The sequence below is a fragment of the Streptomyces sp. MBT53 genome (assembly GCF_016654115.1).
Lineage (GTDB): Bacteria > Actinomycetota > Actinomycetes > Streptomycetales > Streptomycetaceae > Streptomyces.
On sequence record NZ_JAEQAZ010000003.1, the window covers coordinates 55,519 to 137,722 of the forward strand.

The 82,204-nt window shown below is 70.8% G+C and carries 78 protein-coding genes and 1 pseudogene (1 of these 79 cut by a window edge); 39 read left to right on the plus strand and 40 right to left on the minus strand.

Annotation, left to right across the window (positions count from 1 at the left end):
* On the minus strand, positions 1-560 hold the 5' portion of the coding sequence (locus JHN45_RS02090) for an ABC transporter ATP-binding protein (protein ID WP_201047751.1). The gene continues 595 nt to the left of window position 1, outside the view; 560 of the gene's 1,155 nt are visible here — the first part of the coding sequence; it begins with the start codon at positions 558-560; its stop codon lies off the left edge, out of view.
* A gap of 201 nt (positions 561-761) precedes the next feature.
* Here JHN45_RS02090 and JHN45_RS02095 point away from each other — a divergent pair, with 201 nt between their 5' ends.
* Positions 762-3,800, plus strand: a complete 3,039-nt coding sequence (locus JHN45_RS02095) for an alpha-L-rhamnosidase (RefSeq protein ID WP_201047752.1) — start codon at positions 762-764, stop codon at positions 3,798-3,800.
* Here JHN45_RS02095 and JHN45_RS02100 read toward each other — a convergent pair.
* The 6 genes from JHN45_RS02100 to rhaI form a co-directional block, all read right to left on the minus strand.
* Complete coding sequence (locus tag JHN45_RS02100; RefSeq protein WP_201047753.1) at positions 3,773-4,441, minus strand: LUD domain-containing protein; 669 nt, start codon at positions 4,439-4,441, stop codon at positions 3,773-3,775. The two genes, JHN45_RS02095 and JHN45_RS02100, sit on opposite strands and share 28 nt — an antisense overlap.
* The gene (locus JHN45_RS02105; protein ID WP_200710111.1) at positions 4,438-5,925 is read right to left on the minus strand and encodes a LutB/LldF family L-lactate oxidation iron-sulfur protein; all 1,488 of its coding nucleotides are present in this window, start codon (positions 5,923-5,925) and stop codon (positions 4,438-4,440) included. The genes JHN45_RS02100 and JHN45_RS02105 overlap by 4 nt, the downstream gene beginning before the upstream one ends.
* On the minus strand, positions 5,922-6,689 hold the full coding sequence (locus tag JHN45_RS02110) for a (Fe-S)-binding protein (protein WP_200710112.1): 768 nt from the start codon (positions 6,687-6,689) through the stop codon (positions 5,922-5,924). The genes JHN45_RS02105 and JHN45_RS02110 overlap by 4 nt, the downstream gene beginning before the upstream one ends.
* 130 nt (positions 6,690-6,819) lie before the next feature.
* The gene (locus JHN45_RS02115) at positions 6,820-8,259 is read right to left on the minus strand and encodes a rhamnulokinase family protein (RefSeq protein WP_201047786.1); all 1,440 of its coding nucleotides are present in this window, start codon (positions 8,257-8,259) and stop codon (positions 6,820-6,822) included.
* 8 nt (positions 8,260-8,267) lie between these two features.
* Entirely contained in the window at positions 8,268-10,307 is a 2,040-nt protein-coding gene (locus JHN45_RS02120; protein ID WP_201047754.1) for a bifunctional aldolase/short-chain dehydrogenase, read from the minus strand.
* Between the two features lie 114 nt (positions 10,308-10,421).
* Positions 10,422-11,582 carry an L-rhamnose isomerase gene (gene rhaI / locus JHN45_RS02125; RefSeq protein WP_201047755.1) on the minus strand — a complete coding sequence of 387 codons (1,161 nt, stop codon included), beginning with the start codon at positions 11,580-11,582 and terminating at the stop codon, positions 10,422-10,424.
* Positions 11,583-11,843: 261 nt separating this feature from the next.
* Here rhaI and JHN45_RS02130 point away from each other — a divergent pair, with 261 nt between their 5' ends.
* The 9 genes from JHN45_RS02130 (at position 11,844) to JHN45_RS02170 (ending at position 21,556) form a co-directional block, all read left to right on the plus strand.
* Complete coding sequence (locus JHN45_RS02130; RefSeq protein WP_201047756.1) at positions 11,844-13,361, plus strand: sugar ABC transporter ATP-binding protein; 1,518 nt, start codon at positions 11,844-11,846, stop codon at positions 13,359-13,361.
* Positions 13,362-13,404: 43 nt separating this feature from the next.
* A complete protein-coding gene (locus tag JHN45_RS02135; protein WP_201047757.1) occupies positions 13,405-14,445 on the plus strand; it encodes an ABC transporter permease in 1,041 nt (346 codons plus the stop codon).
* Positions 14,438-15,427 (plus strand): ABC transporter permease, encoded by a 990-nt coding sequence (locus tag JHN45_RS02140; protein WP_201047758.1) that lies wholly within the window; start codon positions 14,438-14,440, stop codon positions 15,425-15,427. Before JHN45_RS02135 ends, JHN45_RS02140 begins: the two co-directional genes overlap by 8 nt.
* 27 nt (positions 15,428-15,454) lie before the next feature.
* On the plus strand, positions 15,455-16,537 hold the full coding sequence (rhaS, locus tag JHN45_RS02145; RefSeq protein WP_201047759.1) for a rhamnose ABC transporter substrate-binding protein: 1,083 nt from the start codon (positions 15,455-15,457) through the stop codon (positions 16,535-16,537).
* Positions 16,538-16,568: 31 nt separating this feature from the next.
* A complete protein-coding gene (locus tag JHN45_RS02150) occupies positions 16,569-16,889 on the plus strand; it encodes an L-rhamnose mutarotase (RefSeq protein WP_201047760.1) in 321 nt (106 codons plus the stop codon).
* Positions 16,890-16,920: 31 nt separating this feature from the next.
* Positions 16,921-18,345: a BNR repeat-containing protein gene (locus JHN45_RS02155; protein WP_201047761.1), complete on the plus strand. Its 1,425-nt coding sequence runs from the start codon at positions 16,921-16,923 to the stop codon at positions 18,343-18,345.
* An 82-nt stretch (positions 18,346-18,427) separates the two neighbouring features.
* Positions 18,428-19,459, plus strand: coding sequence for a LacI family DNA-binding transcriptional regulator (locus JHN45_RS02160; protein WP_201047762.1), 1,032 nt, complete (start codon positions 18,428-18,430; stop codon positions 19,457-19,459).
* A gap of 111 nt (positions 19,460-19,570) precedes the next feature.
* Complete coding sequence (locus JHN45_RS02165; RefSeq protein ID WP_201047763.1) at positions 19,571-20,875, plus strand: alpha/beta fold hydrolase; 1,305 nt, start codon at positions 19,571-19,573, stop codon at positions 20,873-20,875.
* A 69-nt stretch (positions 20,876-20,944) separates the two neighbouring features.
* Positions 20,945-21,556 carry an FxLYD domain-containing protein gene (locus JHN45_RS02170; RefSeq protein ID WP_200710122.1) on the plus strand — a complete coding sequence of 204 codons (612 nt, stop codon included), beginning with the start codon at positions 20,945-20,947 and terminating at the stop codon, positions 21,554-21,556.
* Between the two features lie 24 nt (positions 21,557-21,580).
* On the opposite strand, the gene JHN45_RS02175 is transcribed toward JHN45_RS02170, so the two are convergent.
* Positions 21,581-23,731, minus strand: coding sequence for a PI-PLC domain-containing protein (locus JHN45_RS02175; protein WP_201047764.1), 2,151 nt, complete (start codon positions 23,729-23,731; stop codon positions 21,581-21,583).
* 99 nt (positions 23,732-23,830) lie between these two features.
* On the opposite strand from JHN45_RS02175, the gene sigJ reads away from it, so the two are divergent.
* Both sigJ and JHN45_RS02185 read left to right on the plus strand, forming a co-directional pair.
* Positions 23,831-24,724, plus strand: a complete 894-nt coding sequence (gene sigJ, locus JHN45_RS02180; RefSeq protein ID WP_201047765.1) for an RNA polymerase sigma factor SigJ — start codon at positions 23,831-23,833, stop codon at positions 24,722-24,724.
* Between the two features lie 5 nt (positions 24,725-24,729).
* Positions 24,730-25,560, plus strand: coding sequence for a pentapeptide repeat-containing protein (locus JHN45_RS02185; protein WP_201047766.1), 831 nt, complete (start codon positions 24,730-24,732; stop codon positions 25,558-25,560).
* Here JHN45_RS02185 and JHN45_RS02190 read toward each other — a convergent pair.
* Positions 25,522-27,054 carry a cytochrome P450 gene (locus tag JHN45_RS02190; RefSeq protein WP_201047767.1) on the minus strand — a complete coding sequence of 511 codons (1,533 nt, stop codon included), beginning with the start codon at positions 27,052-27,054 and terminating at the stop codon, positions 25,522-25,524. The two genes, JHN45_RS02185 and JHN45_RS02190, sit on opposite strands and share 39 nt — an antisense overlap.
* A 108-nt stretch (positions 27,055-27,162) precedes the next feature.
* Between JHN45_RS02190 and JHN45_RS02195 the strand changes: the two genes are divergently transcribed.
* Both JHN45_RS02195 and JHN45_RS02200 read left to right on the plus strand, forming a co-directional pair.
* The gene (locus tag JHN45_RS02195) at positions 27,163-27,783 is read left to right on the plus strand and encodes a TetR/AcrR family transcriptional regulator (protein ID WP_201047768.1); all 621 of its coding nucleotides are present in this window, start codon (positions 27,163-27,165) and stop codon (positions 27,781-27,783) included.
* A gap of 87 nt (positions 27,784-27,870) precedes the next feature.
* Positions 27,871-28,596 carry a DUF2470 domain-containing protein gene (locus JHN45_RS02200; RefSeq protein ID WP_200710128.1) on the plus strand — a complete coding sequence of 242 codons (726 nt, stop codon included), beginning with the start codon at positions 27,871-27,873 and terminating at the stop codon, positions 28,594-28,596.
* Here JHN45_RS02200 and JHN45_RS02205 read toward each other — a convergent pair.
* The 3 genes from JHN45_RS02205 to JHN45_RS02215 all read right to left on the minus strand — a co-directional run bounded on the left by JHN45_RS02205 (position 28,564) and on the right by JHN45_RS02215 (position 32,279).
* A complete protein-coding gene (locus JHN45_RS02205; protein ID WP_201047769.1) occupies positions 28,564-29,784 on the minus strand; it encodes a lactonase family protein in 1,221 nt (406 codons plus the stop codon). The genes JHN45_RS02200 and JHN45_RS02205 overlap by 33 nt on opposite strands.
* A 118-nt stretch (positions 29,785-29,902) precedes the next feature.
* Positions 29,903-30,937: a hypothetical protein gene (locus JHN45_RS02210; RefSeq protein WP_200709960.1), complete on the minus strand. Its 1,035-nt coding sequence runs from the start codon at positions 30,935-30,937 to the stop codon at positions 29,903-29,905.
* Positions 30,938-31,025: 88 nt separating this feature from the next.
* Positions 31,026-32,279 carry an aromatic acid exporter family protein gene (locus tag JHN45_RS02215; protein WP_201047770.1) on the minus strand — a complete coding sequence of 418 codons (1,254 nt, stop codon included), beginning with the start codon at positions 32,277-32,279 and terminating at the stop codon, positions 31,026-31,028.
* 115 nt (positions 32,280-32,394) lie between these two features.
* On the opposite strand from JHN45_RS02215, the gene JHN45_RS02220 reads away from it, so the two are divergent.
* Complete coding sequence (locus tag JHN45_RS02220) at positions 32,395-32,988, plus strand: TIGR03086 family metal-binding protein (RefSeq protein ID WP_200709958.1); 594 nt, start codon at positions 32,395-32,397, stop codon at positions 32,986-32,988.
* 69 nt (positions 32,989-33,057) lie between these two features.
* A complete protein-coding gene (locus JHN45_RS02225; protein ID WP_200709957.1) occupies positions 33,058-34,401 on the plus strand; it encodes an erythromycin esterase family protein in 1,344 nt (447 codons plus the stop codon).
* Here JHN45_RS02225 and JHN45_RS02230 read toward each other — a convergent pair.
* A complete protein-coding gene (locus JHN45_RS02230) occupies positions 34,365-34,931 on the minus strand; it encodes an ABATE domain-containing protein (protein WP_200709956.1) in 567 nt (188 codons plus the stop codon). The two genes, JHN45_RS02225 and JHN45_RS02230, sit on opposite strands and share 37 nt — an antisense overlap.
* Before the next feature lie 152 nt (positions 34,932-35,083).
* On the opposite strand from JHN45_RS02230, the gene JHN45_RS02235 reads away from it, so the two are divergent.
* On the plus strand, positions 35,084-36,085 hold the full coding sequence (locus tag JHN45_RS02235) for a zinc-binding dehydrogenase (protein ID WP_201047771.1): 1,002 nt from the start codon (positions 35,084-35,086) through the stop codon (positions 36,083-36,085).
* Between the two features lie 45 nt (positions 36,086-36,130).
* Here JHN45_RS02235 and JHN45_RS02240 read toward each other — a convergent pair whose 3' ends face one another.
* Positions 36,131-36,625 (minus strand): FBP domain-containing protein, encoded by a 495-nt coding sequence (locus tag JHN45_RS02240; RefSeq protein WP_200709954.1) that lies wholly within the window; start codon positions 36,623-36,625, stop codon positions 36,131-36,133.
* A gap of 87 nt (positions 36,626-36,712) precedes the next feature.
* Here JHN45_RS02240 and JHN45_RS02245 point away from each other — a divergent pair, with 87 nt between their 5' ends.
* Positions 36,713-37,603 carry a DUF3626 domain-containing protein gene (locus JHN45_RS02245; protein ID WP_200709953.1) on the plus strand — a complete coding sequence of 297 codons (891 nt, stop codon included), beginning with the start codon at positions 36,713-36,715 and terminating at the stop codon, positions 37,601-37,603.
* A gap of 23 nt (positions 37,604-37,626) precedes the next feature.
* Here the strand turns inward: JHN45_RS02245 and JHN45_RS02250 are convergent, their stop codons facing one another.
* The 3 genes from JHN45_RS02250 to JHN45_RS02260 form a co-directional block, all read right to left on the minus strand.
* On the minus strand, positions 37,627-38,520 hold the full coding sequence (locus tag JHN45_RS02250) for an alpha/beta hydrolase (protein ID WP_200709952.1): 894 nt from the start codon (positions 38,518-38,520) through the stop codon (positions 37,627-37,629).
* Positions 38,517-38,786, minus strand: a complete 270-nt coding sequence (locus JHN45_RS02255; RefSeq protein WP_200709951.1) for a hypothetical protein — start codon at positions 38,784-38,786, stop codon at positions 38,517-38,519. Before JHN45_RS02255 ends, JHN45_RS02250 begins: the two co-directional genes overlap by 4 nt.
* Before the next feature lie 63 nt (positions 38,787-38,849).
* Complete coding sequence (locus JHN45_RS02260; RefSeq protein WP_307783020.1) at positions 38,850-41,522, minus strand: LuxR C-terminal-related transcriptional regulator; 2,673 nt, start codon at positions 41,520-41,522, stop codon at positions 38,850-38,852.
* Positions 41,523-41,641: 119 nt separating this feature from the next.
* Here JHN45_RS02260 and JHN45_RS02265 point away from each other — a divergent pair, with 119 nt between their 5' ends.
* Together JHN45_RS02265 and JHN45_RS02270 are read left to right on the plus strand one after the other, a co-directional pair.
* A complete protein-coding gene (locus JHN45_RS02265; RefSeq protein WP_307783021.1) occupies positions 41,642-42,529 on the plus strand; it encodes an aldo/keto reductase in 888 nt (295 codons plus the stop codon).
* Positions 42,526-42,963: a nuclear transport factor 2 family protein gene (locus JHN45_RS02270; RefSeq protein ID WP_200709950.1), complete on the plus strand. Its 438-nt coding sequence runs from the start codon at positions 42,526-42,528 to the stop codon at positions 42,961-42,963. Before JHN45_RS02265 ends, JHN45_RS02270 begins: the two co-directional genes overlap by 4 nt.
* 59 nt (positions 42,964-43,022) lie before the next feature.
* Here JHN45_RS02270 and JHN45_RS52720 read toward each other — a convergent pair whose 3' ends face one another.
* Positions 43,023-43,280: a hypothetical protein gene (locus JHN45_RS52720; protein WP_236583103.1), complete on the minus strand. Its 258-nt coding sequence runs from the start codon at positions 43,278-43,280 to the stop codon at positions 43,023-43,025.
* Positions 43,281-43,286: 6 nt separating this feature from the next.
* Positions 43,287-44,102: an MBL fold metallo-hydrolase gene (locus JHN45_RS02275; RefSeq protein WP_236583104.1), complete on the minus strand. Its 816-nt coding sequence runs from the start codon at positions 44,100-44,102 to the stop codon at positions 43,287-43,289.
* Positions 44,103-44,230: 128 nt separating this feature from the next.
* Here JHN45_RS02275 and JHN45_RS02280 point away from each other — a divergent pair, with 128 nt between their 5' ends.
* The 3 genes from JHN45_RS02280 (at position 44,231) to JHN45_RS02290 (ending at position 47,257) form a co-directional block, all read left to right on the plus strand.
* On the plus strand, positions 44,231-45,196 hold the full coding sequence (locus JHN45_RS02280) for a phosphotransferase family protein (protein ID WP_200709949.1): 966 nt from the start codon (positions 44,231-44,233) through the stop codon (positions 45,194-45,196).
* A 66-nt stretch (positions 45,197-45,262) separates the two neighbouring features.
* Positions 45,263-46,552, plus strand: a complete 1,290-nt coding sequence (locus JHN45_RS02285; protein WP_200709948.1) for an ROK family transcriptional regulator — start codon at positions 45,263-45,265, stop codon at positions 46,550-46,552.
* 30 nt (positions 46,553-46,582) lie between these two features.
* A complete protein-coding gene (locus JHN45_RS02290; protein WP_200709947.1) occupies positions 46,583-47,257 on the plus strand; it encodes a M15 family metallopeptidase in 675 nt (224 codons plus the stop codon).
* Here JHN45_RS02290 and JHN45_RS02295 read toward each other — a convergent pair.
* Both JHN45_RS02295 and JHN45_RS02300 read right to left on the minus strand, forming a co-directional pair.
* Complete coding sequence (locus JHN45_RS02295; RefSeq protein ID WP_200709946.1) at positions 47,254-48,216, minus strand: SDR family NAD(P)-dependent oxidoreductase; 963 nt, start codon at positions 48,214-48,216, stop codon at positions 47,254-47,256. The two genes, JHN45_RS02290 and JHN45_RS02295, sit on opposite strands and share 4 nt — an antisense overlap.
* Positions 48,217-48,509: 293 nt before the next feature.
* Positions 48,510-49,532 (minus strand): PHP domain-containing protein, encoded by a 1,023-nt coding sequence (locus JHN45_RS02300; protein ID WP_200709945.1) that lies wholly within the window; start codon positions 49,530-49,532, stop codon positions 48,510-48,512.
* Positions 49,533-49,612: 80 nt separating this feature from the next.
* Here JHN45_RS02300 and JHN45_RS02305 point away from each other — a divergent pair, with 80 nt between their 5' ends.
* Positions 49,613-49,849 (plus strand): hypothetical protein, encoded by a 237-nt coding sequence (locus JHN45_RS02305; protein WP_200709944.1) that lies wholly within the window; start codon positions 49,613-49,615, stop codon positions 49,847-49,849.
* Positions 49,850-49,860: 11 nt separating this feature from the next.
* On the opposite strand, the gene JHN45_RS02310 is transcribed toward JHN45_RS02305, so the two are convergent.
* The 4 genes from JHN45_RS02310 to otr(A) all read right to left on the minus strand — a co-directional run bounded on the left by JHN45_RS02310 (position 49,861) and on the right by otr(A) (position 54,791).
* Positions 49,861-51,102 (minus strand): glycoside hydrolase family 16 protein, encoded by a 1,242-nt coding sequence (locus JHN45_RS02310; RefSeq protein WP_200709943.1) that lies wholly within the window; start codon positions 51,100-51,102, stop codon positions 49,861-49,863.
* 153 nt (positions 51,103-51,255) lie between these two features.
* Positions 51,256-51,882 carry a VanZ family protein gene (locus JHN45_RS02315; protein WP_200709942.1) on the minus strand — a complete coding sequence of 209 codons (627 nt, stop codon included), beginning with the start codon at positions 51,880-51,882 and terminating at the stop codon, positions 51,256-51,258.
* A gap of 131 nt (positions 51,883-52,013) precedes the next feature.
* A complete protein-coding gene (locus tag JHN45_RS02320) occupies positions 52,014-52,676 on the minus strand; it encodes a DUF4230 domain-containing protein (RefSeq protein WP_200709941.1) in 663 nt (220 codons plus the stop codon).
* A gap of 255 nt (positions 52,677-52,931) precedes the next feature.
* Entirely contained in the window at positions 52,932-54,791 is a 1,860-nt protein-coding gene (gene otr(A), locus JHN45_RS02325; protein ID WP_200709940.1) for a tetracycline resistance ribosomal protection protein Otr(A), read from the minus strand.
* Positions 54,792-54,986: 195 nt separating this feature from the next.
* On the opposite strand from otr(A), the gene JHN45_RS02330 reads away from it, so the two are divergent.
* Positions 54,987-55,940, plus strand: a complete 954-nt coding sequence (locus tag JHN45_RS02330; protein WP_200709939.1) for a ribose-phosphate pyrophosphokinase — start codon at positions 54,987-54,989, stop codon at positions 55,938-55,940.
* 55 nt (positions 55,941-55,995) lie between these two features.
* Entirely contained in the window at positions 55,996-57,189 is a 1,194-nt protein-coding gene (gene tuf / locus JHN45_RS02335; RefSeq protein ID WP_200709938.1) for an elongation factor Tu, read from the plus strand.
* On the opposite strand, the gene JHN45_RS02340 is transcribed toward tuf, so the two are convergent.
* Positions 57,182-57,619, minus strand: a complete 438-nt coding sequence (locus tag JHN45_RS02340) for an anti-sigma factor antagonist (RefSeq protein ID WP_200709937.1) — start codon at positions 57,617-57,619, stop codon at positions 57,182-57,184. The two genes, tuf and JHN45_RS02340, sit on opposite strands and share 8 nt — an antisense overlap.
* Positions 57,620-57,678: 59 nt before the next feature.
* Positions 57,679-58,128, minus strand: coding sequence for a MarR family winged helix-turn-helix transcriptional regulator (locus tag JHN45_RS02345; protein WP_374192737.1), 450 nt, complete (start codon positions 58,126-58,128; stop codon positions 57,679-57,681).
* A gap of 115 nt (positions 58,129-58,243) precedes the next feature.
* On the opposite strand from JHN45_RS02345, the gene JHN45_RS02350 reads away from it, so the two are divergent.
* Together JHN45_RS02350 and JHN45_RS02355 are read left to right on the plus strand one after the other, a co-directional pair.
* Positions 58,244-59,698, plus strand: coding sequence for an aldehyde dehydrogenase (locus tag JHN45_RS02350; RefSeq protein WP_200709936.1), 1,455 nt, complete (start codon positions 58,244-58,246; stop codon positions 59,696-59,698).
* A 25-nt stretch (positions 59,699-59,723) separates the two neighbouring features.
* Positions 59,724-60,830: an NAD(P)-dependent alcohol dehydrogenase gene (locus JHN45_RS02355; RefSeq protein WP_200709935.1), complete on the plus strand. Its 1,107-nt coding sequence runs from the start codon at positions 59,724-59,726 to the stop codon at positions 60,828-60,830.
* Between the two features lie 10 nt (positions 60,831-60,840).
* Here the strand turns inward: JHN45_RS02355 and JHN45_RS02360 are convergent, their stop codons facing one another.
* Entirely contained in the window at positions 60,841-61,791 is a 951-nt protein-coding gene (locus tag JHN45_RS02360) for an NADP-dependent oxidoreductase (RefSeq protein ID WP_200709934.1), read from the minus strand.
* 71 nt (positions 61,792-61,862) lie between these two features.
* Here JHN45_RS02360 and JHN45_RS02365 point away from each other — a divergent pair, with 71 nt between their 5' ends.
* Complete coding sequence (locus JHN45_RS02365) at positions 61,863-62,810, plus strand: GlxA family transcriptional regulator (RefSeq protein WP_200709933.1); 948 nt, start codon at positions 61,863-61,865, stop codon at positions 62,808-62,810.
* Positions 62,811-62,866: 56 nt separating this feature from the next.
* Entirely contained in the window at positions 62,867-63,697 is an 831-nt protein-coding gene (locus JHN45_RS02370) for a hypothetical protein (RefSeq protein WP_200709932.1), read from the plus strand.
* A 7-nt stretch (positions 63,698-63,704) separates the two neighbouring features.
* Here JHN45_RS02370 and JHN45_RS02375 read toward each other — a convergent pair whose 3' ends face one another.
* The 4 genes from JHN45_RS02375 to JHN45_RS02390 form a co-directional block, all read right to left on the minus strand.
* Positions 63,705-64,268 (minus strand): TetR/AcrR family transcriptional regulator, encoded by a 564-nt coding sequence (locus tag JHN45_RS02375; RefSeq protein WP_200709931.1) that lies wholly within the window; start codon positions 64,266-64,268, stop codon positions 63,705-63,707.
* Positions 64,265-64,627 carry a DUF1304 domain-containing protein gene (locus tag JHN45_RS02380; RefSeq protein WP_200709930.1) on the minus strand — a complete coding sequence of 121 codons (363 nt, stop codon included), beginning with the start codon at positions 64,625-64,627 and terminating at the stop codon, positions 64,265-64,267. The genes JHN45_RS02375 and JHN45_RS02380 overlap by 4 nt, the downstream gene beginning before the upstream one ends.
* A 74-nt stretch (positions 64,628-64,701) precedes the next feature.
* Complete coding sequence (locus JHN45_RS02385; protein WP_200709929.1) at positions 64,702-66,333, minus strand: amidohydrolase; 1,632 nt, start codon at positions 66,331-66,333, stop codon at positions 64,702-64,704.
* Positions 66,334-66,353: 20 nt separating this feature from the next.
* Positions 66,354-67,844, minus strand: a complete 1,491-nt coding sequence (locus JHN45_RS02390) for an APC family permease (protein WP_200709928.1) — start codon at positions 67,842-67,844, stop codon at positions 66,354-66,356.
* Positions 67,845-67,978: 134 nt separating this feature from the next.
* Between JHN45_RS02390 and JHN45_RS02395 the strand changes: the two genes are divergently transcribed.
* Positions 67,979-68,734: a TetR/AcrR family transcriptional regulator gene (locus JHN45_RS02395; protein WP_201047772.1), complete on the plus strand. Its 756-nt coding sequence runs from the start codon at positions 67,979-67,981 to the stop codon at positions 68,732-68,734.
* Here the strand turns inward: JHN45_RS02395 and JHN45_RS02400 are convergent.
* Entirely contained in the window at positions 68,700-70,139 is a 1,440-nt protein-coding gene (locus JHN45_RS02400; protein WP_201047773.1) for a VCBS repeat-containing protein, read from the minus strand. The two genes, JHN45_RS02395 and JHN45_RS02400, sit on opposite strands and share 35 nt — an antisense overlap.
* A gap of 177 nt (positions 70,140-70,316) precedes the next feature.
* Here JHN45_RS02400 and JHN45_RS02405 point away from each other — a divergent pair, with 177 nt between their 5' ends.
* Positions 70,317-70,703 carry a VOC family protein gene (locus JHN45_RS02405; RefSeq protein WP_200709925.1) on the plus strand — a complete coding sequence of 129 codons (387 nt, stop codon included), beginning with the start codon at positions 70,317-70,319 and terminating at the stop codon, positions 70,701-70,703.
* 21 nt (positions 70,704-70,724) lie between these two features.
* On the opposite strand, the gene JHN45_RS02410 is transcribed toward JHN45_RS02405, so the two are convergent.
* Both JHN45_RS02410 and JHN45_RS02415 read right to left on the minus strand, forming a co-directional pair.
* Positions 70,725-71,027, minus strand: a complete 303-nt coding sequence (locus JHN45_RS02410) for a DUF4235 domain-containing protein (protein ID WP_307783022.1) — start codon at positions 71,025-71,027, stop codon at positions 70,725-70,727.
* A 204-nt stretch (positions 71,028-71,231) separates the two neighbouring features.
* Positions 71,232-71,681 carry a nitroreductase family deazaflavin-dependent oxidoreductase gene (locus tag JHN45_RS02415; RefSeq protein ID WP_200709923.1) on the minus strand — a complete coding sequence of 150 codons (450 nt, stop codon included), beginning with the start codon at positions 71,679-71,681 and terminating at the stop codon, positions 71,232-71,234.
* Between the two features lie 392 nt (positions 71,682-72,073).
* Here JHN45_RS02415 and JHN45_RS02420 point away from each other — a divergent pair, with 392 nt between their 5' ends.
* Both JHN45_RS02420 and JHN45_RS02425 read left to right on the plus strand, forming a co-directional pair.
* Complete coding sequence (locus JHN45_RS02420; RefSeq protein ID WP_201047774.1) at positions 72,074-73,297, plus strand: cytochrome P450; 1,224 nt, start codon at positions 72,074-72,076, stop codon at positions 73,295-73,297.
* Between the two features lie 13 nt (positions 73,298-73,310).
* On the plus strand, positions 73,311-73,508 hold the full coding sequence (locus JHN45_RS02425) for a ferredoxin (RefSeq protein WP_200709921.1): 198 nt from the start codon (positions 73,311-73,313) through the stop codon (positions 73,506-73,508).
* Positions 73,509-73,553: 45 nt separating this feature from the next.
* On the opposite strand, the gene JHN45_RS02430 is transcribed toward JHN45_RS02425, so the two are convergent.
* Positions 73,554-74,432 carry a sigma-70 family RNA polymerase sigma factor gene (locus JHN45_RS02430; protein ID WP_201047775.1) on the minus strand — a complete coding sequence of 293 codons (879 nt, stop codon included), beginning with the start codon at positions 74,430-74,432 and terminating at the stop codon, positions 73,554-73,556.
* A gap of 68 nt (positions 74,433-74,500) precedes the next feature.
* Here JHN45_RS02430 and JHN45_RS02435 point away from each other — a divergent pair, with 68 nt between their 5' ends.
* Entirely contained in the window at positions 74,501-75,163 is a 663-nt protein-coding gene (locus tag JHN45_RS02435) for an FMN-dependent NADH-azoreductase (RefSeq protein ID WP_201047776.1), read from the plus strand.
* A 2-nt stretch (positions 75,164-75,165) separates the two neighbouring features.
* Here JHN45_RS02435 and JHN45_RS02440 read toward each other — a convergent pair whose 3' ends face one another.
* Positions 75,166-75,717: a TetR/AcrR family transcriptional regulator gene (locus tag JHN45_RS02440; protein WP_201047777.1), complete on the minus strand. Its 552-nt coding sequence runs from the start codon at positions 75,715-75,717 to the stop codon at positions 75,166-75,168.
* 100 nt (positions 75,718-75,817) lie between these two features.
* On the opposite strand from JHN45_RS02440, the gene JHN45_RS02445 reads away from it, so the two are divergent.
* Both JHN45_RS02445 and JHN45_RS02450 read left to right on the plus strand, forming a co-directional pair.
* On the plus strand, positions 75,818-76,276 hold the full coding sequence (locus JHN45_RS02445) for a nuclear transport factor 2 family protein (RefSeq protein WP_201047778.1): 459 nt from the start codon (positions 75,818-75,820) through the stop codon (positions 76,274-76,276).
* A 9-nt stretch (positions 76,277-76,285) separates the two neighbouring features.
* Positions 76,286-76,810 (plus strand): flavoprotein, encoded by a 525-nt coding sequence (locus JHN45_RS02450; RefSeq protein WP_200709916.1) that lies wholly within the window; start codon positions 76,286-76,288, stop codon positions 76,808-76,810.
* Here the strand turns inward: JHN45_RS02450 and JHN45_RS02455 are convergent.
* Positions 76,807-77,661: a hypothetical protein gene (locus JHN45_RS02455; protein ID WP_307783023.1), complete on the minus strand. Its 855-nt coding sequence runs from the start codon at positions 77,659-77,661 to the stop codon at positions 76,807-76,809. The genes JHN45_RS02450 and JHN45_RS02455 overlap by 4 nt on opposite strands.
* 206 nt (positions 77,662-77,867) lie before the next feature.
* On the opposite strand from JHN45_RS02455, the gene JHN45_RS02460 reads away from it, so the two are divergent.
* Entirely contained in the window at positions 77,868-78,839 is a 972-nt protein-coding gene (locus JHN45_RS02460) for an aldo/keto reductase (protein ID WP_201047779.1), read from the plus strand.
* A 45-nt stretch (positions 78,840-78,884) separates the two neighbouring features.
* Here JHN45_RS02460 and JHN45_RS02465 read toward each other — a convergent pair whose 3' ends face one another.
* Entirely contained in the window at positions 78,885-79,664 is a 780-nt protein-coding gene (locus tag JHN45_RS02465) for a phytanoyl-CoA dioxygenase family protein (protein ID WP_201047780.1), read from the minus strand.
* A gap of 538 nt (positions 79,665-80,202) precedes the next feature.
* Here JHN45_RS02465 and JHN45_RS02470 point away from each other — a divergent pair.
* Positions 80,203-82,035 carry a ricin-type beta-trefoil lectin domain protein gene (locus tag JHN45_RS02470; protein WP_236583112.1) on the plus strand — a complete coding sequence of 611 codons (1,833 nt, stop codon included), beginning with the start codon at positions 80,203-80,205 and terminating at the stop codon, positions 82,033-82,035.
* 3 nt (positions 82,036-82,038) lie between these two features.
* Here the strand turns inward: JHN45_RS02470 and JHN45_RS52725 are convergent.
* Positions 82,039-82,137: pseudogene (locus JHN45_RS52725) on the minus strand (universal stress protein); the annotation flags it as partial.
* Positions 82,138-82,204: the final 67 nt, after the last annotated feature.

Sequence of the window (82,204 nt, forward strand, 5' to 3'; positions counted from 1 at the left end):
CGCACGGTGGCCTGCATCCGCAGGAACTCGTCCTGCAACTGCTCCCGCACCACGGGGTCGACAGCACCGAACGGCTCGTCCATCAGCAGCACCGGCGGATCGGCGGCCAGTGCCCGCGCCACCCCGACGCGTTGCCGCTGACCGCCCGACAACTGCTCCGGGTAGCGCGACCCGTAGGTCTTCGGGTCCAGGCCAACCAGGTCGAGCAGTTCGGCGGCCCGCTCCCGCGCCTTGGCCCGCTTCCAGCCGACCAGGGACGGCACGGTCGCCGTGTTGTCGAGCACGGTGCGATGCGGGAAGAGGCCCACCTGCTGGATGACGTATCCGATCCGGCGGCGCAGCTGCACCGGGTCGACGGAGGCGATGTCCTCGCCGTTCACGAGGATCCGGCCAGAGGTGGGCTCGATGAGCCGGTTGACCATCATCATGGTCGTCGTCTTGCCGCAGCCGGACGGGCCCACGAGCGTGACGAGTTCGCCCTCGTTCACCTCGAAGGACAGCCCGTCCACGGCCGTCGTACCGTCCGGATACCGCTTGCTGACCTGCTCGAACCGGATCATGACCTCACGCTAACGGCGCCGGTCCGACACCGCCCATCAACGAGGGCCTACTGGCTGGTGACGTGCTCGCTCCGGTTTTGAAATGTTTCAAATCCCGTGCTGTCGAGGAGGTGGACACACGCCTTTTACCGCACTATTTTCGACCATCGGACGGACTGAACCGATACAACTCCGTCTCTCGGCGGGCCGAAGGGACAGGGCATGAACGACGCAGTCGCCGTTTCCGGCACCACCGTGTCGGGCCTCACGGTGGAGCACCGCACCGACCCGCTCGGCGTGGACGCGGACCACCCGAGGTTCGGGTGGCGCATGGTGTCCGACGCGCGTGGCCGCCGCCAGACCGCGTACCGCATCCAGGTCGCCTCCTCACCCGCGCACCTGACCGACGACCGGGCCGACGTCTGGGACACCGGCCGCGTCGACTCGCCGGACTCGGTCGCGATCCAGTACACGGGCCCCGAACTCCACGCCGCGACCCGCTACCACTGGACGGTGACGGTGTGGGACGAGCACGGCGAAGCCGTCTCCGCCACCCCCGGCGCCGTCTCGGCCACCCGCACCGCCTTCTTCGAGACCGGTCTGCGCAGCACCGACGGAGTCACCGGCTGGGACGGCGCACGGTGGATCGGCATGGCCGGCAAGCGGCCGAACAGCGCGGGCGCACCCCTCCTGCGCCTCCAGAGCGCTTTGACCGGCGAGCGGGTGAGCGAGGCCCGGCTGTACGTGTCCGCACTCGGCGTGTACGAGGCCCACGTCAACGGCGAACGGGTCGCGGTGCCGCACGGCGACGGCACGACCCATGAACTCCTGACCCCCGGCTGGACCAACTACGAGACCACCGTCGAGTACTTCACCTACGACGTCACCGCCCTGCTGACGGACCCGTCACAGGACTCGTCCCAGGTCACCCTCGCCGCCGCGCTCGGCAACGGCTGGTACAACAGCCGCATCTCCGAGAACAGCCCCTACTACGCGGTCGACGGCAACTCCCTCGCCCTGAAGGCGAAACTGCTCATCCGCTACGCCGACGGCTGCACCCAGACGATCGTCACCGCACCCGACGAGGACTGGCGAGCCACCGACACCGGCCCCTACCGCGCCGACGACATCTACGACGGCCAGACCTACGACGCCCGCCGGGAACTCCCGGGCTGGACGGCGAACGGCTTCGACGCCACCGGCTGGTCAGCCGTCGAGGAGCACGACCACCCCTTCCCCGAAGCCCGGTTGGTCTCCCACTCCGGTGAGAGCGCCCGCCTGGTGCCGAGTTGGGACCGCGAGCCGCGCTCGGTCACCGTCTACACCGGTGTGACCGACCAGGAGGGCAGCGCGAACGGCAGGGGCCGGATCGTCGTCGACCCCGCCCGCACGGTCACCGACCCCGACCTGGCGGCCACCGCCTCCGTCACCCTGCACCCCGGCGACACCACCGTCATCGACCTCGGTCAGAACCTCGTCGGTGTGCCCCGCTACACAGTGCGCGGCCCGGCGGGCGCCCAAGTCGTCTGCAAGCCAGGGGAGTTCCTCAACGACGACAGCGCGGGCGCCGACGGCCCGGTCGGCTCCGTCTACCGGGCCAACCTGCGCACCGCGCAGACCACCAGCACCTACATCCTCAAGGGCGACCCGGCCGGCGAGACCCACCAGGACTCGCTGACCTTCTACGGCTTCCGCTATGTCTCGGTCACCACGACCGACACCGTCACCCTCGCCGGACTCACCGGCCGGGTCGCCACCTCCGCGCTCCGTGACATCGGCACCGTCACCACCGACGACACCGACGTCAACCGGCTGATCAGCAACGTCCGTTGGGGCCAGCGCGGCAACTACCTCTGGATCCCCACCGACTGCCCCCAGCGCGACGAACGCCTCGGCTGGACCGGCGACACCCAGCTCTTCGCCAACACCGGCCTCTACAACGCCGATTCGGTCACCTTCCTCAGCCACTTCCAGGACACCCTGATCGACTCACAGCGCCTCTTCGGCGCGGACGGCGCCCAGTTCCCCTGGGTCGCCCCCAGCCACCGATTCAGCCACCCGCTCCCGGCGAGCGGCTGGGCGGACTGCGGAGTGGTCGTGCCCTGGACGGTGTGGCAGATGACCGGCGACACCACGATCATCGACCGCAGTTGGGCGGCGATGACCAAGTACGTCGACTGGATCCGGCACGCGACCGGCGACACCTGGGCCGGCCGGGGCGCTATCTTCGGCGACTGGCTCGCCTTCCAGATCACCAGCACGCAACTCATCAGCGACGCCTACTACGGCTACAGCGCCCGACTGATGGCCGACATGGCCCACGCCACCGGCCGCACCGCCGAAGCCGCCGCCCACGAGGAACTCTTCACCCGCATCAAGCGGGCCTTCATCACCAAGTATCTTGCCACCGAGCCTGGTTCGGGCCGGATCACCGTCCGCTCCAGCCTCGGCGAACCACCGCCGTACACACCCGGCAACAGCGCGGGAAAGACCGAGGACGACACCCAGACCGCCCTGCTCTGGACCCTCAAACTCGGCTTCTACGACACGGAGGACCAGCGCCGCCAACTCGTCACCCTGCTCGCCGACAACATCGGCAACAGCGATGCCTACAAGGCGGCCCACCCCGACAGCACCCGCGTCCAGTACGCCGAGAACACCCTCTCCGTCGGCTTCCTCGGCGTGAACGTCATCGCGCCCGTCCTCACCGACGAGGGCCGTGTCGACCTGGCGTACCGCCTCCTCCACCAGAACGCGATGCCGTCCTGGCTCTACTCGGTGGCCAACGGCGCCACCACCGTCTGGGAGCGCTGGAACTCCTACTCCAAGGAGGACGGCTTCGGTCCGGTCGACATGAACTCCTTCAACCACTACTCCTACGGCGCGATCGTGGAGTGGATGTACGAGAGCATGGCCGGCATCGCCAAGGACCCGGCCCACCCGGGCTTCCGCCACTTCTTCCTCCGGCCGCACCTCGACCCCACGGGGAGGATCACCCGGGTGACCGGCTCGCACCTCTCTCCCTACGGCGAGATCGTGAGCGAATGGGCCGCGCGGGAGGGGGAGCTGACGTACCGGGCGGTCGTCCCCGCCAACAGCACGGCGACCCTGCGCATCCCCACCGTCGACCCGTCCACCGTCCGCGAGCACGGAACACCCCTCGCCAAGGCGGAGGGCGTTCAGTTCCTCGGTTTCGCGGACGGCACGGCTTCCTTCGAACTCCCCTCGGGGAGCTACGAGTTGACCTCCACGCTCGGCTGATCGCTCACCAGCACCACCTCCAGGGTGCGCGGACCGTGCACCCCCTCGACCCGGTCCAGCTCGATGTCACTGGTCGCCGACGGACCGGAGATCCAGGTCAACGGGCGGGTGGGGTCGAGGCGTTGGAGCGCCTGGGGCACCGAGGAGACGACCTGGTCCGGCACCCGTACGACACAGATGTGGTGGTCGGGGATGAGGGTGATCCGACGGCGGCCCTGGTCGGGGCTGCCGTCCAGGACGATGGTGCCGGTCTCGGCGGCGGCCACCGCGCACGCCGTGACCACACTGTCGACCCGGTCCAGCTCATGCGGGGTGTTCTCGGCCCGGTCCGCGATCCGCTCGACATCGGCCGCCGCGAGCCAGGAGGGATCCAGACCGCGCGGTACGACGACGGTCCCTGAACCCCGCTCGGCGAGCAACCCGGCGATCGTGGCGCCCAGTTCGGCCTCCGTGCACCGGTGCACGATCGCCCGGTAGTCCGCCAGGTTCTCGGCCAGCAGATCGACCGTCTGCTCGACGGTCCGGTCTCCGTGCTCCCGCAGATAGTCCCGCTGGACGGCCTGCTCGTACGCCGGGTCGTCCTCTCTCACATCCGCGAGCGCGCGCTGCACGCGGCCCAGGATCCGTTCCCTGCTGCTCACTTGGCACCGTCCTTTCCACCGTTCGTGCGCTGCCACCAGTCGCGGAACGGCTCCGCGGGCACGGCCGGCAGCTCCCGGGTACCGCTCCAGGCCTTACCGGGGCCGGGCAGTGACCGGGGATGGAAGCGGCGGGTGCGGGAGGCGAGCCGCTGGCCGGTGCGCAGGGCGCCCGGGTGGCTGAACGTCCAGCGCGCCGCCCGCATGGCGGCCCGCTCGGCGGCATGCCCCTTCGCCGGCCGCAGCACCACCTTGTTGCCCTCACGGGTCACCGGCCCGCCCTCCACGACCCGCTCCCGCAGATGCACCAGCACCTCCGGGATGTCGATGGCGACCGGGCACACCTCGTAGCAGGCACCGCACAGCGACGAGGCGTACGGCAGCGAGGCGTCGATCTCGCTTGCCGTGCCCCGGAGTTGGGGGCTGAGGATCGCGCCGATCGGGCCCGGGTAGACCGAGCCGTAGGCGTGGCCGCCGGCCCGTTCGTACACCGGGCAGACATTCAGGCAGGCCGAGCAGCGGATGCAGCGCAGGGCCTGGCGGCCGACCTCGTCGGCGAGGGTGTCGCTGCGGCCGTTGTCGAGCAGCACCAGGTGGAAGACGCGCGGGCCGTCGCCGTCGGTCGTACCCGTCCAGGTGCTGGTGTACGGGTTCATGCGCTCGGCGGTCGAGGAGCGGGGGAGGGTCTGCAGGAACACCTCCAGGTCCTGCCAGGTGGGCACGATCTTCTCGATGCCGACGACCGAGATCAGCGTCTCGGGGAGGGTGAGGCACATCCGGCCGTTGCCCTCGGACTCGACGACGACGAGCGTGCCGGTGTCGGCGACCATGAAGTTGGCGCCGGATACACCGACTTTGGCGCGCAGGAACTTCTCGCGGAGGTGGAGACGGGCGGCCTCGGCGAGTTCGGCGGGCGTGTCCGTCAGACCCTCCGGCGCAGGGCGCCCCCACTCACTCATCTCGCGGGCGAAGATCTCCCGGATCTCACCCCGGTTGCGGTGGATCGCGGGGACCAGGATGTGCGAGGGCCGGTCCTTGCCCAACTGCACGATCAGCTCGGCGAGATCGGTCTCGTAGGCGCGGATGCCCTCCGCCTCCAGGGCCTCGTTGAGCCCGATCTCCTGCGTGGCCATCGACTTGACCTTCACGACCTCCGACTCGCCCGTCTCCTGGACGAGTCGGACGACGATCCGGTTGGCCTCCTCCGCGTCGGCGGCCCAGTGGACGACACCCCCGGCCGCGGTCACCGACTCCTCCAACTGGACCAGATAGCGGTCGAGATGACGGAGCGTGTGGTCCTTGATCTGCTTGCCGGCCTCACGCAGCTCGGCCCAGTCCGAGACCTCGGCGACGGCCTTGGCGCGTTTGGCGCGGATCGTGTGGGTGGCGTGCCGCAGATTGCCTCGCAGGGTCTGGTTGTTGACGGCCTCGTGCGCGGCCACGGGGAAGGCCGGGAACGCGGGCATACCGACGAACGTGCCGCTCATGAGCGTGAGTCCTCTTCGCTGGAGGCTTCCGTGGCGGCCAGGATCTCGGCGATGTGCACGGGCCGCATGTCGGTGTGGAGCCGGGCCATCGTGCCGCCGATGTGCATCAGACAGGAGTTGTCCGCGGCGCACAGCACCTCAGCCCCCGTCGACTGGGCGTTGCGCACCTTGTCGGCGCCCATCGCGGCCGAGACGTCGGCGTTCTTCACCGCGAACGTCCCGCCGAAGCCGCAGCACTCGTCGGCACCCGGCAGCTCGACCAACTCCAGCCCCTTGACGGCCTGGAGGAGCCTGAGCGGCCGGTCGCCGAGTCCCAGGCTGCGCAGCCCGTGGCAGGTGGGGTGATAGGTCACCTTGTGCGGATAGCAGGCACCCACATCGGTCACCCCGAGCACGTCCACAAGGAACTCGGTCAGCTCGTACGTCTTCGGCACGACCGGCGCCAGCGTGGCCGCGAGGGTGTCCCCGCGCCCCTCCGCCCGTGCCCTTTCCCCCATCCGGGGATACAGTTCCCGCACCATCGCCCCGCACGACCCGGACGGCGTGACGATCGCCTCGTACTCCCCGAAGACATCGGAGAAATGCCGGGCGAGGGGTTCGGCCTCATGGCGGTAGCCGGTGTTGTAGTGCGCCTGTCCGCAGCAGGTCTGCGCCATCGGGAAGTCGACCTCGACGCCCAGTCTGGTCAGCAGTTTCACCACGGCGCGCCCGGTGTCCGGATACAGCGTGTCGTTGACGCAAGTCAGGAACAGGGCGACACGCATCGCGGCTCCTTAGTGGTCGATCATCGGATGGATGCAGCGTAGTCGGAGGTCACCGTCTGGGGGAGCCCCCGTCTCGGCGCACGGCGAGCGGAGCCGGCGAGCCGGAGACCATTGTGCTCGGGTCCTTGGTTCACCGGGCGGCGAGCCGGGCCTCCGCGGCGCGCCAGCGGGCGGTGCCGCCCTGCGGTTCGTACCGGGTCGACGGCTGGGTACGGGCGAGCAGCCCCCGCATCCCGGCCAGGTCACCGACGAGCCCGTGGGCCCGCGCCTGAACGAGCACATTGCCCAGCGCCGCCGCCTCCGTGGGCCCCGCCACCACCGGCAACCCGCAGGCGTCGGCGGTCAGTTGGCACAGCAGCGCGTTGCGCGTACCGCCCCCGACGATGTGCACGACATCGACCGGATGATCGGCGAGCACCTGCGCCTCATCGACCGCCCGCCGATGCGCGAGCGCCAACGAGTCGAGGATGCAGCGCGTGATCTCGGCCCGGGACTCCGGCACCGGCTGCCCCGAACCACGGCACGCGTCCGCGATCCGCTCCGGCATCCGCCCCGGCGCCAGAAACACCGCGTCACCCGCGTCCACCACCGACCGCAACGCCGGCACCCTGGCCGCCCCGCGCAGCAACTCGCCCAACTCCGGCTCGCCCCAGGCCCGTACACACTCCTGAAGCAGCCACAACCCCATGATGTTGCGCAGATAGCGGACCGTGCCGTCGAGCCCCAGCTCATTGGTGAAGTTGGCGGCCCGACTCGCCTCGGTCAGCACGGGCGCATCGAGTTCCAGCCCGGCCAGGGACCAGGTCCCGGTACAGATATAGGCGAACCGCTCCGCAACGGCCGGAACGGCGGCGACGGCGGAGGCCGTGTCGTGCGACCCGACCACCGTGACCGGCACGGGCCCGCTGAGCCCCGTCTCCTCCAACACCTCGGCCCGCAGCATCCCCGCCGAATCCCCCGGCTGCCGAAGGGGCGCGAACAGCCCGAGGTCGATACCGAGCCGCGAGGCGATGTCGTACGACCAGTCGCGCGTCCGGGGATCGATGAGCTGGGTGGTGGATGCGTTGGTCAGCTCGGTGCCCTGCTCCCCGGTGAGCCAGTAGGACAGCAGATCGGGGATGAGCAACAGGCGCTCGGCGTGCGCCAGTTGAGCCGAGTCGCGGGCCGCCGTCAGCTGGTACAGGGTGTTGAAGGGCGCGTACTGCAACCCGGTCGACGCGTACAGCTCGCCCGCCGGTACGGTCGCCCACACCTTCTCGGCGACCCCCTCCGTGCGGGCGTCCCGATAGTGCACGGGATTGCCCAGCAACGCCCCGTCCGCGTCCAACAGGCCGTAGTCCACGGCCCAGCTGTCGATGCCGACGGAATCGACAGCCGGACCCGCCGCCCGGAGTCCGTCGAGGACACCCGCGTACAGCGCGAGGATGTCCCAGCGCAGCCCCTCGGGAGTGCGGACGGGCCGGTTGGGAAAACGGTGGGCCTCCGCCAACTCCAGGGAGTCCGGCCCGACACGGCCGACCATGACCCGCCCACTGGACGCGCCGAGGTCGACCGCTGCGTACGCCTTCATGTCGGCGCTCACCGAAGGAAGGCTGCCGCAACGCCGGCGTCGACCGGGACATGCAGCCCGGTGGTGTGCGTCAAGTCCCCACCGGTGAGGGCGAAGACGGCGTTGGCGACATGCTCCGGCAGCACCTCCCGCTTGAGGATGGTGCGTTGGGCGTAGAACTCGCCGAGCTTCTCCTCCTCGATCCCGTAGGTGGCCGCCCGCTGCGCACCCCAACCGCCCGCGAAGATGCCCGAGCCGCGCACGACACCGTCCGGGTTGATGCCATTGACCCGGATCCCGTGCTCGCCCAACTCGGCTGCGAGCAGCCGCACTTGATGGGCCTGGTCGGCCTTGGTGGCGGAGTAGGCGATGTTGTTGGGCCCGGCGAACACGGCGTTCTTGGACGCGATGTAGAGGATGTCGCCCCCGAGCCCCTGCGCGATCATCGCCCGCGCCGCCTCACGCGAGACGAGGAACGACCCGCGGGCCATGATGTCGTGCTGCAGATCCCAGTCCCGCGCCGAAGTCTCCAGCAGGGGCTTGGAGATGGAGATCCCCGCGTTGTTGACGACGAGATCGACTCCACCGAAGGCGAGCAGCGCGGCCTTGAAGGCGTCGGCGATCTGCCCCTCGTCCGTCACATCAACCGTGACAGCAACGGCCTTGTCGGGCCCACCCAACTCCTCCGAAACGGCCTGGGCGTTCTCGGAGTTGAGATCGGCGATCACGACACACGCGCCCTCGTCGACCAGCCGCCGCGCGATAGCCTTGCCGATCCCACTACCCGCACCGGTCACGAGCGCGACCCGTGTGGCGAGCGGCTTGGGCTTCGGCATCCGCTGCAACTTGGCCTCTTCCAGGGCCCAGTACTCGATGCGGAACTTCTCCGACTCCTCGATCGGCGCGTACGACGACACGGCCTCGGCTCCGCGCATCACGTTGATGGCGTTGACGTAGAACTCGCCGGCCACGCGCGCCGTCTGCTTGTCCTTGCCGAAGGAGAACATGCCCACGCCCGGGATCAGCACGATCGCCGGGTCGGCGCCGCGCATGGCGGGGGAGTCGGGCACGGCGTGCCGCTCGTAGTACGCGGCGTACTCCTCGCGATAGACGGCGTGCAGCTCCTTCAGCCGCGCGATCGCCTCGTCCAGCGGAGCGTTGGGCGGCAGATCGAGAACGAGCGGCCTGACCTTGGTCCGCAAGAAGTGGTCGGGGCACGAGGTCCCGAGCGCCGCGAGCCGGGGATGCTCGGCCCGCGCCAGAAAATCAAGCACGACCTCGGAGTCGGTGAAGTGCCCTACCTGCGCCCGGTCTTGAGAGGCAACAGCACGAACATACGGCGCGAGGGCGGCGGCCCGCTCCCGTCGCTCACCGTCGCCGAGCGGACCGTACCCCTCGACGACGGGCCCGAAGGGCTCGGGCCTCCCGCGCTCGACGAGGAACGCCTCGGCGGTGCGGATGATGTGCAACGAGTTCCGCTCGCACTCCTCGGAACTCGCACCCCAAGCGGTGATCCCGTGCCCCCCGAGCACACACCCGATGGCCTGCGGGTTGGCCTCCTTGACGGCGGCGATGTCCAGCCCCAGCTGAAACCCGGGCCGCCGCCAGGGCACCCACACGACCGTGTCCCCGAAACACTCGGCGGTCAGCTTCTCCCCGTCGGCGGCACAGGCGAGCGCGATCCCGGAATCGGGATGCAGATGATCGACATGAGCCGCGTCGACGAGCCCGTGCATGGCGGTGTCGATGGAGGGCGCCGCGCCCCCCTTCCCGTGCAGGCAGTAGTCGAACGCGGCCACCATCTCGTCCTCACGGTCCACACCCGGGTAGACGTCGACGAGCGCGCGCATCCGGTCCAGACGCAACACGGCGAGCCCCGCCTCGGTGAGCGTCCCAAGGTCACCCCCGGACCCCTTCACCCACATCAACTCGACATCACCCCCGGTGACGGGGTCCGTGTCTACGCCCTTGGCTGATGCGTTCCCGCCGGCGTAGTTGGTGTTACGAGGATCAGCGCCAAGCCGATGAGAACGGCCAAGGAGAGAGGCGGCTTCGGGGTGCGGTGCCATGAACGTCCAGTCCTTCTATGAGAGAGGGTGACTGCATTCTTTTAGGGGCGCGGGGAACTGCGCGACCAGCCACAACGGACCCGCACCCCGCAAACAACCGATCCAGGCAGACGCTTACGCACCCCACCCCGCCTGCTGCCCCCCAACCCGCTCAGCAACAATCCGCTCCTGCCACCCACTCGCCCGATACGCCGCAATGGGGTCAGGGGCAAGCCCCTGCTCCTCCCGCAACTCCCGCAGCAACGGCCGTACATCCGTGTTGTACGCGTCCATGATCACGGCGTTCGCGCCCAGCACATCCCCGGCCCGCTGCGCGGCACCCAACGCGTCCCGGTCCACGAGCAACGCCTTCGCCGTCGCTTCCTGCACGTTCATCACCGACCGGATGATCGCCGGAATCTTCGCCTCGATGTTGTGGCACTGATCGAGCATGAACGCCACATCGGCCGTGAACCCCCCACCCCGAATCACCTCGTACATGATCCGGAACAGTTGGAAGGGATCCGCCGCCCCCACCATCAGATCGTCGTCGGCGTAGAACCGCGAGTTGAAGTCGAACGCCCCGAGCTTCCCCTCGCGCAGCAGCGTCGCCACGATGAACTCGATATTGGTGCCGGGCGCGTGATGCCCGGTGTCGACCACGACCTGCGCCTTCGGCCCGAGCTTCAGACAGTGCGCGTACGCCGTCCCCCAGTCGGGGACGTCCGTCGCATAGAACGCCGGCTCGAAGAACTTGTACTCCAGCAGCATCCGCTGCCCGTCCCCGAGCCGCGCGTACACCGCGGCAAGGGCCTCGGCCAGCCGATCCTGGCGTGCGCTCAGGTCGTCCTGCCCGGGATAGTTCGTCCCGTCCGCGAACCACAGCTTCAGGTCGGCGGACCCCGTCGCGTCCATGATGTCGACGCACTCCAGCAGATGGTCCAGCGCCTTGCGCCGCACCGCCGCGTCGGGATGGCAGACGCTGCCGAGCCGGTAGTCGTCGTCCTGGAAGGTGTTGGAGTTGATCGCGCCGAGCTTCAGCCCGTGGTCGTCCGCGAACTTGGCCAGCGCCCCGAAGTCGTCGACCCGGTCCCAGGGAATGTGCAGGGCCACCGTCGGCGCCACGCCGGTGAACTCGTGGACCTTGGCCGCGTCCTCCAGCTTCTCCTGCGGGGTCCGCGGCACACCCTCCTGGGCGAACACCTTGAACCGGGTCCCAGAGTTCCCGTACGCCCACGACGGCGTCTCGACTGCCTGGGTCCTGAGAGCGGCCTTCACCGCGGCGAGATCGGTCACTTGTGGGCTCCTGTGACATGCGACGAAACGATGTATGTATGAAACGATTCAGAGAGCGAAGTTATGAGCCTCCCGAAGGGGTGTCAAGCCCTACGGCGAAGCCTGTGCTCCGTGACTTCAATGTGACCTTTGGCTATCGAAAGTTTTTCGATGCGGACCCATTGACGTGACAAGGCTGGCGAGCCTAACGTCCCGGCAACCAAGTTGAAACCTTTCACGACGTTGTGACGGCTCCCCGCCGACGTCGTCGAGGAGCCCCTCATGACCCACCCGTCAGACGCGGGTCCGGCCCCGGTGCTCGCGCTCAAGGGCATCTCCAAGTCCTTCGGCGCGGTACGCGCCCTGCGGGACGTGTCCCTCGAACTGTTCCCCGGTGAGGTGCACGCACTCGCCGGTGAGAACGGCGCGGGCAAGTCCACCCTCATCAAGACCCTCGCCGGTGTGCACCGGCCCGATGCCGGCCAGGTGCTGCTCGACGGCGAACCCGTCCTCTTCCACGGCCCCGGTGACGCCCGCGACGCGGGAATCGCCGTGATCTACCAGGAACCGACCCTTTTCCCCGACCTGTCGATCGCCGAGAACATCTTCATGGGCCGCCAGCCGCGCCGCGCGCTGGGCCGTATCGACCACAAGGCCACGCACGCGGCGACCGCCGAGCTGATGAAGCGGCTGGGCGTGGAACTGGACCCCGAGCGTCCGGCGCGCGGCCTGTCGATCGCGGACCAGCAGATCGTGGAGATCGCCAAGGCGCTCTCCTTCGACGCCCGCGTCCTGATCATGGACGAGCCGACGGCCGCCCTCACCGGCAGCGAGGTGGCCCGCCTCTTCGGCGTCGTGCGCACCCTGCGCGAACAGGGCGCCGCCGTCCTGTTCATCTCGCACCGCCTGGAGGAGATCTTCCAGATCTGCCAACAGGTCACCACCCTCCGCGACGGCGCGCTGATCTCCAGCGAACCGCTCGACGGGATGACCGAGGACGATCTCGTCCGCCGCATGGTCGGCCGCGATCTCGACGAGCTGTATCCCAAGCAGGACGTCGAACCGGGTGAAGTCGCCCTGAGCGTCAAGCGGTTGACCCGCGAAGGCGTCTTCACCGACGTCTCTTTCGATGTGCGGCGCGGGGAGATCGTCGGTCTCGCCGGGCTCGTCGGCGCCGGCCGTACCGAGGTGGCGCGGGCCGTCTTCGGCATCGACCGGTGGGACGCCGGCGGGGTCGAGGTGGCCGGCAAGTCGCTGACGAACGGCGCCCCCTCCACCGCGATGGCCGCGGGCCTCGCCCTGGTCCCCGAGGACCGGCGGGCCCAGGGCCTGGTGATGGACATGTCGATCGAGCGCAACATCGGTCTCACCGGCCTGCGTACGACCGTCAAGGCCGGTCTCGTCGATCGTGGCGCCGAGCGCAGCCGTTCCCTCGACTGGGCGGTGAAGCTGCACGTCAAGTACGCGCGGATCGCCGACACCGTCAACACCCTCTCCGGCGGCAACCAGCAGAAGGTCGTCCTCGCCAAGTGGCTCGCCACCGGGCCCAAGGTGTTGATCGTCGACGAGCCGACCCGTGGCATCGATGTCGGCACCAAGGCCGAAGTGCACCGGCTGCTCAGCGAGTTGGCCGCCGACGGCGTCGCCGTCCTGATGATCTCCTCCGATCTGCCCGAGATCCTCGGCATGGCCGACCGCGTGCTGGTGATGCACGAGGGCCGGCTCACCGCAGAGATCCCCCGTTCCGAAGCCACCGAGGAATCCGTGATGGCCGCAGCCACCGGGAGGGCCGCCGCATGAGCCCGGCCTTCATGACGATCGAGTTCTTCGGGAGGGCCGCCGTATGACGGTCACCGCGCCCAATCCCGCGCCCGCCGCCGAGGCCCCCGAGTCGAGCGGCACCCGGCTGGTCGACCGGGTCTTCAAGATGCGTGAACTCGCCATCCTGGTCGTCTTCTTGGTGATGATCGGCATCACCCAGGCGGGCAACAGCGAGTTCCTGTCCGAGCAGGGCATCAAGGATCTGCTGCTCAACGCGACCATCCTGGTCCTGGTCGCCACCGGCCAGTCGCTGGTCGTCATCACCCGCAACGTGGACCTGTCGGTCGGTTCGACCCTCGGCATCACCGCCTTCGCCACCGGCGACTACCTCCACAGCGGCGGCAACGCTGTCGTCGCGATCCTGCTGGCAGTGCTCCTCGGTGTCGGACTGGGCCTGGTCAACGGGCTGTTGGTGAGTCTCGGGCAGGTACCCGCCCTCGTCGTCACCCTCGGCACGCTCTACATCATCCGAGGCGTCGACTCCATCTGGGTCGGATCCCGGCAGATCACGGCCGCCGATCTCCCGGGCGGATTCGTGGACTTCGGCTCCGGCGGCCTTTCGGCGGTGCCCTGGCTGGCGCTGATCGCGCTCGCCGTGCTCATCGCCACCGCCTACTACCTCAAACACTTCGGCAGCGGACGGGAGTTGTACGCCCTCGGCTCCAACCCCGAGGCCGCCCGGCTGGCCGGCATCCCCGTCCGCAGGCGGATCCTCGCCGCGTACACCTTCTGCGGCGGACTCGCCGGACTCGCCGGAGCGATGTACCTGGCCCGCTTCGGCAACGTCGACTCCGGCACCGGAACCGGCTACGAACTCACCGTCGTCAGCGCGGTGGTGGTCGGCGGAGTGGTCTTCACCGGCGGCTCCGGCAGCGTCTACGGCGCGGCCCTCGGCGCGCTCCTGCTGACGTCCATCAACAGCGTCCTGCCCGCCCTCGGCGTCAGCTCCGTCTGGGTGCTCGCCATCAACGGCGTCCTGCTCATCCTCGCCATCGCCGTCGACCGGATCGTCGCCCTGCGCGTGGCCACCGCACTGAAGAAGAGGAACGCCCGCCATGCCTGAGTCGTTGACGCGCGCGATCCGCTGGGACACGGTCGTCGGCGCCCTCCTCGTCGTCCTGCTGCTGTTCTCCTTCACCTCCGTGGACGGCTTCGGCAACGCGCTGAACCTGTCGTTCCTGATCGGCAACACCCTTCCCATCGCCCTGATCGCGCTCCCGATGACCCTGCTGGTCGTCGCCGGCGAGATCGATCTGTCGGTCGCCTCCACGGCCGGCCTGTCGGGCGCGGTGATGGGCAAGCTGTGGAACGACGGCATGGCGATCGAGACGATCATCCCGATCTGTCTGCTGCTGGGCCTGGTCTGCGGCCTGGTCAACGGGCTGCTCGTCACCCGGCTCGGACTGCCGTCCCTCGCCGTCACCATCGGCACGCTGGCCGCGTACCGGGGCATCGCGCAGATCGTGCTCGGCTCCAACGCGGTGACCGACTTCCCCACGCAGTACCTGGACTTCGCGGCCGGACGGTTCGGCGACACCTTCCTGCCACGGGCCTTCCTGCCCTTCCTGGTGCTGCTCGTCATCGCCGTCGTAGCCCTGCATGCCACGCCGTTCGGGCGGTCGCTGTTCGCGATCGGCGCGAACGAGGAGGCGGCGCGGTTCGCGGGCATCCGGGTCAAGCGGCAGAAGCTGATCCTGTTCACGGTGACGGGCCTGATGGCCTCCCTCACCGGCATCTTCTGGGCGCTGCACTACGCCAGCGCTCGCTATGACAACGCCACGGGGCTCGAACTTTCCGTCATCGCCGCGGTGTTGCTCGGCGGTATCGACTTCGACGGCGGCAAGGGAACGCTGGGAGGTGCGATCGCCGGGGTGTTCCTGCTCGGGGCGTTGCAGAACGTGATGAGCCTCCTCAACGTCTCCGCGCAGTCGCAGATCGTCGTCACCGGTGTGCTGCTCGTCGTCTCCGTACTCGGCCCGCGGGCCGCACGGCAGATCTCCATCGCAAGGGCGGGGCGTAGAGCCGCCGCGACTCCGACCTCATAACTCCGCTCACCCGTAAAGGACTTCACCATGCGCAAGTCATCCCTCCGTCGTGCCTGTGCGGCCCTCGCCGCCGTCACCTCTCTCACTCTCGCCGCCACCGCCTGCGGTGGTACCACCAAGAAGGACGTGAAGGACGAGAGCACCGGATCGGCCGTCACCGGGGGCAAGGCGGACCCGAACGCCGCCCTCAAGAAGGGACTCACCGTCGGGTTCCTGCCCAAGCAGGTCAACAACCCGTACTTCACCACGTCCGACAAGGGCGGCGAGAAGGCCCTCACCGAGCTGGGCTCCAAGTACAAGGAGGTCGGCCCCAGCAGCGCCACCGACACGGCGGGACAGGTGAGTTACGTCAACACGCTCACCCAGCAGCAGGTGAACGCGATCGCCGTCTCCGCACAGGACCCGGGCGCCCTGTGCACCGCGCTCAAGCAGGCCATGGCCAACAAGATCAAGGTCGTCACCTACGACTCCGACACCAACCCCGACTGCCGCAACGCCTTCGTGTCGCAGGCCAGCGCCGAGGACCTCGGCCGCACCGAGGTGCAGCTGCTCGCCCAGCAGATCGGCTACAAGGGCGACATCGCGATCCTGTCGGCCGCGCAGACCGCGACCAACCAGAACACCTGGATCGGCTTCATGAAGGAGGAGCTGAAGGACCCCAAGTACAAGAACGTCAAGCTGGTCAAGGTCGCCTACGGCAACGACGACGCCCAGCAGTCCTTCCAGCAGACCCAGGGCCTCCTGCAGCAGTACCCGAACCTGAAGGGGATCATCTCCCCGACCACCGTCGGCATCAAGGCGGCGGCCCAGTACCTGTCGGGCTCCAAGTACAAGGGCAAGGTCAAGCTGACCGGCCTCGGCACCCCCAACGACATGCGCAAGTACGTCAAGAACGGCACCGTCGACGGCTTCGAGCTGTGGGACCCGGCGAAGCTCGGCGCCCTCGCCGCGCAGACGGCGGTGGCGCTGGTGTCGGGGCAGATCACCGGCAAGGAGGGCGAGACCTTCACGGCCGGCGGAACGTCGTACACCATCGGCAAGGACGGCGTGATCAGCCTCGGCAAGCCGACCGTGTTCGACGCGAAGAACATCGACCAGTTCAACTTCTAGTCCCGAAGTCCCTTTCCTCTAAGGGGTGTTGATGCAACGCGTGTGTTTCCTGCTGAAGGTCCGGGCGGACCGCCTCGACGAGTACCGCGAGCGGCACGCCGCCGTGTGGCCCGAGATGCTCGACGCGCTCTCGGCCACCGGCTGGCACAACTACTCGCTCTTCCTGCGCGAAGACGGCCTACTGGTCGGCTACTTGGAGACCGAGGACTTCGCCGCCGCCCAGGCCGGCATGGAAGCCACCGAGGTCAACGCCCGCTGGCAGGCGGAGATGGCGCCGTTCTTCGAGTCGCTGGACGGCGCCCGGCCCGACGAGGCCATGAAACCGCTCACCGAAGTGTTCCACCTCGCCTGATATCCCCTGTATCCCCTCAGGAGCCGCACTGATGAAGAGACGCACCTTGCTCGCAGGCGCCATCGTGTCCGCCATGTCGACCTCCGCGCTCACCGGCGGTACCGCCCGCGCGGCCGACCCCGGCCCCTCCGTCACCCGCACCGGCACCACCACCCTCGACAGCGCGGCCGTCTTCTTCGTCTCCTACGACGGCCTCGTCAACAACAACTCCTTCCAGAAGAACGGCCTGTTCACGTACAAGGGCTACCAGTACGCGGCCTGGTACACCTCGACCAAGTACGCGGTGGTCGCCCGCCGGGTCCTCGGCGGCTCCACCTGGTCCACGGTCACGCTCTCCCACCAGCTCAAGAGCAGCGACTCCCACAACGTCATCTCCATGGGCGTCTCCAAGACCGACGGCCGTCTCCACCTCAACATGGACTCCCACAGCGACGGCTTCTTCTACGTGAAGTCGGTCGCCGGTCTCCTCGACAACCCCTCGACCACGGGCTGGAGTTCGGCCGTATTCGGCTCGGTCCAGACGACCCTGGACGGCCTGGCCCTGACGAGCCAGTTCACCTACCCCCAGTTCGTCTCCACCCCCGAGGGCAAGCTCCAGCTCAGCTACCGGGTCGCCATCTCCGGCAACGGCCGCAACGCCCTGGCGGAGTACGACGGTTCGGCGTGGACGGCGCTGGGGGAGTGGTCCAGCTCGACCGGCACCTACACCAGCTCGCACGGCTCCTCGACCGCCCGCAACATGTACCTGCACGGCATCGACTACGACAAGAACGGCCGTCTGCACTCCTTCTTCACCTGGCGCGAGCAGAGCAGCGCCGTGATGTGCTCCTCCGGCGGCATCACCAACCACGACACCGGCTACGTCTACTCCGACGACCGGGGCCGCACCTGGTGCAACGACGCGGGCACCGTCGTCGGCACCACCGGCAGCTCCGACACGGTCGCCGTCACCGACTCCGGCCTGGTGATCGACTCGCTGAACCCGGACCACTCCCTGATGAACCAGGAGAGCCAGTTCACCGACTCCTCCGGCCTGCCGCACGCGATCATCAGCTACGTCCCGGGCCGCTTCGGCCAGTGCACGACGAACTACGTCTCCGACCGCACCGCCAACGGCCGCGCCTTCCACGTCCGCAAGAACTCCTCCGGCACCTGGCAGAAGACCGAGATACCGGTCGTCCTGGGCTCCAGCCAGCGCACCAAGCTGATCCTGGACAAGTACGACAACGCCTACGCGATCTTCCCCTTCGGCCGGATCGCGGGCGCCTCCAAGTCCTCCGGCTACACCGACTGGGCCGTCCTGTTCGACGCCTCCGACCTCAATGCCTTCGGCGAGGTCGTCATCGACGAGATGCGGGTCGCCCAGGACAACGTCCTGTCGTTCATGTACCAGGAGACGTCCAGCGGTACGACGCCCTCGGCGCTCCATGTCGTGGACTTCGCGCTGCCCGCCTGACCGTGTCCCGGTGCGGGGGCGGCCTGACGGTAATGTGAAGACCTTCCCGCCGCCCCTCGTCTCCTCTGGAGGTCCCCGCCCCATGGCCCAGCCGGTGGGTATCAAGGACGTCGCCCGTGCCGCCGGAGTCTCCGTCGGCACGGTCTCGAACGTCATCAACCGCCCGGACACCGTCGCCACGGAGACCCGGGCCCGGGTGCTGTCCGCGATCGACCGCCTCGGCTATGTCCGTAGCGAGTCCGCACGCCAGCTGCGCGCGGGCCGCAGCCGGATCATGGGGCTGCTCGTCCTCGACATGGGCAACCCGTTCTTCGTGGACGTGGCCCGCGGCGCCGAGCGGGCGGCCCGCGAGTCCGGGCTCGGCGTGATGGTCTGCAACAGCGCGCAGAGCCCCGGCGAGGAGGCCGAGTATCTGTCGCTCTTCGCCGAACAGCGGGTGCGGGGTGTGCTGTTGACCCCGGCCGACGCCACCGGACGCAACATCGACTCGTTCCGCCGGCACGGCATCCCCTTCGTGCTCGTCGACCGCGTCGCCGAGGGCACCACCGAGTGCTCGGTCTCCGTCGACGACGTCGCCGGCGGCGCCCTCGCGGTACGGCACCTGGTCGACGCCGGGCACCGCTCGATCGCGTACGTCAGCGGCCCGCCCGGCTTCAACCAGGTGCGGGACCGCCGTACGGGCGCCAAGAACGCGCTCGCGGAGGCCGGTCTCGACCCCGACGCGCTGCGCGAGCTGCCCACCGACCGGCTCGACGTGGCCGCCGGGCGGGACGCGGGCGCCCGGCTGCTCGGCCTCGCCGACCGCCCCACCGCCGTGTTCTGCGCCAACGACCTGCTCGCCCTCGGCGTGCTCCAGGCCATGTTCGCGGCCGGGGTCGGCGTCCCCGACGACCTCGCGATCGTCGGCTACGACGACATCGAGTTCGCGGCAGCCGCCGCCGTACCGCTGACCTCGGTCCGGCAACCCGCCGTCACCATGGGCGCCTTGGCTGCCGAACTGCTGCTGGAGGAGACCGAGGCGGAGGCGGACCAGCCGGCCCGCCCGCACGAGCACCGGCGGGTCGTCCTCCAGCCCGAACTGGTGGTGCGCCGCTCCAGCCTCGCCGCCCGCTGACCCCCCGGTCAGTAGTGGTCGGTACGATTTCATGATCCAGGGGGTCGGATATCGGACGCACATGTGCTGGACTGTGACGCGGCCCGTCATTCGTCCGTACCAGGAGTCGCGTTGTCCGTCAGCTACCGCCAGCCCGGCGTCGTCCTCACCGACCGCCGCTTCACCGTGCCCCTCGCCCACGAGGACCCCACGGGCGAGACCATCGAGCTCTACGCCCGTGAGGTCGTCGCGAGCGACAAGGCGGACCGGGAGGACCTGCCGTGGTTGCTCTACCTGCAGGGCGGACCCGGATTCGGGGCGAATCGTTTCGTCGGTAGGCAGGCCTGGCTCGACCGCGCGCTCGACGAGTACCGCGTGCTTCTCCTCGACCAGCGCGGCACCGGCCACTCCACCCCGCTCAACCGCCAGACGCTCCCGTTGCGCGGCGGCCCCGCCGAACAGGCCGAGCACCTCACGCACTTCCGCGCCGACTCGATCGTCCGGGACTGCGAGACCATCCGCCCGGCCCTGACCGGCGGCGCCCCCTGGACCGTCCTCGGCCAGAGCTTCGGCGGCTTCTGCACGGTGAACTACCTGTCCACCGCCCCCGAAGGCCTGCGCACCGCCCTCCTCACCGGCGGCCTGCCCTCCCTCGACGCCCATGCCGACGACGTCTACCGCGCCGCCTACCCGCGCATCGAACGCAAGGTCGCCGCCCACTACGACCGCTACCCGCAGGACGTGGAGCGCGCCCGCCGCATCGCCGAGTACCTGCTGCGCCACGAGCCGGTCCTGCCGAACGGCTACCGGCTCACCGCCGAGGCCTTCCAGTCCCTCGGCATCATGCTCGGCGGCAGCGGGGGCAGCCACCGCCTGCACTTCCTCCTCGAGAACGCCTTCGTCCGCACCCCGCAGGGCCACGAGCTCTCCGACGCTTTCCAGGAAGAGGTCCAGAACTCCCTGTCGTACGCCGGGCACCCCCTCTACGCCCTCGTCCACGAGGCGTGCTACGCCCAGGACGCCCGCCCCACCGCCTGGTCGGCGGAGCGCGTGCGCGGCGAGTTCCCGCAGTTCGACGCCGCCAAGACCCTCGCGGGCGACGGCCCCCTCCTCTTCACCGGCGAGTCCATCCACCCCTGGATGTTCGACTCCGACCCCGCGCTGCGCCCGCTCCGCGAGACCGCCGAACTCCTCGCCGCCCGCACCGACTGGCAGCCGCTCTACGACCCGGCGCGCCTCGCCGCCAACGAGGTCCCGGTCGCCGCGGCCGTCTACCACGACGACATGTACGTCGACGCGACCCACTCGCTGCAGACGGCCCGCTCCGTCCGGGGCCTGCGCACCTGGGTGACCGACGAGTTCGAGCACGACGGCGTACGGGCCGGCGGCACACGGGTGCTGGACCGGCTGCTGGCCCTCACGCGCGACGAGGTCTGAGTCCGCCGACGGGAGGCGGGCCCGGCGACGAGATGTGACTCGGGAATTTCCGGCATAAGGTTCATTTCGATGAATACCAAGTCACTCCGCCGGGCCCGCCCGGCCGCCCTGGTCCTCGCCGTCGTCGCGGCGAGCACGGTCGCGCTGGTCTCCTGCGGCGACGACAACAACAGCTCCGGCAGCAGCTCGGGGACCCCGACACCGGACAAGGCCTCCTTCTCTGGCATGACACCGTCGGCCCTGAAGTCGGCCGCGGCCTCGGCCGTCGCGTCGGCCCAGGCCCGGGCCTCCGCCGCGGCGTCCTCCGCCTCGGCCGCCGCGTCCTCCTTCGAGGCCTCCGTGTCGGCCGAGGTCGCCCGCGCGGCCAAGGACGCCCAGAACGAACTCAAGAACGTCACGGGCCAGGGCAACGCGATGTCGGAGGTCGCCCTGACCGGCAAACCGCGCGCCCAGACCGGCGGGCTCCTCGCCGCCCTCGTCACCATCACCAACAAGACCGACAAGAAGGCGAACTACGCCGTCCAGGTCGACTTCCTCGACTCCTCGGGGAAGGTGGTGGAGACGCGCTACGTCGGCGCCGAGAACCTCGCACCCGGCGCGAAGGCCCAGCCGGTCGCCATCAGCACCAAGCCGCCGGAGCCGGTGCTGACCCCCAAGTTGGCCAAGGCGCAGCGCTATTGAGCACGTTCGTCGGCAACGGGCTCTTCAGCGCTCGGAGTTGAGCGCGTCCACCGCCCCGCCCGCGTCCCCGATCGTCGCGTAGTCCACGGCGACGAAGTTCACCGGCCGACCGCGTTCCCGCTCGCAGCGGTGGACGCGGTCGAGCACGAACCGGCGGGCGTTGACCTCACCCGCGTCCAGGCGGCTGCCGCCGTCGATGGTGATGAAGTGGTTGAGCAGGAACAGGCGTTTGTCGTTGCCGCCGCGATGCGGTACGCAACTCATCGCGTCCGGCGTGCGGAACGCGAACGGGGTCTCCATGCCGTAGTCGTAGAAGTTGCGGTACCAGGGCGCCGGACCGTCGGCCTGCTCGGCGAAGACGACGAGTCGGCGCCCGCTGTCGATCAGCTCGCCCAGGGTCGGCCACGGCTTCGCGGGATCGGGGTCGGGGGTGTGCACGAGGTCGCTCAACCCGGCCTGTGCGAAAGCCTTTTGGGTGTCCTCGCCGCTGATCGCGTCCTGCACGATCAGGGTGATCACCTCGGTCGGATGGGCGCGCATCCAGTCGCCGATCTCGCGCAGCGCGGGCACCAGGGCGATGGCACCGGCCCGGCACACCGAGTGGCACAGCCACAGCCCCTCGCGCGGCGGGTTGACCTTGTTGACGGCCGCGGCGACGAACTTCCGCTGTTCCGGGGTGAAGTCGGACTCGGCGAGTCGCGCGGTGATCTCGTCCGGGCGTTCCCATCGGTAGGTGTCGATCTGCAGGGCGCGCACCCCGTCGTCCAACTGGGCGGTGATTCCCGGGTCTTGGAGCGGTCCGATGAACCGGTCCACGGTCGTCGACATCGCGTTGTGCGAGGTGAGGTAGGCGACCTCGTCGTAGGACCGGTCGCACAGTTCCGCGCTGCCCTCGCAGGTGCGGGACGCGGTGGGTGTGACGGCGTACGGGATCAGCAGGATGCCGGCGACGGCGGCGCCGCCCGTGGCGAGGGCCAGCCAGCGGAGGCGGGGGAGGGCGGGCATGTGCGGCCGGACCTGGAGGGCCCAGCCCACGCCGGTCAGGAGAGCACCGGCCAGGACGGGGACCAGGGCGGTCGTCAGGGCGGTGGCCGTGAGCCGGTCGAGCGCGGTGCGTTGTACGTCGTCGACCAGCCGGGCCAGGCTCGGCGGCCAGGAACCCGGCGGATCGATCACCCGCCCGCTGTTGACCAGCCGGAAGAGGACGGCGACGAGTCCGGCCAGCAGTCCACCGCCCGCGAGCGACCAGCCCACGGGGAGGAGCCGGCGGCCCGGAGACGCCGAGCCGCCGCCGATCCACAGCACCGCGAGCGCGGCGACGAGGAGCGCCGAGGACAGGGCCTCCGTGAGGCCGAGGCCGACCGCCGTGTAGGTGCGGGCGCGGTGGAGCGGGGCCAGGTCGAGGGTGTCCGTGAAGTTCCAGGTGCCGCCTCCCACGCTCGCCCGCAGCCGGTCGGCGGCCGCACGGGTCTGGTCCGACACGGCGGCGGGGGCCACGGTGGCGAGCGCGGTCGCCACATCGCCGTCCCGCAGCGCGGCCTCGACCGCCGGACGCAGGGCGTCCCGGTCGGCGGCGGGCAGTCCGCTCACCAGCGTCCCGGCCGCCTGTTCCGCCTGTGCCTCGGTCAGCGGGAGGGCGGGCAGCCCCTTCGGGATGTGCCCCGCGGTCACGGTTCCCAGCGCGGTGGACAGGTCGGCCGAGAAACGCTCGAAGTCGGGCTCGGGCCGGTTCTGGACCGAGGCGACGAGATCGCCGAAGTAGATCTGCGCGAGGTCGTTCAGGTTGGCCAGCACCGGCCGCAGATCGACCTTGAGGACCAGCGAGTCGCGCTCGCCGCCCAGATAGCCCACCACGGCGTCGATCTGCTGCTGGGTGAGATCACGGACCGTCTCCGGCGGCAGCACCAGCTTGAGATTGGAGGTGACCTGGGCCTCCGGCACGGGCAGCCGGGCCAGCAGCCCCCGGGTGACCGCGGCCGTCCGCGGGTCCACCAGCACCTGGCTGTAGAGCCGGTCGTAGGCCCGCTGCTCGTCCAGCGCGGACCGGTAGAAACCCGGTGAGACCACGGTGGAGCGGGCCGTGGCCGCGAGCGTGAGGACCGCCGTCGCCAGGACGGCCAGGACCAGAGCCGCGACACGCGGCACTCTGCGGGACGCGACGCCGACCGGGTCCATGATTTCCCATCGTCGTCCTGCCCCACCCGCCCCGCAAACGGACACGGGACGCCGAAAATGGCATGCCCGTGGCGGGGGCGGACGTGTTGGGTGGGCGGTATGAATGACACGGAACTCCTGGCGGACCGCTTCGAGGAACACCGGGGCCGGCTGCGCGCCGTGGCCTACCGCATGCTCGGCTCGCTGCCCGAGGCGGAGGACGCCGTCCAGGAGACCTGGCTGAAGCTGAGCCGCACCGACGCGGACGACATCAGGAACCTCGGCGGCTGGCTCACCACGGTCGTGGGCCGGGTCTGCCTCGACCTGCTGCGCGCCCGCACCGCGCGCCGCGAGGACCCCATCGACGAGACCTTCGTCCCGGACCCGCTGCTCAGACCCCTGACGGACCTGGACCCCGAGGAGGAGGTGCTCCAGGCCGACTCGGTGGGCCTCGCCCTCCTCGTCGTCCTGGAGACCCTGGAGCCCGCCGAACGGCTCGCGTTCGTCCTGCACGACCTGTTCGCGGTGCCCTTCGACGACATCGCCCCGATCGTGGAACGCAGCTCCGCCGCGACCCGCCAGCTGGCCAGCAGGGCCCGCCGCCGGGTCCAGGGCGCGAGCCCGTCGACCGACCCGGACCTGGGGCGGCAGCGCGAGATCGTCGAGGCGTTCCTCGCCGCCGCACGCGAGGGCGACTTCGACGCCCTCGTCGCCCTCCTGCACCCCGACGTGGCGCTGCGTGCCGACTCCGGCGCCCTGGTGCGGGGCGCGGCGGTCTCCAAGGCGCTGCGCGGAGCGCGCGCGATCGCCGAACAGGCCCTGATGTTCGCCCCGTTCACCCGCCTCGCCCAACTCGCCCTCGTCAACGGCACGGTGGGCGTCGTCAACGCACCCGAAGGACAGCTCCTCTCCGTCATGGGCGTCACGATCGCCGACGGCCGGATCACCGAGATGTACATCCTGTCCGACCCCGACCGGCTGGCCCGCCTCGATGTGAATGGGTCAGTACGCTGAACGGCATGGAAGATCACATAGCGGACCTGACCGAGCTGCGCGGTGACTGCGGGCGGTGTTTCGGGCTGTGCTGTGTCGCGCTGCCCTTCACCGCCGCGACGGACTTCGCGATCGACAAGGCCGCGGGGACACCGTGCCCGAACCTCCGGGGTGATCACCGCTGCGGAATCCACGCGAAGCTCCGGCAGACCGGCTTCACCGGCTGCACGGTCTACGACTGCTTCGGCGCCGGGCAGAAGGTCTCGCAGGTCACCTTCGGCGGGCGGGACTGGCGCACGGTCCCGCAGGCGGAGTCCCGTCGGATGTTCGACGTCTTCCCCGTCGTACGGCAGCTGCACGAACTGCTCTGGTATCTCGCCGAGGCGCTCACCCTGCCGGCCGCGGCGCCCGTCCACCCCGCGTTGCGCGAGGCGCTCCGCGCGACCGACGCCCTCACGCGCGGCACGGCCGAAGAGCTCGGCGCGCTCGATGTGGGCGCCCACCGGCAGGAGGTCAACGTGCTGCTGCTGCGGACCAGTGAGCTGATGCGGGCCGGGGCGAAGGGCAGGAAGAAGGACCGGCGCGGTGCCGATCTCATGGGGGCCCGGCTCAAGGGCGCCGATCTGAGCCGCGCCAACCTGCGCGGCGCCTACCTCATCGCCGCCGATCTCACCGGGGCCGACCTGCGCGGCGCGGATCTGATCGGCGCCGACCTGCGGGACGCCGATCTCACGGACGCCGATCTGACCGGCGCGTTCTTCCTCACCCAGCCCCAGGTCAACGCGGCCCGGGGCGGCGCGGGCACCAGGCTGCCGGGGTCAGTCGTCCGCCCGGTGCACTGGGCAGCGGGCCTCTGAGGGCGCCTCGTCCGGGACCGCGACCGGCGCGTTCACCGGCCCGGACGGGCTGCGCCGGTCGAGGTGGAGCCGTAGACCCTCCGGCATGAGTGTCAGGCGTTCGGCCACGCGCAGTCGGTAGGCGGGGTCGGGGCGGAGTTCGTAGCGGCGCAGCAGGAGGCCCAGGACGAGCGTCGCCTCGTGCAGCGCGAACTGGCGGCCGATGCATGCCCGCGCGCCCGTCCCGAACGGCTTGAAGGTGTGCGGGGCGCGGGAGCGGACGGCCTTGGCGTCGAAGCGGTCCGGGTCGAACTCCTCGGCGTTCGCGCCCCACACCTCGGGGTCGCGGTGCAGCATCGGCGTGAGGATCAGCGCCCAGGCGCCCCGCCGCACGGGGTGGTCCCCGGCGAGTTCGGTGTCTCGGGTGGCCTCGCGGGCGTAGGCGGGCGCCGTCGGCCACAGCCGCAGCGACTCGTCGAGCACCCGGCGGACGTAGCGCAGCTTGGCGATCTGCTCGTAGCCCGGCACCTCGGCGTCGCCCCAGACCTGGTCGATCTCGGCGCGGGCGCGGGCCGCGACCTCGGGGTGGCGGGCGAGGTAGTGCAGGGCGAAGGACAGCGAACCCGAGGTCGTCTCGTGGCCGGCGACCAGGAAGGTGATGACCTGGCGGCGGACGTTCTCGGCGGAGAGCCGCTCACCGGTCTCCGGGTGGGTCGTCTCCAGCATCCGGTCGAGCAGGTCGCCGTCACCACCGCTCGTCGTACGGCGGGTGCGCACCATGTCGTCGACCGTGCGGTTCAGGTAGGCGATGTCGGCCTCGTTGCGCCGGGTCGCGGTGCGCAGGAGGAGCGGGGCCAGCGGTGCGGGCACGGAGTTGAGGCGCTGGGCGTAGCTGAGGGTGCCGACCATCGAGGTGACGAAGGGGTGCGGGCGGTCGCGCTCGAAGGAGCCGAAGTCATGGCCGAAGCCGGTGCGCGCGATCGTCTCCAGGGTCAGCTTGGTCATGTCGCCGGGCACGTCCACCGACCGTCCGGCGGCCAGTTCGCGGTCCCAGTGGTCCGTGAGGCGTTCGGCCACGGCGAGCATCATCGGGTGGTATCCGGCCATCGCCTCGCGGCTGAAGCCGGGGGCCAGGACGTCGTGCGCCAGTTGCCAGTTGGGCTCGTGGTTGTACGCCGTGAACAGCCCGTCACCGGCGACCGGCCGCAGATTGGCGATGCCGAGGCCGACGTGCTTGGCGAACCGCGTCTCGTCCGCCATGTCGGCGACCAGGTCGGCGCCCCACACGAACACGAACTCCTTGCCGAAGGCCTTCCGGCGGAAGATCGGGCCCAACTGGCGGGCGTAGCGCAGCGAGTCCTGGAGCGGGGTGCGCCGGTCGGCGCCGATGACGTCACCGAGGAACGGGAGCCGACGCGGGGGACGCGGGATGCGGTCGAGCCGGGGCCAGCCCTGCTCGGCGCCCCGGAAGCCCTTCGGCAGTGCGGTCGGCGTCGTCGTCGTCGTCTCCGCCATGACGCGATCTCCCTTGATCCACCCGCGGGTTCAGCCTGTTGTACGTGGGTTCAATAGCGTGTTCCAGTGTGATCCCGCTGTTGAACCGACGTCAAGTAAAGTGCGGGAATGGCCGCCAATCGGGGAGAGAGCAGGGGAGAGGGCACGCGCCGTCGGCTCAGCACCGGTGAGCGTCGGGAGCAACTCCTCACGGTGGGCGCGCGGTTGTTCTCCGAGAGCCCCTACGACGAGGTGTGGATCGAGCAGGTCGCCGAGATCGCCGGGGTCTCCCGGGGGCTGCTCTACCACTACTTCCCGACCAAGCGGGACTTCTTCGCGGCCGTCGTCGAGCGCGAGAGCGAGCGGATGCTGCAGATGACGGCGGCCGTACCGGGCGTACCGGCCCGCGAACAGCTCGCCGCCGCCCTCGACACGTACCTGGAGTACGTGCACACCCACGCGCACGGCTACCGCGCCTTCCACCGCGCCGACGCGGCCGGGGACCAGACCGTACGGCGCGTCTATCAGCGGGCGTTGGCGGCGCAGGAGCGGCAGATCCTGGCCGCGCTCGCCGCCGATCCGGAGTTCGGTCCCGCCGTGGAGGCGCGGCCCGACACGAAACTCGCGGTGCGCGGGTGGCTGGCGTTCACCACCGCCGTCTGTCTGGAGTGGCTGCGCGGACCGGAGTTGAGTCGCGAGCAGGTGCGCGATCTGTGTGCGCGGGCCCTGTTGGGCGTCATCGCGCCCTGAAGAGCTGTCCTGGAATTTACGTGGCGTGGTTGGCGCGCGCCCCGATCTTCGGTAGGTTAGGCAAGGCTTACCTAAGGAGGTTCAGGGATGGGTGACAGCCAGACGTGGACGGCCGTGCCTGCCGCGGCCGAGCGGGCCCGCTCGGTGCTCGCCGCCGCATGGTCCTGCGCGGTGACCGCGGAGGGCGGTCGCGAGGAGTTCGTCGGCGCGCACAGCGTCGACGACGACGGCCGGGTACTCCTTCAAGTGCCCGAGGACAGCGCCCTGTTGGCCGCCGCGATCTGCGCGCCGCGCGGCGAGCCGTCCGCGGTGCTGGAGTTCGCGGACGTCGCGCCCGTCCCCGTGCGCAACCGTATCCGGGCCCGGGTGTGGCTCGCCGGCTGGTTCGTCCCCGAGGACGACCGACTGGCGTTCAGCCCCACGCGCGTGGTGCTGCGTCCGGCGACCGGCGCGGTGGTCATCGACCTCGACGAGTTCGCCGCCGCCGAACCCGACCCGCTGGCCCTCGCCGAGGCCCAGCTGCTGACCCACCTAGCGGACTGCCACTCCGACGCGGTCGAACGGCTCACCCGCCTCGTCGAGCCCGACAGCCTGCACGGCGCGGTCCGCGTCCAGCCCCTCGCCGTCGACCGGCACGGACTGACCCTGCGCATCGAGCGCGCCCGCGCCCACGGCGACGTACGACTGCCGTTTCACGCGCCCGCCGACACGGTCGCCCACCTCACCGAACGCATGCATGTGCTGCTCACTCAGGCCAGCGCCGCGTCCTGCCCGCGTCCCCTACAGCGGCAGCGCACAGACGGCGACCGGTGACGCGAACGGCGCGCCCGCGAGCCGGAGTTGACCGGTCGCGCCGTCCACGAGGAACACACTCACCGTGCTCGACCTCTGGTTCGCCGTGAACAGCAGTGTCCCGTCCGGCGAGAAGGCGATCTGCCGGGGGAAGTCACCGCTCACCGACACGGTGTCGAGCAGCCGGAGCCGGGCGCCGTCCGCCTCGACGGCGTACCGGGCGAGGGTGTTGTCGCCCCGGTTGGCGAGATAGGCGTACGAGCCGTTCGCCGTCACCAGGATCTGCGCCGGGTAGTTGGTCGCGCTGCCCGTGCTCCCGCTGGACTGCGGGTCACCGATCGACAGCGCGCCCGTGGCCGGGTCGTAGGCGCAGACCGCGACGGTGTCGTCGACCTCGTTGGCCAGGTAGGCGTACCGGCCGCCGGGGTGGAACGTCAGGTGGCGCGGGCCCGCACCCGCGCGGGTGTGCGCCTGGGAGACCTCGGTGAGCGTGCCCTTCGTGGTGTCCAGGCGGTAGGTGTAGACCGTGTCGGTGCCCAGGTCGACGGCGAGGACATGGCCGCCGTCGGGACTCGTGACGAACTGGTGCGCGTGCGGGCCGTCCTGGCCCGGGCCCGGCTGCGGACTGGAGTGCTTGACCAGCGCGGTGCGCTCGCCGAGCGCGCCCGACGTCCCGATCGGGTGCACGGCCACGCTGCCGGACGTGTAGTTGGCGCTGAGCAGCCAGCGCCCGCTCGGATGCACCGACAGATGGCAGGGGCCCGCGCCGCCGGTGCTCCGCGAGCCGAGCACCTTGCGGTCCGCCAGGCGTACGGCGGTCACCGCGCCGGACGTCTGCTCGTCGACCGCGTACAGCGTGCGGCCGTCGGGGTGCACGGCGAGGTACGACGGGTCGGCGACTCCGGTGAGTGTTCCGGCGCCGGTGATCTGCCCGGTCGCCGGGTCGTAGGTGGCCAGGCCGATGCCCGTGCCGCCGCCGTCGACCGAGGTGTACGTGCCCACGTAGAGCGGGCGGGGGCCGGCGGCCTTGCCGGTGCGGTGGGCGCCGGGGGTGGTTGCCGGTGCCGGGGTCGCCACGGGAGTGGATACGGGGTCGGCCGGGGCCGGGGCCGGTGCGGGGACCGCGACCACGGCCGCGGTTCCGCCCAGGGCGCCGAGGAAACGGCGCCGACTCCAGCCGCCCTGTGACGCGTCCGCACCACTGCTCATGCCCACACCCTCAGGTCGTCGCTTTTCCCGGTCGTCACAGCAACCTTGGCGTGGACGGCCCGCCGAGCGCAAGACCGGCAACGCGCGTTGCGCAGAGTGCAATGGGTGAATGGATGGTCTACCAGTCGCCGTCCTCCACCGGCTTGCCCTGGGCGTCCTTGAGGGGCTGCACCTGGCCGGGCGTGGGCTGCTGCCACGGTTCGTGGTCGTCGCCGAGCCAGTCGCCCACCGGCTTCACCGCCTCCAGGGTGTCGGTGGGAGCGAGATCCTCCGCGTCCTGGTCGTAGTAGTCGAACCAGGGCAGCCCTGCCCGGGTGTACGCGGCCCGGTCCACCGGCGACGGCGGCGGCTCCTCGCCGGTGATGCGGCGCCACTCCGGAGGTGTCACGAGGTGCACGAACACCCGACCGGCGGGCTCCCCGGCCCAGGCCTTCAGCGGGCGGTCGTCCTCGTAGACCTCCTGGCGCATCGAACCGCCGACACCGAGACCCATCCGGGGCGAGGCCCCCGGTGCGCTGCGCATGGGGGCGGCCGGTGCGGCCATCGGCATGGGCGGCGCTCCGTAGCCCCCGACCGGCATGGTGATCGCGCGCGCCCGCTCGGACCGGCGCCGCTCGTCCTCGCGCCACTTCGTCAACTCCCGCTCGGTGAGCGGGAAGGACTGCAGCTGGACGCCGCCCCACACCTCCTCGCCCGTGACCTGGCCCTCGACGGTCGCGCCCAGGCCGAGCGGGACCGCCACGAACTGGCGGACCGTGCCCTTGCCGGAGTTGATGCCGTCGAGCCAGGGCTGACGCGGAAGCACGACGTAGTTCTGCGGGTCGCGGGACAGCCGGTCGGTCCACGGCTTCCCGGAGACCGCGCACACCTTGCCCACACCGACCTGGAGGGCGGCGGGCTCGGCCGTGCCCGCGAAGCTCAGCCACATCGCCTCACGCAGATACACCGGCAGCATCACCCCGCCCCGCGCCCGCCACTCCGCGGGCGCCGTGTCCGGGAAGTCCGCGACCCGCCGGACCGGGAACTCGCCGAGCCCCGGCGGCAGCGGATGGGTGCCCGTCTCCGGCAGACGCAGGGTGCGGATGAACCGCACCGCCACCCCGCCGGGCAGCCGCAAGGTGTTCCCGTCGATCCGTACCGTGCTGTCGGTCATACGTCCGCCCCCATCGCCGCGCTGCCGGAGGCGACCCGCCCCCATGGCTGTGCTGTGTCCGGGGACGGCTCGCCCCCGGGTGACTCCGTCACCTAGAACGATCGGCGCCCGTGCCCCGGTTCCTGCGCAGCCGCTCCGGCACACCCACCCGCTCCCGGAGCCAGATCAGCCAGGGCAGGCGTTCGCGCTGCTCACTGGTGCACCGGTCGAGTTCCTCCAGCAGCCGGCGCGAGCGGTGCTCGGTGTCCAGCTCGTCCAGCATGCGGTTGACCTCGGTCAGCATGGCACCCAGCAACTGCCACTGGGCCGCGTCGCGCTGGACCTCCTCCAGGAGCAGCTGCGCCAGCTTGTCGCGGGTCGCGGCGGCCGTGTGCAGCTCGGCGCTGAGCCGCGACTCCGCCGACTCGGCGCTCACGCTGACATCGGTGGTCACCAGCACCGCGAAACTCACCACGGCGTCCCCGATCTCGGACAGCAGCTGTTCTACGGCCGCGCCCGTCGGCGGTGCGAACAGCGCCTCGGGGTCGCGCTGTTTCGCCAGGTCGGTGAAGGTGCGCGCGAGGACCCGCAGCACGACCGTGCAGATCTCCAGGGTGTCCAGACCGGTCCGCAGCACGACCCGGTGCAGCAGCCCCTCCCGGACGCGCGGATTGAGCCGCAGGCTGTCCTCGGCCTGCCGCAGGGCCGCGTCCACCTCGACGATGTCGTGGTCGAGGCGGCGCGCCTCGTGCAGCCGCGCGGTGGCGTGGTCGACGGGGGTACGGCCCGCCGCCTCCTCGCCCATGCGCCGCATCAGCCGCCGCAGCCGACGGGCCAGGCCCTCGATGGACTCGCCTGCCTCGTCGACCCATACCGGGGGAGCCAGCAGCAGATTGCAGCCGAAGCCGACGACCGCGCCGATCAGTGTCTCCACCACCCGTGCCCAGGCGGTGTTCCCGACCGTGGTGACGCCGAGGACCAGCATCGCGCTGATCGCCACCTCGGGCACGTACTCGTCGACCTTCACCAGCCGCCCGACGACCAGCGAGGCCACGATCAGCAGGGCCAGGCTCCACCAGGTCAGCCCGACCAGCAGACTGAACGCGATGGCGACGAGCACGCCCGCGACCACGGCGTTCACCCGGCGGATGCCGTTGGTGAGGGTGGCGTAGAGCGTGACCTGGACGACGAGGAGCGCGGTCAGGGGAGCGGTCAGCGGCGCGGGCTCCGGGCTCAGCCGCAGCGCGACGACATACGCGATCGTCGCCGCGGTCGCCGACCGCAGCGTCTGGACGAGCACCGGGTCCCGGTGCCGCCCCACGAACCGCACCAGTGGCGCGGTCCACTCCCGGACATCTCGCATCCTTGGCCTATTCCCTCCTCGCGGATGCGCTGAACGTACCCATTGCGGACCGTAACTGTCCGCATGGCCTCCTAGATTGTCCTCACCGGACGGGACGAAGAGGAGGGGAACGTTCATGACGAACATCCAGGGCATCGAGGTACTGAACCGCTCGCACGACTACCTGCGCGAGGTGATCGCCGCCGTGCCGGAGGGCGCCTGGTCGGCACCCACGCCCTGCACCGAGTGGACGGTACGCCAGGTCCTCAACCACGCCCGCATCGACCAGCAGGCCTACGGTCTCGTCCTCACCGGCGACCGGCCCGACTCCGACCCCTTCCACCCCGCGGACGCGCTGGACGGTGACCCGGTCGCCGAACTCGACAAGGTGCTCCGCGCGGTGGCCGAGGGCTATGCCCGACTGCCCGCCGACGCGGATGAGGTGCCGACCCCGCTGGGCCCGATGCCCCTCCCGTTCGCCGCGGCGACGGCCGCCATGGACGCGGCCGTGCACGCCTGGGACATCGCGGTCGCCACCGGCCAGAACCGGCCACTGACGCCGGACCTGGCAGAAGGAATCTGGCCGGCCGCGGACCGACTCGTCGACCAACTCCGCGACGCCTACCGGGTGTTCGCACCCGCCCGAGAGGTGACGGCCGAGTACGACCGGGCCGAGGCGTTGCTCGCCTTCCTCGGCCGTGACCCGCACTGGACGCCCGCCGCGTCCTGAGGAAAACCCCACCCCGGCACGGAGGATCACCGCATGGCCTCCGTTCCCGGAGCGCGCGACCCTCGGACGATGACACGGCATCGGACCGGACTGATCCTGACCCTGCTCATCGGCCTCGGTGCCGTGGCGGCCGGCACCCCGGACGCCACGGCAGCGCCTCCGACCCCATCGGCCTCGCCCGTGGTCACCGCCCTGGACCGCTCCGCCCACCCCCTGCGGACCGTCGAACCGGGCGGCGACACCGACGACCTGCGCCCGCTCGACCGCATGATCGGCGGCGCCACGGTCGTCGGCCTCGGCGAGGCCACCCACAGCTCGCACGACTTCTTCGCCCTCAAGGACCGCGTCTTCCGCCACCTCGTCGAGAAGAAGGGCTTCCGCACCTTCGCCCTGGAGGGCGCCTGGAGCACCGGCCTGCGGCTCGACGACTATGTCCTGTACGGCAAAGGGGATCCGCAGCGCATCATGCGCGAGGAGTTCCAGCGCGACTACCTGTGGTGGAACAACACCGACTATCTGCGGCTCGTCGAGTGGATGCGCGCGTACAACGTCCGGCACCCCGGCGACCCCGTCCGCTTCATGGGCGACGACATCGGCTGGGCCGGACCCGAGCTCTACGACTCGATCACCGCCCAAGTGGCCCGTATCCACCCGGAGTTGAGCACCCGCCTCGCCGAGCTGTACCGAGGGCTGCGGCCCACGGTCCCGGCCGGGACGTACATCCAGCAGTACCTGGACAAGCCGTACGCCGAACGGCAGGAGATGGCCGAACGCACGGGACGGGCACTGGAGTTGCTGAAGCGGCAGGCTCCGGGCAAGGACCGCGCGGCGTACGACTGGGCCGTTCAGAACGCGGCCGTCGTCGACCAGGTGGCCCGGCAGTACGACTTCGACTTCGACCGACCCGCGCAGATCGCCGCCGCCATGCGCTACCGCGACGAGACGATGGCGGCCAACGTCGTCTGGTGGCAACGGCACACCGGTACCAAGGTGCTGCTGTCCGCGCACGACGCCCACATCGGGTACGTGCCGTCCGATCCGGTCAACTACCCCAAGATGCAAGGGGCGTTCCTCCGCGACACCCTCGGCAACGGGTATCTCAACGTGGGTCTGACCTTCGACCGGGGCTCGTTCAACGCCACCGGCCCGGACGACGCGATCCACCGCTGGACACTGGGACCGGCCGGCCCCGGCAGCAATGAACGGACCCTGGACCAGGTGCGGTTCACCGACTACCTGATCGATCTGCGCACGGTCGGATCACCGGCCCGCGCATGGCTCGACACGGCGCGGCCGACCCGCAGCATCGGTACCGCCTACCCGGAGGACCCCGGGAGCATCGCGCTGGCCCGCAGCTACGACGTCCTGGTCCACCTTCACCGCGTCACGGCCGCCCGGCTGCGCGACCGATAGCCCGCGATCTTCGCGAGGTTGCCGCAGCGGTCCATCGAGCACCAACGGCGGCGGCGGGCCTGGGAGTCGTCCAGGAACAGCAGTGAACACTCCGGGTTCTCGCACTCCTTGACCCGCTCCAGCAGCGGACCGCCCACCAGCAGGACGCCGTCCCGGGCCACCGTGGCCAGTGCCGCGCGCGCCGGATGCGCCGACTTCCAGCGCGGCTCGCCCAGTTGGGGCGCGAGATCCGGGCGCGCGGCGGCCTCGTTGACCCGCTCGACATCGGCCGCCGCCGGTTCCCGCCCGGCCATCGCGTCCCGTACGACCCGGTACAGCGCCTCGCGCAGGGTGCGCGCGTCGGTCAGCTCGCGGGCGGTTACCCGCACCGGTTCGGCGTCCGTCGACAGCTCCGCCTCCGCGATCCAGGTGGCCAGGGCGGCAGGGTCGGGGAGCCGCTCGACGGGGGTGGCGTGGCGTTTGCCGAGCGTCGCCACGAAGTTCAGGCACGGGCGTCCGCCGATGAACGGGAAGACGGGCGGAGTGGTCATGGCAGCGAGCCTACCTCGCGCACACCGGTTCATGCGGTGTGCGCGAGGAATGCGGGCATGCCTTGACACCGCTTCGTACGGTGTCGCATGGTGACACCAGTTCAAATGGTGTCGGCCGGGTTCGGGGGCCGCGACAGGGAGTGGGTGGCGGTATGCGTGCGGTACGGATCGACGAGTTCGGCGGGCCCGAGGTGCTGGTGCCGGTCGAGATGCCCGACCCGGTCGCGGGTCCGGGGCAGGTGCTGGTGCGGGTCGCCGCGGCGGGCGTGAACCGCGCGGACGCCCTGATCAGGTCCGGGAACTACCACCGGGCCGGACGCCCGCCGCTGATCCCGGGAGTGGAAGGCGCGGGTACCGTCGCCGCGTTGGGCGAGGGCGTCACCGGATTCTCCGTCGGCCAGCGGGTCGTGGCCCTCGACGGCGTCAACTCACCAGGTTTCTACGCCGAGTTGGCGGCCGTGCCCGCGACGCAGGTGACCGCCCTGCCCGACGGCATCGACCTCACGCATGCCGCCGCGCTGCCCGTCGCCTGGCTGTCGGCCTGGTACTGCCTGCGGCACCTAGCCCGCGTCACCAAGGAGGACACGGTGGTCGTGAAGGCCGCCGCGAGCGGGGTCGGCAGCGCGGCCGTGCAGATCGCGGCCGAGACCGGCGCCCGCGTCGTCGCACTCGCCGGATCGCCCGAAAAGGCCGCCTGGGCAGGGGAGTTCGGCGCCCATGCGACCGTCGACACCTCGGCGCACCCGGACGACGCCGAGGTCGACGAGGTGCTGCGGCTCACCGACGGGCGCGGCGCGGATGTCGTCCTCGACACCGTCGGCGGACGGGCCTTCGGGCGCAGCCTGCGCGAGATCGGACACGGCGGCCGGGTCGTCGCCCTCGCCAATGTCGCCCTGGAGACAAGCACCGTCGACACCCGCGACTTCTACCCGAAGAACGCCTCGATCCTCGGCTTCCAGCTCACCAACCTCCAGGTCCACGGCGGCTACGACCCCCGCCCGGACCTGCGTGAACTGGCCGAACGGGTCGCCGCCGGCACCTACCGCGTGCCGATCGAGACGGTCGTACCCCTCGCCGAGGCACGTGCCGCCCACGAGCGGCTCGAGCGACGCGACAACCGGGGCAAGATCGTCATCGCGGTGCCGGGAGAGTGACGTCGGACGTACGGCTTGTGCGGCTCGTGCGGCTCGGGGGTGAGGTCAGACGTACAGCTTGTCGAGGAAGGCGGTCAGATTGCCCACCGTCCGCTCGATCTGCTGCTCCACGGTGAGGCTCTCCTCGATGCGGATGCCCGACTCGGGGATCCTCCTGCCGCGCACATAGAGGGAACAGGCGAGGTCGGTGCACATGTACAGGCCGACCGAGTTGCCCTCGCGGCCCGCCGGGCCCGCCTTGCGCGCGGTCATCAGGGAGACCCCGCCGCCCGGATGGGTCGTCACGCACAGCGAACACATGCTCCGGTGCAGAAAGCCGCGCTGCGCGGACGGAAACCGCAGGGTGACCCCGACCGGCCCGTCCGCCCGCTCGGCGACGAGATAACTGCGGTCCGGCGCCCCCGGATCCCGCCAGCCCAGGAAGTCCAGGTCGCCCCACGGACGGCTGTCGAGATCACGGGGGACCGCCAGGCGCTTCGCCTCGCCCTTCGAGCAGTTGACGAAGGAGTCGCGGATGTCCTGCTCGGTGAGTGATCTCATGGGGGAGTCTCCTGGGGTGGTGTCCGTCCGAAACCTAGGGGGTCTAGGTTTCGGCCCAGGGTAGTGAGGCGAGCGGTGGGGGAGCCAATGGATTTCGAGGACGCCGGGGCCCGCCAGGCGCGGGCCCTGCGCCATGTCGCGGCCAGGTCGTCGGGCCCGGCCGTCGACCCGCGACTGCGCATCACCCTCAACTTCCACCCCGACCGCACGGCGGCCGGACGCCCGATCCTCGACGCGCTGGCCCAGGACGGCACGTACCACTCGCAGTTCGTGACCGGCACCAGCAACGGCGGCCTCACCGCGCACCCCGGCGGCGACCGCTGGCGCTGGGAGGCCCGGATCTTCGCCGGGGCCTACGACGGGGCGCCCGCCGTCGAGCGACCGGTGTACGGCGCGCTGAACTTCCGGCACCAACTGGTCGGCGCCGCCCCGCGGTTCGGCTCCTCGCACCTCCGGCTGACCGGCGCGGCTCTCGCCCGTGCGACCTTCTGCTACCCCGACAGCGCGGCCGAACCGACCGAGTTCGGCGTCGCCGCGGGCATGTCCCTGATCGCGCTCGCCGAGGCCGACGAGCAGGACGCCCTCAACGACTACATCGAGACCCAGGTGCACGGCGGAGTCGACCTCGCCCGGGACGCCGAGGCCCTCGTCCTGGACGTGAGTTATCGCGGCACCCAGGTCGAGACCTCCGCCCGCCGCCTGCCCTGCCCGGTCGAATGGCACCCCGGATACCGGCTCACCGTGGGCGAGTTGAGGCGGTACGCGGACTACCGAGGGCAGGAGTACGCCGATCTCGGCGCCCGTATCGCGGAGAGGGGCGTGCTCGACCCCCGGATCATCGGGGACGCGGCCCGCACCGGCCGCCACGAACTCCAGGACCTGAAGATGGTCTGGCACACGCTGGCCCGCTTCGGGGCTCCGGCGGGAGCGGGTACCGCGGTGGACGGCCGTGGTCGGCCGGTGGCGTGGACGGGCTGAACTGGTCGCGGGAGACGAGGACTTCAGGCTTCGAGCCGTGCGGTCAGGAACCGTCCGGCCCGGTCCAGGGCGGCGCCGGCCTCGTCGAGGATCGGGCCGTAGGCCTGGAAGACGTGCGGCACTCCGGGGGTGACGTCGAGGGTGACCTCCACATCCGCGACGGCGGCGCGCCCGGCCAGGCGTACGGCGTCGTCGAGGAGGATCTCGTGGCTGCCGACCTGGATGAGCAGGGGCGGCAGACCGGACAGGTCGGCGAAGACGGGGCTGATCAGGCCGAGGGCGGGGTCCTGTCCCGCCGTGTAGCCGGCGACGAGGGGTTCGAGGAGTTCCCGGGAGAACAGCGGATCGGCCGCTCGCCTGGTCTCCATGGACGCCCCGGCGAGGGTGAGGTCGACGTACGGCGACATGACGAAGGCCGCGGCCGGCAGGGGCAGCCCGTGGTCGCGGGCGTTGACCAGGGTGGCGACGACGAGTCCGCCGCCCGCTGACTCGCCCGAGAAGACGATGTCCGAGGGCCTGACGCCGTCGGCCAGCAGGGCTTCGTAGACCGCCAACGCGTCGTCCACCGCCGCCGGATACGGATGTTCGGGGGCGAGCCGGTACTCGACGGAGTAGGCCTTGGCGGCGGTCCGTCCGCCGACCTGCGCGGCCAGGCCCGCGGAGCTGAGGGCGTCCCCCAGGAGGTAGACGCCGCCGTGGAAGTACAGGACGACGTGCTCGGGTTCGACTCCGTCGACCGTGACCTCGACGGTGGGGACACCGCCCAGCGTGACCGGCACCGTCTTCACCTCGGGAGGCAGCGGCTGCGCCGACGACGCCGCGTGCAGCCGCCGCCGTAGCTCCTCGACGTCACCGTCGAGAGGGAAGGGGGACTGCCGCAGGAACGCGTCGACGGTCTGTTGCTGCTCGGCGCTCACGGAACATCTCCGTTCGACGGGGGCGGTTCGATCGGCACGCTTCGCTCGGCCGGCGCGGGCCGTACCTTGCGGACTTCGAGGAGATCGAGTCCCAGCGCCTCGATGCCGGCGAGGACACCGAAGAGCGCGGCGGTGTCCGGCAGCAGCCCGGTGAGCAGCGTCTCGGTGCCCTGCTGCTCCGGCTCGAACGCGGGGAACGCCGTGAGCAGGGTGGGGCCGAGGTGGCCGTCGACCCGGATCTGGTACAGGACGGGTTCATCACCCATGACGTCATGGTCGCCGGTGGCCGGGTGAACCCGCGTCACCGGAATCCGGTGACCGTACGGTGCTCACCCGCGGCCGTTGGACAGCAGCCGCAGTTCGCGGCCGCGGTGCACCGCCGAGGACCGGTCCCCGGCGCCGAGCTTGGCGTAGATCCGCCGTATGTGGGTGTTGACGGTGTTGAGCGAGACCGACAGTTCGGCGGCGATCTCGGGGCGGGTGAGGTTCGTCGGCAGATAGCGCAGGACGCGCAGTTCGCTGGGGCTGAGTTCCTCGGCCGGGCCCGGGGCCGACCGGCCCGGGGTGTCGCCGCGGACGGTGTCGAGGATGTCGGAGACCAGTGCGGCGTGCGAGGTGGTGCGCGGCAGGGCGTCGAGAAGTTCCCAGGCGCCGGTCATCACGAACGGCAGGATCATCCGGTCCGGTTCGGCGAGGTGCAGGGCCTCCTCCACGGCCGCTCCCGCCGCGTGTTCGTCTCCGAGGTCGCGGCAGGCGAGCGCGTCCAGGAGGCGGGCCTCGATCGGGGTGAGGAAGGAGGTGACGGGGGCGGTGCCGTCCAGGACCGGCCGGAGGGCGCGGCGGGCACCGGCGGGGTCCCGCTCGGCGAGGTGGAGCACCGCCGCCGCGTTGCGGATCTCGGCCACGGCGGACTGCCGGTCGTCGAGGGCGGCGAGGTCGGCCCGTGCGCGGTCGACCGTTCCGAGGCGGGCCCGGGTGGCGATCGTCCAGGCGGTCACCCGGGACGACAGCCCGTGCCGGCTCACCATGTGGGCCTGGACCTGCTCGGCGGCGGTCAACTCGGCCAGCGTCTCGGCGTGTTGGCCGCGTGCGGCGGCCAGCATCGCGGAGGTCAGATGCACCAGTAGACGCACGCCGGGCTCGCCCTCGGACCGGGTGACGCGCCGGGCGCGGTCGAGCCACCGCTCGCCCCGGTCGAACTCGCCCGCGCAGATCAGCGTCCCGGCCAGGGAGACCTGGGCGGGCGCGATCACCGCCGCCGCGTCCCACCCGTAGCGGGCGGCCAGCGCGACGGCCTCCTCGCAGCGTTGCCGGACCAGCGCGAAGGAACGGTCGCCGGAGGCGAAGCCCAGATGGGCGCGGCAGGCCACCTCCAGATAGGGGCGGCCGATGTCGTGGGCGAGCGCGGCGCCCTCCAGGAGGTGCCGTTCGCTGTCGTCGAGCCGCAGCGACCAGGCCTCGGCGACCCCCAGGTTCAGCAGCGCGAGGGCCCGGAGGTCGCTGGCGAGCGCGATCTCGGTGTTGGAGCGGCCTTCGGCGGGCGAGGGCAGCGCGTCGGCCTGCTCGAACACGGCGTCGAAGTGCCCGCGCAACCGGGCCAGCAGCAGGTTCAGGGACGCGATCGCCGTCCGCAGCCGGGGCTGTCGGTCGGGCGGTGTCGTGGCGGCGTACGCCCCGGCGATCTCGAGATGCGCCCGGGCCTCCGCCAGCCGGTGCCGGTGCAGATCGGCGTTGGCGTACACCAGGGCCAGTTCCGGGGAGTCCTCGCCGACGCACGCCGGGAACGCGCGCAGCAGCGCCACCGCGCTCCCGGCCTGCCCGTCGAGCGTGAGGCTGACCGTGTGGTCGGTGAGCAGCCGGGCCGCCTCGGACCAGTCGCCGGCGGCCTGCAGATGTCGTACGGCATCCACGGCCTGGGCGTGTTCGGCGAACCAGCGCGCGGCCAGCCGGTGCAGTTCCGGGATGGCCTCCGGGATGGTGCGGCGCAGTTCCAGCCGGAGCAGGTCGGCGAACATGTGGTGGTAGCGGAACCAGGTGCGCTCGGGGTCGAGCGACACGACGAACGCGTTGGCGTCCTCCAGCTCCAGCAGGATGCGCTCCGAACCGGTCGCCCCGGTGAGCAGATCGGCCAGCTCGCCGTTGATCCGGTCGGGCAGGGAGGTGCGCAGCAACAACCGCTGTACATGGGGTGGTTGGCGCTCCAGCATCTCGGCCATCAGGTATTCGGCGACCGTACGGTGACTGCCGGAGAACTCGGCGACGAACCGCTCGGGATCCGGGTGCCCGGTCAGGGAGAGCACGGCGAGCCGCAGTCCGGCGGCCCAGCCCTCGGCCCGCCGGTGGAGCAGCCTGGCGACGTCGTCGGGCAGCGCGACTCCGGAAGCGGCGAGGAGATCACGGGTCTCGGCCTCGCTGAACCGCAGCTGCGCGGCGCGGATCTCGGCCAACTCCCCGGTCAGGCGCAGCCGGTGGAGATGCAGCGGCGGGTCGTGTCGGGTCGCGACGATCGCGTGGACGTCCCGGGGGAGTGCCGTGAGCAGGGCTGTCAGCTGCTCGGCGGCCTCCGCTGAGCCGAGTTCGTGCAGGTCGTCGATGACGAGGTAGAAGGTGCCGCCGGACGCGGTGATCTCGGACAGTACCTTGTCCGCCATCGCGCCGCCGTCGAAACCGGGCGCTGTGGGAAGCGGCTCGGTGGCGTCCGTCGCGGCGCGGACCGCCTCCAGCAGGGCGAGCCAGAACAGCTGCGCGTCCTGCTGACCGGGCCGTACCGACATGAACGCGATACGGCGGTCCCGTCCCGGCCGGTCGGCCCACGCGTGCAGCAGGGAGGTCTTTCCGCTGCCGGCGGGCGCGGAGATCATCGTCACCCGCTGCTCGGACGCGCGGTCCAGGGCGGCGATCAGGTCGCGGCGGTCGATGAGACCCGGGCGGCTCCGGCCCGGTACGCGGACAGGGCCCGCGGTGGCCGGCAGGTCGGGCATGACGCCATGTCCTCTGGTCACGCGGTCAGCGTAGTCGATGCGAATCACCGCATCCCGGCGATGACCGGTCACCTCCACGGCCGTGATTCTGGCCAGGCGCTCGAAGGGCGAGTCACGTGTGTGAGCCGACAGGAGACGGTGTGAGAAAGCAGCTGGGCGGGATCTTCCCCCTGGGACCGAGACGGGTGCACCGGGTCGGCTACGGCGCGATGCAGCTGTCCGGCGACGGGTTCTTCGGGCCGGCGCGCGACCGTGCCGAGGCGCTGCGGGTGCTGCGCGCGGTGGTCGACGCCGGAGTGGATCACATCGACACCGCGCAGTTCTACGGAGCGGGCACGGTGAACGAACTGATCCGGGAGGCGCTGCATCCCTGTCCGGACGGGCTGGCGATCGTGAGCAAGGTCGGCGCCCGCAGCAGCGACCGGCCGTCCCTGCTCCGGCAGGGCATCGAGGAGAACCTGACCGCGCTCGGCGTGAGCCGCCTGGCGGCGGTCAACCTGCGGGTGGTGGACCCGACGGAGGCGCCGGACGGCCGGTTCGACGCCCAGCTGGCGACGCTGGTCCAGGCCCGCGAGGAAGGGCTCGTCGAGGGCGTCGGCCTCAGCAACGTCTCCCTGGGACAGCTGCTGAGAGCCGTCGCGCAGACGGACATCGTCTGTGTGCAGAACCTCTTCAACCTGGTGGACCAGCGCTCCATGGACGTCCTGCGGGAGTGCGCGCGGCGGGGCATCGCCTTCGTTCCGTACTGTCCGCTGGGCCTGCCCGGGGAGGCACGGCACCGGATCCTCACGCACCCCGCCGTCGTCGCACAGGCCGCCAGGCTCGGCGTCACCCCGGCCCGGATCGCCCTCGGCCGGCTCCTCGACCTCGGGCCGAACGTCCTGCTGATCCCCGGCACCCGCACCCGCGCGCATCTGGCCGAGAACCTCGCAGCCGCCGACGTCGGTCTCGACGAGACGGCCCGCGCGGAACTGGCACGGCATTTCCCCGACACCGAACAGCACAAGCCCGAGGAGGAACCGGCATGAACAACGAAGAGATCGTCCGGAAGGCCTATCAGACGGCCGAGGTCAAGGACATCGAGGGCTGGCTCGACGCCTTCACCGAGGACGGGACGTTCACCGACCAGTCGGTCGGCGTCACCTATCGCGGCCGGGACCGTGCCTTCCCCGTGGAGAACTACGGGCGCGCCTTCCCCGACATGCACCGCGAGCTGTACCAGGTCTACGTCAGCGGTGACGTCGTGGTCGTACAGCTGGCGCTCCAGGGCACCCACGACGGCCCGCTGAGCCTGGGCGACGGAACGCTCCAGCCGACCGGGAACCGGATGGACGCCCCCTGCTGCGATGTGTTCGAGCTGGTGGACGGGAAGATCAAACGCTTCGACTGCTATCCGTCGGGCACCGTGATCCTGGCCCAACTCGGCGTCCTCGGCGCCCTGGACGCGGCGCTTCACGCCTGACCCCGGGCTCGGCCCGCACGGCCCGCCACGGTTTCCGGGGCGGGCCGCTGCGGGGTCACTCACGCATGGACCTCCGAGCCCACGCCGAGGTCGAGGCGCAGGGATTCGAGGATGATGAACGTCGTGCTGGCCGTGTAGACGTCGGCGGCGGCGAGGACGCCGGTGTACTTCTTGACGACCGGCGCGGAGGCGTAGGCGACCTGCGCCGCCTGGTACTCCTTGACCGCCGCCCACGAGTTGTTCCCGTACTTCACGAAGAACGGCGTGGGGTCGACCGCCGTGAGCGCCTTCTTGACGTTGGTGATGATGTCGTCCACGTACTGCTAGTAGACGACCATGTCCTGCCGTGTGCCGAGCCTGCCGATGTGGCCGCCGACGAAGTGCTTCCACGGGTAGCTCATGGCCTTGGCGGGGGCGGCGATGGAGCCGGGGACGTCCTCGTTGAGGTTGAAGCTGTCGAAGGGGACCCAGCCGGGCAGCAGGACGTCGACGAGCATCAGGGTCCTGTGGTCGGGCAGGTGGATGTAGACGTTGTCGGGGGTGTGGTTCGTGCCGTGCCAGGCCAGCTCGACGCGCTCGCCGCCGACCCGCAGCGTGTGGCTCTTCTCGAAGGTGATGTCCGGCACCGGCCGGGTCGGGTCGTTGTCCCGGGCCAGCAGCTTCCTGGTCTCGGCGTGGCCGATCCGCACCACGTTCTTGCCGAACAGCGACGAGGCGCCGAGGTGGTCGGCGTGGTGGTGGGAGTAGACCAGGTGGGTCACTCTGTTGGAGACGCCGTTGGCGGCGGCCATCTCGTCGATCGCCCGCTGGAGGTTGTGCCCGATGGTCGGCGGCGCGTCGAAGAGCACGACGCCCTCACGGGTCGTCAGGAACGCCGACTGGTAGGTGCCGTCGGTCACCCAGTACAGGTTCTTCTCGATCCGGCCGACGTAGTAGCCCTGGGAGTTGACGGCGGGACCGAGTGCGGACGCCGGCACGGGCGCGTAGTCAGGCAGCGTCGCGGACGTGGCGGCCGATGCCGGGCCGGCGAGCGCGGCGACCGTGGGGACGGCTGCCAGCGCCGCACCCCCGGCGAGGAAAGAGCGGCGATTCGTCGAGGACATGGTGATCTGCTCCAGTCGGTCGATGATGTGTGCCAAGGTTCTCCGCGGGACAGGTGAGCGGTCTTCACCGGATTCCGGTGATCTCCCGGACAGCGGTGCGGAGTTGGTGCGGGCGGCTGGTTCAGTAGGGTTCGCCGTCGGCGAGGAGGAGAGGTGGGCGCACGGTGACGGACTCCTGGGAGCGGGCCCGGAGGATCCTCGGCGCGGCGGGCATCCCGCCGGACCGCCTCGCCCACCTGCGCCCGATGGGCGGCGGCACCTACAACACCGTCGAGGAACTCACCCTCGCCGACGGCTCCCGCTACGTCCTCAAGACCGCCCCCACCGCCCCCGGCCTCGCCCACGAGCGCCAACTCCTCGTCTCCGAGGCCGACTTCTACGGCGCCGCCGCCAAGGCCGGGGTGGCGGCACCGCGCGTCGTGGTCCTCGACGGCGACACCCTCCTGATGACCCTCTGCCCCGGCGAACCCTGGGACGACTCCCTCACGGACGCCGAAGTACCCGCCCTGCGCACGGAGTTGGGGCGACAACTGGCTCGCCTGCACGAGATCACCGGCCCCGGCTTCGGCTACCCCTCCGGCGCCCTCGGCCCGCTCGCCCCCGACTGGCGGACCGCGTTCACCACGCTCTACGACGCGGTCCTGGACGACGCCCGCCGCTACCGGGCCTGGCTGCCGCTGCCCGCCGACGACATCGCCCGCACGGCACGCTCCGCCCACGACGCCCTGGACGAGGTCACCGTCCCGCGCGCCGTCCACTTCGACCTCTGGCAGGGGAACATCCTGGTCGACCGCGACTCCGGCACGCCCCGCATCGGCGGACTCATCGACGGCGAGCGCATGTTCTGGGGCGACCCCCTCGCCGACTTCGTCTCGCTGGCGCTGCTCGGCGACATCAGGAAGGACGACGCGTTCCTCGCGGGCTACCGGGAAGCGGGCGGCCGGGCCGAGTTCGACCGGTCGGCCCGCCTCCGCTACGCGCTCTACCGCAGCTACCTCTACCTGATCATGCTCACCGAGGCGGTCCCCAGGGAGTTCGGCGCGGAAGAGAACCGCTGGCGGCGCGAGCGGGTCGGCCCCGAGCTGCTCGCCGCCCTCGGAGAGATCGACGGGACGGCCTCCACCACGTAGTGTGCATTCCACCGCCCCTTAGTTCAGGGCGTGAATTAAGAGGGTGCAGGGTTCGGAAGGAGCCACATGGCGGGGCGGAACGGGCGCACGGTACGCGACCTCAGGCGGGCCAACCGCACGGCCGTACTGCAACGGCTGTACTTCGACGGACCCCTAAGCCGCTTCGAACTGGGCCCGGTGACCGGACTCAGCTCCGGCTCGGTGAGCAATGTCGTCGCGGACCTCGTCGCCGACGGCCTGGTCGAGGAGGCCGGCAGCGTCGACTCCGACGGCGGCCGACCCCGCACCCTCCTCCAAGTCGCCCCGCACAGCGGCCACATGATCGGCGTCGACGTCGGCGAGACCCGGGTCCGCGTCGAGCTGTTCGACCTCACCCTCACCGAACTCGCCCGCGCCGAACGCCCGTTGGAGCAGCAGCGCTACGAGGTCGAGGTCATCGTCGGCCACATCCGCGACGGCATAGCCGAGGTTCTCGCAGCCGCCGACATCGCACCCGGACAACTCCTCGGCGTGGGCATCGGCGTCCCCGGCATAGTCGAGCACACCCCGGACCGCGGCGCCGTGGTGCACGGCCAGACCATCGGCTGGGACGCGGTCCCCCTCGAAGAACTCCTCCGCTCCACCTCCCAACTCCCCGACGCCGTCCCGTACTTCATCGACAACGGCGCCAAGACCCTCGGCCAGGCCGAGATGTGGTTCGGCGGCGGGCGCGGCGCGCGCAACGCGATCGTCGTCCTCTTCGGCTCCGGCGTCGGCGCCTGCCTGGTCACCCCCGAGGTGGAGAACGGCCGTGCCGTCGAGTGGGGCCATCTGACGGTACGGGTCCGAGGCCGCCGCTGCCGTTGCGGAGCCCTCGGCTGCCTGGAGGCGTACGCGGGCGCCGAGTCGCTGCTCGACCGCTGGCGCGAGCAGGGCGGACGCCCGCCCGAGGGCACCGACGAGGAGACCGCGATGACCGCGCTCCTGGTCGCCGCCTACCCGGCCGAGGGCGCCGAGGCCGACCCGGTGGCCCTCGCCGTCCTGGAGGAGACCGCCGAATACCTCGGCGCAGGACTCTCCGACCTGATCAACCTCTTCCAGCCCGAGCGCATCCTCATCGGTGGCTGGGCCGGACTCCAGCTCGGCTCCCGGTTCCTGCCCGCCGTCCGCCACCACGCCACCGCGTACGCGCTGCGCCACCCCGCCGGACGCGTGACCATCGACCTGGGCCTGCTCGGCCCCGACGCGGTCACCGTCGGCGCCGCGATCCTCCCGCTCGCCGACTTCTTCGCCCGCGGCGGCCGCCGCGCCGAGCCCGAACCGGAGGGCCCAGCGCCCGCCTGGCGCACGGCACTTGAGGAGCGTGCCCCGCACTGAGCCGACGGGCCGGTGGGAGATGATCACCCCATGAGTGAGATCATCCTGATGTCCGACGCCCGCGTCGCCGCCGTCCCCGTCGAGGAGTGCGGGGAACCCCTCGTCGACGTGAGCGACGTACTGCTGGTCGACGACCGCAAGAACAAGGACTCCGACAACGGCGCCGAACTCCTCCTGCGCCAGGGCGTGTTGGACCGCCTCCTGAAGGCGCAGGCATTGCTGCCCGACGGCCTGCGCCTGCTGTTCGTCGAGGGCTACCGGCCGCCGGTGCTCCAGCGCCGCTACTTCGAGGGCTACGCCGACGAGTTGCGCGCCGCCAACCCGGACTGGTCCGCCGACCGGATCCGGTCCGCCGCCAGCCGCTATGTGTCCCCGCCCGAGATCGCCCCGCACACCGCGGGCGCGGCCGTAGACCTGACCCTCGCCGACGCCGACGGCCGCGAACTCGACCTGGGCACCCCGATGAACGCCAATCCGGAGCAGAGCGCCGGGGCCTGCTACACCGACGCCGACAACATCACCGCCGAGGCCAGGGCCAACCGCGCCGTGCTGGGCAGGGCGCTCGGTGCGGCGGGCCTGGTCAACTATCCGACGGAGTGGTGGCACTGGTCGTACGGGGACCGCTACTGGGCGCTGACGACCGGCGCGCCCGCCGCCCTGTACGGGCCGAAGGAGACGACTCGGGAACTGTGTGCTCGAAACTAACCTGCGAAGGCGTCCACACCAGTTAGGTCGGCGGACAGCTTCCAGAGACGTGCCGCCTGCTCCGGGTCGGTCGCCCAGGACTTGACGCCGGTGCGCTCCTCGCCGTCGGGGGCGGGCTCCGCGATGTCGCAGTCCTCCAGGTAGACGCCGCCCATGTCGGCCAGCTGGGGCGATGTCGCCGCCCACACCTCGGTGGCCGCGCCCTGCTGCGGGGTCTTGAAACCCTCGGGGTTCAGCACGTTGCCCTGCTCGTCGATCCAGCCGCGCTCGACCATCTCCGCCTTGGGGAGGTGGCGCTGCAACGGGGTGATGATGCCGCCGGGGTGGAGCGAGAAGGCCCGGACGCCACGGTCGGCGGCGAGCCGGTCGAGGTGGACGGCGAACAGCACGTTCGCGGTCTTCGCCTGGCCGTACGCCTCCCACTTGTCGTAGCCGTGGGTCCACTGGACGTCGTCCCAGCGCATCCCGGAGAAGTGGTGGGCGCGCGAGGACACCGAGACCACACGGGCGCCGCCCGGCTCGATGGCCGGCCACAGCCGGTTGACGAGCGCGAAGTGACCGAGGTGGTTGGTGGCGAACTGCGCCTCCCAGCCGGGCCCGACCCGGGTCTCCGGGCAGGCCATGATCCCGGCGTTGTCGATCATGTAGTCGACGGTGCGGCCGGAGGCGAGGAACCGCTCGGCGAAGCCGCGCACGCTCTCCAGGTCGGCGAGGTCCAGCTCGTCCACCTCGACGCCGGGCAGCCCGGCGACGGCCTCACGGGCCGCGTCGGGGCGCCGGGCGGGGACGACCACCCGGGCGCCCGCCTTGGTGAGCGCGCGGGCGGCCTCCAGGCCGAGGCCCGAGTAGCCACCGGTGAGGATCGCCAGCTTCCCGTCGAGGTCGAGGCCCTCCAGGACGTCGTCGGCGGTGCTGTTCGCGTCGAATCCGGAACCGATCTTGTGCTGTGCAGTGGTCATACCTGGAACGCTACGAATTGAAGTGCGCTCGAAGTCAAGCGGAGAGGCCGCGCGAGGCCGGACACGGAGAAGCCCCGACCGCGACGGGGGAATCACGGCCGGGGCGGCCAGAAGGGTGGGCACGGAAGGCGGTCGCCTCGCGGCGAAAGGCTCCACAGGGCTTCAGCCGAACGATCTTCCCTGTGGGCGGAGGTTGAGGCCCGGGGACACTGTTCCCTCCGCACCCACGGTCTGTTCAACGGCGAACTACCGGCGAGTGTTCCTGGGCGGTCCGCCACACGCGGTGATGTGCATCACTTGCCAGTGGTCCAGTCCAGTAGCTCGTCCGCGGACCAGGTCGTCAGCACCCGCTCGGCGGGCACCCCGCACTCCTCCGCCCGCGCACAGCCGTTGATCTGCCAGTCCAGCTGACCGGGCGCGTGCGCGTCGGTGTCGACCGAGAACAGCACCCCCGCGTCCACGGCCTTCCGCAGCAGCCGCCTCGGCGGGTCGAGCCGCTCCGGACGGCTGTTGATCTCCACGGCCGTACCCGACTCGGCACACGCGGCGAACACCTCGTCCGCGTCGAACGCCGACTCCGGCCGCGCGGCACCCCCGTCCCGCCCGATCAGCAGCCGCCCGGTGCAGTGCCCGAGGATGTCCGCGTGCGGATTCCGTACGGCGGCCACCATGCGGCGGGTCATGGCGCGGGCTTCCATGCGCAGCTTGGAGTGCACGGAGACCACCACCACGTCGAGCCGCGCCAGCAGCTCCGGTTCCTGGTCCAGCGAGCCGTCGTCGAGGATGTCGCACTCGATGCCGGTGAGCAGCCGGAAGGGCGCCCAGGTCTCGTTCAGCGCGGCCACCACGTCCAGCTGCTCGCGCAGCCGCTCGGGGGAGAGTCCGCGGGCCACGGTCAGCCGGGGCGAGTGGTCGGTCAGCACGGCCCACTCGTGGCCGAGCCGGGCCGCCGTACGGCCCATCTCCTCGATCGGGCTGCCGCCGTCGGACCAGTCGGAGTGGAGGTGGCAGTCGCCACGCAGCTGGGCCCGCAGCGCTTCGCCGCCGGGGCCGGCCGGGGCGGGGGCCTCGGCCTCCAGCTGCTCCAGATAGGCGGGGACCCGTCCGTCCAGGGCCTCGCGGGCCACCTGCGCGGTCTTCGGGCCGATGCCCTTGAGGGTCTCCAGCGTCCCGGCCGCCGCGCGTTCGGCGACCTCGCCCTCGGGGAGCGCCGCCAGGACCCTGGCCGCCGTACGGAAGGCGCGTACGCGGTAGGTCGGGGCCAGGGACCGTTCCAGCAGGAAGGCGATCCGGTCCAGTGCCTGCACGGGATCCATCGAGCCTCCTCCCGCGAGAGGTCCCTGGCCCGGCACCTTGGACCGCTCGCGACCGCGTGATGCGTTCTAGGCTCTATTGCATGACCGAAATCGCCAGCCCGCACATCTCGACCCCGCGGATCATGGTGCTCAAGGTGCAGCCGGGCACCCCGCCGTTCCGCATCGTGCAGATCGACGGGGAGATGGTCTGCGAGGCCACCGGGATCACCGATGTCCTGGAGGTCGCGGCCGTGTGCGGCATCACGGTCCGCGACCTGGACGACCCGGACGTGGTCCGCTGGGTCGGCGGAGACAAATTCACCTGGCTGCCGCATTAGGCCTTACGGATTCAGCCGACCGTCCACTTCTGGTTGGCGCCGCCCGAGCAGGTCCAGATCTGCAGCGGGGTGCCGTTGGCCGAGTTGTTGCCGGTCACGTCCAGGCACTTGTTGGCCTGTGGGTTGACGATGTCGTTCGCCGAGCTGACGGCCCACTGCTGAGCCGTGGAACCGTTGCAGTCGTAGAGCTGGACCTTCGTGCCGTCCGCGGTGCCGCCGGCGTTCACGTCCAGGCACTTGCCGAGCGCGCGGATCGTGCCGTCGGAGCCGACGGTCCACTGCTGGGCGGCCGAACCGTTGCAGTCGTAGAGCTGTACGGCGGTCCCGTTGGCGGAGTTCGCGCCGTTGACGTCGACGCACTTGCCGGCGAGGCCCTTGATCGCCACCCCGGTGGCCGTGTCGCTCGTGGTGACCGACACCGAGTCCACCACCAGCTTGGCCGGGAAGGCCGTGGCGCTGTTCGGGTCGCCCGGCCAGTCGCCGCCGACCGCCAGGTTGAGGATCAGGAAGAACGGCTTGTTGAACGCCCAGGTGTTGCTGCCCACGTCGGCGGGCGTACGGGTCTGGTAGACGACACCGTCGACCGACCACTTGATCGAGTTGGGCGCCCAGTCGACGGCGAAGGTGTGGAAGGCGTCCGCGAAGGCCGCGCCGTTCGCCAGCGTGTAGGCGGCGCCTATCCCGTTGGCGCCGGAGTAGCCGGGGCCGTGGATGGTGCCGTGGATCGTGGAGGGCTCGTAGCCGACGTTCTCCATGACGTCGATCTCACCCGAGTTGGGCCAGCCGACCGAGCCGATGTCGGTGCCGAGCATCCAGAACGCGGGCCACATGCCCTGCCCGCGCGGGATCTGCATCCGCGCCTCGACATGACCGTACTGCGCGCTGAACTTCCCGGAGGTGTTCAGCCGGGCCGAGGTGTACTGGCAAGTGCCGTACCAGCACTGGTAGTTGGCGGGGTTCTCCTTCTTGGCCGTGATCACCAGGTGGCCCTGGCCGTCCAGGGCCGCGTTGTTGGTGCCGGACGTGTAGTACTCGCGCTCGTGGTTGTTGACGTTGTCGCCGGTCTCCTGCGTCCACTTCGAGGAGTTGACGGCGCTGCCGGCCGCCCCGTCGAAGGTGTCGGAGAACGTGACGGCGTCGGCCTGGGCGTCCGACGTGGAGGCCGCCTGCGCCGGACCGATCGCGGCGGACGCGACCAGTGCGGCGGACAGGGCGGCGAAGAGGCATCTGCGGAGTACGCGTGGGGAAGCCACGGCATTCCCTTCTGTGCGGCGGACGTGGGGACCGACACGCCGACTGAGGTGGGGGGTGAAAGCGTCGCCTCTTGATTTAAGAAGTGAGATAAGGAGAGCGTCAATACCTTGGTACGGACCAGTAGTTGAATGTTACGGGCCAGTAGTTGATCGTTACGAAGCGGCCTTCGGCGCTTTGGACGCCTTCGCTGCCTTTGATGTCCTTGCCGCCTTCGCGACGGGCTTCCGCGCGTGTACCGCCCGGCCGAGCCGGCGCCCCAGCAGGACCCAACCCACCAGCGCGCCAGTGGTGTTGAGGATGACGTCGTCGATGTCGAAGGCCCGCCCGGTGATCAGCGCGCCCTGCGCGAACTCCACCAGAAGCATCACGGTCGCCGTCAGCAGCAGCACCTTCAGGATGCCGCGCGCCCGGGGCGCGAACACCGGGACCAGCACCCCGAACGGGATGCCGAGCACGATGTTCCCGCCGATCTGCTTCACGGCGTCGCGCATCGCCGGCTGGTCGAGATAGGCCTTCAGGGAGCGGCCCGGGTGCAGATTGGTGTGCACGAGCGCCTTCGAGGCGGGGGACGGCTCCAGGGTCAGCTTGGCCAGTACGACGGCGAACGCCACCATGAACACGAAGCCGAGCAGCATCGACAACAGGCGTAGGGGGAGGGGGAGTTGGTAGCGCTGGGGAGGTGCGGGCTTCGACGGGCGCGGGGCGCGGGCCGCTTTCGGCCCGGCCTCGGTCCTGGGCGCGGTCCTGGTGCGGCGCAGACGTGCGGCGGTACGGCCCATGCGTGAGATCCTCCGGTCTTCAACTGCCCTGTGTGGTAGGCCGGTTACCCCCGATTCGGCGGAGGATGCCATGGCGGCGGACGGAACCCGTGTGCGGCGCGGGTGCCCGCACACGGGTTGCCGACGGCTGCTCAGGCCGCGTACGAGATGGTCACCGTCGTGAAGCCCAGCGAGCCGAGCAGGCCCTTGAGCATGTTGGTGGTGTTGGTCTCGGCGCGGGTGGTCAGACCGCTGGTCTTCGCCGCCTCGGCGATGTGCTTGGAGGCGAGTTTCTGCACGGCCTGCTCGCTGTTGGGGTTGTCGGAGAAGATGTCGCCCAGGCGGTCCAGCAGACCGCGCTGCTTGGAGACCGTGTACGAGTGGTCAGGGTCCAGCGCAGGCTTGCCGAGCGTCGCGTGCGGCAGCTTGATGGTGGCCGACGTGCGGTCGCCGTTGACCGTCACGTCCTGCTTGCCGAGCTTGCCCAGGTCGACATAACCCTCCACGGTGCCCGCGCCGACGTACAGCGTGCGGGTGCCGCGGATCGCGGCGGGCAGGAACTTGGCGTCCTTCTCCAGATCCACGACGACCTGGAAGTTGCCGGAGGCCGCGTCGTAACGGCTCATGTCCTGAATGGACTTGAGCAGCGCCGGACCCGAACGGTCATGGGTCTCGGTGCCGAAGATGTCGCGCAGTCCCGGGAGCACGGCAAGCCGCAGCCCGGCGAACAGCACGGCGATCACAACGACGACGGCGGTGAGCACCTTCGCCCAGCCCGGCATGCGCCGGGGTATACGGCTGATGGAAGTCGTCATGGGGACGGCCCTCCCTTCCTCGGTATCCGCATGCCCCCCAAACGCCCTGTCAGACCGACGCGTTGGTGGAACGGTCGCGCTGACGGGGGCGCGGAGGGCGCACGGGCGTGAAAAGTCACTGTTCGGCCCGCCAGAAGCCCTGGTCGACCGCGCTGACAGCATTTCCCGGCCGCCTCGCCCCATGCGTCCCGTGACCTTTCCGGATCACGGTCCGGTTCATGTTGTGACACAGGCCCCGGACACCCCGAACACCCCTCAGTGCGAAGGCAGTTCACGGTCACCGGACGGACGCGACCACCACACCCCCTCGCCGCGTGTGAGCCCGGGCAGGGCCGACTCCACGTCCCGCACCCGCCGGGCCGGCAGCTCACCGGTGATCAGCCAGGAGTCGACGCCACCCGTGGTACCCGTGAACTCGGCGCGACAGGAGGCGAGTTGCGCGGTCACCGGTGCTAGCGCGTCCTGCGGGACCTCCGCCTCGAACGCGACGTACGGCTCGTACAGCCGTGTCCCCGCCTGCCGCAGCGCCCGGCGCAGCACGATCGGCGTGAGGCCGCGGAAGTCGCCGGCCGTACTGAGCGGGCCGACGAATCCCGACCGGGTGAGGGTGACCCGGTAGTCCGTCACCGGCGCGCCGTGCAGTCCGCCGAGCAGGGTTGAGTGGACCGTGTCCTCGACGGCCTGGTGGAACGCGCGGGGGAGCGCGCCGAGTTGGGTCTCGTACGCGAAGATCCCGCCGGAGCCGCGCGGTCCCGGTTCGACGCGCAGCCCGATCGTCGCCCAGTAGCGGGTGCCGTCGTGCCACGGCCATTCGTCGCAGGCCTCGCCGGTCCCGGCCGGGCGTTCCAGGAACCGCACCCGGCTCGGCTCGAAGTCGGCCTCGACGCCGAAGTCCTGGACGAGGGTCGCCGCGAGCACTTCCTTCTGGACCTCGCCGTACAGGAGCAGCACGGTCGCCCCGGAGGCGGCGGGCCGCGCGTGCAGCAGCGGGTCCTGGTCGGCCAGCGCCAGCAGCGCCGAACGCAGCGCCGCCGCCTGCTCGGGACGCCGGGCCCGTACGACGGTCTCCAGCGTCGGCGGCGCGAACTGCGGTGCCCGCTCGGTGAGTTCACCGAGCCGGTCGCCGACCCGGATGTCCTTCGGGCCGGTCAGCGCGCCGATGTTCCCGGCCGTGAGCGGTCCGGGCCGGCCGATCACATCGAGCCGCGTGACCCGCCCGGAGACCTCGACGGCCCGCCCGTCCGCCCCGTGCCGGCGGAACGTGAGCCGCTGCTGCGGGGCCACCTCACCGTCGTAGAGCCGCAGATACGCCGTCCGTTCGCGGCCGGGACCGGGGCGTACCGCGAACACCGTGCCGCGAGGGGTGCCCGAACCGGACGTCGCGGGCGGGATCAACTGGACCAGTCGGGCGACGAGTTCGGGGATTCCCTGGCCGCCGAGGGCCGAGCCGAACAGGAGCGGGTGGATCGAGCCGTCGGCGGTGCGGGTGGCGAGGGCCTTGCTCAGGTCGTCCGGTGTGGGATGCGGGCCGTCGACCACCGCCGCGAGGACGGACGGGTCGACGTCGGCCAGGGCCTCGGCCAGGTCCGGGTCGCCGGGCGGGCGGGGCAGGACACGGGCGGCGGGCGTGCCGAGGCCCGTCACGTCCATGAGCGGTGCCACGTGCGGGGTCAGCCGACGTCGGATGTCCGCGACGAGGTCGTCGGAGCGGGCGCCCGCGCGGTCGATCTTGTTGACGAAGACAAGCGTGGGCAGCCGTAGCCGCCGCAGGGTCCGCAGCAGGACGCGGGTCTGTGCCTGGACGCCCTCCACTGCGGACAGCAGCAGCACCGCGCCGTCGAGGACTTCCAGGGCGCGCTCGACCTCCGCGATGAAGTCCGCGTGGCCGGGGGTGTCGATCAGGTTGATCTGGGTGTCGCCGGACGTGAAGGCGGCGACGGCCGAACGGATGGTGATCCCGCGCTGCCGCTCGATCGCGCCGTCGTCCGTACGGGTGTCACCGGCGTCGACACTGCCGAGCCGGTCGGTCGCGCCGTGGTCGAACAGCAGCCGCTCGGTGAGGCTGGTCTTACCGGCGTCGACGTGGGCCAGAATTCCGATGTTCAGGGTGTGCATGCGTGGTCGAGTCCTCAAGAACCGTCGTCCAGTGGGAAGGGCGGTGGATTCCGAGGAGTCGGCGCATGTGAGGGTTCCTGACGGGAGAGGGCACGGACGCGGCCATCATGACGCCCCCGGCCGGTGGGTCCGCAACCTGTTTTCGCGGTCAGTAGCATGAGGCACGGCCGGGAATGATCATGCGAGGAGCAGATCGTGCGAGACATCGCCGTGTTCAGCGGGAGTGCCCACCCCGAGTTGGCGAAGGAGGTCTGCGCGCATCTCGGTGTACCGCTCAGCCCGACCCGGGTCAGCCGGTTCGCCAACGACTGTCTGGAGGTACAGCTCCAGGCCAACTGCCGTGAACGGGACGTCTTCCTGATCCAGCCGCTCGTCAAGCCGGTCCAGGAGAACCTGGTCGAGCTGCTGTTGATGTGCGACGCGGCACGCGGCGCCTCCGCCGGGCGGATCACCGTCGTCATGCCGCACTACTCCTACGCCCGCTCCGACAAGAAGGACGCCCCGCGCATCTCGCTCGGCGGACGCCTGGTCGCCGACCTGATGGTCGCGGCGGGCGCGAGCCGGGTCCTGGCGATGACCTTGCACTCACCGCAGGTGCACGGCTTCTTCTCGGTGCCGGTCGACCATCTGCACGCACTGCGCGAACTCGCCGCGCACTTCCGGCAGTACGACCTCTCGCGCACCACCGTCGTCTCCCCGGACCTCGGCAACGCCAAGGAGGCCGCCGCGTTCGCCCGGCTGATCGGCGCCCAGGTCGCGGCCGGCGCCAAGCAGCGCTACGCGGACGACCGGGTCGTCATCAGCTCCGTCATCGGTGACATCGCGGGCCGCGACGTCATCGTGCTGGACGACGAGATCGCCAAGGGCAGCACCGTCCTCGAACTCCTGGACCGGCTGCGGGAGTTGGGGCCGCGCTCGATCCGAGTGGCCTGTACCCACGGCCTGTTCGCGGCGGGCGCCCTCAAGCGGATCGGGGAGCAGCCCGACGTACTGGAGATCGTCTGCACCAACACGGTCCCGGTGCCCGAGGAGGAGCGCACCGAGAAACTGCGCATCCTCTCCATCGCCCCGGCGCTCGCCGAGGCCGTACGCCGCATTCACAACGGCGAGTCCGTCAGCGCCCTGTTCGACGCGCCGCCGAACGAATAGACATAAAGGGACGGAGCAACGCTCGGCAGCACCGAGGTGATCAGGAGGACTCGCCGTGGCGAAGGCGAAGTTCCAGCGGACGAAACCCCATGTGAACGTCGGCACCATCGGTCACATCGACCACGGCAAGACCACTCTCACGGCGGCCATCACGAAAGTGCTCCACGACCGGTTCCCCGACCTCAACCCCTTCACGCCGTTCGACCAGATCGACAAGGCGCCCGAGGAACGGCAGCGCGGCATCACCATCTCCATCGCCCACGTGGAGTACCAGACCGAACGACGGCACTACGCGCACGTCGACTGCCCCGGGCACGCCGACTACATCAAGAACATGATCACCGGCGCCGCCCAGATGGACGGTGCGATCCTGGTCGTCGCGGCCACCGACGGGCCCATGCCGCAGACCAAGGAACACGTGCTGCTGGCCCGGCAGGTCGGCGTGCCGTACATCGTCGTCGCCCTCAACAAGACGGACATGGTCGACGACGAGGAGATCCTGGAACTGGTCGAGCTGGAGGTGCGGGAGCTGCTCACCGAGTACGAGTTCCCCGGCGACGACCTCCCGGTGGTCAAGGTGTCCGCGCTCAAGGCCCTCGAAGGGGACCCGGAGTGGACCGCCTCGGTGCTCGAACTCCTCGACGCCGTCGACGAGTTCGTGCCCCAGCCGGTGCGGGACGTGGACCGGCCGTTCCTGCTGCCGATCGAGGACGTCTTCACCATCACCGGCCGCGGCACGGTCGTCACCGGCCGGATCGAGCGCGGGGTGCTGAAGGTCAACAACGAGGTGGAGATCATCGGCATCCACGAGCAGAAGACGAAGACGACCGTCACCGGCATCGAGATGTTCCGCAAACTCCTCGACGAGGGCCGGGCCGGCGAGAACGTCGGACTGCTGCTGCGCGGGGTGAAGCGCGAGGACGTGGAGCGCGGCCAGGTCGTCATCAAGCCCGGATCGGTCACCCCGCACGTGGAGTTCGAGGCCCGCGCCTACATCCTGTCCAAGGACGAGGGCGGCCGGCACACGCCCTTCTTCCACAACTATCGCCCGCAGTTCTACTTCCGCACGACGGACGTGACGGGCGTGGTGACCCTGCCGAAGGGCACCGAGATGGTAATGCCGGGCGACAACACGACCATGCATGTCGAGCTGATCCAACCCATCGCGATGGAGGAGGGGTTGAAGTTCGCGATCCGTGAGGGCGGCCGGACGGTGGGCGCCGGTCAGGTCACCAAGATCCTCAGGTAGGCGTGGTCTCCGCCTGCTCCAGGGCCGCGTCCAGCGTGGGACGGGGCGGCAGCAGCTGCGCGAGTCCGGTGATCCGGAGGATGCGCAGGGTCAGCGGATGGGTGCAGACCAGGTGCAGCCTGCCGCCCTGGTCGAGCACCCGGAGCCGGGCCCGGAAGAGCAGGCGGAGCCCCGAGCAGTCGAAGAACTCGACGCGCCGCAGGTCCAGCACGACACGTGCGCCCGGCCTGCCGGTTACCCGGTCCAGATACGGGATGATCTCCACCGCCGCGGCGATGTCGATCTCGCCGCGTAACTCCAGCACCGTGAACCCCCGGTCCTGGTGGATGCGCAGATGCCGGGTGAGCGGCGCGGGTTCCTGCTGCACGACCACATCCCCTCCAACAGTCCCCGCCCTGCAAGTTACCCTCGATGGAGTGAATTTGAGCATGTTCGATTGACATATGTCTTCGAATCGAGCCAGAGCTTTCTGAGATATTCCAGGCAGCACTACGACAGCGCGTGCCAGGCCTTGGAAAGTGCCTGGCGGAACTGCTCGCTCTGGTGCGCTGTGAGCTCGCGCACCATCCGCTCCTCCAGCGCCCGCACCGGCCCCGCGCAGCCCGCCAGCAGCTCGCGCCCCTCGCCGGTCAGCAGGATCAGCAGCTCGCGCCGGTTGCGCGGATTGCGCTCGCGGCGGATCAGCCCGCGCCCCTCCAGCGAGCGGACCAGATCGGCGATGGACTGCGCGGTGACGAAGGAGTCCCGGGCCAGCTGCGCCGCCGACAGGCCGTCGTGTCGCTCCAGAACCGTGAGCGCGGTGTACTGGAGTGCGGTGACGCCATAGGGCCTGACCAGCTCGTCCAGGCGCGAGCGGACGACCAGCTCCACCTGCTTGACCATGTACAGCAGGGACGGGAGCGTCTTCGTCGCTTCGGCGCCAACCAGGGATTCAGCCATGGATTCACCCTAGAGCATTGACAGGAAACCTGTCTGTAATGAGACTGCGGACCAGACGAGCAACCAACAGGAATCCTGTTGGTTGAAATCTTGGCAACGATGCTGAGGAGTGGCGATGACCGCCTTCGAGATCGAACCCGGCCGCCTGTTCGTCGGGGGGCAGTGGCGCGAGGCCGCCGACGGAGCGCGCACCGAGGTGGTCGACCCGTCCCGGGGCCGGGTCGTCACCACCGTCGCCGAGGCGGGCCCCGCCGACGTCGACGCGGCCGTCCGCGCCGCCCGCGAGGCCTTCGACAGTGGCCGCTGGTCCGGCCTCAGCGGTCGCGAACGCGGCCGGATCCTGCACCGCGTCGCCGAACTCGTCCGCGAGAACGCCGACGAACTCGCCCACCTGGAGAGCCTCGACGTAGGCAAGCCCATCACCTTGTGCCACGCCGTCGACGTCACCAACGCGGCCAACGACTACGAGCACTACGCCGCCCTGGCCTTCTCCCTGGACGGCTCGACCCGCGACACCCCGCTCAACGCCCTCGCCTACACCAAGCGCGAGCCGCTGGGCGTGGTCGCCGCGATCACCCCCTTCAACTTCCCCCTGATCCTCGCCGGTTCGAAGCTCGCCCCGGCCCTCGCGGCCGGCAACACCGTGGTCCACAAGCCCGCCGACGAGACCCCGCTCAGCGCCCTCTACATGGCCGGACTGCTCCAGCGCGCGGGCGTCCCGGACGGCGTCGTCAACGTCGTCACCGGCACCGGACCGGTCGCCGGAGAGTCCCTGCTGCGGCACGCGGGCGTCGACAAGATCGCGTTCACCGGCTCCACCGCCGTCGGCCGGCACGCCGCGAGCGTCGCCGGCGAGAACCTCAAGCCCGTCACCATGGAGCTCGGCGGCAACGCGGCCCACATCGTCTTCGAGGACGCCGACCTGGAGAAGGCCGTCGGCGCGGTCATCAAGGGCTTCGTCTTCAACACCGGCCAGTTCTGCATGGGCGGCCCCCGCCTCCTGGTCGCCCGCCCCGTCTACAGCACCCTCCTCAACATCCTCGCCGACGCCGTCCCCGGCGTACCGCTCGGCGACCCCCGGCTGCCCGAGACCGTCGTCGGCCCGATGGCGGGGGAGAAGCACCTGCGCAAGGTCGAGGAGTACGTCGACCTCGCCCGCAAGGAGGGCGCCCGCATCGTCTGCGGCGGCGAACGCCTCGACCTCGACGGCGGCTACTACTACAAGCCCACCGTCATCGCCGACCTCGCCAACGACTCCCGGGTGATCCAGGAGGAGATCTTCGGCCCGGTCCTCACCGTGCAGCCCTTCGACACCGAGGACGAGGCCGTCGAACTCGCCAACTCCACGCCCTACGGCCTGGCTTCGGGCGTCCAGACCGGCAACCTCGCCCGCGCCCACCGCATCGCGGACCGGCTCCAGGCGGGCATCGTCTGGGTCAACGACTGGGCGATGCTCGACCCCAACGTCCCCTTCGGCGGCGTCAAGGACTCCGGCTTCGGCCGCGAGTACGGCCCCGAGGGCCTGGCCGCCTACACCCGGACCAAGTCCGTCGTCGTCTCGCTCGACTGACCACGCCCACCAAGGAGTTCGTACGATGTCCACCACCACGCGCGCGGCCGTCGTCGAGTCGGGCGGCGCACCCTTCACGCTCACCGACGTCGAACTGGCCGAGCCCGGCCCGCACGAGGCGCTCGTCCGCGTCGTCGCAACAGGCCTGTGCCACACCGATCTTGGGGTCGCGAGCGGCGGACTGCCCTTCCCGCTTCCCGGAGTTCTCGGTCACGAGGGCGCCGGTGTCGTCGAGGAGGTCGGCTCCGCCGTCACCGGTGTCGCACCCGGCGACCACGTCGTGCTGTCCTTCACGTCCTGCGGCGACTGCCGCAACTGCCAGGGCGGACACCCCGCCTACTGCGCGACCTGGCTGCCGCTGAACCTCATCGGCGGTCGCCGCGCCGACGGCAGCAGCACCATCAGCCGGGACGGGGAGCCCCTCGGCGGACACTTCTTCGGTCAATCCTCGTTCGCCGAGCGGGCGTTGGTCGACCAGCGGAGCCTCGTCAAGGTCGATCCCGATGTACCGCTGGAGTCGATCGCCCCACTGGGCTGCGGAGTTCAGACGGGGGTCGGTGCCGTCTGGAACGTCCTCAAGCCCCGGCTCGGCGACACGGTCGTGGTGCTCGGCGCCGGAGCGGTCGGCCTGTCCGCCGTGATGGCCGCCGCACTCACGCCCGCGACCCGCATCATCGCCGTCGACAGGATCGCCGAACGCCTTCTGCTGGCAAAGGAGTTGGGCGCCACCCACACCGTCAACGCAGGAGAGGCCGACCTCGGGGAGACCCTCGCGGTACTGACGGACGGACACGGCGCCGACGGTATCGTCGAGACCACCGGCAGTGTCGCCGTCCTCCGCCAGGGCGCCGACGCCCTCGCCGCCCGGGGCACCCTGGTCGTCGTAGGGGCGCCGCCGTTCGGCAGCGAAGTCGCCCTGGACGTCAACGGGTTGATCCCCGGGAAGCGCATCGAGGGCCTCACCCTCGGTGACAGCGAGACGCAGAGTTTCATCCCCGCGCTCGTGCGGCTGGTGAAGGAGGGGCGGCTCCCGCTGCACCGCCTGATCACGACCTATCCGTTCGCGGACATCGACCAGGCGGTACGGGACATGAGCGCGGGCAAGGCGATCAAGCCCGTGCTCACGTTCTGAGCCGACCCACTCAGTCGACCGTCAGCACCAGCTTGCCCGCAGTACGGCCGGTGGCGCCGAGCGTGTGTGCCTCGGCGGCATCGGCCAGCGGGAACGCCCCGGCGATCGTCGCGCGCAGCTTCCCCGCCTCGACGAGTTCGGCGATGGCCTCCATGTCCGCGCGATCGGCGTCGACGAGCATGCGGACCGCCCGCACGCCGAGCCGCTCGGCCTCCTCGTGGAAGTCGTCCTTGCCGATCGGGATGATCGACACCACGACCCCGCCCGGCCGCAGCACCCGCAGCGACTTGAGTCCGGTCTCGCCGCCGAGTGTGTCCAGGACCACGTCGACGTCCTTCACGGCCTCGGCGAAGTCGGTCTCCCGGTAGTCGATCGCCTCGTCCACACCCAGGTCGCGCAGGAACTCGTGCTTGCCCGCGCTCGCCGTACCGATCACATAGGCGCCGCGCGCCTTGGCGATCTGCACGGCCACATGCCCGACCCCGCCGGCCGCCGCGTGGACCAGCACCCGCTGTCCGGGCCGGACGTCCGCGTTCTCCACCAGCGCCTGCCACGCGGTCAGCGCGACCAGGGGTAGTGCGCCCGCCTGGACGTGGTCGACGGCGGCCGGCTTGTGGACGAAGGCGCGGGCCGGGGCGGCGACGTACTCGGCGTGCGAGCCGTGGCCCCACGGGTAGGACAGCATCCCGAAGACCTCGTCGCCGGCCTCGAAGCGGGCGACGCCCACACCGACGGCCTCGACGACGCCGGAGACGTCCCAGCCGAGGACGAAGGGCGGCTCGCCGAGGAATCCACCGGTCTTCCGGTGCTTCCAGTCGGTGGGGTTGAGCCCGGCGGCCCGCACCCGGATCAGGATCTCGTTGGCGCGCGGCGTGGGCCGCTCGACCTCGATCACTTCGAGGACCTCGGGCTCGCCGAGGACGTGCTGACTGACGGCTCGCATGGTGTTCACAGTGCTCATGTTCATTGAGCCTGCCGGGTCCCGCCCGACAAGAAAATGGCACGATGGCCAACCTTCGATAGAATCGTGCCATGCAGCATGTGGAACGGGTCGTGGTCCTGGCGCTCGACGGCGTCTACCCCTTCGAGCTGGGCATCCCCAGCCGCATCTTCGGCGCCGCGGACGGCCGCTACGAGGTGCTGACCTGCACGGTCGACGGCCGCCCGGTGCGCACCAACGCCGACTTCTCGATCGCGGTGGAGCACGGTCCGGAGATCCTCGAAACCGCGGACACGGTCGTGGTCGCCTCCATGGCCACCCCGCGCATCCCCGAGGGGCTGCCCGCCGAGATCGCCGCCGCCCTCGCCCGGATCCGCCCCGACGCACGCATCGTCTCGATCTGCACGGCCGCCTTCGTGCTCGCCGCCGCCGGTCTCCTCGACGGCCGCCGCGCCACCACCCACTGGCAGGTCGTGGACCACTTCCGGGCCCGGTATCCGCAGGTCGACCTGGACCCGGACGTGCTCTTCGTGCACGACGGCCGGATCCTCACCTCGGCCGGCGCGGCCTCCGGAGTCGACGTCTGCCTGCACATCGTCCGCACGGACCACGGCAGCGAACTCGCCAACACCGTCGCCCGCCGCTGTGTCGTCCCGCCGTTCCGCGACGGCGGCCAGGCCCAGTACATCCAGCAGCCGGTCCCGGACTCCGGCGCCACCAGCACGGCCGCCACCCGTGACTGGGCCCTCGGCCACCTCGACGAACCCCTCGCCCTGAACGACCTGGCCCGCCACGCCGGGATGAGCCTGCGCACCTTCGCCCGCCGCTTCAACGACGAGGTCGGCCTCAGCCCCGGCCGCTGGCTGATCCAGCAGCGCGTCGCCCGTGCCCGCGACCTGCTGGAGGCCAGCGACCTGTCGGTCGACCAGATCGCGGGCCGCGTCGGCTTCGCGACCGGCGCCTCCCTGCGCCAGCATCTGCACGCGGCGATTGGCGTCTCCCCGCAGGCCTACCGGCGGACGTTCCAGGAAGCCCGCTGAACCCGAACGTTTCGGCCCGCCCTCGCGTCGTAGGGACGACAGGCGAGGGGGAGAGCATGCGCAGAGGGCTCACGGCGGTCGCCGTGCTGGCGGCCGTGACGGCTGTGGGGTGCGGTGACGACGGGAACGGGAAGGACGTCGTGGTCGCGGGCACCCCGCCGGCCACGCCCTACAGCGGACCGCTCTACGTACCGGCCACCGCCACCGACAAGTCGGGTGCCGCCGGCCGGGCGCTGGAGTGCGACGGGAAGATGTACGACAGCGGAGGCGCCGACGCCTGGAGCGAGGGCGACGGCGGCAGGACTCCCGAGGACGGTCTGCGGGCGTACTTCAACATGGAGCAGCCGGAAGTGCCGCGCACGGGCTATCGAGTGGAACGCAAGGCGGACGGGCGCGTGCTGTTCTCCTACGACGTCGACGGCCGCACGAAGGTCGCCGTCGTCGTCGCCAAGGACCGCAAGAACAGGCCGGGTTGGGGCCCGGAGTCCAGCGCCTCCTGCGATCCGGCCGAACTCCCGGCGGGCTTCGCCGAGGCGCACGGATACGAGATCTGGACCGACCGGGACGGCCGTCGCGTGGCGACCACGGTGGTGAGCAGCTCGGTCGGGGCCGCGCACTGCGACTGGCAGAAGGCGCACTTCCTCCAGACCGGCGAGGGCGCGAAGGGCAGGCTGTACGCCCGCGATCCCGACAAGGTGCTCCCGTCCGAGATGCTCACCGCCGCCTACGACGGTGACGTCCACATGCCGGCGAACGCCCGTGACACCGGATACCGGTACCAGGACTGGCAGTTGTGGCTCACGCCCGACGCGTCGAAGGCGTACGTCCGCACCCCGGCCGGCGTCGAGGCCTGGCCGTCGGTGAAGGACGGCCAGGGCTGTCTGTGAGCCGCCGTCACCGGCTCATGTGCAGGGCGACCAGCAACTGCCATACCTGGTCGGCGATTTCCTCCGGCGTGCCCGCCAACAGCCCGTGCAGCCAGTCGGCCAGCACCCCGCCGAAGGTCCCGGCGACCGCCGAGGCGACCAGCGGGGCGTCCGCCGCGCCCGCGAGTTCGCGCTCACGGAGGCTGTAGGCGCGCAGGTCCCGGTGCAGGACGCGGCCCAGCGGACCACCCCCGCCCGGGCTCAACAGGCCGCGGTACAGGGCCGCGTGGGGGAGCAGACCGGCGAAGAACTCCGGCAGCGCGGGCGGCGCGTGCACCGGATCAGGCCGCCCGCGCCAGGCGTGCAGTGCCTCCACCGCGTCCCGTACGACGTCCGCGCAGGCGTCGACCGCGAGCGCCGCCAGGCCGTCGTAGTGGACGTAGAAGGTGGCCCGGCCGACCCCGGCCCTGCGCACCAGGGCGGCGACGCCGACCTCCTCCAGGGGGTGTTCGGCGCACTCGTCGAGGAGGGCCTGACGCAGCCGTGCCCGGGTGCGGGCGGCCCGCGGGTCCTCGGGCTCGGCGCGGTTCACTGGGAGATGAGCACGGCGGCCAGGGCCAGCGCGCCGGGCAGCGCCTGCGCGAACAGGATGCGCCGGTTCGCCGTCACCGCGCCGTAGACGCCCGCGACCACGACACAGCTCAGGAAGAACACCTGGGCGCGGAAGCCGGTCGGGTCGGCGGCGATCAGGCCCCAGATCAGACCCGCGGCGAGGAAGCCGTTGTACAGCCCCTGGTTGGCGGCCATCGGTGCGGTGGCTCTGGCCATCTCGGGGTCGAAGCCGTGCAGGCCGCGCCCGGGCTTCTTCTGCCACAGGAACATCTCCAGCACCAGGATGTACAGATGCAGCGCGGCCACCAGGCCCACCAGCACGTTCGCGAGCGTTTCCACGATCAGCCGACCCCTCGTCGTCTTGGACAGATGTCCACTATAGCTGGACACCTGTCCATGTACGACCACTCGGGTCAGGCTCCGTCGGCCGCGTACACCTCCGCCCCGCCCACGTAGGTGAGCGCCACCCGCGTCTGTGCGATCTCCTCCGGCGGAGCGGCGAACGGATCGCGGTCGAGGACCACCAGATCCGCCAGCGCGCCCGCCGCGACCCGGCCGGTGTCGTCGAGATGGTTCGCGTAGGCCGACCCGGCCGTGTACGCCGTGAGCGCTTCCGCGAGTCCGATGCGCTCGCCGGGCAGGAACACCGGCCCGGTGCTGCCGGGTTCGACCCGGTTGACCGCGACATGGATGCCGTGCAGCGGATCGGGACTGCTCACCGGCCAGTCGCTGCCCGCCGCGAGCGTGGCGCCGGAGCGCAGCAGCGCCCCGAACGGGTACTGCCACAAGGCCCGTTCGGGCCCGAGGAACGGAATCGTCAGCTCGTCCATCTGCGGTTCGTGCGCGGCCCACAGCGGCTGGATGTTCGCGACCGCGCCGAGCCGCGCGAACCGCGCCACGTCGTCCGGGTGCACCACCTGAAGGTGCGCCAGATGCGGCCGGGTGTCGCTCGGCCCGTTCGCCTCCCGCGCCGCCTCGACCGCGTCCAGCGCGTTGCGTACGGCCCGGTCGCCCAGCGCGTGGAAGTGGCACTGGAACCCGAGCGCGTCCAACTCGACGACGTACTTGGGCAGTTGGTCAGGGTCGATGAAGCTGGTGCCCCGATTGCCCGTGACGCAGCCGCACTTGTCCAGATACGGGTCGAGCAGAGCGGCGGTACCGGTCTCGGCGACCCCGTCCAGCATCAGCTTCACACTGCATGCCCGGAACCGGCCGTGGCTCAACGCCGCCCGCCGCTCGACGAGTTCGGGGATCTGCTCGGCCCCGCGCTCCCGGTCCCACCACAGCGCGCCGACCACCCGCGCGGTGAGCGAGCCGTCGCGGGCGGCCGTCAGATACGCGTCCGACGGATCGGCCATCCCCGCGAACTTCCCGACGATCGCGTCCTGCCAGGCCGTGATCCCGAGCGCGTGCAGATGCCGCTGGGCGTGCAGCAGCGCGGCCAGTCGGTCGCCCGGAGTGGTCGGTGGCGTGAGCCTGCCGACGAGCTGCATCGCCCCCTCTTGCAGTGTTCCAGCAGGCTCGCCCGACGCGTCGCGCTCGATCCGCCCGTCCGCCGGATCGGGCGTGTCCCGCGTGATGCCCGCCAACTCAAGGGCCCGGCTGTTGACCCACGCACCGTGATGGTCCCGGTTGGGCAGATACACCGGCCGGTCCGCTACGACCGAGTCCAGCAGCTCCTTCGTCGGCGTACCGCCCTCGAACGCCTCCATCGACCACCCGCCCCCGGTGATCCACTCCCGCTCGGGATGCGCGTCCGCGTAGGCACGCACGGCGGCCAGCGTGTCCGCCGCCGTCTTCGTCCCCGTCAGATCGCACTGGGTCAGCTCAAGCCCCGCCGGCACCGGATGCACATGCGCGTCCTGGAACCCGGGCAGCAGCAACCGCCCCGCCAGATCGACGACTTGAGTGCCAGGCCCGGCGAGGTCGTGCACCTCGGCATGTCCTACGGCCGTGATGCGGTCGCCGGTGACGGCCACGGCGGTCGCCGTGCGGCCCTCGGGGGTGAGGACGTGGCCGTTGGTGAAGAGGAGGTCTGCGTGCATGGTCCGTTTCCTTGCGGGGGTCATGAAGAGGTGGCGAGCAGTTGCGGTGCGTCGGCGTCCGTACCCTCCCCGGACTTGAAGTAGGGCGACTTGCGTACCCACTTCGCCCAGGCGGCGGCCACGAAACCCGACGCGATCATCGCCGCGGGAGTCAGCAGCAGGAACCAGCCGTTGTCCGCGCTGACTTCGAGGTGGTCGGTGGAGGTGTAGAAGGACCAGGCGAGATAGCCGCCGAGCCCCAGCAGGGCGAGGGCGCTCAGCGTGGGGAGCACCACCGCGCGGATTCCCTGCCGCCAGTCCTCCTGGAGGAGGGAGCGGAAGCGCACGGCGGCGGCGAGGGCGGTGAGCGCGTAGGAGAGGGCGACGACGATGCCCACGGCGTTCACCGTCGCCATGATCATGTCGGCGAGGCGGGGGATCACCAGCGCGAGGGCCGCAACTGCCGTTGCCAGCGCGCCGATCAGCAGAGTGCCGAGGGCCGGGGTGCCGTAGCGCGTGCTGACCTTGGACCAGACGGGGCCGAGCGTGCGGTCGCGGCTCATCGCGAACATGCCGCGTGCGGTGGGGATCACGCCGGCCTGGAGGGAGGCGACCGCCGAGAACATCAGGGCCACCAGGGGCAGCGCGGCGAGCGGCTGGGAGGCGAGGCGGTCGCCGAAGTAGGCCAGGCCCTGAGCGCCGTGGCCCGCCAACTCGCCCTCGGACAGCACCCGTTGGAAGGCGATCGAGCCGAGCAGGAACAGTCCCAGCATCGTCACGAGCGTGATCAGGCCGGCCCGGGACGCGTCGCGCGGGTCGCGCACCTCCTCGTTCACGGTGAACGCGGCCTCGAATCCCCAGTAGCAGAACACCGAGAGCAGCAGGCCCTGCGCGAGCGCCGACGCCGAGGGGATCGCGAAGGGGTCGAACCAGCTCAGGCTGAAGGAGTGCGGGCCGGTGACGATGCCGTAGCCGCAGAAGCCGAGCAGGACGACGTACTCGAAGACCAGCAGTCCGGTCTGGAGGCGGGCGGCGGTGCGGACACCGGTGACGGCGGTGAGGGTGACGGCGACCAGGACGACGATCCCGACGGCGGTGGTCTGGGCCGTTGAGCCGGGGTCGAGATTGAGCCCGGCCAGCCGGTGCAGTCCGGCCTCCCCGGCGAGCTGGATCATCGCCGAGCCGGTGACCGCCGTGGTGTACGCGAGGAACGCGATCGTCGCGACGATGTTCACCCACCCGACCAGGAAGCCGAGCCACGGAGTGAGTGAACGGCCCACCCACACATAGCCGTTGCCCGCGTTCGGCTCGACCTTGTTGAGGCGGGAGTAGGCGCCCGCGATGCCCAGGATCGGCAGGAACGCGAGCAGCATGATGGCCGGCAGATGCAGCCCGACCACCCCGGCGGTCACGCCGAGACCGATGCCGATGCTTGTGGTCGCGGCGGTGCTGGACGCGGCGATGGCGACGCCGTCCAGCAGACCGAGGGACTTGCGCAGTGCGGGCCCCGACGGGGGTGGCGTGTCGATCATGGCGTGCTCTCCGCTCGCACCGGGGGGCCCGAACGGCCCCGGTGAACGCACATGAAACTGCGCGGGCCCTTAACAGGTCAACGGTGTTGTCATAAGGTGCGGACACCCGGAACCGAGCAGCGAGGAGGTGCCGGATGAGCGAGCGTGTCGTCCCGGCCGCCGACCGGCGGCGCAGACGCCCCACCAAACAGGGCGTCGTCCTGTCCGAGGAACTGATCGTCGAGACCGCGCTGAGGCTGATCGAGGAGCACGGTGCCGAGGCCCTCTCCGTGCGCCGTCTCGGGCGCGCCCTCGGTGCCGACCCCAGCTCCCTGTACCGCTACTTCCGGCACACCGACGACCTGATGCTGGCCGTCGCCGACGAGCTGATCGGCCGCACCCTGCGCACCTGGCGGCCCAGCGGCGACTGGCTGGCCGACCTGCGCGACCTGGGCCTGCGCATGCACGCGGGCGCGCTCGCGCACCCGCGAGCCGCGATGCTCAGCTCGTACCGGGTGACCGGGCGGGTGTACGAGATCCAGGCCGTGGAGACCATCCTCGGGGTGCTGCGCGGGGCCGGTTTCCCCGACGCCGACGCGGTGCGGATCTACCACGCCTACGTCGACCAGGCCCTCGCCTTCGGTGCCCTCGACTCCGCGAACACGGCGCTGCCGAAGTCCGCCCGCGACGCGGAGGCCGCCGTATGGCAGGCGATGTACGCCCGGCTGCCCGCCGACACCCACCCGCACATCGCGGCCACGGCCCGCCATCTCGTGGCCTCCATGCGGCACAGTTCCTACCCGGCCGCGCAGGATCTGCTGCTGAGCGCGGCTGCGGCCCGGCTCGCCGAGATCCGGGCCGGGGAGCGGGCGCTGCCTACGAGGAGCGCGGGGCGAAGTCCGTCGTCGTGAACGCGGCCCGGTCCCCGGACGTCGTGCCGTCCGTGATCCACCAGCGCGTGGCGCGCTCGCCGTAGAAGCCGAACCTGGGGTCGGCGCCCCAGTTCAGGATCAGTTCGTCCTTGCCGTCCCCGTCGAAGTCGGCGGCCCCCACGGGCCGGGCGTGCCGCCACTTCGCCGGGATCTGCCTGCCGTCCGCCGTCGCGGGCCCGTTGCGCAGGACCGTGGTCCGCCGGGTGCCGTCGATGAGCGTGGCGCCCGTGTAGGTGGCGACCAGGATGCCGTCCCGGCCGTCGCCGTCCGGGTCGGCGGCCATGTAGCCACCCGGCCCGTAGTCGGTGCGCGCGGACCGGGGGGCCTCGGGCAGCCGGTACGTCACCGGTGCGCCGCCGTCGCCGGGATAGACGGCGAGCGAGCCGTCGACCTCGGCCGGCTCGGTCTCGTAGCCGGGCTCGTCGTTTCGGCCGCCGTCGTCGCCCACGGCCACATCGCGCCGGCCGTCGCCGTCGAAGTCACCGAACGCGTGGGCGTTCCCGCTCCTCAACTGCCGTGTCGAAGCGGACAGTTGAGAGCCGCGCCGGGCCGTGTAGAGCGTGTTGCCGGACTGCTCGCCGTCGTTCACCGCGTGCAGCAGCAGCGAGGTCGCGCGGGGAGTGCCGGACGGGTCGATGGCGTCGGCGATCAGTTCGCCGTCCGCCCAGGGGAGGCTCGTGTCGGTGCGGGCGGGCACGCCGGAGCGCGAGAACGGGCCGTAGAGCACCACCATCGACGAGTGGTTGTACGCGAGGCCGGCGAGGTCGTGGTGCCCGTCCCCGTCGAAGTCACCGCGCACCAGGGATCGTATCCCCAACTTGCTTGCGCTCTGCGGTAGTTGAACGGGTGTGGCGGAGGCCTTCGAGGTGGCTCCGCCCCAGGTGACGTACGGGACGGTGTGCGGGGCGCTGATGTTGCCGTCCGAGACCATCGAGCCCTGGACGGTGGTGACGAAGTCCGGGAAGCCGTCGCCGTCCAGATCGGCGGTCGTGACATCCGCGGCGGACACCGCGTTGTTCGGCGTCAACAGCTGCTTGCCCGGGGCGGGCAGGCCCAGGTCGCCACGCCCGAGGACCGAACGTGTCGACGGGGCGAGCCCCTTGGCCGACCCGTAGACCACACCGACCCGTTCGTCGGGGGCGTCCGCCCCGCCGCCACCTACCGTGACCGGCACCACGAGGTCGCGATGTCCGTCGCCGTTGATGTCGTCGGGATCCTTGGAACCCTTGCCCAGAGCGGGAGTTCGGCTCGCGGCGGCCGTGCTCGGACCGTCGGAGGAGGCCGACGGTCCACGGGCGGCGGTACCGTCACCGCTTCCGCAGCCGCTCAGCGGAGCGAGTGCGGTGCAGACGGCGAGGGTCACTACGGCGATACGCGGCTTCATCCGCCCCACTCTCGCATCTCCTGTCACACCCGAACCAGGGGAGCCGTGTGGTCGTCGCGCTTTCGTTGATCGCGGCAGACCGTCCGCATCGTCGGCATCAACTGGCCGATCGGGGATACCTGTTGAGTGCGTGGCAACCGGACTCGACGCTTGCGCGCCTGAATTCTCGGAGGAACCATGGCACTCGTGACCGCAAGCTTCGTGGTGCTCGACGCGGGCGAGCCGGAGAAACTCGCCGTGTTCTACACGGAGTTGCTCGACGGAGAGCAGACGGACATCTCGCTCGACCAGGTGGAGATCAGGGGCGCCGACGGCACCCGGCTGGCGTTCCGCCGCGACGCCGGCGCCATCCCGCCGAGCTGGCCCCGCGCCGAGAACAACCAGCAGGTCCACCTGGACTTCCTGGTGGAGGACCTGGACGAGGCGGAGCGCAGGATCATCGGCCTCGGCGGACGCGCGCTGGAGACCAAGGACATGCCGGGCCCGTACCAGGAGCGCGTGTACGCGGACCCGGCCGGCCACTCCTTCACCATCCGCCCGGTACCGCCCACGACGTCCGAGTAGGGTCGAGACCCCTCAACATCCTTACTCCCGGCCGCCCTTGTCCTTCGCCGGCCAGACACCGGTCGAACGCTCGATGGCCTTCGCGCCGGTACGGTCCGCCGCGCTGCGTGCCACCGCGAACAGGGCGCCCTGGAGCGCGGCGGCGAACAGGATCTCGCCCCAGCCGCGGTTGCGGTCCAGCGGGTCGGGGGCGTCCTCCTCGTGCCGTATCGCCTTCCACGTGGCGCGGAAGGCGCGGCCCGCGAGGGCGCCGCTCACGATGCCCAGGACCAGGCCGACGGGCTGGTAGACGAGGGGGAGTTTCAGCTTCTTGCTCTTGGCCACGCGGGTCTCCTTCTGCGAACGTGCCGGTCGGCACCCTGACGGTGCCATTGAAACCGGGGCTTCGGAAGAGGGACCAGCAGACAGCGGAAAGCCCCGCCGCGACGGGGGAGCGCGGCGGGGCCTGAACGGCGGGTGCCCGGCGGGCACCGGTTCATGCGCCTCGGAACAAGGAATTTCCCCGCGGACGCGGACCTGCTGTCGGTGTCAGCTTCCGTCGGCCGGTTCGAGGACGAACACCGGGATCTGTCGGTCCGTCTTCGTCTGGTACTCGGCGTACGGGGGATACGCGGCGACCGCCCGCTCCCACCACTCGGCCTTCTCCTCGCCGGTGACCTCGCGGGCCGTCAGGTCCCACTTCTGCGGGCCGTCCTGAAGCTCCACCCGGGGGTCGGCCTGGACGTTGAAGTACCAGACGGGGTGCTTGGGCGCGCCGCCCTGCGAGGCGACCACGGCATAGCGTCCGTCGTGCTCGACCCGCATCAGCGGGGTCTTCCGGATCTTCCCGCTCTTGGCGCCCACGGTCGTCAGCAGGATGACCGGCAGACCCGTGTCCATCAAGGTCGTCCCCTTGGTGCCGCCCGAGCTCTCGTACAGCTCGACCTGGTCGCGCACCCACTGCGACGGGCTGGGTTCGTACTCGCCCTCAAGAGGCATGGCATTCGTCCCATCTCGCGTTCTACGGCTTTCTCGCATCGGGATTCAACACCAGCGGGCGCGCGATTCATCCACACCGCGACTCTCTTCGGCCACGGCCCCTCCATCGGGCGATGACGGCGGAGGCAATCGCGCCGACGGTGGCGAGATCCGGCTGACCGTCAGGTCCACCGGGCGGCCGTATCGCGCCAGTTACGGCTTGCATCTCACCGTCCGGGAGGGGCTGATCTTCTGCCACCGCATGCACGAGGACGGGAGCCACGCGAACCGGACCGTCAGGTTCAGCCAGATTGTAGGGACCACCGATCTGGCCGAACTTAAGGTGGCTCCATAGGTGCCTCGGGCATCTAATGAAGATCGGCACGACGCACTCTTCGTCTGCGAGGTCTTCCATGACGGATCTGACGGATCTGACAGCTCCGACCGACCTGACCGAACCCGTCGCCTTCCCCCAGAGCCGCACCTGCCCCTACCACCCGCCCACCGGCTACGACCCCCTGCGCGCCGACCGTCCGCTGACCCGCGTCGCCCTCTACGACGGCAGCCCGGCCTGGCTGGTCACCGGTCACTCCACCGCCCGCGCGCTCCTCGCCGACCAGCGCCTGTCCTCCGACCGCACCCGCCCCGGCTTCCCCGCCACCAGCCCGCGCTTCGCGGCATTCCGGAACCGTACGGCCGCACTCGTCGGCGTCGACGACCCCAAGCACCGCACCCAGCGCCGCATGATGATCCCCGGGTTCACCGTCAAACGCGCCACGGCGATGCGGCCCGACATCCAGCGCATCGTCGACGGACGGCTCGACGCGATGATCGCCGGGGGCGGGCCCGCCGACCTGGTGCCCTCGTTCGCGCTGCCCGTGCCCTCGATGGTGATCTGCGTCCTGCTCGGTGTCCCGTACGCCGACCACGAGTTCTTCGAGGCGCAGTCCCGGCGTCTGCTGCGCGGCCCCACGGCCGAGGAGAGCCAGGACGCCCGCGCCCGACTCGACCACTATCTGGGCGACTTGATCGACCGCAAGCAGCGGGAGCCGGGCGAGGGACTGCTGGACGATCTCGTCCGGGAGCAGTTGAACGAAGGCGCCCTGGACCGGGACGAGTTGAGCGCCCTCGGTCTCATCCTCCTTGTCGCGGGGCACGAGACGACCGCCAACATGATCTCCCTCGGCACGTTCACACTGCTGCGCCATCCCGAGCGGCTGGCCGAACTGCGGGCCGATCCAGGGCTGTTGCCGGAGGTGGTCGAGGAGCTGATGCGGTCGCTGTCGATCGTGGACGGGCTGATGCGGCTGGCCGTCGAGGACGTCGAGGTGGACGGCGTGACGATCCGAGCCGGCGAGGGAGTGATCTTCTCGACCTCCGTCGTCAACCGCGACGAGGCCGTCTACACCGCCCCGGACGCCCTGGACTGGCACCGGCCCGCCCGCCACCACATCGCGTTCGGCTTCGGCATCCACCAGTGCCTCGGTCAGAACCTGGCCCGCGCCGAACTGGAGATCGCCCTGCGCAGCCTCTTCGACCGGCTGCCCACGCTGCGCCTGGCCGCACCGGCGGAGGAGATCCCCTTCAAACCGGGCGACACGATCCAGGGGATGCTGGAACTCCCCGTGACCTGGTAAGAGGCTGCGCTCCATGCACACCGAAATCCACATCGACAAGGACCTCTGCATCGGGGCGGGCCAGTGCGCCCTGGCCGCCCCGGGCGTGTTCACCCAGGACGACGACGGCTACAGCACGGTGCTGCCCGGAAAGGAGGACGGCGCAGGCGACCCCATGCTCCGCGAGGCGGCCCGCGCCTGCCCGGTCACGGCGATCACGGTGACCGACTGACACGACTGACACGACGGGCCGACCGGGGCCTCTCGTACGAGCCGGTCAGCCCGCCGTCCCCAGCACCGCCACCTCGACACCCCGCAACCGCCCCCGATCCGCGATCACCTCGTACGCCGCGACTCGCCCGCCCTCGACGGTCACCCGCAGGGCGAGCAGCAGCCGTCCGCCCGGAGCGACCACGATCCCCACGTGCCCGTCGACGAGGGCGAGCGCGGCGAACCGGGTCCGGGCGCGCAGCAGCACCGTCCCCTCGGCGACCGCACGCGCCCCGCGCAGCTCCGCCGGGACCCCGGGCGGCAGCGCGGCCGGTTCGGCGCGCCGGACCACGTCCGGGGCCAGGACGTCGAGCAGCGCGCCCAGGTCACCGCCCCGCGCGGCGGCGAGGAAGGCCGCGACGACCTCCCGGTGCCGGTCCAGTTCCGCGCCCGGCACCACCGGTGTGCCCCGCACCTTGTGCCGGGCCCGGCTGGCGAGCTTCTTCGCGGCGGGCAGCGAACGGTCCAGCACCGCCGCGATCCGGTCGAACGGCACCGCGAACAGATCGTGCAGCACGAACGCGACCCGCTCGGCCGGTCCCAGAGTGTCCAGCACCACCAGCAGCGCGAGCCCCACCGAGTCGGCGAGCACGGCCTCGTCCTCGGGCAGCTCACCGGCGCTCGGCTCGGGCAGTCCGTCGCCGTAGGGGTCCTCCCGCCGTGAGGCGCGGGTGCGCAGCAGGTCGAGGCAGATACGGGAGACGACCGTCGTCAGCCAGGCGGCGAGGTTGTCGATGTCGTCGCCGTCCGCGCGGCTCAGCCGCAGCCAGGTCTCCTGGACCGCGTCGTCCGCCTCGGCGAGCGAGCCCAGCATGCGGTGGGCGACGGCCCGCAGCCGCCCGCGCTCCGCCTCGAACCGCTCGGCCAGTTCGTCGTGCCCGTGCATGGGTCACCTTTCCTCGTCGTGCTCCGTCACCTCTCCGACGCACCCGAACCGACCGAGGTGACCACACCATGCTGCTGCACATCGATTCCAGCGCCGACACCACCGCCGACTCCGTGACCAGGCAACTCACCGAGACCTTCGCGCGGACCCACGGCACGGCGGACCACCGTCACCGCGACCTGTCCGCCGAACCGGTGCCGCCGATCACCCCCGCCTACACCACCCTCGGCCGCCGCGTGGAACGCGAGGGCTTCGTCCCGCCGGCCAAGGTGCCCGCGCTGATCGAGAGCGCCGCCGAGCAGCGCGAGTGGGACCTGACCCGCCCGTACCTCACCGAACTCCTCGCCGCCGACACCCTGTTGCTCGGTGTCCCGATGTACAACTTCTCGATCCCCGCGAGCCTGAAGGCGTGGATCGACCGCGTCACCTTCCCCGGCGCCCTCACCGATCCCGACACCGGCGAGAGCCTGCTGCGCGACACCCGCGTGGTCGTGGTCATGGCCCGCGGCGGCGGTTACGGCCCCGGCACCCCGCGCGAGCACTTCGACTTCCAAACGTCTTATCTGCGGGCCTACTTCGGCAACCTGGGCGTACCGCCGGACCACCTCCACCTGGTCGCCGCCGAGCTGACCCGGGTCGACGTCATGCCCCACCTGGCCGGCCTGGAAAGCCTGGCGGCAGCCTCCCTCACCCGGGCCCGCGCCACGCTCACGACCCTCGCCGCCGTCTGACCTCAGCGGTCCCGCAGCAACGACCGGACCGCCTCGCGCGCCTCCGCCGCCGGTTCCGCGCTCCCGGTGATGCCCGCCGTGACCATGGCCCCCTCGGCCAGCAGGAACACCTGTCCGGTCAGTACGGCGGGCAGCCCGGCGTCGGCCACGAGAGCGGCGAGATAGTCGCGGAACTCCCGCTTGTGCGCTCGGACTTGGGCCACCACGCGCTCCGAGGTCGCGCCGAGTTCGCCGTAGGAGTTGATCCACGCGCAGCCCCGGAAGTCGGACTCGCCGAACCATCCCTCCAGCCAGTCGAAGACGGCCGGAATTCGCTCCCGTGGATCATCGTGCCGCTCGACGTGCTCGGCGAGGCGTGCGCGCCAGCGCAGGTCACGCCGTTCGAGGTACGCCTCCACCAACTGGTCCTTAGCCGGGAAGAGTTGGTAGAGCCGCTTGAGGGAGAGCCCGGAGGCGGTGCGGACGGCGTCCATGCCGACGGCCTGTATGCCCCGGCCGTAGAACAGCTTCTCGGCGGCGTCCAGCGCCTGCTCCCGGGCGACTGCGCTGTCCATGAGACGACCCCTCCTTGACGTGAGAACGACCGTTCTCTACGTTAGCAGTCGTCCGGAGAACGCTCGTTCTCGCCTCTTGCCCCCAGCTCTGGAGACCACCATGGCCGACCGTCCGCCCCTCCCGCCCTTCACCCGTGAGACCGCGGCGCAGAAGGTGCAGGCCGCCGAGGACGCCTGGAACACCCGCGACCCGCAGCGCGTCGCGCTCGCCTACTCGGAGGACTCCGTCTGGCGCAACCGCGACACCTTCGTCACCGGCCGCGCCGAGATCGTCGACCTTCTCACCGCGAAGTGGGCACGCGAGCACGAGTACGCCCTGCGCAAGGACCTCTGGGCCTACGACGGCAACCGCATCGCGGTCCGCTTCCAGTACGAGTGCCGGGACGCCGACGGGCAGTGGTGGCGGTCGTACGGCAACGAGCTGTGGGAGTTCGACGAGCACGGCCTGATGACCCGGCGCGAGGCCAGCATCAACGACACGCGCATCGAGGAGAAGGAACGGCGTGTGTTCGGAGCGCGTCCGGAGGCCGAACGCGGGCGGTCGTTCCCGCTTCAGTAGGGTTCCGGGATGACCGAACCGGACGGGAATCCCTTCCTCTACGTCGTCGTCTGCGCCGCCGGTATCGCCGCGGGCGTCGGCGAGTTGATCACCGCCGCACTGGAGCGGGACTGGGAGGTCGGGGTCATCGCGACGCCGGTCGCGATGGGCGGCTTCTTCGACACGGCCGCAGTCGAGGCGCAGACCGGTCGGCCGATCCGTTCGGCATGGCGAACTCCCGGTGATCCGCGGCCCTTTCCGCCCCCGGACGCCGTGATCGTCGCGCCCGCCACCTTCAACACGATCAACAAATGGGCGGCGGGTACGGCGGACACCCTCGCCCTCGGCACCCTCTGCGAGGCGTACGGCCTCGGAGTCCCGACGGTCGTACTCCCTTGTGTGGCCGACACGTTGGCCGCCCACCCCGCCTACCGGGCGAGCCTGGCCCGGCTGCGCGAGATGGGCGTCCGCTTCGGGGAGCCGTACTCCGGCGCGGCCCAAGAGGACGGCGGGCGGCCGGAGTTCGGCTGGACGAAGGCGCTGGACCTGCTCTAGGCGCAGGTCACGGTCGGCCCGGCGAGCATGCCCCCGGTGTAGAGCGTCTGGCCCTGGGGCATCCAGTAGCCCAACTTCGAAACCACCGTGGAACAGCGGGACTTGAGGGTGACCCGGACCACCACGGTGTCCGGGTGCCCCGGTTGGAGATCGGTGAGCGCGCAGTCCAGGGCGTGCGGGAGCCGGTTCTGCGCGGGGTGGCGGCCGATCAGCGGGTTGACGCAACGGGCGTCGGTCGTGGTCAGTTCCGCCCCCGTGCCCTCCTCCGCGATGAGCCCGAACCGCGCGCTGCCGTCGCCCTCGTCACTGTGCCGCCGGACCGTGTACGTCAGCGTGGTCACGGAGTTCGGCGCCAGCGTGCTCCGGTCGACCTCGATGCCGTGCGTCGCCTTCGGCCTGGGCGCGGTCAGCGTGAGCGTCGCGCGGACCGTGCCCTGCACGTCCACTCCCTCGGGCATCGACCGGACGTGCACGGCGGCCGTGAAGTCGTACGTCCCCGGCCCCGGATACTGCCCCGACCCGGGCAGCGTCCCGGACGCGACCGTCTCGCCGTCCCGCCGCGCGGTCCAGGTGCCCGAGGTGCGGCACGCGAAGTGGACGGTGGCCCGGAGCTGCCGGCAGGTCGCGGGCGCCGACACCGCCATGGTCGGGGTGCCGCTGCCCGCGCAGAGGCTGACCACGACATGCGCTCCGTGCGCGCCGTGCAGGGTGCCCGCGGTCGCGCACAGCGTCGACGGCGGCTCGGGCGGGGGCGGCGCCGGGTCGGTGTCACCCCACGCGGGCGACACCAGGGCCAGCGGCAGCACGGCCGCCCCCAGCAGGATCCTCAGTCTGGTCCAACGTCTCGGCACCGCGTTCCTCCCGTACGGCCACGACCGGCCGGGCGCCGGTCGTCCGCACAGAGGATGCGCACCCGCGCGGGCCGCCCGACCGCTCCCACGCCGCGCGGCCGGGGGCGGTCACACCAACGCCGGACGTCGGCCGGTGCCCGACTTCGAGCACCCACGAAGTCGTACGCTCCAGAGCGGTACCGAACTCGAAGGCAGGAGCAGCAACGATGCAGTACGTGAAGCTCGGTTCGACCGGCCTGGACGTCTCGCGGATCTCTCTGGGCTGCATGACCTACGGACTTCCGGACCGCGGCACCCACGAGTGGACCCTCGACGAGGAGGCGTCGCGCCCGCTGATCCGGCAGGCACTGGAGGCCGGGATCAACTTCCTCGACACCGCGAACGTCTACTCGGACGGCACCAGCGAGGAGATCACCGGCCGGGCGCTGCGCGACTTCGCCCGCCGCGACGAGGTCGTTCTCGCCACCAAGGTGCACGGCCGCACGCACCCGGGACCCAACGGCGCCGGACTCTCCCGCAAGGCGATCATGGCGGAGATCGACCACAGCCTCGAACGCCTCGGCACCGACTACGTCGACCTCTACCAGATCCACCGCGCCGACCCGCACACCCCCGTCGAGGAGACCATGGAGGCGCTGCACGACCTGGTCAAGGCGGGCAAGGTCCGCTACATCGGGGCGAGTTCGATGTTCGCCTGGCAGTTCGCCAAGCACCAGCACATCGCGGAGCGGCACGGCTGGACCAAGTTCGTGTCCATGCAGAACCACTACAACCTCCTCTACCGCGAGGAGGAGCGCGAGATGCTGCCGCTCTGCGCGGACCAGGGCGTCGGAGTGCTGCCCTGGAGCCCGCTGGCGCGGGGCCGCCTCACCCGGGACTGGGGCACCACCACCGAGCGCAGCAGCACCGACAACTTCGGCAACCGCCTCTACCAGGACGGCGACCGGACGATCGTCGAGGCGGTCACCCGGATCGCCGGCGACCGGGGTGTCCCGCGCGCGCAGGTCGCCCTCGCCTGGCTGCTGCACCAGGGCACGGTGGCCGCACCGATCATCGGCGCGGCCAAGCCGCAGCACATCGAGGACGCCGTCGCCGCCGTCGAACTGGAGCTGAGCGACAAGGAGATCGAGGAGCTGGAGCAGCCGTATGCTCCACACGCGATCAGCGGCCATTCCTGACACATCGTCAACATGCCTGTTTTCGGGCTGAGTTGATACGAACCGTCAGTGCGGGCCGTGCGGTGCGAACTCCGTGCCGCACGGTCCCGCTCCGGCGCTCTCCGCGAGCGGCACCCGTTCGCCGCTCATCGTGATCGTGCGGTAGAAACTCCCGATCCGGTCGGCCGAGCGGCCCACGTAGTGCCCGATGAACGAACGCCGGAAGCGGTCCCCGCTGCGATTGGGCTGCGAGCCGTGCACCAGGCTGCCGTTGAAGAACAGGACGTCCCCGGGAGCCATGTCGACCGGCACCGCCGAGAGCCCGGGCGGCGGGGGGACGTACTCGCGGGCGAAGGACACCCCGGGATCCGCCTCCTCGGGGCAGAACACATCCATGCGGTGGGTGCCGGGTACGACTTCGAGGCCGCCGTTGTCCCGGTCGATCTCGTCGCAGGCGATCCACGCTGCCACGCAGGTGCCGGGCTCGGCCCGCAGATAGAAGTTGTCCTGGTGCAGTGCCTGGCCCCGGGCACCCGGCGGCTTGAAATAGAACATGCTCTGCGCGGCCAGCACCTCTTCGCCGAACAGGGTTTCCAGGACGTCCCGCAGGCGCGCGTCCAGCAGGAAGCGCAGGGCGAGGTCGTCGATCTCGTGCGGGTGCATCACCCGGGGGTATGCGAGCAGGGGATCGCCGCCCGGGCGCGGCGCGAAGTGGCCGGGCACCGGACCCGCCGCGTGCAGTGCCGTGAACCGGGCGCAGAGCCGGTCGATTTCGTCGTAACTGAACAATCCGCGCGCGACCGTGAACCCGTCCTCCTCGAACGCGCCGATGTCCGTGGCTGTCATGCGGGACCTCCTCTGTGTGGTGTCACTCCACAGTGTGCAGGAGGTCGGGCGCCCGCCTATTGGTTGGTCGTGAACGCTCTCGACGGTGCGGGGGTGGCAGGTGTCAACTGCCGTGGCGGCACGGTCCGGTCGGGCAATGGGCCCGGTGGTTCGAACATGACCTGGGAAGACGGGAGGGGTGGCGGTGCCCCCGACCGGTGTGCCGGACGTACCAGGCCGCCCCCGGCCAATGGTTTTGGGATTTCCCGTGTGGATACGGTGGCAATCCCATAACGGACCCCATTGACGAATCGTCAAATGAAGGGTGCCGGAACGCAATGCACAAAACCGAGGAAGACCTTGTTCCGTCTCGCTGACCTGTGCAAAGGTGTGCCTGTCGGCGTGCGGACATTAGATGATTCCCCTCTGCACGCACGAGGCCGCTCCCGTACGCCACCCCCCTTGCTTCAAAAGAGCTGCCCCAGGCGGATGTTGGAGTTGCCGTCAATCGGACGGGCGGACCCTGTCGGCTCGTCGGCACAGTCGCATACCCGCCGGTATGGACTATATTCCGCGTTTCACCTGGAGGAATGCAGCCGTGACGGACCCAGGTCCCTCGAATTCCCCGACTTCCGCTCACCACTTCGAAGTGACCGACGAGCAGCTCAGCGCCGAGCTGAAGAAGTGGACGGGGACGACGCCAGCGCTGCAACCGGTCGGCGAACTGCTGGACCGGCACTGGGAAGCCGCCTTCGCCTATGCGGGGCTGTGCACCGACGGGCCGCACCACGCCGGAATGCTCACCACGGCCGCTTTCACGCGGCTCTTCGGGGAATCCCTGCGGCAGTCCGGACCGACCGCGGCCTGGCGTCCCCAGGTACTGGTCACCGTCCGCCGTATCGCCGCGGAATGGGACACCGACCGCCGCCAGGAAATGCTCCACCCCGACCTTCGCTCGGCGGCCGGCGACGGCGACCGGGTCGCGGCCCGGCTGCTCCCCGTGCCCGAACGGCGCCTCATCTCCCGGGCGTTCCAGCGGCTGCCCCAGACCGCCCGCACCCTGCTGTGGCACCTAGAGGTCGAGAACGAGCCGGCCGCGATAGCCGCCGGACTCGTCGGCCTCGACGAGGAGGGCGCCCGCATCGAACTCGGGCGCGCCGTCGTCCGGTTGCGCGAGGAATGCCTCCTGGTCCACCGCGAACTCGCCCACGACGACGAGTGCCAGCTCTACATCCGGCTGCTGGACGTCACCTTCCGGCGCGGCGGCGCGGAGGTCGACCCGGACCTCGGCATGCACCTCACGGTCTGCAAGCACTGCCGGCACACCGCGGACCAGCTCAACCAGTTCAACGCCGGACTCGGCGTGGCGCTCGCCGAAGCCGTGCTCGGCTGGGGCGCACGCGCCTACCTGGAGGTCAGGGCCGGCAGCCGCAACCTGCCCGCCCAGGTGTCCTCCGCCTCCACCGAACTCGCGCTGCGCTCCGGCCCGCGCCGCGGCGAACTCAGAACCGCCCACAAGGCGGCCCGCCGCGTCCGCCGCCGCAACCTCACCGCGGCCGTGCTGACCGTGAGCGGACTGGTCGTCCTCCCGCTCGTCCTGTGGTCCGCCGGCGGCTCCGGCGGCGCCAAGAGCACGACCGAGAACCAGGCCACCGGCGCATCCGGCACCGGCAAGGAGTCCGCCAACCCCTCCTGGGTCGGCGCCAACGACACCACGCAGGGCACGCTCAGCGGCCGCCTGCACAACGTGGACTCCGGCCTGTGCATCGGCATCGAGGGCAACAAGCCCCTCAAGGGCGCCGAGGCCGAACTGCAGACCTGCTCGTCGTCGGCCGGCCAGCAGTGGTCGTACGAGACCGACGGACAGCTGCGCAGCACCGCCGACCCCGGCCTCTGCCTCGACTCGCACCTCGCCTACGAGGTGACGCTCGCCCCCTGCACGAGCGCGACCTCGGCGACCGCGAAGAACATCCGCTACGACTTCACCCTTCAGGGCATCCTCGTACCGCGCTGGAACCAGGACCAGGCACTGACCCCCGCCTCCACCGACGGCGGCGGCGCGCTCGTCCTGAAGACGCGCGCGGACGGCACGGCGCAGCGCTGGGTCTTCGACACGTCCAAGGCCGACCCGCAGATGCAGGTCGTCAACTGGGACACCGACAGCAGCGACGCGCCGGTCACCACCAAGAAGGCGTCCCCGACGGCAACGCCGACCCCGAAGGCCACACCCACCCCGACGCCGAGCGCGTCGACCCCGCAGTCCACTCCGACGACCTCGGCGCCGACCGCGGGCTACTGCGACTACTACCCGACCTACTGCTCGAGCGGCGGCGGCCAGGGCGGCGGCTGGGGCGGGAACGGCGGCTGGGGCGGAGGCTGGCACGGTCACTGAGCCTCAGCGCGCAGGATGCGGCGGTGGCGGCGGCAGGGTCGAGATGCCCGGCGCCGCCTCCGGCCACACCAGCAGCACCGGACAGGGCGCGTGATCGACGGCGACCGGGCACGGCTGGGCCCGCACAGTCTCGGGCCCGCCGTCCGGTTCGCCGTCGATCACGCGCCCT

Excerpts from the sequence above, each read along its gene's own strand:
- JHN45_RS02205 (WP_201047769.1), bottom strand. The coding sequence starts at position 29,784 with ATGAGCAGTGGTGCGGACGCGTCACAGGGCGGCTGGAGTCGGCGCCGT.
- JHN45_RS02270 (WP_200709950.1), top strand. The coding sequence starts at position 42,526 with ATGAACAACGAAGAGATCGTCCGGAAGGCCTATCAGACGGCCGAGGTC.
- JHN45_RS02140 (WP_201047758.1), top strand. The coding sequence starts at position 14,438 with ATGCCTGAGTCGTTGACGCGCGCGATCCGCTGGGACACGGTCGTCGGC.
- JHN45_RS02360 (WP_200709934.1), bottom strand. The coding sequence starts at position 61,791 with ATGAGCACTGTGAACACCATGCGAGCCGTCAGTCAGCACGTCCTCGGC.
- rhaS (WP_201047759.1), top strand. The coding sequence starts at position 15,455 with ATGCGCAAGTCATCCCTCCGTCGTGCCTGTGCGGCCCTCGCCGCCGTC.
- JHN45_RS02400 (WP_201047773.1), bottom strand. The coding sequence starts at position 70,139 with ATGAAGCCGCGTATCGCCGTAGTGACCCTCGCCGTCTGCACCGCACTC.
- JHN45_RS02185 (WP_201047766.1), top strand. The coding sequence starts at position 24,730 with ATGGAAGATCACATAGCGGACCTGACCGAGCTGCGCGGTGACTGCGGG.
- sigJ (WP_201047765.1), top strand. The coding sequence starts at position 23,831 with ATGAATGACACGGAACTCCTGGCGGACCGCTTCGAGGAACACCGGGGC.
- JHN45_RS02225 (WP_200709957.1), top strand. The coding sequence starts at position 33,058 with ATGACACGGCATCGGACCGGACTGATCCTGACCCTGCTCATCGGCCTC.
- JHN45_RS02420 (WP_201047774.1), top strand. The coding sequence starts at position 72,074 with ATGACGGATCTGACGGATCTGACAGCTCCGACCGACCTGACCGAACCC.
- JHN45_RS02305 (WP_200709944.1), top strand. The coding sequence starts at position 49,613 with ATGACCGAAATCGCCAGCCCGCACATCTCGACCCCGCGGATCATGGTG.
- JHN45_RS02295 (WP_200709946.1), bottom strand. The coding sequence starts at position 48,216 with ATGACCACTGCACAGCACAAGATCGGTTCCGGATTCGACGCGAACAGC.
- JHN45_RS02315 (WP_200709942.1), bottom strand. The coding sequence starts at position 51,882 with ATGGGCCGTACCGCCGCACGTCTGCGCCGCACCAGGACCGCGCCCAGG.
- JHN45_RS02300 (WP_200709945.1), bottom strand. The coding sequence starts at position 49,532 with ATGGATCCCGTGCAGGCACTGGACCGGATCGCCTTCCTGCTGGAACGG.
- JHN45_RS02385 (WP_200709929.1), bottom strand. The coding sequence starts at position 66,333 with ATGCACGCAGACCTCCTCTTCACCAACGGCCACGTCCTCACCCCCGAG.
- JHN45_RS02390 (WP_200709928.1), bottom strand. The coding sequence starts at position 67,844 with ATGATCGACACGCCACCCCCGTCGGGGCCCGCACTGCGCAAGTCCCTC.
- JHN45_RS02320 (WP_200709941.1), bottom strand. The coding sequence starts at position 52,676 with ATGACGACTTCCATCAGCCGTATACCCCGGCGCATGCCGGGCTGGGCG.
- JHN45_RS02465 (WP_201047780.1), bottom strand. The coding sequence starts at position 79,664 with ATGACAGCCACGGACATCGGCGCGTTCGAGGAGGACGGGTTCACGGTC.
- JHN45_RS02200 (WP_200710128.1), top strand. The coding sequence starts at position 27,871 with ATGGGTGACAGCCAGACGTGGACGGCCGTGCCTGCCGCGGCCGAGCGG.
- JHN45_RS02245 (WP_200709953.1), top strand. The coding sequence starts at position 36,713 with ATGGATTTCGAGGACGCCGGGGCCCGCCAGGCGCGGGCCCTGCGCCAT.
- JHN45_RS02210 (WP_200709960.1), bottom strand. The coding sequence starts at position 30,937 with ATGACCGACAGCACGGTACGGATCGACGGGAACACCTTGCGGCTGCCC.
- JHN45_RS02120 (WP_201047754.1), bottom strand. The coding sequence starts at position 10,307 with ATGGCACCGCACCCCGAAGCCGCCTCTCTCCTTGGCCGTTCTCATCGG.
- JHN45_RS02105 (WP_200710111.1), bottom strand. The coding sequence starts at position 5,925 with ATGAGCGGCACGTTCGTCGGTATGCCCGCGTTCCCGGCCTTCCCCGTG.
- JHN45_RS02150 (WP_201047760.1), top strand. The coding sequence starts at position 16,569 with ATGCAACGCGTGTGTTTCCTGCTGAAGGTCCGGGCGGACCGCCTCGAC.
- JHN45_RS02235 (WP_201047771.1), top strand. The coding sequence starts at position 35,084 with ATGCGTGCGGTACGGATCGACGAGTTCGGCGGGCCCGAGGTGCTGGTG.
- JHN45_RS02345 (WP_374192737.1), bottom strand. The coding sequence starts at position 58,128 with ATGGCTGAATCCCTGGTTGGCGCCGAAGCGACGAAGACGCTCCCGTCC.
- JHN45_RS02425 (WP_200709921.1), top strand. The coding sequence starts at position 73,311 with ATGCACACCGAAATCCACATCGACAAGGACCTCTGCATCGGGGCGGGC.
- JHN45_RS02160 (WP_201047762.1), top strand. The coding sequence starts at position 18,428 with ATGGCCCAGCCGGTGGGTATCAAGGACGTCGCCCGTGCCGCCGGAGTC.
- JHN45_RS02230 (WP_200709956.1), bottom strand. The coding sequence starts at position 34,931 with ATGACCACTCCGCCCGTCTTCCCGTTCATCGGCGGACGCCCGTGCCTG.
- JHN45_RS02415 (WP_200709923.1), bottom strand. The coding sequence starts at position 71,681 with ATGCCTCTTGAGGGCGAGTACGAACCCAGCCCGTCGCAGTGGGTGCGC.
- JHN45_RS02470 (WP_236583112.1), top strand. The coding sequence starts at position 80,203 with ATGGACTATATTCCGCGTTTCACCTGGAGGAATGCAGCCGTGACGGAC.
- JHN45_RS02255 (WP_200709951.1), bottom strand. The coding sequence starts at position 38,786 with ATGGGTGATGAACCCGTCCTGTACCAGATCCGGGTCGACGGCCACCTC.
- JHN45_RS02395 (WP_201047772.1), top strand. The coding sequence starts at position 67,979 with ATGAGCGAGCGTGTCGTCCCGGCCGCCGACCGGCGGCGCAGACGCCCC.
- JHN45_RS02190 (WP_201047767.1), bottom strand. The coding sequence starts at position 27,054 with ATGGCGGAGACGACGACGACGACGCCGACCGCACTGCCGAAGGGCTTC.
- JHN45_RS02285 (WP_200709948.1), top strand. The coding sequence starts at position 45,263 with ATGGCGGGGCGGAACGGGCGCACGGTACGCGACCTCAGGCGGGCCAAC.
- JHN45_RS02155 (WP_201047761.1), top strand. The coding sequence starts at position 16,921 with ATGAAGAGACGCACCTTGCTCGCAGGCGCCATCGTGTCCGCCATGTCG.
- JHN45_RS02440 (WP_201047777.1), bottom strand. The coding sequence starts at position 75,717 with ATGGACAGCGCAGTCGCCCGGGAGCAGGCGCTGGACGCCGCCGAGAAG.
- JHN45_RS02365 (WP_200709933.1), top strand. The coding sequence starts at position 61,863 with ATGCAGCATGTGGAACGGGTCGTGGTCCTGGCGCTCGACGGCGTCTAC.
- JHN45_RS02430 (WP_201047775.1), bottom strand. The coding sequence starts at position 74,432 with ATGCACGGGCACGACGAACTGGCCGAGCGGTTCGAGGCGGAGCGCGGG.
- JHN45_RS02195 (WP_201047768.1), top strand. The coding sequence starts at position 27,163 with ATGGCCGCCAATCGGGGAGAGAGCAGGGGAGAGGGCACGCGCCGTCGG.
- JHN45_RS02435 (WP_201047776.1), top strand. The coding sequence starts at position 74,501 with ATGCTGCTGCACATCGATTCCAGCGCCGACACCACCGCCGACTCCGTG.
- JHN45_RS02450 (WP_200709916.1), top strand. The coding sequence starts at position 76,286 with ATGACCGAACCGGACGGGAATCCCTTCCTCTACGTCGTCGTCTGCGCC.
- JHN45_RS02220 (WP_200709958.1), top strand. The coding sequence starts at position 32,395 with ATGACGAACATCCAGGGCATCGAGGTACTGAACCGCTCGCACGACTAC.
- JHN45_RS02370 (WP_200709932.1), top strand. The coding sequence starts at position 62,867 with ATGCGCAGAGGGCTCACGGCGGTCGCCGTGCTGGCGGCCGTGACGGCT.
- JHN45_RS02135 (WP_201047757.1), top strand. The coding sequence starts at position 13,405 with ATGACGGTCACCGCGCCCAATCCCGCGCCCGCCGCCGAGGCCCCCGAG.
- JHN45_RS02170 (WP_200710122.1), top strand. The coding sequence starts at position 20,945 with ATGAATACCAAGTCACTCCGCCGGGCCCGCCCGGCCGCCCTGGTCCTC.
- JHN45_RS02115 (WP_201047786.1), bottom strand. The coding sequence starts at position 8,259 with ATGAAGGCGTACGCAGCGGTCGACCTCGGCGCGTCCAGTGGGCGGGTC.
- JHN45_RS02340 (WP_200709937.1), bottom strand. The coding sequence starts at position 57,619 with ATGCTCAAATTCACTCCATCGAGGGTAACTTGCAGGGCGGGGACTGTT.
- JHN45_RS02405 (WP_200709925.1), top strand. The coding sequence starts at position 70,317 with ATGGCACTCGTGACCGCAAGCTTCGTGGTGCTCGACGCGGGCGAGCCG.
- JHN45_RS02175 (WP_201047764.1), bottom strand. The coding sequence starts at position 23,731 with ATGGACCCGGTCGGCGTCGCGTCCCGCAGAGTGCCGCGTGTCGCGGCT.
- JHN45_RS02110 (WP_200710112.1), bottom strand. The coding sequence starts at position 6,689 with ATGCGTGTCGCCCTGTTCCTGACTTGCGTCAACGACACGCTGTATCCG.
- JHN45_RS02240 (WP_200709954.1), bottom strand. The coding sequence starts at position 36,625 with ATGAGATCACTCACCGAGCAGGACATCCGCGACTCCTTCGTCAACTGC.
- JHN45_RS02460 (WP_201047779.1), top strand. The coding sequence starts at position 77,868 with ATGCAGTACGTGAAGCTCGGTTCGACCGGCCTGGACGTCTCGCGGATC.
- JHN45_RS02445 (WP_201047778.1), top strand. The coding sequence starts at position 75,818 with ATGGCCGACCGTCCGCCCCTCCCGCCCTTCACCCGTGAGACCGCGGCG.
- JHN45_RS02095 (WP_201047752.1), top strand. The coding sequence starts at position 762 with ATGAACGACGCAGTCGCCGTTTCCGGCACCACCGTGTCGGGCCTCACG.
- JHN45_RS02215 (WP_201047770.1), bottom strand. The coding sequence starts at position 32,279 with ATGCGAGATGTCCGGGAGTGGACCGCGCCACTGGTGCGGTTCGTGGGG.
- JHN45_RS02350 (WP_200709936.1), top strand. The coding sequence starts at position 58,244 with ATGACCGCCTTCGAGATCGAACCCGGCCGCCTGTTCGTCGGGGGGCAG.
- JHN45_RS02290 (WP_200709947.1), top strand. The coding sequence starts at position 46,583 with ATGAGTGAGATCATCCTGATGTCCGACGCCCGCGTCGCCGCCGTCCCC.
- JHN45_RS02130 (WP_201047756.1), top strand. The coding sequence starts at position 11,844 with ATGACCCACCCGTCAGACGCGGGTCCGGCCCCGGTGCTCGCGCTCAAG.
- JHN45_RS02355 (WP_200709935.1), top strand. The coding sequence starts at position 59,724 with ATGTCCACCACCACGCGCGCGGCCGTCGTCGAGTCGGGCGGCGCACCC.